At 69.2% G+C, this 84453-nt stretch carries 73 protein-coding genes, 1 tRNA gene and 2 pseudogenes; 28 read left to right on the top strand and 48 right to left on the bottom strand.

The window, feature by feature from the left end; genetic code table 11:
* Positions 1–149: pseudogene (locus tag RBS60_RS12285) on the bottom strand (ABC transporter permease); the annotation flags it as partial.
* 63 nt (positions 150–212) lie between these two features.
* Positions 213–1202: a substrate-binding domain-containing protein gene (locus tag RBS60_RS12280; RefSeq protein ID WP_307957838.1), complete on the bottom strand. Its 990-nt coding sequence runs from the start codon at positions 1200–1202 to the stop codon at positions 213–215.
* Positions 1203–1518: 316 nt separating this feature from the next.
* Here RBS60_RS12280 and RBS60_RS12275 point away from each other — a divergent pair, with 316 nt between their 5' ends.
* Complete coding sequence (locus tag RBS60_RS12275) at positions 1519–2259, top strand: GntR family transcriptional regulator (protein WP_307957837.1); 741 nt, start codon at positions 1519–1521, stop codon at positions 2257–2259.
* A 44-nt stretch (positions 2260–2303) separates the two neighbouring features.
* A complete protein-coding gene (gene iolB / locus RBS60_RS12270) occupies positions 2304–3224 on the top strand; it encodes a 5-deoxy-glucuronate isomerase (protein ID WP_307957836.1) in 921 nt (306 codons plus the stop codon).
* Between the two features lie 7 nt (positions 3225–3231).
* On the opposite strand, the gene RBS60_RS12265 is transcribed toward iolB, so the two are convergent.
* From RBS60_RS12265 to RBS60_RS12225, 9 genes are all read right to left on the bottom strand, one after another.
* On the bottom strand, positions 3232–4092 hold the full coding sequence (locus tag RBS60_RS12265; RefSeq protein ID WP_307957835.1) for a hypothetical protein: 861 nt from the start codon (positions 4090–4092) through the stop codon (positions 3232–3234).
* 226 nt (positions 4093–4318) lie between these two features.
* A complete protein-coding gene (locus tag RBS60_RS12260; RefSeq protein WP_307957834.1) occupies positions 4319–5212 on the bottom strand; it encodes a sugar phosphate isomerase/epimerase family protein in 894 nt (297 codons plus the stop codon).
* Positions 5209–6222: a Gfo/Idh/MocA family oxidoreductase gene (locus RBS60_RS12255; protein ID WP_307957833.1), complete on the bottom strand. Its 1014-nt coding sequence runs from the start codon at positions 6220–6222 to the stop codon at positions 5209–5211. The genes RBS60_RS12260 and RBS60_RS12255 overlap by 4 nt, the downstream gene beginning before the upstream one ends.
* 30 nt (positions 6223–6252) lie before the next feature.
* On the bottom strand, positions 6253–7182 hold the full coding sequence (locus RBS60_RS12250; RefSeq protein WP_307957832.1) for a sugar phosphate isomerase/epimerase: 930 nt from the start codon (positions 7180–7182) through the stop codon (positions 6253–6255).
* Between the two features lie 25 nt (positions 7183–7207).
* On the bottom strand, positions 7208–8707 hold the full coding sequence (locus RBS60_RS12245; RefSeq protein ID WP_307957831.1) for a CoA-acylating methylmalonate-semialdehyde dehydrogenase: 1500 nt from the start codon (positions 8705–8707) through the stop codon (positions 7208–7210).
* Between the two features lie 53 nt (positions 8708–8760).
* Complete coding sequence (iolD, locus tag RBS60_RS12240) at positions 8761–10698, bottom strand: 3D-(3,5/4)-trihydroxycyclohexane-1,2-dione acylhydrolase (decyclizing) (protein ID WP_307957852.1); 1938 nt, start codon at positions 10696–10698, stop codon at positions 8761–8763.
* A gap of 14 nt (positions 10699–10712) precedes the next feature.
* Positions 10713–11600 (bottom strand): deoxyribose-phosphate aldolase, encoded by an 888-nt coding sequence (locus RBS60_RS12235; RefSeq protein WP_307957851.1) that lies wholly within the window; start codon positions 11598–11600, stop codon positions 10713–10715.
* A gap of 107 nt (positions 11601–11707) precedes the next feature.
* On the bottom strand, positions 11708–12697 hold the full coding sequence (gene iolC, locus RBS60_RS12230) for a 5-dehydro-2-deoxygluconokinase (protein ID WP_307957830.1): 990 nt from the start codon (positions 12695–12697) through the stop codon (positions 11708–11710).
* Positions 12698–12816: 119 nt separating this feature from the next.
* A complete protein-coding gene (locus tag RBS60_RS12225; RefSeq protein WP_307957829.1) occupies positions 12817–13221 on the bottom strand; it encodes a tautomerase family protein in 405 nt (134 codons plus the stop codon).
* A 159-nt stretch (positions 13222–13380) separates the two neighbouring features.
* On the opposite strand from RBS60_RS12225, the gene RBS60_RS12220 reads away from it, so the two are divergent.
* Together RBS60_RS12220 and RBS60_RS12215 are read left to right on the top strand one after the other, a co-directional pair.
* Positions 13381–14685, top strand: coding sequence for an MFS transporter (locus RBS60_RS12220; RefSeq protein WP_307957828.1), 1305 nt, complete (start codon positions 13381–13383; stop codon positions 14683–14685).
* Positions 14686–14724: 39 nt separating this feature from the next.
* A complete protein-coding gene (locus tag RBS60_RS12215) occupies positions 14725–15477 on the top strand; it encodes an NAD(P)H-dependent oxidoreductase (RefSeq protein ID WP_307957827.1) in 753 nt (250 codons plus the stop codon).
* Positions 15478–16300: 823 nt separating this feature from the next.
* On the opposite strand, the gene RBS60_RS12210 is transcribed toward RBS60_RS12215, so the two are convergent.
* Positions 16301–16423 (bottom strand): hypothetical protein, encoded by a 123-nt coding sequence (locus RBS60_RS12210; protein WP_307957826.1) that lies wholly within the window; start codon positions 16421–16423, stop codon positions 16301–16303.
* A 41-nt stretch (positions 16424–16464) separates the two neighbouring features.
* A complete protein-coding gene (locus RBS60_RS12205) occupies positions 16465–16803 on the bottom strand; it encodes a hypothetical protein (protein ID WP_307957825.1) in 339 nt (112 codons plus the stop codon).
* A 128-nt stretch (positions 16804–16931) separates the two neighbouring features.
* Between RBS60_RS12205 and RBS60_RS12200 the strand changes: the two genes are divergently transcribed.
* The 3 genes from RBS60_RS12200 to RBS60_RS12190 all read left to right on the top strand — a co-directional run bounded on the left by RBS60_RS12200 (position 16932) and on the right by RBS60_RS12190 (position 19828).
* A complete protein-coding gene (locus tag RBS60_RS12200) occupies positions 16932–18437 on the top strand; it encodes a GntR family transcriptional regulator (protein WP_307957824.1) in 1506 nt (501 codons plus the stop codon).
* Positions 18421–18768 (top strand): hypothetical protein, encoded by a 348-nt coding sequence (locus RBS60_RS12195; RefSeq protein WP_307957823.1) that lies wholly within the window; start codon positions 18421–18423, stop codon positions 18766–18768. Before RBS60_RS12200 ends, RBS60_RS12195 begins: the two co-directional genes overlap by 17 nt.
* A 103-nt stretch (positions 18769–18871) precedes the next feature.
* The gene (locus RBS60_RS12190; protein WP_307957822.1) at positions 18872–19828 is read left to right on the top strand and encodes a DMT family transporter; all 957 of its coding nucleotides are present in this window, start codon (positions 18872–18874) and stop codon (positions 19826–19828) included.
* 53 nt (positions 19829–19881) lie between these two features.
* Here the strand turns inward: RBS60_RS12190 and purU (RBS60_RS12185) are convergent, their stop codons facing one another.
* From purU (RBS60_RS12185) to glyA, 6 genes are read right to left on the bottom strand one after another with little or no spacing between them, the layout of a single operon-like run.
* Positions 19882–20775 (bottom strand): formyltetrahydrofolate deformylase, encoded by an 894-nt coding sequence (gene purU, locus RBS60_RS12185; protein ID WP_307957821.1) that lies wholly within the window; start codon positions 20773–20775, stop codon positions 19882–19884.
* A 4-nt stretch (positions 20776–20779) separates the two neighbouring features.
* The gene (locus RBS60_RS12180; protein ID WP_307957820.1) at positions 20780–21499 is read right to left on the bottom strand and encodes a sarcosine oxidase subunit gamma family protein; all 720 of its coding nucleotides are present in this window, start codon (positions 21497–21499) and stop codon (positions 20780–20782) included.
* Positions 21492–24467, bottom strand: a complete 2976-nt coding sequence (locus RBS60_RS12175) for a 2Fe-2S iron-sulfur cluster-binding protein (protein WP_374049273.1) — start codon at positions 24465–24467, stop codon at positions 21492–21494. Before RBS60_RS12175 ends, RBS60_RS12180 begins: the two co-directional genes overlap by 8 nt.
* Positions 24464–24766: a sarcosine oxidase subunit delta gene (locus tag RBS60_RS12170; protein WP_374049272.1), complete on the bottom strand. Its 303-nt coding sequence runs from the start codon at positions 24764–24766 to the stop codon at positions 24464–24466. The genes RBS60_RS12175 and RBS60_RS12170 overlap by 4 nt, the downstream gene beginning before the upstream one ends.
* A gap of 37 nt (positions 24767–24803) precedes the next feature.
* On the bottom strand, positions 24804–26021 hold the full coding sequence (locus RBS60_RS12165) for a sarcosine oxidase subunit beta family protein (protein WP_307957819.1): 1218 nt from the start codon (positions 26019–26021) through the stop codon (positions 24804–24806).
* Positions 26021–27337 carry a serine hydroxymethyltransferase gene (glyA, locus tag RBS60_RS12160; protein WP_307957818.1) on the bottom strand — a complete coding sequence of 439 codons (1317 nt, stop codon included), beginning with the start codon at positions 27335–27337 and terminating at the stop codon, positions 26021–26023. The genes RBS60_RS12165 and glyA overlap by 1 nt, the downstream gene beginning before the upstream one ends.
* A 138-nt stretch (positions 27338–27475) precedes the next feature.
* On the opposite strand from glyA, the gene RBS60_RS12155 reads away from it, so the two are divergent.
* Positions 27476–28201, top strand: a complete 726-nt coding sequence (locus RBS60_RS12155) for a GntR family transcriptional regulator (RefSeq protein ID WP_307957817.1) — start codon at positions 27476–27478, stop codon at positions 28199–28201.
* Positions 28202–28734: 533 nt separating this feature from the next.
* Here the strand turns inward: RBS60_RS12155 and RBS60_RS12150 are convergent.
* The 4 genes and pseudogenes from RBS60_RS12150 to hxlB form a co-directional block, all read right to left on the bottom strand.
* Positions 28735–29190 carry a hypothetical protein gene (locus tag RBS60_RS12150; RefSeq protein ID WP_307957853.1) on the bottom strand — a complete coding sequence of 152 codons (456 nt, stop codon included), beginning with the start codon at positions 29188–29190 and terminating at the stop codon, positions 28735–28737.
* 68 nt (positions 29191–29258) lie between these two features.
* Positions 29259–29399 (bottom strand): annotated as a pseudogene (locus RBS60_RS12145) (helix-turn-helix domain-containing protein); the annotation flags it as partial.
* Between the two features lie 96 nt (positions 29400–29495).
* Positions 29496–30119 carry a 3-hexulose-6-phosphate synthase gene (gene hxlA / locus RBS60_RS12140; RefSeq protein ID WP_307957816.1) on the bottom strand — a complete coding sequence of 208 codons (624 nt, stop codon included), beginning with the start codon at positions 30117–30119 and terminating at the stop codon, positions 29496–29498.
* Between the two features lie 52 nt (positions 30120–30171).
* Positions 30172–30768 (bottom strand): 6-phospho-3-hexuloisomerase, encoded by a 597-nt coding sequence (gene hxlB / locus RBS60_RS12135; protein ID WP_374049271.1) that lies wholly within the window; start codon positions 30766–30768, stop codon positions 30172–30174.
* 135 nt (positions 30769–30903) lie between these two features.
* Between hxlB and RBS60_RS12130 the strand changes: the two genes are divergently transcribed.
* Positions 30904–32181, top strand: a complete 1278-nt coding sequence (locus tag RBS60_RS12130; RefSeq protein ID WP_307957814.1) for a LuxR C-terminal-related transcriptional regulator — start codon at positions 30904–30906, stop codon at positions 32179–32181.
* 9 nt (positions 32182–32190) lie between these two features.
* Here the strand turns inward: RBS60_RS12130 and RBS60_RS12125 are convergent, their stop codons facing one another.
* The 5 genes from RBS60_RS12125 to betA are packed head-to-tail and all read right to left on the bottom strand — an operon-like array spanning position 32191 to position 39536.
* The gene (locus RBS60_RS12125; protein ID WP_307957813.1) at positions 32191–33714 is read right to left on the bottom strand and encodes an aldehyde dehydrogenase family protein; all 1524 of its coding nucleotides are present in this window, start codon (positions 33712–33714) and stop codon (positions 32191–32193) included.
* Positions 33702–34664, bottom strand: coding sequence for an ABC transporter substrate-binding protein (locus RBS60_RS12120; RefSeq protein ID WP_307957812.1), 963 nt, complete (start codon positions 34662–34664; stop codon positions 33702–33704). Before RBS60_RS12120 ends, RBS60_RS12125 begins: the two co-directional genes overlap by 13 nt.
* Positions 34665–34678: 14 nt before the next feature.
* Positions 34679–36757 carry an ABC transporter permease subunit gene (locus tag RBS60_RS12115; RefSeq protein ID WP_307957811.1) on the bottom strand — a complete coding sequence of 693 codons (2079 nt, stop codon included), beginning with the start codon at positions 36755–36757 and terminating at the stop codon, positions 34679–34681.
* Positions 36754–37863 carry a glycine betaine/L-proline ABC transporter ATP-binding protein gene (locus RBS60_RS12110; RefSeq protein WP_307957810.1) on the bottom strand — a complete coding sequence of 370 codons (1110 nt, stop codon included), beginning with the start codon at positions 37861–37863 and terminating at the stop codon, positions 36754–36756. Before RBS60_RS12110 ends, RBS60_RS12115 begins: the two co-directional genes overlap by 4 nt.
* Positions 37860–39536, bottom strand: a complete 1677-nt coding sequence (gene betA / locus RBS60_RS12105; protein ID WP_307957809.1) for a choline dehydrogenase — start codon at positions 39534–39536, stop codon at positions 37860–37862. Before betA ends, RBS60_RS12110 begins: the two co-directional genes overlap by 4 nt.
* A gap of 382 nt (positions 39537–39918) precedes the next feature.
* On the opposite strand from betA, the gene RBS60_RS12100 reads away from it, so the two are divergent.
* The 3 genes from RBS60_RS12100 (at position 39919) to RBS60_RS12090 (ending at position 42958) form a co-directional block, all read left to right on the top strand.
* Entirely contained in the window at positions 39919–41028 is a 1110-nt protein-coding gene (locus RBS60_RS12100) for an S-(hydroxymethyl)mycothiol dehydrogenase (RefSeq protein ID WP_307957808.1), read from the top strand.
* Positions 41028–41669 carry an MBL fold metallo-hydrolase gene (locus tag RBS60_RS12095; protein ID WP_307957807.1) on the top strand — a complete coding sequence of 214 codons (642 nt, stop codon included), beginning with the start codon at positions 41028–41030 and terminating at the stop codon, positions 41667–41669. Before RBS60_RS12100 ends, RBS60_RS12095 begins: the two co-directional genes overlap by 1 nt.
* 476 nt (positions 41670–42145) lie before the next feature.
* Positions 42146–42958 carry an IclR family transcriptional regulator gene (locus tag RBS60_RS12090; RefSeq protein WP_307957806.1) on the top strand — a complete coding sequence of 271 codons (813 nt, stop codon included), beginning with the start codon at positions 42146–42148 and terminating at the stop codon, positions 42956–42958.
* Positions 42959–42995: 37 nt separating this feature from the next.
* Here RBS60_RS12090 and RBS60_RS12085 read toward each other — a convergent pair whose 3' ends face one another.
* The 4 genes from RBS60_RS12085 to RBS60_RS12070 are packed head-to-tail and all read right to left on the bottom strand — an operon-like array spanning position 42996 to position 47530.
* On the bottom strand, positions 42996–44681 hold the full coding sequence (locus tag RBS60_RS12085; RefSeq protein WP_307957805.1) for an MFS transporter: 1686 nt from the start codon (positions 44679–44681) through the stop codon (positions 42996–42998).
* Between the two features lie 12 nt (positions 44682–44693).
* Positions 44694–45044, bottom strand: coding sequence for a bifunctional 3-phenylpropionate/cinnamic acid dioxygenase ferredoxin subunit (locus tag RBS60_RS12080; RefSeq protein ID WP_307957849.1), 351 nt, complete (start codon positions 45042–45044; stop codon positions 44694–44696).
* A gap of 59 nt (positions 45045–45103) precedes the next feature.
* Entirely contained in the window at positions 45104–46273 is a 1170-nt protein-coding gene (locus RBS60_RS12075) for an aromatic ring-hydroxylating dioxygenase subunit alpha (RefSeq protein ID WP_307957804.1), read from the bottom strand.
* Between the two features lie 57 nt (positions 46274–46330).
* Positions 46331–47530, bottom strand: coding sequence for an FAD-dependent oxidoreductase (locus tag RBS60_RS12070; protein ID WP_307957803.1), 1200 nt, complete (start codon positions 47528–47530; stop codon positions 46331–46333).
* 231 nt (positions 47531–47761) lie between these two features.
* Between RBS60_RS12070 and purU (RBS60_RS12065) the strand changes: the two genes are divergently transcribed.
* Together purU (RBS60_RS12065) and RBS60_RS12060 are read left to right on the top strand one after the other, a co-directional pair.
* Positions 47762–48658 (top strand): formyltetrahydrofolate deformylase, encoded by an 897-nt coding sequence (gene purU, locus RBS60_RS12065; RefSeq protein WP_307957802.1) that lies wholly within the window; start codon positions 47762–47764, stop codon positions 48656–48658.
* A gap of 41 nt (positions 48659–48699) precedes the next feature.
* Positions 48700–51219 (top strand): FAD-dependent oxidoreductase, encoded by a 2520-nt coding sequence (locus RBS60_RS12060; RefSeq protein WP_307957801.1) that lies wholly within the window; start codon positions 48700–48702, stop codon positions 51217–51219.
* A 134-nt stretch (positions 51220–51353) separates the two neighbouring features.
* Here the strand turns inward: RBS60_RS12060 and RBS60_RS12055 are convergent, their stop codons facing one another.
* Both RBS60_RS12055 and RBS60_RS12050 read right to left on the bottom strand, forming a co-directional pair.
* On the bottom strand, positions 51354–52016 hold the full coding sequence (locus RBS60_RS12055; protein WP_307957800.1) for a GntR family transcriptional regulator: 663 nt from the start codon (positions 52014–52016) through the stop codon (positions 51354–51356).
* Between the two features lie 117 nt (positions 52017–52133).
* The gene (locus RBS60_RS12050) at positions 52134–53639 is read right to left on the bottom strand and encodes a PucR family transcriptional regulator ligand-binding domain-containing protein (protein ID WP_307957799.1); all 1506 of its coding nucleotides are present in this window, start codon (positions 53637–53639) and stop codon (positions 52134–52136) included.
* Between the two features lie 151 nt (positions 53640–53790).
* Between RBS60_RS12050 and RBS60_RS12045 the strand changes: the two genes are divergently transcribed.
* From RBS60_RS12045 to RBS60_RS12020, 6 genes are all read left to right on the top strand, one after another.
* On the top strand, positions 53791–55389 hold the full coding sequence (locus tag RBS60_RS12045) for a cytosine permease (RefSeq protein WP_307957798.1): 1599 nt from the start codon (positions 53791–53793) through the stop codon (positions 55387–55389).
* A 91-nt stretch (positions 55390–55480) separates the two neighbouring features.
* A complete protein-coding gene (locus RBS60_RS12040; protein WP_307957797.1) occupies positions 55481–56254 on the top strand; it encodes a creatininase in 774 nt (257 codons plus the stop codon).
* A 221-nt stretch (positions 56255–56475) separates the two neighbouring features.
* Positions 56476–57735, top strand: a complete 1260-nt coding sequence (locus RBS60_RS12035; protein ID WP_307957796.1) for an aminopeptidase P family protein — start codon at positions 56476–56478, stop codon at positions 57733–57735.
* A 254-nt stretch (positions 57736–57989) separates the two neighbouring features.
* Positions 57990–58775: an IclR family transcriptional regulator gene (locus tag RBS60_RS12030; protein ID WP_307957795.1), complete on the top strand. Its 786-nt coding sequence runs from the start codon at positions 57990–57992 to the stop codon at positions 58773–58775.
* Between the two features lie 128 nt (positions 58776–58903).
* On the top strand, positions 58904–60271 hold the full coding sequence (locus RBS60_RS12025; RefSeq protein ID WP_307957794.1) for an MFS transporter: 1368 nt from the start codon (positions 58904–58906) through the stop codon (positions 60269–60271).
* 118 nt (positions 60272–60389) lie between these two features.
* Positions 60390–61208 carry an IclR family transcriptional regulator gene (locus RBS60_RS12020; protein ID WP_307957793.1) on the top strand — a complete coding sequence of 273 codons (819 nt, stop codon included), beginning with the start codon at positions 60390–60392 and terminating at the stop codon, positions 61206–61208.
* A gap of 61 nt (positions 61209–61269) precedes the next feature.
* Here the strand turns inward: RBS60_RS12020 and RBS60_RS12015 are convergent, their stop codons facing one another.
* Entirely contained in the window at positions 61270–61704 is a 435-nt protein-coding gene (locus RBS60_RS12015; RefSeq protein WP_307957792.1) for a nucleoside deaminase, read from the bottom strand.
* A complete protein-coding gene (locus RBS60_RS12010) occupies positions 61701–62771 on the bottom strand; it encodes a zinc-dependent alcohol dehydrogenase family protein (RefSeq protein WP_307957791.1) in 1071 nt (356 codons plus the stop codon). The genes RBS60_RS12015 and RBS60_RS12010 overlap by 4 nt, the downstream gene beginning before the upstream one ends.
* A 78-nt stretch (positions 62772–62849) precedes the next feature.
* On the opposite strand from RBS60_RS12010, the gene RBS60_RS12005 reads away from it, so the two are divergent.
* Complete coding sequence (locus RBS60_RS12005) at positions 62850–64538, top strand: helix-turn-helix transcriptional regulator (protein ID WP_307957790.1); 1689 nt, start codon at positions 62850–62852, stop codon at positions 64536–64538.
* A 150-nt stretch (positions 64539–64688) separates the two neighbouring features.
* Positions 64689–65813 (top strand): NAD(P)/FAD-dependent oxidoreductase, encoded by a 1125-nt coding sequence (locus RBS60_RS12000; RefSeq protein ID WP_307957789.1) that lies wholly within the window; start codon positions 64689–64691, stop codon positions 65811–65813.
* A gap of 126 nt (positions 65814–65939) precedes the next feature.
* On the opposite strand, the gene sucD is transcribed toward RBS60_RS12000, so the two are convergent.
* From sucD to pcrA, 3 genes are all read right to left on the bottom strand, one after another.
* Positions 65940–66875 (bottom strand): succinate--CoA ligase subunit alpha, encoded by a 936-nt coding sequence (gene sucD / locus RBS60_RS11995; protein WP_307957788.1) that lies wholly within the window; start codon positions 66873–66875, stop codon positions 65940–65942.
* A 13-nt stretch (positions 66876–66888) separates the two neighbouring features.
* Positions 66889–68067: an ADP-forming succinate--CoA ligase subunit beta gene (sucC, locus tag RBS60_RS11990; protein WP_307957787.1), complete on the bottom strand. Its 1179-nt coding sequence runs from the start codon at positions 68065–68067 to the stop codon at positions 66889–66891.
* A 207-nt stretch (positions 68068–68274) separates the two neighbouring features.
* Complete coding sequence (pcrA, locus tag RBS60_RS11985; protein WP_374049270.1) at positions 68275–70812, bottom strand: DNA helicase PcrA; 2538 nt, start codon at positions 70810–70812, stop codon at positions 68275–68277.
* A 219-nt stretch (positions 70813–71031) separates the two neighbouring features.
* On the opposite strand from pcrA, the gene RBS60_RS11980 reads away from it, so the two are divergent.
* Positions 71032–72900 carry a DUF222 domain-containing protein gene (locus RBS60_RS11980; protein ID WP_307957785.1) on the top strand — a complete coding sequence of 623 codons (1869 nt, stop codon included), beginning with the start codon at positions 71032–71034 and terminating at the stop codon, positions 72898–72900.
* A gap of 37 nt (positions 72901–72937) precedes the next feature.
* On the opposite strand, the gene RBS60_RS11975 is transcribed toward RBS60_RS11980, so the two are convergent.
* The 4 genes from RBS60_RS11975 to RBS60_RS11960 all read right to left on the bottom strand — a co-directional run bounded on the left by RBS60_RS11975 (position 72938) and on the right by RBS60_RS11960 (position 75211).
* Positions 72938–73186 carry a hypothetical protein gene (locus RBS60_RS11975; protein WP_307957784.1) on the bottom strand — a complete coding sequence of 83 codons (249 nt, stop codon included), beginning with the start codon at positions 73184–73186 and terminating at the stop codon, positions 72938–72940.
* A gap of 69 nt (positions 73187–73255) precedes the next feature.
* Positions 73256–73765 carry a DUF892 family protein gene (locus tag RBS60_RS11970; RefSeq protein ID WP_307957783.1) on the bottom strand — a complete coding sequence of 170 codons (510 nt, stop codon included), beginning with the start codon at positions 73763–73765 and terminating at the stop codon, positions 73256–73258.
* A 236-nt stretch (positions 73766–74001) separates the two neighbouring features.
* Positions 74002–74205, bottom strand: coding sequence for a hypothetical protein (locus RBS60_RS11965; protein ID WP_307957782.1), 204 nt, complete (start codon positions 74203–74205; stop codon positions 74002–74004).
* A gap of 166 nt (positions 74206–74371) precedes the next feature.
* Positions 74372–75211, bottom strand: coding sequence for an inositol monophosphatase family protein (locus tag RBS60_RS11960; RefSeq protein ID WP_307957781.1), 840 nt, complete (start codon positions 75209–75211; stop codon positions 74372–74374).
* A 139-nt stretch (positions 75212–75350) separates the two neighbouring features.
* On the opposite strand from RBS60_RS11960, the gene RBS60_RS11955 reads away from it, so the two are divergent.
* Complete coding sequence (locus tag RBS60_RS11955; protein WP_307957780.1) at positions 75351–76004, top strand: hypothetical protein; 654 nt, start codon at positions 75351–75353, stop codon at positions 76002–76004.
* 17 nt (positions 76005–76021) lie between these two features.
* Here RBS60_RS11955 and RBS60_RS11950 read toward each other — a convergent pair whose 3' ends face one another.
* A complete protein-coding gene (locus RBS60_RS11950; RefSeq protein ID WP_307957779.1) occupies positions 76022–76915 on the bottom strand; it encodes a hypothetical protein in 894 nt (297 codons plus the stop codon).
* A gap of 142 nt (positions 76916–77057) precedes the next feature.
* Between RBS60_RS11950 and RBS60_RS11945 the strand changes: the two genes are divergently transcribed.
* Together RBS60_RS11945 and RBS60_RS11940 are read left to right on the top strand one after the other, a co-directional pair.
* Positions 77058–77131, top strand: a tRNA-Arg gene (locus RBS60_RS11945).
* Between the two features lie 13 nt (positions 77132–77144).
* Positions 77145–77585, top strand: coding sequence for a DUF6314 family protein (locus RBS60_RS11940; RefSeq protein WP_307957778.1), 441 nt, complete (start codon positions 77145–77147; stop codon positions 77583–77585).
* Positions 77586–77600: 15 nt separating this feature from the next.
* Here the strand turns inward: RBS60_RS11940 and RBS60_RS11935 are convergent, their stop codons facing one another.
* The 4 genes from RBS60_RS11935 to RBS60_RS11920 form a co-directional block, all read right to left on the bottom strand.
* A complete protein-coding gene (locus RBS60_RS11935; protein WP_307957777.1) occupies positions 77601–78767 on the bottom strand; it encodes an alkaline phosphatase family protein in 1167 nt (388 codons plus the stop codon).
* Positions 78764–80041 (bottom strand): alkaline phosphatase family protein, encoded by a 1278-nt coding sequence (locus tag RBS60_RS11930; RefSeq protein WP_307957776.1) that lies wholly within the window; start codon positions 80039–80041, stop codon positions 78764–78766. The genes RBS60_RS11935 and RBS60_RS11930 overlap by 4 nt, the downstream gene beginning before the upstream one ends.
* Positions 80042–80222: 181 nt before the next feature.
* Positions 80223–80657: an NUDIX domain-containing protein gene (locus RBS60_RS11925; RefSeq protein WP_307957775.1), complete on the bottom strand. Its 435-nt coding sequence runs from the start codon at positions 80655–80657 to the stop codon at positions 80223–80225.
* Positions 80658–80743: 86 nt separating this feature from the next.
* Complete coding sequence (locus tag RBS60_RS11920; RefSeq protein WP_307957774.1) at positions 80744–82633, bottom strand: ABC transporter ATP-binding protein; 1890 nt, start codon at positions 82631–82633, stop codon at positions 80744–80746.
* Between the two features lie 157 nt (positions 82634–82790).
* Here RBS60_RS11920 and RBS60_RS11915 point away from each other — a divergent pair, with 157 nt between their 5' ends.
* Both RBS60_RS11915 and RBS60_RS11910 read left to right on the top strand, forming a co-directional pair.
* Complete coding sequence (locus RBS60_RS11915) at positions 82791–83543, top strand: hypothetical protein (protein WP_307957773.1); 753 nt, start codon at positions 82791–82793, stop codon at positions 83541–83543.
* Entirely contained in the window at positions 83540–84277 is a 738-nt protein-coding gene (locus RBS60_RS11910; protein ID WP_307957772.1) for a hypothetical protein, read from the top strand. The genes RBS60_RS11915 and RBS60_RS11910 overlap by 4 nt, the downstream gene beginning before the upstream one ends.
* Positions 84278–84453: the final 176 nt, after the last annotated feature.

Genomic DNA, 84453 nt, shown 5'->3' with positions numbered 1-84453 from the left:
ACCGCCGCGAAGAAGATGAACAGCACGACCGCGGCCGCCAGCGCCCCGACCTCCGGACGGCCCAGGAGCTTCTGGAACGGGCCACGACGCCCGACCCGCTCGTCTTTGGCAGCCGGCGCGGGCGCCGACGGCAAGGTTGCAGTTGCCATGGAAACACTCCTTGATGGTGGGCCGCGCGGCGTTCCCGCCGCGCGGCCCGATGTCTATGCGGTTTAGCGGACGCCTTGCTTGGCGAATTTGACGACGTCGGAGGCGTTGGACTTGTCAACGATGGTCGGGCCGGTCAGCACCGGCTGCCCACCACCGATCTTGAACCCGCCGCGCTTGTTCTGCCAGAGCGCGTCCACCGACATGTAGCCCTGCAGCCACGGCTGCTGGTCCACAGTGAAGAGCACCTTGCCGTCAACGATGTCCTGGGCGAGTTCGGCGTTGAGGTCGAAGCTCGCCACCTTGGCCGAGCTGCCGGCATCAGAGACGGACTTGAGCAGGGTCAGCGTGATCGGGGCGCCGAGGCCGATGATCACGTCGGCGTCCTTCGTGGCCTGGAGCTTCGCCGTGGCCGTGGACTGGACCGAGGTCATGTCCTGGCCGTTGACGTAGAGGATCTCCGTGCCGGGGACCTTGGCCTTGACACCCGCGCACCGGGCCTCGAGCCCCACGTGGCCCTGCTGCTGGATGACGCAGACGGGGTGCTTGTAGCCGTCCGAGGCGAGCTTGGTGCCCACGGCCTCACCGGCGAGCTTCTCGTTCGAGCCGAAGTGCGTGAACGCCCCGAGCTTGGCTGAAGCGTCCTCGCCGGCGTTCAGGCTCACGACCGGGATGCCCGCGTCGGTGGCCTTCTTGACGACGTCCTTGAGCGCGTCGGGGGTTGCCATCGTGAGAGCGATGCCATCCACCTTCTGGTCGATGGCCTGCTGCACGAGCTGCGCCTGGCGGCCGGCCTCGGGGTCGTTGAGGTACTGGAGGTCGACGTTGTCCTTGGACGCCGCCTCCTCGGCACCCTTGCGCACGATGTCCCAGAACGTGTCGCCGGCGGCGGCGTGCGTGATGAGGGCAACCTTCATCCTGGGAGTCGAGACGGCCTGACCGCCGCCTGCGGCCGTATCGGTCGCCGTCTTCCCGCCCGCCGAACAGGCGGCGAGGGCGAGCATCGGCACTGCGAGCGCCACGATCGCTCCCTGGCGCCACGAAAACTTGGTCACGAGAATCTCCTTCGATCCATGGCCCCGCCGGACGAGTCCGCCTCGGTCTCGGGCCTTGGCTAGATCATGGGTGATCTGGATCACGACTGTCAATACTTTGTCTACACATAAGCACTAATTTGGTTCGCCGTCCCACGGGGCAACCTTCATTTGTCAGCATCCGCTGCATCGGGGCCACGGCGCGAAACCACTGTCATGACGCGGAATGCGGTGCTAAGATCACCTCAAGAGATTTGTCCTATCAAATAAACAAACCTCAACCGCACAGCGCGGGCCGCGAAGATGCCCCGCGCAGCGCCCAGCCCAAGGAGGGGTCATGGCCACAGCCCTCAACATCCCCATCGACCGCTCGTCACCGGTCCCCCTGTACCACCAGGTAGTGCAGGGCATCGAGGGGATGATCCGCAGCGGTGCTCTCGAGCCGGGCTCCAAGCTCGAGAACGAGATCGAGCTCGCCGCGCAGCTCAACCTTTCCCGCCCCACGATGCGCAAGGCCATGGACGAGCTCGTGCGTGCCGGGCTCCTCGTGCGCAAGCGCGGGGTCGGCACCCAGGTCGTCGCAAGCCAAGTGCGCCGGCACCTCGAGCTCTCGAGCCTCTTCGACGACCTCGCGCGCGGCGGCAAGGCACCCGCTACCCGCGTGCTCAGCTTCCGCCACGGCCCGGCAGAGCCGGAGATCGCCGAGACACTCCAGCTTCCGCCGGGCGTCGGCGTCTACCACTTCACGCGCCTCCGCTCGGTGGACGAGAAGCCACTCGCGCTCATGGAGAACTGGGTGCGGGACGACGTCGCCGAACTCACCGAGGTGGGGCTCAGGGAGCACGGCATGTACCAGATCCTGCGGGACGCTGGCGTGAACTTCCGGCTCGCCAACCAGCGGATCGGTGCGGCGGTCGCAGACGCGGACCAGGCCGAGCTGCTCGAGGTCGCTGCGGGCTCCGCGCTCGTGACCATGGAACGCACGGCCGTGGACGATACGGGCCGCAGCGTAGAAACGGGGCGGCATGCGTACCGAGCCGATTCCTACAGCTTCGAAATGACGCTCGTCCAGCGCTGAGCGCACGAGCGGACCAACAGGACCCGACAGAAGGGACACAGCACATGGCAGAGTGGGTCTACCCCCTCGGCAGCGCGTCCGACGGCGCGTGGCAGGTTTCGCTCGGCCCGACGGAAGCGGGGAACAGCAGCGCTCCCGCCGTTCCGGGCTGGGCGCACACGGGCATCAAGGTGGCCGTGCTCGCTCCCGGCGCCTCGGTCTCACTCGAGGCCGCCGGCGAGGAACGCATCGTGGTCCCTCTCGAGGGCTCCTTCGAGGTGACGGTCGACGGCGTCGCGCACCACCTGCGTGGCCGCGCCTCGGTCTTCGCGGGCCCGAGCGACGTCCTCTACACGGGGATCGGCAGGACCGCGGTGATCTCGAGCGCCGAGGGCGGCCGGGTCGCCGTCGCGCTTGCACCCGCGAAGGAGGAGTACCCCACGCGGCTCGTGCGCGCGGAGGAGACGCCCGTCGAGCTGCGCGGCGCCGGCAACTGCTCGCGCCAGGTGCACAACTTCGGTACCCCCGCCGCCCTCGAGGCGGACCGCTTCATCGTGTGCGAGGTCATCACACCCGGCGGCAACTGGTCCTCGTACCCGCCGCACAAGCACGATGAGGAGAAGGACGGCGAGACCTTCCTCGAGGAGATCTACTACTTCGAGACACGCCTCGCCCCGGACTCCCCCATCGCCGGCGGCCCCGCGGAGGCTGGCCAGGACCCCGTGGGCTACGCCCGGGTCTATGCCTCCGACGAGCGCCCCATCGACGTCAACGCCGAGGTGCGCACGGGCGACGTCGTGCTCGTCCCCTACGGCTGGCACGGCCCGGCGATGGCCGCGCCCGGCTATGACCTGTACTACCTCAACGTCATGGCAGGCCCAGGCCGCGTGCGCGAGTGGCTCATCAGCGACGATCCCCACCACGGCTGGGTCCGCTCAACGTGGGACGCCCAGCAGGTGGACCCTCGCCTGCCCTTCTCCGCCTAGGACACGCCTAAGAGGCAGAGGAACTCGCGCTCGGCGAGGCGCCCGAACCGGACTGGCCCGACGAGCTCGCGGAACCCGAGGAGCTCGGCGAGCCGGTGCTGCTCGACGAGCTGGACGTCGACGGCGAACTCGAGGTGCCGGTGGACGGGCTGGAGGTCGAGGACCCGGTGGCATTGCGGAGCACGCTGTTCACGAACCCCTCGAGCTCCGACTGGTCCTTGTCGCCCAGATTGCTCCCGCTCTTGGTGGCGACGACAAGGAGCCTGCCCTGAGCTCCAGAGACCTGCATGAGCATGTCCGAGCTGTTGTTGCCGCGGGTGCTGACGGTGCCGAAGGTCTCGGCAGCGTTTGTCTTGGCCTGGAGCTGCTTGCTCGCGACCGTGACCTTCTGCCCGAGCGCGGACACCGTGAAGTGCGAACAGGTGCCCATCTTGCCCTCGATGTCCTTGAGGATCTGCTGCGAGTCGGGGCCCTGTGAGCCGGACTGCGCTGAGACGGTCCTCGGCTGCTGGCTGTCGGAGATCGACACGGCGACCGAGCCGTTCTCGATGTTGTCCACGAGGCCGGCGGTTGCGATGGACTTGCAGTCGCTCGGATCCACCGTCGCGGTGCTGAGGAGGATCTTGCCGAGGTCCTTTCCGGCAGTCACCTGAGCCTTCGAGTAGGGCTTGAGGTCGTTGCCATCCGAATCCTTGAGCCCGGAGACGAGGTTCTGGAGCTCGGACTCGTTGTAGACCTTCGCGCTTGGGCTCGCCGAGGAGCTCGCGCTCGTTCCCGGGGAGGTCGTCCCGCCACCCATGCAGGCCGCCAGGCTCAGCGCTGACGCTCCCGCCAGCCCTAATCGGACTGCTGTGCTGATCCGGCTCATCGTCATCCTCCATCCGGCGCAGGCGCGCCACCTTGGAGGCCCGTTACCCTGAGGACGCTGTCCCCAACCCCCGCAATGGACGGTCGGCCAACCGCCGCGCCTAGAGGCGACAACGACGGTCCGTGGCGTCGCCGCGGGCCCGCGAACAACCGAGGGTCAGGTCCCGTGGGTGGAGACCCACACGACCTGACCCTCAGAACGTGACCCTCAGATGGACGTGGCGGAGCTACGCCACGGAGCCCGCCGCCGCACGGGCCTTCTCGGTCCGCTCGCGCATCTCCCGCAGCTGGTAGCGGGAGACCTCGAGGGCGTTGTCGTCCTCGGCGAAGACGCTCGAGACCATGACGGTGTCGTCGCGGTCCAGGAAGCCGATCTCGTTCAGGCCCCCGAAGAACTCGTCCCAGTTGACGTCGCCGTCGCCGATCTTGAGGTGCTGGTGGACGCGGACGTCGTTGCCGGGCGGGTTGGTGATGTACCGCAGACCGTGCGAGGCATGGTGGTTCATCGTGTCGGAGACGTGCACGACGCGGAGCCGGTCCCCCACCGCGCGCATGATCTCGAGCGGCTCGTCCTTCATGTGGAACGTGTGGGACGCAACATAGACGGATCCCACGTTCGGCGAGTTGAGTCCCCGGACCACGCGGAGCGCGGCGAGGCCTTCCTCGACGAAGTCGTCCGGGTGCGGATCGATCGCCACGTGGACGCCCTCGCGCTCGAAGACCGGCAGGAGCTCCTCCATGGACTTGTAGAAGCAGGCCTCGGACTCCTCCGGCTTCTCCGGGCGGCCGGAGAATTCGGTGTTCATCTGGGTGCAGCCCAGATCCACTGTGATCTGGATGGCCCGTTTCCAGTACCGCACAGCGGCCTCGCGCATCGCCTCGTCCGGACCGGACCAGCGCAGCACGGGCAGGACCGAGGCGACCTCAACGCCCGCATCGGCGCACGCGCTGCGGAACTGCCGCACGAGCAGGTCGTCGGCCTTGGGGTGCGTGAAGAACGGGATCATGTCCCGGTGCGGGGTCAGCTGGAGGTACTGGTACCCGAGCTCGGCAGCGAGGGCCGGGAACTCGAGCAGCGAGTGCGTCGAGTGGAAAGGCGTGGGGTCGAGGGCAACCTTCACCTGTACAGCTCCGGCTTCTCGTTGAGCGTGACGGCCACCTTCTCGCCGCTCTTCTGCGCCTCGACACCGGCCTCGCAGCACGCCGCGGTCGCATAGCCGTCCCACGCCGAGGGGCCGCCGATCTCGTCGCGGAGCGCGGCATCGACCCAGGCCTGGACCTCGACGTCGTACGCGGCGCCGAAGCGCTCGATGAAGCTCGGGGTCACGACGCCGCCCCACCGGCCGGCACGCCGCACGTACGGCCCGCCGTCGCCCCCGATGTCCACGATCCCGTCCTCGAACGCGGCCTGCGTCGCGACCTCGTAGCCGAACTGGGCGTTGACGTAGATCTCGACGTCGGCGAGGACACCGGACTCGGTCTCGATGAGCACGTGCTGCGGGTCGTGCTGGCCCGCGGGCGCCTTAGAGGTCGCCTTGCCCAAGCGCACCTGGACCGAGGTGATCTCCTCGCCCGTGAGGTAGCGGATCACGTCGAACTCGTGCACCACCGAGTCGTTGATGAGCATCTCGTTAGTGAAGCCCGGAGGGGTGTCGGGGTTGCGGTGGCGGCAGTGCAGCATGAGCAGCTCGCCGAGCTCGGCGGAGCGGATCATGCCGCCGAGAGCCGCGTAGTCGGTGTCGAAGCGACGCATGAAGCCGACCTGAATGCGCTTGCGGCCCAGCTTCTGCTCGGCCTCGACGATCTTCCAGGCAGAAGCGGCGTCCGGGGTGAGCGGCTTCTCGCACAGGATCGGGATGTCCCGCTCGAGGGCCTCGAGGAGCGCCGCCTCGTGGAGGAAGCCGGGCGTGGCGATGAGGACGGCGTCCACGTCGCCGGACTCATAGGCCTCCGCAGCCGTCGCGAACGCCTTCGCGCCCGGGATGTCCGCGATCGCCGCGTTGGCGCGGTCGAGGTCGATGTCGACGACGGCGGCCACGTCGGCCCCGTGGATGTGGGTATGCAGGCGCTGGATGTGGTCCGCGCCCATGCGGCCGGCGCCGATGACGGCGACGCGCAGGTTGTCAGCCATGATGGTGTGCCTTTCCGAGAACGTCTGGCTTCAGGAGACCCGCGTGCGGGAGCCGCACGAAAGGAGGTAGTTGCGGGTGCGCTTGGCGATCGGCATGGGCACCTCGAAAGCGACGGGGTACATGTCCTGCTCGACGATGCCGAAGATCGGCTTGTCGAGGGCCTCGACCGCCTCGATGACCTCGCGAAGGTCCGGCAGGCCGCCGGGGGGCTCGGTCATGACACCGGCCGCATTGGCCGCCGCGAACGTGAGGTTCTCGGCGCGCACGCGCTCCATGATTCCCGGGTCGACCTGCTTGAGGTGCAGGTAGCCGATGCGCTCCGGGTACTTGCGGATGAGGTCGACGCTGCTCGCGCCGCCGTACTCGGCGTGGCCCGTGTCGAGGCACAGGTTGAGGAGCTCCGGGTCGGTGTTCTTCAGGAGCGTCTCGATGTCGTCCTGGGTGAGGACGTGCGAGTCGGCGTGCGAGTGGAACTGCTGCTTGAGGCCGAACTGCTCGGCCAGGCGGCGGCCCAGCTCGTTGTGGCCATTGAACAGCGAGTCCCACTGCTCGGATGAGAGGACCTGGTTCTCGACGGCCTCACCCGTGACGTCGTCGCGCCACATCGCGGGGATGACGACGATGTGCTCGCCGCCCATCGCTGCGGTCAGCTCCGCGACCCTGCGGGCCGGCTCCCAGGCCTCTTCGAATGCTGCGTCCCCGGGCTGCCCCCCGCGGTGGAACGCCGTGAACACGGTGCCAGCCGACACCTGGAGGTCGCGGGCTTTGAGCTCGTCGGCGAGTCGGGACGGGTTGGTGGGCATGTAGCCGTAGGGGCCGAGCTCGATCCACTTGTAGCCGGACTCGGCCACCTCATCCAGGAAGCGCTCCCAGGGGGTCTGCTTCGGATCGTCGGCGAACCAGACGCCCCACGAATCCGGGGCCGTGCCGATGATGAGCTTGTTCTCGATATCGCTCATGGTGTTCCTCCGGTGGAATCGAGGCTTAGTTGGAGGGGAAGTTGTAGGAGGCGCCGGAGGCGTGGGTGGGTTCTGGCCAGCGCTGGGTGACGACCTTGGCGCGGGTGTAGAAGGCGACGCCTTCCTCGCCGTAGATGTGCTTGTCGCCGAAGAGGGAGTTCTTCCACCCGCCGAAGGAGTGGTACGCGACCGGGACGGGGATCGGGACGTTGACCCCGATCATGCCCACGTGGACCCCGCGGTGGAACTTGCGCGCGTTGGACCCGGAGGAGGTGAAGATCGCGGTGCCGTTGCCGTACGGGTTGGAGTTGACCAGCTCGATGGCCTCCTCGACCGTCTCGACGCGGACCACGGACAGGACCGGGCCGAAGATCTCCTCGGTGTACGCGCCCATGTCCGTGCCCACGTTGTCGATCACGGTCGGGCCGAACCAGTTCCCGCCCTCCTTGCCCGCCACGGTGAACTCGCGCCCGTCCACGACCAGCCGGGCCCCGGCCGCGGCGGCGTCGGTGACGATGCCGGCCATCCGGTCCCTGGACGCGGCCGTGATGACCGGGCCCATCTCCGCCCCCGGCTCGGTGCCCTCGGCGACTTTGACGGCCTCGGCCCGCTGGGCGACCTTGCCCACCAGGGCATCGGCGGCGTCCCCGACCGCCACGGCCACGGAGATCGCCATGCACCGCTCCCCCGCGGAGCCGAACGCGGCAGCGGCCAGGTGGTCCGCGGCGTTGTCCAGGTCCGCGTCCGGGAGGATGATCGCGTGGTTCTTCGCCCCGCCCAGGGCCTGGACCCGCTTCCCGTGCGCGGTGGCCGTCTCCTGGACGTACCTGGCGATCGGGGTCGACCCCACGAACGAGATGGCGTCCACGTCGGGGTGGGTCAGGAGCCCGTCCACGGTCTCCTTGCCACCGTGCAGGACCTGGAACACCCCGGCCGGCAGGCCCGCCTCGGCCCACAGCCGCGCGAGCAGCATCGAGGCCGAGGGGTCACGCTCGGAGGGCTTGAGGATGAACGCGTTGCCCGTGGCGATCGCCACCGGGGCCATCCACAGCGGCACCATCACCGGGAAGTTGAACGGCGTGATCCCGGCGACCACCCCGACCGGCTGGCGGTAGGAGAACACGTCGATCCCGGTCGAGGCCTGGTCCGAGTAGGCGCCCTTGAGCAGCTGCGGGATCCCGCACGCGAACTCCACCACCTCCAGGCCCCGGCCGATCTCGCCCTTCGCATCCGAGATCACCTTCCCGTGCTCCGCCGTCACCCGCTCGGCAAGCTCGTCGATGTGCGCGGCGACGAGCTCACGGAACCGGAACAGCACCCCGGTGCGCTTGGCCAGGGAGATGTCGTTCCACGACTCCGCGGCCTTGCGCGCCGCCGCGACGGCCGTCTCCAGGTCCGCCGCGTCCGCAAGCCGAAGCTCGCCCGTCTGCTCGCCCGTGGCCGGGTTGAACACCGGCTGCGTCCGCTCCCCGACACCGTTGGACTCCACGCCATCGAGGAAATGCGGAATGGTCTTGACACTCATGATCTAACTCCTGTGGGAATTCTTGGTGGGAAGGGTTGGGACGGCGGCGGTGCTCACCCGAGCAGGGGCCGCTGGCGGGACTTGTGGTCGGTGTAGGTGGCGAAGGCGGCCTGGGTGGACTCGAGTTCGGAGGCCCCGGAGACGGGGACGTCCCACCAGGACTCGGAGCTCGGGGCGTCGATGAGCGGATCGGACTCGATGTGGATCACGATCGGCCCGCTGCCCTCCGGGGCAGCCTTGGCCTTGCCGACGGCGGCCTCGAGGTCGGCGATCGCGTTCGGTCCCGGCTCGATCCGGTAGACCGTGACGCCGAGGCTCTCGGCATTCGTGGCGAGGTCGATCGGGAGCTTCTCGCCGTCGTCGAACGTGTGGTGCTCGGCGTCGAGCGTGCGGTACTTCGTGCCGAAGCGCTGGGATCCGAGCTGCTCGGACAGCGCGCCGATCGAGGCGTAGCCGTGGTTCTGGATGAGCACGGTGATGAGCTTGATGCCCTCCGCGACCGCCGTGACGAGCTCGGTGTGCATCATGAGGTACGAGCCGTCGCCGACCATGACGACGACGTCCCTGTTCGCCTCGCCCTTGGACGTCGCATCGACGGCCGCGCGCTTGACCCCCAGCCCGCCGGGGATCTCGTAGCCCATGCAGGAGAACGCGTACTCGACGTGGTACCCGAACGGGTCGCGGATGCGCCACATCTTGTGCAGGTCTCCGGGGAGGGAGCCTGCAGCGCAGACCACGACGTCGCGCGAGTCCATCGCGCGGTTGACCGCGCCGATGATGGCGTTCTGGGACACGAGAGGAGAGTAGTCCTGGGCGAAAGCGGCGTCGACCGTGTCGTCCCAGCGGGCCTTCTCGTCGGAGACCACACGCTCGAGGTCCGCCTCGACGCGGTAGCCGCCCAGCGCCGTCGTGAGCGCGGCCAGTGCCTTGCGCGCGTCGGCGACGATCGGCAGCGAGGTTCCGTGCTTGTAGGCGTCGATCGCGGCGACGTTGATGTTCACGAAGCTCACGCCCGGGTCCTGGAACGCCGTGCGGGAGGCCGTGGTGAAGTCCTCGTAGCGCGTGCCGATGCCGATCACGAGGTCGGCGTCGCGCACGAGCGCGTTGGCCGCCGTCGTGCCGGTCGAGCCGACCGCCCCGAGCGCCTGCGGGTGGTCCCACGCGAGGGAGCCGACGCCGGCCTGGGTCCAGCCGACCGGGATGCCGGTGGCCTCGGCGAAGGCGCGCAGCTGGTCCGTGGCGAAGGCGTAGAGCACGCCGCCGCCGGCGATGATGACCGGGCGCTTCGCGGCGCGGATGCGGCGGGCGGCCTCGGCGATGTCCTGGCCCTCGGGCTCGGGGCGGCGGATGCGCCACTCGCGCTCGGCGAGGAACTCCTCGGGGACGTCGAAGACCTCGGCCTGGACGTCCTGCGGGAGGGCGATCGTCACGGCGCCGGTCTCGGCCGGGTCCGTCAGGACGCGCAGGCCGTGCAGGAGCGCCGAGAAGAGCTGCTCCGGGCGGTTGACCCGGTCGAAGTACTTGGACAGCGGACGGAACGCGTCGTTGACCGTGATGTCGTAGCCGTGCGGGTGCTCGAGCTGCTGCAGGACCGGGTCCGCGGCGCGGGTCGCGAACGTGTCCGAGGGCAGGAGCAGCGCGGGGAGGCGGTTCGCCGTGGCGAGCGCAGCGCCGGTGAGCAGGTTGGACGAGCCGGGACCGATCGACGTCGAGATCGCGAAGGTCTGGCGGCGGCGCGTGTGCCGCGCGTACCCGACAGCCTGATGCGCCTGCGCCTGCTCGTTGCGGCCCTGGTAGTACGGCATGAGTGTGGGGTCGGCGACCTGCCACTGCTTGAGCGCCTGTCCCACCCCGGCCACGTTGCCGTGGCCGAAGATGCCGAACATGCCGGGGATGAGCCGCTCCCTGTACGATCCCCCATCGGGCCCCCCGACGGTGTCAACCGTGTACTGGCGGCCGAGGAACTCGACGAGCGCCTGGGCGACCGTCATCCTGCGGGTGGTGCTCACTTGGCAGCCTCCTTGGTGCTGTGTCCCGATGGGATCTCTTCGGTGTGCAGCAGCGAAGCCGCAGCTGCGACGGCGCCGGCAACATCGCCGTCGGCCGGGTAGAGGAGCGTGCGGCCCACGGTCAGGCCCTGCACGCCAGGCAGTGCGAGCGCCCGGCCCCACGAGGCGAAGACCTCGTCCTGGTGGCCGGTCGGGTCCCCGCCCAGGAGGACCGTCGGCATGGTCGTGGCGGCCATGACGCGTTCCATGTCCTGAACGACTGGCAGCTTCATCCACGTGTAGGCGCTCGTCGAGCCGAGGCCCGAGGCGATCCCGATGGACTTGATGACGGCCTCAGCGGAGAGGTCGTTCTTGACCTTGCCATCGACCCAGCCCGAGAGGAACGGCTCGACCATCGCGATGAGGCCGCGGGCGGCGAGCGCGTCGATGGCCTTCGCGGTGCTCTCGAGGATGGACGCGGTGGCGGGATCGCCGAGGGCGATGCGGGTGAGCATCTTGCCGCCGTCGGCCCCCAGCGCCGCGAGCGCCTCGGCCGTGTGGCCCGTGAAGCGGTCGTCGAACTCGTTGACGAACCCGGCCAGGCCGCCACGGTTCATCGAACCGAAGACGAGCTTGCCCTCGAGCGCGCCGAGAAGGAGCAGGTCGTCCATGATGTCCGGGCTCGCCAGGACCCCATCGACGGCGGGGTTCGCCAGGGCGATCTGGAGCCTGTCGAGGAGCTCGCGCCGGTCTGCCATGGCCTCGGGCCGGCCCTGGGCCGCGAGCGCGCCGCGGGCGGGGTGGTCGGCCGCGACGATGAAGTCCTGCTTGCCGAGCACGGGGCCCGGGTGGCGGCGGCGGTTCTGGGCGGCGCGCGCAACGGCGGCCGGGTCCTCGAGCCGGATCTTGGTGAGGTGCTCGTAGCGGCGAGGGTCGTCGTCGTGCGGGTTCGCGAGGACGGGCGCCCCGCCACGGACGACGCCGCTCGGAGACGCGGTCTCGGCGGCGGCGCTCACTGGGCCACCGCCTCGGGGACGAGACGGCCGCGTTCGGACAGCAGCGCGGTGACCTCTGCCGGCGTCGGCATCGCATCGGCGCACGAGAGGCGCGAGGCGACGATCGCGCCGGAGGCGTTCGCGTAGTCCAGGACTTGGGCGAGCGGCCAGCCGGCGAGGAGTCCGTGGCAGAACGCGCCGCCGAACGAGTCGCCGGCGCCGAGGCCGTTGAGGGTCTCGACCGGGACTGGGGCGGAGACGACGCGCTCGGTGCGGGTCTTGGCCATGACGCCCTCGGGGCCGAGCTTGACCACGGCGATCTCGACGCCCGCGGCCAGGAGGCGGTCGGCCTGCTCATCCGGGGTGCCGTGGCCGACGGCGACCGCGCACTCCTCCTCGTTGCCGATCGCGACCGTGACATGCGGCAGGACTCTGGCGACCTGCTCGCGGGCTGCGTCCTCGGAGTCCCAGAACATGGGCCGGTAGTCGAGGTCGAGGACCGTGAACTGGCCCTCGGCCAACTCAGCGCGGGGGCGCGCCTCATGGGCGGCGATGTGGGCCGAGCGGCTCGGCTCCTGGCACAGGCCCGTCACGGTGGACCAGAAGATCCGCGCGTCCCTGATGGCCGCGAGGTCCAGCTCCTCGGCCTTGATCTGCAGGTCCGGGGCCGTGGGGAAGCGGCCGTAGAAGTACAGCGGGAACTCGTGCGTGGCCGGGATGATGGCGCAGAAGGTCGCCGGGGTCTGGAGTCCCGCGACCGGGGCCACGAAACGGTCATCGACACCGAACTTGGCCAGCTCGCGGTGGAGGTACGTCCCGAACGGGTCGTCCCCGGTGCGGGTGATGACGGCGGTGGTGCGCCCGTGGCGGGCTGCGGCGACGGCGACGTTCGACGGCGAGCCGCCCAGGTACTTGCCGAAGCTCGTCACGTCCGCCAGGCCGACTCCGATGTCGTTGGGGTAGATGTCGACGCTGATGCGCCCCATCGTGAGAACGTCGTAGGTCACTTCGCGGTGCCTTTCGTTGTAAGCCCGGAACCCCGGGCCGGCTTCGCTGCCTGTGGCGTCGGCCACAGGTCAACTCTGCTACAGAATTAATGTCCTGTCAAAGGTTTGTATTGACAATTTCAGCCAGCAGGGACGGCCAGCTCGCCCGTCACATACTGGGCTCGCCCGAAGCCGAAGGACCAGTCCCCGGCACCGTTCTCGACGTAGCCGATGAAGACGTCCTCGCCCGGCACGCCCGCGTCGGCGAGGTTGTGCGCGACGGCCGCGAACAGGGACTCCTTGGCCTCCTGGCTGCGCCCGCCCTGGGTGAAGATCTGGATCATGACAACGCCGCCCGAGCGTTCGAATCCGAGGCCCGCATCCTGCGCGACGATCTGGCCAGGTGCATGCTCGGTGACGATGTGGAAGTAGTCGCGCTCGGGGATGCGGTACTCAGCCAGAACCGCCTCGTGGACGGCGCGGCTGATGCGCGCGAGCTGCTCGGGGGTGCGGCCGGCATTGACGTCGATGCGGATGAGAGGCATGTGCGGGGCACCTTCACTGTGGAACTTTGTGCTGACATACTCAGACTAAGCCGCATCAGCCGCTGTTGCAACACTTTGTCCTTACAAAGTTCGGTCACCTCGGTGGCGCGACCTCGCCGTGAGAGGGTGGACCAGAATCCCCCTCCCGAAAGGACACCCGTGACCCGGCGGATCAGCCGTACCGCGGCGCTGGCCCTCCTCGCCGTCGGCCTCATGTCGCTCAACTCCCGCGCGCCGATCGTCGGCCTCGGGCCGGTACTCCCGGACATCCAGCGCGACACGGGTCTCAGCGCCGCCGTCGTGGGCCTCCTCGCCGCGATCCCGGTGCTCTGCTTCGGGCTCATCACTCCAGCCGCGGCATGGCTCGTGGGCAAGATCGGCATCAATCACGCGGTCCTGTACTTCTTCGGCGGGCTTGCCCTGGGCATCGTGGTCCGCTCCTACGGGGGCGCCGCTGGGGCGCTCGTCGGGACGGTGGTCCTTGGCGTCGCCATGACCCTCGTGAATGTGGCCACGCCCCTCATCGTGGGCCGCGACTTCCCGCTCCGCGCCGCGCTCATGACCGGCGTGACCACGGCCGCCGTGAACGTCGGCACCACTCTCGCGTCGGCGCTCACTGCGCCACTGGCCGGCACGATCGGCTGGCAGGGCTCGCTCGTGTCCTGGCTCGGATTCGTGGCGATCGCCGCAGGCGTCTGGTTCTTCGTATTCCCTGCCAGCAAGGACGGGCCGCGGTGGTCCGACGCTGACTTCCCGGGGCGCGCCGCGAAGGCGGCCGCGCGGCGTCGCGCGGAGCTGCGGGCGGCGCAGGGACAGCCGGGCACCGAGACCGGGCCCCTCCCCCTCGTCCCCCGAGCCAAGATCAGCCCCGGGAATCGGCGCATGATGTGGCTGTTCACGGCGACCTTCGCGCTGCACAACGTCGGCTACTACGCCATGACCCTGTGGCTGCCCTCGTATCTCGCCCAGACGCAGGGCATGACCTTGGCCCAGGCCGGACTCGGGGCGAGCCTCCTCCAGCTGTTCGCGATCGCCGGACCCCTGCTCATCCCCGCCCTCATCCACCTCTTCGGGTGGGGCGAGAAGCAGCTCTTCGCGCTCGTCGCGGTCTGCTGGCTCGTGCTGCCGGCGGGGCTCCTGGTGGCCCCGGCCGCGTGGGTGCTGTGGGCCGTACTCGGGGGCATCGCCCAGGGCGGCACGTTCACGGTCGTGTTCACCGTGGTCATCAAGCGGGCCCGCAGCCTCGATGAGAACCGGCGCATGACGGCGCTCATCCAGTCCGTCGGGTACGCGATCGCATCCACGGGGCCGATCGTCATCGGCGGACTGCGCGAGGCCGCGGGCAACTGGCAGGCGCCGCTCGTGTTCGTGCTCGGTGCACTCGTCGTCATGGCGGTGACGGGCTTCCTGGCGATCCGGTCACGCACGACGCCGCCCCTCGCCTCCCGCTCGCAGCGCGCCTAGCATCGGGGGTGGGAAGACCCACGACGGAAGGACCCGACCATGCTGCCGGAATCAGTCCAGGCGTTCATCGACGCGGAGATCGCCGCGAATACGACCGACTTCAGCGACCTCCGCGCCGTCTACCTCAACGGGACGCTCAAGCCGAGTCCCGAGACGAGCCACACGGACGGACTCATTGCGGTGAGTCGGCACGTGCTCGAGGGCGTGGGCGCCCACGTCGACGAGATCCGCACGGTGGACCACGACATCCCGCCAGGTGTCTACCCGGACATGCGCGAGCACGGCTGGGAGACGGACGATTTCCCGGACCTTTACCACTCCCTCATTGAGCCCGCGGACATCGTGGTCCTCGCAACGCCGATCTGGCTCGGAGACCAATCCTCGGTCACGCGGAAGACGGTCGAGCGCCTCTACGGCTTCTCGGGCGAGCTCAACACTGCCGGGCAGTGGTCGTACTACGGCAAGGTGGGCGGCGTCATCGTGACCGGCAACGAGGACGGCGCGAAGCACTGCGCCGCCCAGCTGCTCTACGCGCTCTCCCATATCGGCTTCACGATCCCGCCGCAGGCGGACGCCTACTGGACCGGTGAGGCCGGACCGGGGCCGTCCTATCTCGACGACAACCGGGGCGCCCAGAACCACTGGACCACGCGGAACGCGGTGTTCGCAGCCTGGAACATGCTGCACACCGCCCGCCGCATCAAGGACGCCGGCGGAATCCCGGTGTACGGCAACGTGACGTTCAATTGGGACCTCTCCAACCCGGACCACCCGAACCCGGAGTACCGCTGAGCGGATGACGACGGGGGTTGTGGACGGTTGAATTCCGCATGATTTAGGAGTTTTCTTGGTTGGGTGCTGATGGCCCGAGACGCCCTCGACTGGGACTCGTGTGAACTTCTGCGGACTGGCGCGGACCAAAACAAGGTCCACCGCGGGGGCACTTCGATCAGAAGTCGGGTGTGATGTCGGGGCGGTCGGCCAGCATCGGAGACCATTCCAACGTGACGGTAGCCGATCGTCGAGCGGTCGCGGCTCGGGTCTCAGTTCTGGCACTCGCGTGAATCCGCTTTGGCGGCCTCGGCCGCTGCTCGCGCTCTACGAATTGCGGTCTTCCACCCCCATACATGGTGGACCGTGCCGACGTCGAAGTCCCGGTAATTGGATGAGAGTCCAGACGCCACCACAGGGCTATTGGCGACGACTTGCAGACCGGATTCGGTGAAGAGCTCGATTCGCGTCAACCCCTGTTCGGTGACCGCCACACCGTGCGCGTCCTGCCCGGTTGGCGGAACTGCCCCGAACCACGGCAATGGTCCAACGATGAGCGACGTCAGAGAGCCCGGCCCCTGGCGCTTCAGTTCAACGACTTGCAGGCATGCCCAGCCATCCGGCTCGCACGGAACCGCGACGAGATCTCCGGCTTCCAACTGCCTTGTACTTTTTGGACTGAGCGGAAAGTTGCGGCCAGCATGCCTGAAGTGTCCCGGACAAGCTGGCGAAGTCTGCCCGTAAGGCGGGGGCCAACGCGCCCTGCCGCACGTTCCACTGTCCCCTGACAGCCCCGGGCCGACCGGTAGGGGGCGGGGGCGGGAGGGCAGGAGCTTGAGTCGCCTCAGATGAGGTCGAGGACGATGATCTCGAGGTCGAGCCGGCGGATGAGCCGCTCGTGCGCGTCGGCATCGCGGGCTGTGGCGGCCGCTGTGGTCGGGACGTCGCGGCGGGGCTGTGGGTACACGGTGGTGGGGACTCCGCCGACCGGTCGGGGGATGCGCCGTTTCACCGCAGGACCGCGATCCGCAGTGTTCCATGGTCTCGGAGCGGGCCGAGGCCTTCGCGGGCCAGATCGTGCAGCATCTGGTGGTAGCTCCAGAGCGCGAGGGCTGGGAGTTGGCGGAGGTCGGCGATCGTCGCCTGGGGACGGTCCACACGGTAGAGGGCGAGGATCGCGCCGTCTTCCTGCGCGTCGTCGAGGGCCCGGTAGGGGCCGACCGGACGGTGCGCAGTGAGTGCTTGGGCGTACAGGCCCAGTCGGTCATGAGGTGTCCCGTGACCGGCGCGGCTCCACACATGGACGACATCATTGACATCCACCATGGTCCCCGCCTCCTCTGTCATCTTCTCTGGGTGGCCGGCCCGGGACCTGAGTCCCGTTCCGCTGATATCTAAACTGTAAACCTGTGAGTTCACATGTCAAGGGTTTAGAGTAGACTCAGAGGAGAACGCAGAAGAAAAGAGGAGGACTCGTGAGCAGTTGGAGGGAACAACTCGCCTTCGCCCCTCTGGAGACCGCCGAGCGCGGCGAGGAGATCGGACGCCGGATCAGGCAGGCGATCGAGCTGGGGGTCCTCGAGGACGAGACCCAGCTCCCCAGCGAGAACGACCTCGCGGCGATGATGGGCGTCTCGACGCAGACGCTGCGCTCAGCTCTGGCCGAGCTCCGCCATCTGGGACTCGTGGAAACGCGCCGAGGCCGTGGCGGTGGAAGCTTCGTCAAGGCGAACACGGGCCAGTTGGCCCGGGCGCGGAGGGAGGCGCTGGGCGCCTACTCCCTCGACGCCCTCCGCGACATCCGCGAGTACCGGGCGGTCCTGGCGGGCTCAGCCGCGGCGGCAGCGGCCGCACGGCCGCAGCAGATCTCGGTCGCGCGCCTCGCATCCCTCGGGGCCATGGTCGGGACAGCCCATGAACCCGCAGACATGGCCCGCGCGGACAGCAAGTTCCACCTTGAACTCGCGGCCGCGTCACGGTCCGTCCGGCTCACCCGGCAGGAGATGGCGCTCCAGGCCGAGGTCGGGCCCCTGATCTGGACGAGCACCGCGGGCGAAGGCCTCACGGCCGCGCGCGAGCATGCCGAGATCGTGGGGGCCATCGGCAGTGGCGATACCCTCCTCGCGCGCACCCGGGCCGAAGGGCACGTCCGCCGCGAGATGAACGCTCTGATCGACCTGCGCATGTCCATGGACACCGCACCCCATGACGCTGCTCTGCGCGGCGGCCTGGGGGAAGAAGGTGCCATCACGTCCATCGGAGCGCTCGCCGCCGAGATCGAGAAGACGGCCGTCGCGTCGATCCGCGTCGTCGAAGAGGCCGTCCACGCCGCCCTCGATGCTGCCCCGGGCGGAGGCCTGGACGAGCTGGAAGGCGTCTATCAGATCGCGCACGACACTCTGGTCGAGACGCATCCCATCCTCTACGGGACGGGATTCCTCGCGGACTCGAAGTTCTTCGGCGAGTCAGGCTTCGTGTGGGCCTATGTTCCGCCTGGCCGCAGCACCCCGCAGCGGCTCGAGATGGACCTCGAGTACTACGACTACGCCACCGCTCCCTGGTGGCCCCGGGAAGGGGCCACAGAACCGGTCCAGGCCAGCTACGCCTATGTCGACGCGAACGGCTCGAACGCGTACATCGTCACGTTCAGCAAATGCGTGATGAGGGAGGGGCGGATGATCGGGGCCGCCGTGGCCGATGTCCTGGTGAGCCAACTCCAGGCGGGATTCGCGCCGTTCCTCGAATCGCTTCCGTGGGGATCGTGCATCGTCGACCAGATGGACGTTGTCATCGCAGCCAACTCCGGCAGCCTTGTCGGCGACATCTTCTCCTCAACCGCCGAGGTGGCCCGGACCATCGCCCTCCCACCCGTCCCCTGGCGCCTCCATCTGGCGCAGGCGCCGCGGCCGACGGCCACGCCGTCCCGCAGCCCGCAAGCAATGCAGACATCTGAAGGGAGCGCCCGTGGACGTGCCGATTGAAGTCACCGGATGGGCCGGAGCGGTCGCAGTCCTGGTGGCGTACCTGTCTGTCTCTATGGGCTGGCTGCGGCCGGGCCGCCGATTCCAGACGGCGAACCTCCTGGGTTCGTGCGCCTTCATGGTCAACGGCGCCTACCACGGCGCGTGGCCCTCCGTGGTGACGAACATCGCGTGGTTCCTCATCTCGGTCATTGCCCTCCTCCGCGCCCGGCTCACCAAGACGCATCCCGAGGTCTCCGCCGTCGTCGAGACGCTCCAGACGGTGGACTTCCCCCCCGCGGTGACCGAGGACTGGGTGGGGGGCAGCGGCACCACGCGCGCCGCGGAATAGAACGCCGCGGAATAGCGCTGCGGGCAAGCAAGGGCGGTGGGCCCGCGTCGGATAGCGCGATCACGCGATGGTCCGGGAGGCACCGGGCGCGCACACTGATGGCATGAACGCTTCCGGAGATGGAGTGAGCACTGCCGGAGGCAAGAACGCCCTGACCGTTCTGGTCTTCGTCAGCGCCCTCATCGTCACGGGCGGGAATGCTGTCGCAATCCGCTACAGCAACCGCGAACTCGACCCCCTGTTCGGGGCGGCATTGCGCTTCGCGCTCGCGGCGCTCGTCTTCGGGGCGGTCATGGCGGCCCAGCGCGCGGCCTTCCCGCGCGGACGGCAGCTCCTCGGGGCCCTGCTGTACGGCGTGCTGAACTTCGGACTCGCCTACGGGTTCATCTACGAGGGACTCCGCACTGTGCACGCCGGGCTTGCCCAGATCGTGCTGGCGGCCGCTCCGCTCGCCACGATCCTCCTCGCGGCGGCCTTCAGGATCGAGGTGTTCCGCTGGAGACGTCTGGGGGGAACCCTCGTCGCCATCCTCGGCATTGCCGTCATCAGTGGGATCGGCACGAGCATGCTGTCCGCGTCGTCCCTCGTCGGCATGGCGGCGATGGTCGCCGCGGCGGTGTCCATCGCTGGCGGCGCCGTAGCCGTCAAACGGTTCCCACGGGCGCCGGCGGCCTCGCTCAACGCAATCGGCATGGCGGTGGGGGCCCTTCTGCTGGCCCTCGCCTCGGCCGCGTCGAGTGAACGGTGGGCGCTGCCCACCCAGGGCACCACGCTCGTGGCGGTGGGCTTCCTCATCGTCTCGACCGTCATCATCTTCGCGGCCTTCCTGTTCGTGCTGAGGCGATGGAGCGCCTCTGCGACGACCTACCAGTTCCTGCTCATCCCCATCCCCTCCGTCATCCTGTCCTCGCTCCTGGATGCGGAGCCGCTCACGCCGACGCTCTTCCTCGGCGGCCTGCTCGTGGTGGGAGGGGCGTACGCAGGAATGCACACGCGGAGGCCAGGACGCCGCCGCTCGGGAGCCTCCGAGGGCAGGAAACGTCTGAGGGTCACCTCCTGATGTTCAGGAGGTGACCCTCAGACGGCGGGCGGGTGGCGTCAGACGGCGGCCTGCTACCGCAGCACCACCGTGCGGTTGCCGTTGAGGATCACGCGGCCCTCGCAGTGCCAGCGAACCGCGTTGGAGAGCGCCTTTGTTTCGGCGTCGCGGCCCACCGCGACGAGGTCCTCGGGCGAGTGGGTGTGGTCCACCTCGATGACCTGCTGGGCGATGATCGGCCCCTCGTCGAGCTCGGCGTTCACGTAGTGCGCCGTGGCACCGACCGTCTTGACGCCCCGGTCCCACGCCTGGTGGTAAGGTTTGGCGCCCTTGAAGGAAGGCAGGAACGAGTGGTGGATGTTGATCACTCGTCCGGCCATCTTCGTGGCGAGCGCGTCGGAGAGGACCTGCATGTAGCGGGCCAGCACCACGAGCTCCACCGCATACGCGTCGACGAGCGAGAGCAGCTTCTCCTCGGCCTCCGGCTTGGTCTCCTTCGTCACCGGAATGTGGTGGTACGGGATGCCGTGCCACTCCACGAGGCTCCGCTGGTCCTCGTGGTTCGACACGACGGCGACGATGTCAACCGGGAGCTCGCCGATCCGCGCCCGGAAGAGCAGGTCGTTGAGGCAGTGCCCGAACTTGGAGACCATGAGCAGCACGCGGGTCTTCTCCCCCGCGGGACGCAGCTGCCACGCCATGCCGAACTTCGCTCCGACCGGGGCGAAGTCGGCGCGGAGGCGATCGATGTCGTCGTCGGCATCCGAGAGGGCCTGCGAGCCGAGCGCCGCGGCGTCGCCGGCGGGGGCCTCGAAGTGCACCCGCATGTAGAAGTGCCCCGCGCGCCGGTCCCCGAACTGCTTGATGTCCACGATGTCGCACCCGTGCTCCGCGAGGAATCCTGAGACCGCGAACACGATCCCGGGTCCCTCGGCGCAGTCGAGCGTCAGGACGTATTCAGTCGTCATGCCGTCACCGCGCGCCCGGCGCCGTCAGCTCGCGAACCGCGAATTCGCGCATCGCGTCGATGAGCCACCGGCCCACGTGGTCCGCGAAGGACGCCCGGGGCAGGATCCGGTAGGCGTCCTCCCCCGTCTTCCACACGAGCACGGGGACGTGGTCCAGAACGGTCGCGATGGCCTGGCCCACGGCGAAGTGGCGCGGGTGCAGGTCGAACGAAACGCCCTTCTCGAGCACTGCCCGGGCGCTTGGGCCGGTCAGCTCGAACGTCGTCCGGTTCGCGGAGAGGTCGACGACGGCACCCGGGGTCCGCGCGCCCACCTCGCCGAGCGCCGCGCTCAACCGTGCGGCCTCGGACGGGCCGCGGTCGGACGACGACGCGTCGGCGCCCGCAGTGCCCACGGCAAGGAACTCATCCGGCCCGATCCACAGGACCGTGAACTCGGCGCCGGACGTGGTGTTCCCATGCCCGGAGGGCAGGGACACGCCAAGCGCGGACTCGAGTGCAGCGGCACCTGCCGAGCCGGCCACGGCCCGCAGGCCGAGCTGGGGAAGGAAGGGCACCTCGCGCACCGCCACGGCACGCGCGGCGTCAGCGGCGGTGGCAGCGGTCGCGGCGGCGAAAGCGTCGGCGAGCTGCGCCGCGGGGCTGCGGCGCAGGCCGGGCGCCCCGGGGCCCGCGAGGGGGGCGTGGGTGGATGCAAGCGGTGTCACAACAGTCGTCTCAGCCATCACGGCGCTTCCCTTCAGGATCAAACAGGACGGTCTCCCCGACCGTGACGTCAACGAGCCGGTCCCCGGCCACGGCGGTGAGGACCTCGCCGATGCGGTTGCGGCCGTTCTTGATGAGGGCCAGGGCGAACGAGCGCCCCAGCGCCGCCGAGTGGTAGCTCGACGTGACGAATCCCTGCATCGGCACGGGGCCGTTGGAGGAGTCCGTGGAGACGCCCTGCTCGATGACCTGCGTGCCCTCCGGGAGGCGGAAGGACGGATCCACGGGCGTGAGCGAGATGAGGTGCTTGCGGTCGGTGCGGGCTGTGTCCTCGCGGGAGTACGAGCGCTTGCCCACGAAGTCCTTCGCCTTGGACACGATCCACTCCATGCCCGCGTCCTGCGGGGTGATGGTGCCGTCAGTGTCCTGGCCGACGATCGGGTATCCCTTCTCGGCGCGCAGCACGTGCATGGTCTCGGTGCCGTACGGGGTGATGTTGAACTCCGCTCCGGCCTCGGCGACGTCCTCCCAGACCTGCAGCCCGTACCAGGTGGCCACGTTGATCTCGTAGGCGAGCTCACCGGAGAACGAAATGCGGCACACGCGGGCCGGGATGCCGGAGGCGAGGGTCGTGTCGCGCCACGCCATGAACGGGAAGGCGTCGTTGTCCACGTCCAGCTCCGGGGCGACCTTCGAGATAACCTCGCGGGACTTCGGGCCGACCACCGCCACGGTGGTCCACTGCTCGGTGACGGAGGTGAAGTTCGCGTCGAGCTCGGGCCACTCCGTCTGGTGCCACTCCTCGAGCCAGTCGAGGACCTTCGCGGCCCCGCCGGTCGTAGTGGTCATGAAGTAGCGGTCCGCGTCCAGGCGCAGGGTCACGCCGTCGTCGAAGATCATGCCGTCCGGGCCGCACATGACGCCGTAGCGGCCCATGCCCGGGGCGAGCTTCTTGAACGCGTTCGTGTAGATGCGGTTGAGGAACTCGCCCGCGTCCGCGCCCCAGATCTCGATCTTGCCGAGGGTCGTGGCGTCCATGAAGCCCACGGACTCGCGCACGGCGGCGCACTCGCGCAGCACGGCCTCGTCCATGGTCTCCTCGCCCTGCGGGAAGTACCACGGACGCAGCCACTGGCCCACGAACTCGAACTTCGCGCCCTGGGCGACGTGCCACGGGTGGACCGAGCTGATCCGCTCTGGGTCGAACAGCTCGCCGCGCTTGCGCCCGGCCATCGCCGCGAAGGCGACCGGCGCGTAGGGTGCGCGGAACGTCGTCGTGCCGATCTCGCCGATGCCGGGGGCAGCAGACCCCTCGCCCTTCAGCGCGGCAGCGATGACGCCGATCGCGTTCACTCCGGACGTCTTGCCCTGATCGTTCGCGGTGGAAATCGAGGTGTACCGCTTGATGTGCTCGACCGAGCGCATGCCCGAGCCGGTCGCACGGAGCACGTCGTGGACCGTCTGGTCGCGCTGGAAGTCCACGAAGTGGGTGTTCCAGTCGGCGGGGCCTCCGGTCTCCCCCGGGACGAGCCAGACCTGGCGGGTCGGGGCCGAGGCGGTGGCGGGGTGTGAGGGGAGGCTTGAGGCGTGCTCGCCGGCCTCGGTCACGAAGCCCGCGTTGAACGCCGCGACGGCGCCCGCGTGGGAGCCCTCGGCGAGGGCGTCGGCGAGCTCGTAGGAGCCCCGCGCCGCACCCACGACCTGCTGGGCCTCGACGGTCGTGGCGGGCACGAACCCGGCCAGCTCCTCGTCCCAACGCAGCTTGCCCTGGCGCTGGCTGAACAGGTGCACGAGCGGGCTCCAGCCGCCCGAGACGGCCAAGAGGTCAGCCTCGAGGCGCTCGGAGGCGCCGCTCAGGTTGCCAGCCGCATCGAGTCCGCGCACGACGACGCCGCTCACCCGGCCGCTGCTGTCGCCTTCCGCTGCGCTCGCCTCGGTCGAGACGACCGCGGAGCCGGAGATGACGCGGAGACCGGCCGACTCGGCCGCGAGGGCCACGGCCGTCTTCGTAGGCCGCGCATCGACGACGGCGGCTACGGGGACGCCCGCAGCGACGAGGTCCGTCGCGGTGGCGTACGCCGAGTCATTCGTGGTGAACACGACGGCGGCGGAGCCGGGGCGAACGCCGTACCGGTTGAGGTAGGTGCGGGCCGCGGAGGCGAGCATGATGCCCGGGCGGTCGTTGTCCGCGAACACGATCGGACGCTCGTGGGCGCCGGTCGCAAGGACCACCTGTCCGGCACGGATGTGCCACAGCCGCTGGCGCGAGACGCCCTGGGCGTCCAGTTCGCGGGCCTTCGCCGTGCCGAGGTGGTCGGTCCGGGACTCGAGCGCGACGACGTAGTTCGAGTCGTAGGAGCCGAACGCGTTCGTGCGGGTCAGGACCGTGACCTCGTCCGCTGCGGCGAGCTCGGCGGCAGCCGCGGCGATCCACTCGGGTGCGGGGACGCCGTCGACCGTTTCCGACGGAGCAGAGAGCAGCGAGCCGCCCAGCTCGGGCTGGTCGTCGATGAGGATGACGCGAGCGCCGGTCCTGGCGGCCTCGCGGGCTGCGGAGAGGCCGGACGGCCCTGCGCCGATGACGAGGACGTCGGCGTGGACGTGCTTCTTGTCGTAGACGGCGGTATCGGTACGCGGATCGAGAGTGCCGAGCCCCGACAGGTACGTGGCCTCAAGCCCGTCCGTGAGCTCGACGATCGTGGCAGGGAGCATCGTCTCGTCGACGCCGCCGGCTCCCCGGTCCTTGACCGTGAGGAGGGCGTTGGGCTCCTCGACGCCTGCGGCGAGGATGCCGCGCGGGCGGCGAAGGTACATGGACGGCCCGGCCTCGGCCACGCCGTTGGCGAGGAGCGCCGAGGCGACCGTGTCGCCCGCGAGGCCTTCGTACTCGGTGCCGTCCACGGTGAAGCGCACGACGGCGTCGCGCGAGATCCGCGCGGCCGCCGCCTTCTCGGCGGGGAGGCGGAACGACTGGGTCGGGTGGCTCACTTCTGGCCTCCTGTCGGGGTTGAGGCTGGCGCTGCTGCGGGGGCTGCGCCGGTGTAGACGGACTTGAACTCGTAGGTCACGGTGTCGCGCAGGGCATTGAACCACTTGCGGCAGCCCGCGGTGTGGACCCAGCGCTCGGCGAAGGTGCCCTTGGGGTTCTCGCGGTAGAAGAGGTACCTCGACCATTCGGTGTCGGTCAGCTCGGCGGGGTTCTCGGGGTAGGCCACGTGGGCCTGGCCGCCGTAGTGGAACTCGGTCTCGTCGCGCGGGCCGCAGTTCGGGCAGGTGATGAGAAGCATGCTCTGGCTCCTTTCTGTGCTTACCTGAGCCTGCGGCTCAGTGGGCCACGGCGGCGGCGCCGTGCTCGTCGATGAGGGCGCCGGTCTCGAAGCGCTCGAGGGCGAAGGGTGCGTTGAGGGCGTGGGCCTCGTCCGTGGCGATGGTGTGCGCCATGCTCCAGCCAGCGCCCGGGGTGCCCTTGAAGCCTCCCGTGCCCCAGCCGCAGTTGACGTACATGCCCTCGACCGGGGCCTTGCCGACGATCGGGGACGCATCGAGCGTCACGTCGACGATGCCGCCCCACGTGCGCAGGAGGTGCGCCCGGGCGAAGATCGGGAAGAGCTCGACGGCGGCTGCCATCTGCTCCTCGATGACGTGGAACGCCCCGCGCTGGCCGTAGCCGTTGTAGGAGTCGATGCCCGCGCCCATGACGAGCTCGCCCTTGTGCGCCTGGGAGACGTACACGTGGACGTGGTTGGACATGACGACCGTGGGGTGCACCTTGTGATGGAGCTCGGAGACGAGCGCCTGGAGGGGGTGCGACTGGATGGGGAGGTCGAAGCCGGCGAGCTTGGCCAGCACGCTCGAGTGGCCCGCCGCGCAGAGGGCGACCTTGCCCGTGGCGATCGTGCCCCGGTTCGTCTGGACGCCGACCACACGGTTGCCGTCCTTGACGAAGCCCGTGACCTCGCAGTTCTGGATGATGTCGACGCCGAGCTCGTCCGCCTTGCGGGCGAAGGCCCACGCGACGTGGTCGTGCTTCGCGATGCCGGCGCGCGGCTGGTACGTGGCACCGAGGACCGGGTAGCGGATGTCCTCGCTGACGTTGATGATCGGGCAGAGTTCCTTGACCTGGTCGGCATCGAGCCACTCGGCATCCACGCCGTTGAGCTTGTTCGCGCCCACGCGGCGGACGGACTCGCGCACGTCCTGGAGCGTGTGCGCGAGGTTCATGACGCCGCGCTGGCTGAACAGGAAGTCGTACTCGAGCTCCTCGGGGAGCTGCTCCCAGAGCTTGAGGGAGTGCTCGTAGATCGCCGCCGATTCGTCCCACAGGTAGTTCGAGCGGATGATCGTCGTGTTGCGGGCCATGTTGCCGCCGGCGAGCCAGCCGCGCTCGAGGACCGCGATGTTGGTCATCCCGTGGTTCTTGGCGAGGTAGTACGCCGTGGCGAGACCGTGGCCGCCGCCGCCCACGATGACCGCGTCATACGAGGGCTTGGGGTCCGGGTTGTGCCAGAGGAAGTCCGGGTGTTCGGGCAGCAGATCCGCCATCACTGGGCTCCGTTCTCGTGATCGGCCCCGGCGCTGGCCGGGGTGAGGTTGGGGTAGAGGGGGTGCTTGTCGGCGAGGACGGCCACGCGCGAACGCAGCGAGGCGGCCAGCTCGTCGTCGAACTCGGGCTTGAGGGCTGCGGCGATGATGTCCGCGACCTCGGTGAACTCGGCGGCACCGAATCCGCGGGTGGCCAGGGCCGGCGTGCCGATCCGCAGGCCAGAGGAGACCATCGGCGGGCGCGGGTCGAACGGGACGGCGTTGCGGTTGACCGTGATGCCGATCCGGTGCAGGCGGTCCTCGCCCTGCTGGCCGTCGAGCTCGGAGTGGCGCAGGTCCACGAGCACCAGGTGCACATCGGTGCCGCCGTTGACGACGCCGATCCCCGCGGCCGCAAGGTCGTCCTGCAGGAGCCGCTCGGCCAGGATGCGGGCGCCCTCGAGCGTGCGCGCCTGGCGGTCCTTGAACTCCTCGGTCGCGGCGAACTTGAACGCGACGGCCTTGCCGGCGATCACGTGCTCGAGCGGGCCGCCCTGCTGGCCCGGGAACACCGCCGAGTTGATTTTCTTCGCCAGCGCGGGGTCGTTGGTGAGGATGATGCCGCCGCGCGGACCGCCGAGGGTCTTGTGCGTGGTCGTCGTGGTCACGTGGGCATGCGGGACCGGGTTGGGGTGCAGGGCCGCGGCCACGAGGCCCGCGAAGTGGCTCATGTCCACAAGCAGGTAGGCGCCGACTTTGTCGGCGATGCGGCGGAACTCCGCGAAGTCGAGCTGGCGCGAGTACGCGGACCAGCCGGCGATCATGAGCTGCGGCCGGTGCTCGTCCGCGAGCTTCTCTACCTGCGCCATGTCGATCCGGTGGTCCGTCTCAGAGACCTGGTACGGGACGACCTTGTAGAGCTTGCCGGAGAAGTTGAGCTTCATCCCGTGCGTGAGGTGCCCGCCATGTGCCAGGTCGAGGCCCATGATCGTGTCGCCGGGCTGGATGAGGGCATGCATCGCGGCGGCATTGGCCTGCGCACCCGAGTGCGGCTGGACGTTCGCGAACCCGGCGCCGAAGAGCGACTTGGCCCGGTCGATGGCCAGCTGCTCGATCACGTCGACGTGCTCGCAGCCGCCGTAGTAGCGGCGTCCAGGGTAGCCCTCGGCGTACTTGTTGGTCAGGACCGAGCCCTGCGCCTCCATGACCGCGGCCGGCGCGAAGTTCTCCGACGCGATCATCTCGAGCGTGCCCTGCTGGCGGGCGAGCTCGGCATCGATGGCGGCGGCGACCTCTGGGTCGGCGCTCGCGAGCGGGAGATCGAGAAGGTTCTCCATGGTGCCTCCTTGGGACTGGCATCCAGCGCGTTGTCTGGCTTGATATCTAACTAATCATCAACTGATATATTAGTTCTAGACCAGATACTATGGTGAGCATCACACCGCGGTCAACCCCTCCCGGAAGGAGCCCCCGGCATGACAAGCACCGCCGTAGCATCAGAGGCCCCAGCTCCCGGCGAGCCGCGCGACGCGCTGGCCGAGCCGACTGCAAACGGCGAGCAGGCGGCGTCGTCCGTCTCCCTCGCCGAGCAGGCGTACCTCACACTCCGGGACCGGCTCATCATGCTCGAGATCAAGCCCGGCGCCCCGATCAATGACACCACGCTCGCCGCAGAGCTCGGCGTAGGGCGCACCCCTGTGCGCGAGGCGCTCAAGCGGCTCGAGGTGGACCACCTCGTGGTCTCCTACCCCCGGCGCGGGACGTTCGCGACCGCTGTCGACATCACCGAGCTCGCCGACGTGTCGGAGATCCGCGAGCAGCTCGAACCGCTCGCAGCGCGCCGCGCGGCGCGGGACGCCTCCCCCGCGATGCGGGAACGGCTGCGCGAGACGGCTGACGCTATCGAGGCGCTCGCCGAGCCGATCGACCAGCGCGAGCTCATGCGATACGACATCACGGTGCACCGGCTTATCTACGCCGCGGCCGGCAACCCGCACCTCACCGACGCCCTCATCCGCTACGACAACCTCGCCACGCGCATCTGGTGCCTCGTCCTGGACAAGGTGCCCTCCGTCGCGGGGCACATCCAGGAGCATGCCGAGATGCTGCGGACCATCGCCGACGGCCGGGCCGAGGACGCGGGCCGCATGGCCCTCGAGCACGTCACGAGCTTCGAGGCGACGATCCGCAAGGCCCTCTAGGAAACGCAGAGGCGGCCACCCAGCCACCCGGCTACCCCCCACCCCGCCACCACTTCCGCCGAGATCACCCCGCCTGACCGCGAGATCACCCCATGGGAGCGCGAGATCACCCCATTGGAGCGCGAAGTCACCCCGTACGAGCGCGAAGTCACCCCCTCTGATCCCCAGATCACCCCGGGTGAGCGCGAAGTCACCCCCTCTGATCCCCAGATCACCCCGGGTGAGCGCGAAGTCACCCCCTCTGATCCCCAGATCACCCCGGGTGAGCGCGAGGTCATCCCCTGTGATGCCGAGATCACCCCACCCGATTCCGAACGAGGTTGGGGCGTTCCCTCAGGGCCGCCCACTCGCCCTGAGTGCTCAGATCACCAGGACCTCGCGCAACCCGACCCCCGCGCCTGGTGACCCGACCCCGCGCCCACAGATGAGTGATCCCGGGACGTCAGGCTTCGGCGCGCTTGGCTCCGTATCCGAGACGGGCGGACACGCGGGCAGCACTCTCGACGACGGCGACGGCCAGCTGCTTGGCGACCTCACCCTGGGCCCGCGATCCGGGGGCCGACGCCGTCACACAGCCCACCATGCGCCCTCGGTAGTCCCACACCGGGGCCGATACGCCGAACTCCTCGGGGGGTCGTTGCCCCGTCGTTGACCGCAATGCCCTCGGCCGCCACCGAGGAGAGCTCCACCGAGGCGAGCTTCGCATCGGCGGCCGAGGGGCCGCCGTCGCGCGCCCCCGGCATGACCACAGCGCCCGACGCGAGCAGCTCGCGGGCAGTCTCAGCAGGCAGCCCCGCGAGGAAGACCCGCACCGACGACGAAGCGAACTTGGTGTACCGCGTGCCGATGGACGCCGTGTGCTTGACCTGGTGGGGGCTCGGGACCTGTTCGACGACGATCGCCTCCTCCCCGTTCCAAACGGCCAGCGCGCTGGTCTCCCCTGTCTTCTCCGTGAGCTCCTCGAGATACGGCAGGGCGGCACGCCGCACGTCGAGTCAGCCAGGAGTGGGCCCGACAGGGCGAGGAGGCCGAGGCCCAGCCGGTACCGTCCGGTGGCCTCGTCACGCTGTACGTACCCCGCGTCCGCGAGGCCTGTGAGGATGCGCGAGACGGTGCTCTTGTGAAGCCCGATCTTCTGCGCAATCTCGGTGACGCCGAGCACGGGCTTCTGAATCGAGAAGGCCACGGCATCGGCCATCACGTACAACGCACGACGGACGCCCTGTCGCGGAGGGGACGCCTTCAAGCGTTCCTCTCAGCGACAGGGCGTCTTGACGCCTCCGCCCAGCCTGTCTCAGATAATGGCTGCCCTGAGCTCCCGCGCGGCTGCCGCCGGGTCAGCGGCGCCGTAGATGGAGCCACCGGCCACCGCAACGTCGGCGCCCGAGCGCTGCACGGCCGCGATCGTGGAGGCGTTGACGCCGCCGGCCACGGAGAACGGCACGCGGGCCAGTTCGCCGGCGGTCAGGAGAACGCTCAAGTCGTAGCCCGGCTTGGCCTGCTCGTCGAGGCCCGCGTGGAACTCGACGTACTTCGCGCCGAGCTGGCGCGCCTCCTGGGCCCGGGTGACCTTGTCCTGGACGCCGATGAGGTCCACGACCACGCCCTTGTTGTGGGCGCGCGCGGCCTTGACCGCACCCGCGATCGTCGAATCGTCAGCGCTGCCCAGGACGGACACCAGATCGGCGCCGGCCTTGAAGGCGAGCTCCGCCTCGAGCTCCCCCGCGTCCATCGTCTTGAGGTCGGCGAAGACCACCTTGCCGGGGTGCGCCTCCTTGATAGCGGTGACTGCCGAGAGCCCGGCGTTCTTCACGAGGGGGGTGCCGAGCTCGATGATGTCGACGTGCTCCGCGACCTGCGCGGCCAGGGTGAGGGCCTCGTCGACGGTGAGGACGTCCATGGCGACCTGAAGCTTCATAGTGTGTGTTTCCTTCTGTGGGTTGAGGTGGTGCGAGGATCGGGAGGTTGGGCTACTCGATGTTGGCGTGCCGGAGCCAGAGCTCCGCCGCCGGGGTCCCGTCTGCGTCCCAGAGGCTCTGGAACACGGCCTCGGTGGCCACGAGCAGCACCTGCTCGAACAGGCTCCCCGAGTACTGGCGCGAGGCGGTACCGCCGTGATCGGTCTTCCGCGCCGCCGGGATGATCACGACGGCGTCGGCGCGGGTCGCGAGGGGAGAGTGGCGGTCCGTCGTGTAGACGGCGATGCGCGCCCCGACGGCCGCAGCGGTGCTCGCCGCCTTGACAACGCCAGCGGTCGTGCCGGACCCGGAGGCGGCGATGAGCAGATCGCCCGGCCGGATCGCCGGCGTCGTGGTGTCCCCGGCGACGTGCACGTCGAGGCCGAGGTGCATGAGGCGCATCGCGGCCATGCGCAGGACGAGCCCCGTGCGGCCCGAGCCCGCGAGGAAGGCCCGGGGCGCCTCGCGGATCAGGCGGGACACCTCGGCCAGCTCCCCCCGGTGCAGCGCGCTCGCAGTGGCGAAGACCTCGCCGTGGATCAGTCCGAGGCTGTGATGGACGCCGTCGGCCGTGACCGGACGCGGCGTCGTCATCGTCTCCACGCTCATGGACACTCCTCTGCTGTACTAAGCGAGCCCCCGGTGGGCTCTACATCCAGCATCGGACCACCTGAACGGGTGAGCCACCGCCTGCTCGGGCGGCAATGCCTACCCATTCGGGCAGGTCATCCCTAGACTGGGCCGATGACCCCCGCCCCTGATGCGCTGTCCCTCCTCGACTCTGCCGCCGAGCTGGCGGATGCGCCGCTGCTGGCCATCGCGGAGAGGCTGCGAAAGGCCATCGCCCCGTATGTCGCGTGCTCGGCGCTCATTGTTTTCACCGAGGACTGCACAGGCCGGCCGCAGAAGAAGGCCGGAGCGGAGCACATCATCAGCCGCGTCACCCTCGACGAGCTCGACGCCGTCCGCTCGTCCCTCCCGGATCTCGCGCCGCGCTGGTCCGAGGAGGAGATCGCCGGCCGGGTGCGCCCCGTCCTGGCCGTCCGATCCTCGACGAACGCGCTCCTGGTGCTCACCGAGCCGTCCCCCGCGGGCGGGCGATCAGCAGCGGAGGCGATAGACGTCGTCGTGCGCCTGTGGCACCTCGCCGCGGTGCGCATCCGCGACAAGGTGGCGGAAGCGGCGCCGTCGTACCTGCGCGAGTCCCGCGCGGCATCCGCCGAGAGGGCGCGCCTCACGGCCGAGCTGACGGACCAGCACTCGACCACACTCGAGACGATGCTCGCCGCGCTGCGCTCGCCGCATCAGTCGGACGCAGCGGCGCGGCAGGCCGCCGCCGACCTCGCCGCGGGGGCTCTGGTCCGGCTCCGGTCGTCGGCGGACCGGACCGCGGCCCTGCTCGAGGAACCGGTCGCCAAGGCCTTCGAACGCCTCCAGAGCGATCTGCGCCCCCTCCAGCGGTTCAGCGGGATCGCGGTCCAGTTCGTCGAGCCGCCCGCCGACGGACGCGCGCTCCCGGGCGAGGTGGCCCACGCCGCCCGGGCTATCGTCCGCTCGCTGGTGCTGGCCATGGTCGAGCAGGACGATGTTCGCCGGATCCGGGTGCAGTGGGGCTGCGACGGGACTAACCTCCTCATCGACATCCGGGACGACGGCGAGGGGCGCCTCTCGCTCGGCGAGGACGGGATGCGTCGCATCGAGCAGCGCGTGCAGGCGCTCGACGGGGAGCTGCGTATCGAGGTCATGGCCAGCTGGGGAGCGGATGTGTTCGTGAGACTGCCCCTCGACGCGCCGATGCCCCCATCCCGCGAGGGCGCGGAATGGGGGCTGGGCGAACGCGAGGAGCAGGTGCTGGGGTTGCTCTCGGGCGGTCTGCGGAACCGTGCGATCGCCGCCGAGCTCAACGTCAGCGAGAACACCGTCAAGTTCCACCTGAGGAACCTCTTCAGGAAGCTCGGCGTCAGCTCGCGCGCTGAGGCGATCGCGGTTGCCGCGGAGGCCCGGTCGGGCACCCGCACCTGAGCATCGTCCTCAGGCGTGGGTGCCGCCGAACCACCCGCTCGGCGATGGGCTGACGTTCTGCCAGATGTGCTTCGCCTCGCGGTACTCGTCGAGCCCCGCGCGGCCCAGCTCACGGCCGACGCCGGACTTGCCGAAGCCGCCCCACTCGGCCTGCGGGACGTACGGGTGGTAGTCGTTTATCCACACCGTCCCGTGCCGCAGTGCTCCGGCCACGCGCTGGGCCCTCGACGCGTCCGAGGTCCAGACGGCACCAGCGAGTCCGTACTCGGTGTCGTTGGCGATCGCGATCGCCTCAGCCTCGTCCCGGAACGTCTCGACGGTGAGCACGGGCCCGAATGACTCCTCCCTGACCACGCTCATGCCCGAGCGGCAGCCGCCGAGCACGGTGGGCGGGTAGAAGTAGCCATCCGCGAGGCGTGGCTCGTCGGGGATGTAGCCCCCGCAAAGGAGCTCCGCCCCCTCGGCGATGCCGGCCTGGACGTACGTGTGGACCTTCTCTCGGTGCCCGGCCGAGATGAGCGGACCCGTCTCGGCCTCCGGGTCGAAGGGCCCGCCGAGCCGGATCCGCTGGGCCTTCGCGACCACCTCGGCGACGAAGCGCTCCGCGATCGTTGCCTCCACGACGAGCCGGGCGCCCGCCGAGCAGACCTGGCCCGAGTGCAGGAAGACTGCCGTCAGCGCATTGTCGACGGCGGCGTCCCAGTCCGCGTCCGCGAAGACGACGTTGGGGTTCTTCCCGCCGAGCTCGAAGGCTACGCGCTTGACGGTCTCGGCCGCGGCGGCCATGATCGTCTGTCCCGTGGCGAGGCTCCCCGTGAGGGAGACGAGATCGACGCGCGGGTCCGAGCTCAGCGGGCCGCCCACCACCGAGCCCCTGCCCGTCACGAGGTTGGCCACGCCCGCAGGGACGCCGGCCTCGGCGAGGGTCTCCATGAGCAGGATCGAGGTCGACGGCGTGAGCTCGCTGGGCTTGAGCACGAACGAGTTGCCGGCCACGAGCGCCGGGGCGACCTTCCAGGCGGCCTGCAGGAGCGGGTAGTTCCACGGAGCGATGAGGGCGCAGACGCCGACCGGCTCGTACACGACACGGCTGATGGCGCCAGCGCGCCCCGTGTCGACGACCCGGCCCGCGTCGAGCCCGGCGATCTTCCCGTAGTAGCGGAAGCACGCTGCGATGTCGTCCATGTCGTACTCTGCCTCGACGAGTCGCTTGCCCGTGTCGAGCGCCTCGGCGCGGGCATATGCCGCCTTGTCCCGCTCGAGCAGGTCCGCGACGCGGAGCATCACGTCGCCGCGCTCGATGTCGGTCATGCGCCGCCACGGGCCGCCGTCAAACGCGGCCCGGGCGCTGGCGATGGCCCGCTCCGAGTCGGCGGCGGTGGCCGAGACGACGACCGCCACCTCGCGCCCGTCCGCCGGGCACCGCACGGCGGCTGTGCCGCCGTCGTGCGCCTCGTGCCACGCGCCGCCGATATAGAGGCCCCTGATGGTGGTTGTCGTGGTGTCGGGGGCGAGGGTGGCTACTTGAGCCATGCGGCGGCCTTGTCGGGGTTGGCGTCGATCCACTTCTTGGCGGCGGCCTCAGGGGTCATGCCGTCGCGGGCGATGTAGCCGGCCACGGTGTTCTGGTCCTGGTTGGTCCAGCTGAACTTCTTCACGAGCTGGTAGGCGGGGCTGCCGGAGTTGGCGAACTTGGTGGAGGCGATCTTGTTCAGGTCGTACTTCGGGTAGTCGCAGGCGACCTTGGCTGCGTCGGCGTCACATCCGTCGGTGTAGGCGGGGAGGTTGACCTTCACGAGTGGGACCTCGGCCATGAACCACTGGGGGTCGTAGAAGTAGCCGATGAGCGGCGTGTGGTTCTGCTCGGCCTGGCGGAAGGCCTGGATGAGGGCGGGCTCGCTGCCGGCGTACACGACCTTGAAGTTCAGGCCGAGGTTCTTCACGAGGGCCTCGTCGTTCGTGACGAAGGAGGGGTCGCCGTCGAGGAGCTGGCCCTGCCCGCCGGACTCGGAGGTCTTGAAGAGGTCCGCGTACTTGTTCAGGTTCTTCGAGTCCGTGATGTCGGGGTACTGCTTGGCCATCCATGGCGGCACGAACCAGCCGATCACTCCGGTGTTCCCGGTGAGGCCGGCGTCCACGGCGGTCTTCTGCTGGGTGATGTACTTCTCGGTGAGGTCAGGGTGACCCCAGTTCTCGATGACGGCGTCCACCTCGCCGCTGCCGAAGCCCTGCCACGCGACCTCTTCCTTGAGGGTCTTGTAGTTGACGGTGCAGCCGAGCTTCTCCTTGGCCAGGGTTCCGACCACATAGGCGTCCGCCTCGTAGCCGACCCAGGGGTTGACGGCGAGGTTGAACGTGCCGCAGTTCGCTGCGCTCCCGGAGGCGGGGGACGCGGAGGAGATGTCCCCGCCGCACGCGGTCAGGCCGAGGACGGCGGTGAGGGCCAGGGCGCCGAGCGCCTTTGTCTTCGCTGTTCTATTCATGGGATCTTCCTTGATCAGGCGCTGCCGAAGCGGGCAGCGGCGTGCTGGGCGATGCGGTCGAGCATGATTCCGAGGGCGGTGATGGCGATGCCGGCGGCGAGGCCCTTGCCGAAGAGCTGGCCCTGCGAGAAGCCGGAGACCACGAGATATCCGAGTCCCCCGCCTCCGACGAGGCCGCCGACGACGACCATCGCGAGCACGTACAGGAGGCCCTGATTGGCGGCGAGGACGACGGCGGCGCGCGCCATGGGCAACTGGACCTTGGACACCATCTGCCACGTCGTGGTCCCCATCGATTCGGAGGCCTCGACGGCGACCGGGGAGACGCCCCGGATGCCGTCGGCAACGAGCTTGGTGGCGATCGGCACGCCGTAGGCGAGGGCGGCGGCGATCGCGGTGAACCTGGTGGGGCCGAAGAGGGCAAGCGCCGGGACGAGGTACACGAACGGCGGGATGGTCTGGAACGCGTCCAGCACCGGTCGGACGATCGAGTCGACGAGCCTGCTCCTGCCCATCAAGACTCCGACGGCCACCGCCGCGACGACAACGAGGAGGGTGGCGACGAGGGTCGTGGCGAGCGTCTTCATGCTCTCGTTCCAGAGGCCCGTGCCCAGGATCACGGCCTCGCACGCGAGCGTGACCAGAGCGGTGCGCCAGCGGCCGAGCGCGAGCGCGACGCCCAGGAGCACGAGCGCCATGACCCACCAGGGCGACTGCGCCAGGAGCGACTCGAGCGGGTTGACGAGCACGGCGGTCACAGCGTCCTTGAGCCAGCCCGTGAAGCCGGAGAGCGTCCCCACAGCCCATGCCGTGGCGGCCGAAACCGCCTTGGCGAGCGGCGTGCCGAGGTCGGGGGACGGCGGGAACTTCGCCAGCGCGAGGTAGGTGCGGGAGAGGTAGACGGCGACCGCGGTGAGCACCGCACCGATGACGACGGCGGCCCGTCGCCCCCGTGCGCCGCGCAGGCCCGCCGGGCCCGTGCCGCGCTGGACGCGGGCCTCGATCCCCGAGCGTTCGGAGGCGGCCGTCGTCGTGCGGTCCAGCATGATGGCCATGAGCACGATCGCGAGGCCCGAGACGAAGGCCGAGCCGACGTCGAGGGACTGGAGCGCCTGGAGCACAGGGCCGCCGAGGCCGGGCCCGTTGATGAGCGTGGCGATGGTCGCCATGGAGAGCGCGGCCATGGTGCACTGGTTGACGCCCACGACGATCGTGCGCCGGGCCATGGGCAGCTCCACCTTGGCCAGTGTCTGCCAGGCGGTGCCGCCCATCGAGGCCACGGCTTCGAGCGTGACGGGCGAGACGTTGCGGATGCCGTGCTCGGTGATGCGCACGAGCGGCGGGAGCGAGTAGATGACCGTCGTGACGATGGCCGCGGCCGGGCCGATGCCGAAAACGAGGGCCAGGGGCGCGAGGTACGCGAACGACGGGAGGGTCTGCATGAGGTCCAGCACCGGGGTGACCACGGCCGCGACCCTGGCGTTCCGCGCGGTAAGAATGCCCAGCGGGAGCCCCAGGAGCACGCAGACGAGGACGGCCACGAACGTCACGATGAGCGTGTCGATGCTCTGCTGCCAGTAGCCGAAGAAGCCGAACAGGAGCACGCACGCGGCGACCAGGAGCATCAGCCGCACACCGGCGAAGGTGAAGGTGAGCCAGGCGAGGAGCACGACGACGCCCAGCCAGCCGACCTCCGGAACCGGACGCCCCACCGAGGGCTGGCTGGCCAGATGCTGGAGGAACGCGACGGTCCCGTTGAGGCCATTCGTGATCGGCTGGACGACGTACTCGAAGAACGCCGAGTTCGCCCGGGCCGCGTCGAAGCCGTCCCGCAGGCCGTTGAACCAGACGTGGACGTCGGTCTTCTCGGCCCCTCCGAGTTCGAGGGTCTGCGTTCCCCTCAGGAGCGCCCACAGCACGAGCCACGCCGCGACGACGGCGGCGCCCACGAGCGAGCGCCAGTGTCGGCGGGTGAAGGCGCGCGGGCCGCCTGTCGGCGGGCGGGTCGCGGGTTCCGACGCCCGTTCCCTCGCGCCCCCGGGAGGGATCGCGGCGGTGTCCACCCGGTCGCAGTCGGTGGCCATCGTGCTCATGCCGCACCACCGTTGCCCACTGCGGGGGACGCCTCTTCGGCGACGACGACGCGGAGGATGTCCTCGTCGTCGACCACGCCGAGGAATCGCTCGCCCTCGTAGACGCGGACCGGGAGCGACGACTCCAGGACCTGGCGCGCTGCGTCGCGCACCACGCAGTCCGCGCGCATGGCCGGCCCGTCGAGGGACTCCCCCGCGCGGGGCGCCCGGACCACGTAGCGGAGCGTGAGCACGTGCGAGCGCGGGACGTCAGAGACGAAATCGCGCACATAGTCGTCGGCCGGGTTCGCCACAACCTCGGCTGGGGTGCCGATCTGGACGACCTCGCCGTCACGCATGATGAGGATGCGGTCGCCCAGCTTGAGCGCTTCCTGGAGGTCGTGGGTGATGAAGACCATCGTCTTCCCGACCTCCTCGTGAAGGCGGCACACCTCGTTCTGCATGTCCCGCCGGATAAGAGGGTCGAGCGCGGAGAAGGGCTCGTCGAACAGCAGGACCTGGGGGTCGACCGCGAGGGCCCGGGCCAGGCCGACCCGCTGCTGCATGCCGCCGGAGAGCTGGTCGGGGAACGAGTTCTCATAGCCGGACAGGCCGACGAGATCGACCATCTCCTGGGCGCGGGCGAGGCGTTTGGCCTTGCCTTCGCCCCGAACCTCGAGGCCGTAGGCGATGTTGTCGATGACCTTGCGGTGTGGGAGGAGGCCGAACTGCTGGAAGACCATGGCCATGTGGCTGCGGCGCATCTCGCGCAGCTTCGCCTTGCTCGCGCAGGTGACGTCCTCGCCGTCGATCGTGACGCGACCCGCCGTCGGCTCGATGAGCCGTGTCAGCAGGCGCACGAGCGTCGACTTGCCCGATCCAGAGAGGCCCATGACGACGAAGACCTCGCCGGGGGCGACCTCGAAGGAGACGTCCTTGACGGCCGCGAGGCACCCGGTCTTGGACTGGAGCTCCTTGCGCGTGAGGTGCTCGTCGGGCGTGCCGATGATCTTGTCCGCCTTCGCCCCGAAGATCTTCCAGAGGCCCTCGACCTTGAGGGCTGGTTCGGAAGGGCCGCTGGCGGCCGCGTGACGGGCGGTACTGGGTTCTAGGACACTGGCGCTCATGCTGCCTCCTCGGTTTGGCTCACGGCGTGTCGGTAGTAGGGTTCGGATTCGGGCGGGAGTGCCCGGCCGAGGATGAGGTCTGCGGCCTTCTCGGCGAGCATCATGACCGGTGCGAAGATGTTGCCGTTCGTCACGTAGGGCATGGCCGACGCGTCCACGACGCGCAACCCCTCCGTGCCGTGGACCTTCATGGTGAGCGGGTCGACGACGGCCATGGGGTCCGAGTCCGGGCCCATCTTCGCCGTGCAGGACGGATGGAGTGCGGTCTCCGCGTCCCGGGCGACCCAGTCGAGGATCTCCTCGTCCGTGCTGACGGCAAGCCCGGGCGAGATCTCGCCGCCGTTGAACGGCGCCATGGCCGGCTGCCGGAGGATCTCGCGGGAGACGCGGATCGCCTCGATCCACTCGCGCCGGTCCTGCTCGGTCGAGAGGTAGTTGAAGAGGATCGATGGGCGCCCCGAGGCATCGGCCGAGCGTATTCTCAGCCGCCCCCGGGCGTCGGAGTACATGGGGCCGACATGGACCTGGTAGCCGTGCTCGACGTCGGCCTTCTTGCCGTCGTACCGCACCGCCACGGGAAGGAAGTGGTACATGAGGTTCGGGTAGGCCACGTCGCTGTTCGACCGCGCGAACCCGCCTCCCTCGAAGTGGTTCGTGGCTGCGGGGCCCTTCCGGCCGAGGAGCCACTCGAGGCCGATGAAGGGCATGCGCCACAGGTCGAGGGATGGCTGTTGCGACACGGGAGCGAGGCATGCGTGCTGGATGTAGACCTCGAGGTGGTCCTGGAGGTTCTCCCCGACGCCCGGAAGCCCGACCCGGGGCGTGACACCGACGGAGCGGAGGTGCTCCGGTTCGCCGATGCCCGCGAGTTGGAGCAGCTGTGGCGTGTTGAAGGCGCCCCCGCACAGGATGACCTCGCCACCGCTCGCCGTGTGGTTCTGCCCGCCCCGGCGGTAGGTGACGCCGCTCGCGCGCGTTCCCCGGAACTCGATCCCGGTGACGAACGAGAGGGTCTGGACCGTCACGTTGGGCCGCGTGCGGGCCGGGCGGAGATAGCCGCGCGACGCCGAGTAGCGCTCGCCCTTGTGCACGTTGCGGTCGAACGGGCCGAATCCCTCCTGCCTGAAGCCGTTGACGTCGTCGGTACGCGGGTAGCCAGCCTCCACGGCCGCATCGAAGAAGGCCTGGAACAGCGGGTTCGTGGCGGGGCCGCGCTCGAGGATGAGGGGACCGTCGTGGCCTCGGTATGGATCCTCGGGAGCGGCCGCGAGGCAGTTCTCCATGCGCTTGAAGTAGGGCAGGCAGTGGGCGAAGTCCCATGACTCCATGCCGGAGTCTGCGCCCCATCGCTCGTAGTCCAGAGGGTTGCCCCGCTGGAAGATCATGCCGTTGATCGAGCTCGAGCCTCCCAGGACCTTGCCGCGCGCATGCGCCACCCGCCGACCCCGCATGAACGGCTCGGGATCAGACTCATAGCGCCAGTCATAGAGCGGGTTCCCGCTCGGGAACGTGAGTGCGGCGGGCATCTGGATGAACAGGTCCCACGGGTAGTCGCTTCGGCCGGCCTCGAGGACGAGCACCGTGCGGTCCCCTCCCGCGCTCAACCGGTCGGCCAGGACAGAGCCGGCGCTGCCGCCGCCGACGATGATGTAGTCGAAGTGCTTGGCTGTCATGAATGCGTGCTGCTCCTTAGAGAGTGAGCCTCGGACCTTCCCCCAGAGTCCGAGACACCGCGGTGAATTGCACAAGCTGCAACGTGATTCGGCATGCACAACAGTGAGTCACGTCACAGACGGCTGTCAAGCACCTTTCTGGGCGCCCGGAAGAATTTCACGAGATCGAAACGTGATGCAGGCGATGCCCATTGACCGCCCGCACTTCCACCCGTAGGCTGTGGTGATATATCAGATCTATACCAGCGCTGACCGGTCCTAGGGCCGGCCATACGACCATGTCGGGGTGCCGGCGTCTCATGCCGCGGGCCACGTGGACACGCGAGAGCGGCGCTGGTCATGATGGGCACGGCCCACGTTTGAACACCACAGGAGGACTTCCATGACCAACGCACCCCGCGGAACGAACATGCACGAGGTGAGGGCCGTCGTCGTGCGCGAGAAGAACGCGCCGGCGACCGTCGAGACGATCCTGGTCCCGGACCCCGGCCCAGGCGAGGCGCTGGTTGACGTCCTCACGTGCGGCGTCTGCCACACGGACCTGCACTACAAGCTCGGCGGGATCGGCAACGACTACCCCTACCTCCTCGGCCACGAGTCCACCGCGGTGGTCAGCTCGGTCGGCCCGGACGTGACGGACCTCAAGCCCGGAGACCGTGTGATTCTGAACTGGCGCGCGGTGTGCGGGCAATGCCGGGCCTGCGCAAAGGGCCAGCCGCAGTACTGCTTCGCCACGCACAACGCGACCCAGAAGATGACCCTCGCCGACGGCACCCCGCTGACCGCGGCGCTCGGCATCGGCTCGTTCGCCGAGAAGACCCTCGTCGCGGCCGGACAGTGCACCAAGATCGACGACGACGTTGACCCCGCCGCCGTCGGCCTGCTTGGCTGCGGGATCATGGCCGGCATCGGCGCCGCCATCAACACCGGCGAGGTCAAGCGCGGGGAGTCCGTGGCCGTGATCGGCTGCGGCGGCGTGGGCATCGCGGCGATCGCGGGCGCGAAGCTCGCGGGGGCGACGACGATCATCGCCGTGGACCTCGACCCCGCCAAGGTGGAGCTCGCCAAGAGCCTCGGCGCGACTCACGGCGTCGTCTCGCGTGAGACGGACCCTGTCGAGGCGATCCGCGACCTCACGGGCGGCTTCGGGGCGGACGTGGTGATCGACGCCGTCGGCCGCCCCGAGACGTACAAGCAGGCCTTCTACGCGCGCGACCTGGCCGGCCGTGTGGTCCTCGTGGGCGTTCCGACGCCCGAGATGACGCTCGAGCTGCCGCTCCTGGATGTGTTCGGCCGCGGCGGCTCGCTCAAGTCCTCGTGGTACGGCGACTGCCTCCCGAGCCGCGACTTCCCCATGCTCGTCGAGCAGTTCAAGCTCGGACGCCTCCCGCTGGACGCGTTCGTGACCGAGCGCATCGGCCTCGGCGACGTCGAGGCGGCCTTCGAGAAGATGCACTCTGGCACCGTCCTGCGCTCCGTGGTGGAGATCTGATGGGCGCGGAAGGCAGGACCAGGATCGAGCGCGTCGTCACGTCCGGCACGTTCTCCCTCGACGGGGGCACGTGGGACGTGGACAACAACGTCTGGATCGTGGGCGACGACGCGGAGGCGATCGTGATCGACCCCGCGCACGACGCCGGCGCTGTCGCCGACGCAGTCGGCGGCCGCACCGTGACCGCGGTGCTCCTCACCCACGGCCATGACGACCACATCCGCCACGCCCGAGAGTTCGCGGACAAGGTGGGCGCAGCGGTGCTCCTCCACCCGGCCGACCTCATGCTGTGGGATGCGGTGTATCCGGGCACCTCGCCGGACGCGGAGATCGCGGACGGGGAGGTCTTCTCGGTCGCGGGCTCGGAGCTGGTGGCCATACACACGCCGGGCCACTCCCCCGGGTCCGTGTGCTTCCGGGCCGAGAGCCTGGGGACCGTGTTCACCGGGGACACCCTGTTCCAGGGTGGTCCCGGGGCGACCGGACGGTCCTACTCGGATTTCCCCACGATCATCGAGTCCATCCGGACCCGGCTGCTCACGCTCCCCGGGGACACTGAGGTCAACACGGGCCACGGAGACTCGACGACCGTCGGCGCCGAGGCACCGCACCTGCAGGAATGGATCGCGCGCGGCCGCTGACAGGCCGAAGTCACCCCGTGTGGGCGCGAAGTCACCCCGTGTGGGCGCGAAGTCACCCCGCACGACCCTGAGGTCACCCCGTACGGACGAGACATGCGATCCAGATAGAACCTCGTGGGTGACGACGACGGCCGGTGCTTTCCCTGCGGAAGGCACCGGCCGTCGTCGTGCGTTGACACAGCAGCACGCTGTTACCTGATCTTCAAACTCCCGGAGGGGTGATCTCAAGCCCACACGGGGTGACCTCGCGTTCCCACGGGGTGACCTCGCGCCTACCGGGGGTGACCTCGCGCCTACCGGGGGTGACCTCGCGCCTGCTGGGGGTGACTTCGCGTTCCCCGGGGGTGACTTCGCGCCCGCACGGGGTGACTTGGCGTCCACCTGGGGTGACTTCGGCACGCAGCTTGCCTGGCGAGCGGGGCATCGTTCCTTCCTTGCCTCCCGAGGGTGCCGGTGTTCTCTGGCACAATCGGCCCATGAGCAAGTCATCGGATCCGGAGGATCCCGACGGGGGACGTTCAGCCAACGGTGTTCATTCGGTCGAGCGCGTTGTGCAGGCGCTCGAGGTCCTCGCAGAAGAGGGCAGCGCGGCCGTCGGCGACATGGCCGAGCGCATGGGCGTGCACAAGTCGACGGCGTCACGCATTCTCGCCGCCCTCGAGACCCACGGCTTCGTGCAGCAGAGCTCGCGGCGGGGCAGATACCAGCTCGGAGTCGGGCTGCTGCGCATCGCGAGCTCGATCCCGCGGCGCCTCAGCCTCGTCCACACCGCGCGGCCGGTCCTCGAAGACCTCGCGCAGCAGTTCGGCGAGACCGTCAATCTCGCGGTGCTCCGGTCGTCCTTCGCCGTGAACGTCGACCAGGCGATGGGCGCGGCGAACGTCGCGAGCTTCGACTGGATTGGGAACCTCACGCCTCTGCACGCGACCTCGAGCGGGAAGGTCTTCCTCGCCTACATGCCGCCAGCCCAACGGGACCAGGCGCTGCGCGAGGCGCCGCCCGAGCCGCTCACCTCGCACACGCTCACGAGGGACCGGCTCGAGGCCGAACTCCCGGAGATTGTGCGGTTGGGCTACGCCGCGACCCGCGGGGAACTCGAAGACGGCCTCAACGCAATCGCCGCGCCCGTGTTCGGCCATACCGGGGACGTGATCGGCTCGGTGAGCATCTCGGGCCCGGCGTTCCGCTTCGATCCCGAGAAGGACCCCGGGTTGATCAAGGCAATCGTCGCCGCTGGCGCGGAGATCACCGAGCTCATGGGAGGTCCGGCCGCCCAGGATCGCTCCTGAGCGGCCGGACCAAGTGGACGGACCGAGCGGCCGGGTCTCAGGCCACTGGGCGCAGCCCCGTTGCGACCGGCTGCTCACCGCAGGACCGGGCCTCGAGGGCCGTGGCCTCCAGGTCAATCCCCTCGCCCTCGGCCGCCGCGAGGGCGTACGGGTCGTCGAGCGGGAGTTGCACCGCCGCGCCGTCGTGCGCCACCGCGACAGGCACCCGGCTGAGCGGCATCTGCTCCAGATCGATCCGCGGATCCTCCTCCTGATGTTCGACGACGGCGCGCGCCTCCGCGGGCGTGTCAACGCTCGGCATCGAACCCGGCAGCGGCCGCCCCGCGGGCTCCCGCAGGAAGAAGACCGCGAGCGCACCCACGATGGACGTGCCCATGAGGTAGTACGCGGGCATCATGTCGTTGCCTGTGCCCTGGATGAGTCCGTCGACGATGACGGGCGTTGTCCCCCCGAAGATCGCCACGGAGAAGTTGTAGGCGATCCCCATGCTGAAGTACCGGCAGGAGGTCGGGAACTGGGCGGGCAGAGTGGACGCGAGAATCGGCACGTAGAACGTCACCGGGAACGCGACCAAGGCCAGGCCAGCGAGCGTCGCCGGCACCGTGCCGAGGCCCACGAGGAGGAACGCGGGGATCGCGAGGATAACCGTGCTGAGGGCGCCGATCCACAGGACGGGCCTACGGCCGATCTTGTCCGACAGCCGCCCGGCCAGGGGGATGCACAGGCTCATGACGAGCAGCACCGGGATGGTCAGGAGGGTCCCGTGGACCTCGTCGTAGCCCTTCGACTCCGTCAGGTACGTGGGCATGTAGGAGGTCAGGGCATAGCCCACGGTGTTGGCTGCGGCGACGACGACCATGGACACGAGGATCGGACGCCAGTAGGCGCGGACCACCGCGAACGGGCCCCTCCGGGCCGTAGCGTCTGCCGCGGCACGCTCGTTGACCGCACGCTCCTGCGTGTCCAGGGCGGCCTGGAAGGTGGGACTCTCCTCAATCCTGAGCCGGAAGTAGATGGCGATCGCCCCGAGCGGTCCCGCCACGAGGAAGGGGATCCGCCAGCCGAACTCTCCCATCGCCGCCTGGCCGAGCACGAGCTGGAGGACCGAGACGAGGGCCGCACCGGCGGCGAAGCCGAGGTAGGAGCCCATGTCCAGGAAGCTCGCGAAGTAGCCCCTCCTGCGGTCGGCCGCGTACTCGCTCACGAAGGTCGTGGCGCCCGCGTATTCGCCGCCGGTCGAGAACCCCTGGAGGAGCTTGACCACCACGAGGAGGACGGCAGCCCCCACGCCGATCTGGGCATACCCCGGCAGGAGGCCCAGGGCGAAGGTCGCCGCGGACATCATGATGAGCGTCGCCGCGAGGACCCTCTGCCTGCCGATCCTGTCGCCCAGCCACCCGAAGAAGACGCCGCCGAAGGGGCGCGCCACGAACGTCGCGGCGAACGTCCCGAGCAGGAAGAGGGTCTGGACCGTTTTGTCTGCCTCGGGCAGGAAGACCGGTCCCATCGTGGTGATGAGGTAGCCGAACACACCGACGTCGTACCACTCCATGGTGTTGCCCACGACGGCTCCGCCGACCGCCCGCCGCAGCATGGCGCGGTCGACGACGTTGACGTCGCCGAACCGGAGCCGGCGCTTCCGGAACGTGATCCGGCCTTGCCACGCTCCTGCCCCCGGCACATTCGTCACGGAGATGTCCTGTTCTGTCTGACTGCCTCTCATTGTCATCACTCCTCAGACGTGGCCGTCAACTGTGATCCCCGGCGGAAGGTTCGGAATCTCGTCGGACTCCTTCAGGTAGATGTCCCCATCGCGCACCTCGACCGCGTGGACGCGGACCGGCAGCTTCGCCGGCGGGGCATCCACGGTCCCCGTGCGCAGGTTGAACTTGGAGGCGTGCAGGGGGCATTCGACCTCACAGCCCTCCACGTACCCGTCGGCCAGCGATGCGTCCTGATGCGTGCAGGTGTCGTCGATCGCGAACAGTTCCCCCTCCTCCGTGTGGAAGAGGGCGATCGGGGGCCGCGTCTCCAGGCGCATCGCGTCCCCGCGGACGAGCTGGGACAGGGGGCAGATGCGCGTCATTCCATCACTCATGGCGCAACTCCTTCACTCGGTCGGTCTCGGTAGTTCTCGTGGCGGCGTCAGTTGGTCGGGATGACGTCACCGACCATGGACGCCACCCAATCGTGGAACTCGCCGATGTGGTGCTCGCTCGGGACGAGCACGCCGCCGTTGGCGTAGATGCGCGAGGCCATGCCGGGCTGGGTGCGCTCGCACGCGTCGAAGTCCTGCAGGTTCACGCGGTTGAACAGCTCCACCGAGGCGTCGAGGTCCTTGCCGCTCTCGACCACGTGGGGGAGGTAGAGCCAGTCGCACTCCACAATGGTGCGGTCCGCGGCCATGGGGAACATGCGGTGGATGATGACGTGATCCGGGACGAGGTTGATGAACACGGTCGGCTTGATGGTGATCGCGTAGTAGCGGCGGTCCTGGTCCTCGGCGACACCGGGGATCACGTCCAGGCCCTCGGAGCCGTCGATGGTGAAGCCCTTGACCTCGTCGCCGAACTCGGCGCCGTGGCCCACGAAGTACTGCGCTGCCAGGCCGTCGGCGAATTCCGGGAGCACCTCGGTCAGCTCGGGGTGGATGGTGGCGCAGTGGTAGCACTCCATGAAGTTCTCGATGATGAGCTTCCAGTTGGCCTTCACGTCATACGTGATGCGGCGGCCCAGACTCAGGTTCGCCACGTCGTAGCCGTCGATCCGGTGCACGTCGCCGAGGCGCGTCTCGATCGCGCCCATGACCTCGTCCTCGAACGAGGGAGGCTCCTCGGCCAGGCACAGCCACACGTACCCGAGGTACTCGCGGATGTGGACCTTGACCAGACCGTACTCCTGACGGTCGATGTCCGGCATCTTCGTGAGGTTCGGCGCCGCGATGAGCTTGCCGTCGAGGTCGTAGGTCCAGGCGTGGTAGGCGCACTGGAACGAGCGCTCGGCCTTGCCCGAGTCCTCCATGCAGAGCTTCACTCCGCGGTGGCGGCAGATGTTGAAGAACGCCCGGATCTCGCCCTTGCGGTTGCGGCTCACGATCACGCTCTCGCGCCCGATCTGGACCGTCTTGAACGTGCCGGGCCCTTCGAGGTCGGCCGAGCGCACCGCGCAGAACCACATCTGCTCGAAGATCCGCTCCTGCTCGGCCCGGAAGACGGCCTCGTCGACGTAAGCGGACCCGGGGAGGGTGGCGATGAGGCTCTCGGAGATCTTCACTCCGCCCTTGGGTGCCTCGATCTTCTCGGGTGCAGTCGTCATGTCTACTCCTGTGTGGGTGGTTGGTTGAATGTCGGAAAGGGTGGGGAAGTCTTGGGGCTAGCCAGCGAGCGCAGCGAGCGTCTCTGCGGCGCGGAGGTGCTGTGAGCGTTCGACGTCGCGGCGCCGTTTGGCGAAGAGCCTCGGCTGACCGCTGCTGAGGAGGCCGACGGGGGCATCCCCCCGGTAGTAGGCGGCGAGGAAGCTATGGTCCTGCGCGGTTCCGGCCTCAATCTCGATCCGGTCGGCCAACTCGGCATGTCCGCTGAACTGGATGCGGATGCCGTACTGGTCTGACCAGAAGTACGGGAGCGCCTTGGCCGGCTCAGGATCCGTGGCCCCCAGAAGGGCCCTGACTGCGCGGGCTGGCTGGGCGACGGCGGCGTTCCAGTGGCCGAGCCGATGCGGCCGGCCCAGATGGGGGTCGTGCCACGCCGCGCAGTCGCCTACGGCGACGACGCCCGGCAGGCTCGTGCGGCCGTGGTCATCGCAGACGACGCCGTCGGCCACCTGCACGCCGGAGCCCGCAAGCCAGCCCGTCGCCGCCTCCCCGCCGACGGCGACCAGCACGGCGTCGGGCTCGATCACCCGCCCGTCCGTCAGCTCGACGGCGACGAGTCGTGTGCCGTCGGTCCGGACACCCGCGATGGCCGCACCCTGGACGAGCTCGACGCCGTGCGCCGCGTGGAGGCCGGCGAGGACACCGCCCATCTGCGCACCGACGCTTCGGACCAGCGGGATGCCCGCTCCCGCGAGGATGACGACGTCCGCTCCGGCGGCTCGCGCCGTGGAAGCCACCTCCGCGCCGATGAGTCCCGCGCCGACCACGAGCAGCCGCGCGCCCGGGCGGAGCTCCTCGCGGAGCAGCCGCGCGTCGTCGAGCGTCCGCAGGGTGTGGACGTTCTCGCAGCCGGCGAACTGCGGAAGCGTGCGCGCTGTCGATCCGGTGGCGAGGACGACGCCGTCTGCCTCCAGCCGCCGTCCGCCGTCGAGGACGACGGCGCGTCCCCCGGCGTCGAGGGCAGCGGCCCGCACGCCGAGCATCCATTCGGCAGCGAGGTCCTCGCCCTCGTCCTCGAGGCGCAGTGCCTCGGCGCCGATCTTCCCGCTCAGGAAGTCCTTGCTCAGGGGCGGCCGATCGTAGGGGCGGTGGGGCTCGTCACCCACGAGAACGAGTCGGCCGTCGAATCCCTGCGCGCGGGCGGCACGGGCGGCGGCAAGCCCAGCGAGGGATGAGCCAACGATGGCCAGCGTCTTCATTGCGCTCCTGATGTGACGGCGGGTACATTCTTCGAGAATTGCGATTAGCGCAACTCATTTCGACATTCACAACAGTGACTCATCTCACAGCAGCCGTCAAGACCCTCGAAAGAACCCTTGACCGATCGTGATCCAGGCCACTACCGTCGTCATATATCAGTTGTATGCGAAAGCAATAGGATAGGACCGGCCTCCCGGAGGCCACGGATCGAAGACCCCGAAGGATCTCCCATGACAGTCATCTCGGCCTTCACGCCCCCGCACAGTGCCAAGGGTGCCAGCACGTTCAAGGGCGTCCTCACGCTCTCGTGTCCGCAGCGCAGTGGAATCGTCCACGCCGTGTCCCAGTTCCTCGTGGAGCGCGGGTTCGACATCACCGAGCACCAGCAGTTCGACGACGCGGCCGAACGCACGCTCTACCTCCGTACTGCTTTCCGTGCTGGGGAGACGATCGACGCCGGGTCGCTGGCATCCGAGTTCGCCGGCACGGCAGAGCACTTCGGGATGGACTTCACGTTCCACCCGTCCGCCCCGCCGAGGGTGCTCGTCATGGTCTCGAAGCTCGACCACTGCCTGCATGACCTCATCTACCGCTGGAAATCCGGAAACCTCGCCGCGGAGCTGGTAGCCGTCGTGTCCAACCACCCAGATCTTGGGCCCATGACGGAGGCAGCAGGCCTTCCGTTCATCCACATCCCCGTGACCTCGGCAACGAAGCCCGAGGCCGAGGCAGAGCTCCTGACCGTCATCGAGGGCTACGACGCCCACCTCGTGGTCCTCGCCCGCTACATGCAGGTCCTCTCAGACGGCCTGTGCCGGATGCTCGCGGGCCGGGCGATCAACATCCACCATTCCTTCCTTCCCGGCTTCAAGGGTGCCAAGCCGTACCACCAGGCGCACGCGCGCGGCGTCAAGCACATCGGAGCCACGGCGCACTACGTCACGGCGGACCTCGACGAGGGCCCGATCATCGAGCAGGAGGTCATCCGCGTAGACCATCGGCTGGCGCCCCAGGAACTCGCCACGGTGGGCCGCGACGCCGAGACCCTCGCCCTCTCCCGGGCGGTGCGGTGGCACGCCGAGAACCGCGTCCTGCTCAGCGGCCACCGCACTATCGTCTTCCCCTGACCCGTCACACCGACCTTCCACAACCCTCAAGGAATCCAGCCATGCCTTCACCCCGCGTTGTCATCATCGGAGCCGGAATCGTCGGGTCCAACCTCGCCGACGAGCTCACGTCGAGGGGCTGGACGGACGTCACGGTCCTCGACAAGGGACCGATTCCGCTCACCGGCGGGTCCACGTCCCACGCCCCGGGCCTCGTCTTCCAGACCAACTCGTCCAAGACCATGACGGAGTTCGCCGCCTACACTGCGGCCAAGCTCTCGACGCTTTCCCGCCCCGGCTGCAGCGCCTTCAACGCGGTCGGGGGCCTCGAGATCGCCACGAGCGAGCGCCGGCTCGCCGAGCTCAAGCGCCGCCACGGGTGGGCCACAGCGTGGGGCGTCGAGTCGCGGCTCGTCGACCCGGCAGAGGCCAAGGCCCTTCATCCGCTCATCGACGAGGACCTCGTCCTGGGTGGCCTGCACCTGCCAGGCGACGGGCTCGCTTCCGCAGTGCTCGCCGTCGAGCTCCTGCGCGAGCGCGCCCAGGAGCGCGGCGCACGGCTCGTGGGAGGGGTGCGCGTCACCGGGATCGAGCGCGCCGGCGGACGCGTTACCGGTGTGCGGACGGGCGACGACGTCATCCCCGCAGACCTCGTGGTCTCCGCCGCGGGATTCTGGGGACCGGCGCTCGGCGAGCTCATCGGCATGCGCGTGCCGCTCGTGCCGATGGCGCACCAGTACGTCAGGACCACGCCCGTCCGCGAACTCGCGGAGCTGGCCGACGGCGTCGCCCTGGGCGGCAGCCACATCATCGGCGGCGGCAACACCGCGGCCCTGCCGATCCTCCGCCATCAGGACGCCGGCCTGTACTTCCGCCAGCACGGCGAGTCCCTCGGCATCGGCTCCTACGACCACCGCCCCATCGCGGTCGGCTACGACGAGCTCCCCGCGGTCGAGGGGAAGGACATGGACGAGCACTCGATGCCCTCGCGCCTGGACTTCACGCCCGAAGACTTCGAGCAGGCCTTCAAGGCCACCAAGCAGCTCCTTCCGGCCCTCGAGGACGCCGCGATCGCGGACGCGTTCAACGGGATCTTCTCGTTCACCCCGGACGGCGGCTCGCTCGTGGGCGAGTCCCCCGAGGTGCGCGGCTTCTTCATCGCCGAGGCCGTGTGGGTAACCCACTCAGCCGGGGTCGCGAAGGCGGTCGCGGAGCTCCTCGTCGACGGCCAGTCCGCCACCGACCTGCATGAGCTCGACGTGGCGCGGTTCGAAGAGATCCAGATGCAGGACGAGTACGTCCTGGAGACCTCGAAGCAGAGCTTCGTCGAGGTCTACGACATCAAGCACCCGCTCGAGCCGCGCCAGTCTCCCCGGGGCCTGCGGGTCTCGCCGTTCCATGCCCGCCAGCGGGAGCTCGGCGGCTACTTCCTCGAGGCCGCAGGTTGGGAGCGCCCGCAGTGGTACGAGGCCAACCGCGGCCTGCTGGACACCCTCCCGTCCGACTGGCAGCCGCCGGCCCGGGACGACTGGTCCGCCCAGTTCGACTCCCCGATCGCGGCGGCCGAGGCCCACGCGACCCGGACCAACGTGGCGATGTACGACATGACCGCGCTCAAGCGGCTCGAGGTCTTCGGCCCCGGAGCCCTCGGGCTCCTGCAGCGGCTCACAACCGGACAGATCGACAAGAGCGTCGGGTCGGTCACCTACACGCTCATGCTCACCGAGGCCGGAGGCATCCGCAGCGACCTCACCGTGGCCCGCATCTCCGAGGACCTCTTCCAGGTGGGCGCGAACGGCGGCCAGGACCTCGACTACCTCACGCGTGAGGCAGCCGGGCAGACGGCCGCGAATCCGCAGGAGTGGGTCCAGGTCCGCGACACCACCGGCGGAACATGCTGCCTCGGGGTATGGGGGCCCCGGGCCCGCGACCTCGTCCAGCCGCTCGCCGCAGCCGACCTCTCCAACGGCGGCCTCAAGTACTTCAGGGCCGTCTCGACGACGATCGCGGGCATTCCCGTCCGCGTCATGCGCCTCTCGTACGTCGGCGAGCTCGGCTGGGAGATCTACACCTCCGCCGAGTACGGGCAGCGGCTGTGGGATGCGCTGTGGTCCGCAGGATCGACGTTCGGCCTCATCGCCGCAGGCCGGAGCGCCTTCAACAGCCTCCGCCTCGAGAAGGGCTACCGCTCGTGGGGAACGGACATGACCACCGAGCACACCCCAGCCGAGGCAGGCCTCGACTTCGCCGTCCGCCCGGCCAAAGGCGACTTCGCGGGCAGGCCTGCCCTCGAGGCCACGGCTGGCACGACGCCGCGCCGCCGCCTTCGCTGCCTCACCGTGGACGACGGCGCCTCGATGGTCCTGGGCAAGGAGCCCGTCTACCTCGACGGCACCGCCGCGGGCTACGTGACGAGCGCAGCCTTCGGCCACAGCGTCGGCAAGCCGGTCGCGTACGCGTGGCTCCCGGGCCACGTCGAGGCCGGCGACACGGTCGAGATCGAGTACTTCGGCACTCGCATCGCCGCAACCGTCCAGACCGAGCCGCTCATCGACCCCGAGATGGCCAAGATCCGCGCCTGAGGCACCTCACCGCGCGAGGCGGCCCCCGACTCACCGGCACCATCCCGGTGAGTCGGGGCCCGCCGTCGTCCGCCTGCGTCAGGGTCCCAGGACGTCAGGCCGGTCCCGATCAGCGGATCAGCGGGATCAGCCGCTCAGCGGATCAGCGCGTTCCGGACGAGGTCCTCGAAGTGCGTCACATGCTGCTCCGCAAGGGCGGCCGCCCGATCGGGATCGCCGTCCATGATCGCCGTCAGGAGGTCCGTGTGCTCGTGGACATTGGCCGTGATCGGAGCCAGCCCCGCCAGCACGAAGTTCCACATGCGCTGCGACAGGTTGAAGTACTGCAGGAGGGTCGCCTCGACGTACGTGTTGCGCATGATCGTGTAGACCGTGCGGTGGATGCGCTCGTCGACGTCCATGGCGTCCAGGTTGGAGGTGGCGCCGTCCCGGGCGAGATCGTCCAGGCACGCACGCAGGAGCACCCGGTCCTCATCGGTGACCTGCTCGGCAGCCCGCCTGGCGGCGAAGGCCTCGAGCACACGGCGGGCGTCGGAGATCGCGCGAAGATCCTTGATGTTGACGTCGGAGACGATCGTCCCGCGTCTCGGGTAGACGGTGAGCATGCGGTCCGATTCGAGCCGCTTGACGGCCTCACGCATCGGGGTCCGGCCCACGCCGAGCTCCCTCATGAGCTCTTCCTCATCGAGAGCCGATCCCGGGCGCAGTCGCATGTCGATGATGCGCTCACGCAGCTCGAGGTACGCGTGCTCCGCGAGCGTGCGGCCCGCCGCATTGGCAGTTCTTCCGCCCGACATGAAGCCTCCGTCCGGTCCAGCCACCCGGAGTGGCTCCCATAGATATATCAGACGTGTGCCTCCCGCGCCACGTACCAGGACGCCCGGGAACGCGGGCCGCCGTCGCGGACGGTGGCCTCACGGACGGAGATCCTCCCGCAGTTGTGCGTTGCCGCGCACGAGCTTGGCCGCAAAGGCCAGACCCCCGAGTTTGCCCCGTCCGCGCGGATCGCCGCCGATCGCGCCGAAGATGCGGCGCAGCCGCTTGTGCAGCGACTGCCGTTCGAGGAAGAGGATCTCGGCAGACTCGGTCGCATTGCAGCCGGACGCGATCCACACATCGAGGGTGCGGACCAGTTCGCCGCCGTTGCGCTGGTCAAGCCGGATGAGTTCACCGAGCGCCTCCTCCACGATGGCGTCCACGACGCCGCGTGGGAGCGAACGCTCGGCCGTGCGCTCGACGAGGAAGTCAGAGGCGTCATGGATCGCGTCCGTCCATTTAGACGAGCGGCCCAGCCGCCACGTCACCCGCGCCTCCGCGAGCGAGAAGGCCGCCTGGCGGATGGTTGCCGCCGTCGGCCCGAGGGCACCCGTGAGTCCAGCGCGGGACACAGCCTGCCTCAGCTCCCCCAGGAGGAGCTCGCGCTCCGCATGATGGCTGGGTGCGGGGAGCGGGATGAGCATGTCCACCCACGCACCGTCCACGATCAGCCGAGCCGAAGGCAGGGCCTGACGGGCACGCTGCTCGATGTCCGCCGATCCCTCGGCGGGCCGCCGCACCACGGCCATGACGACAGGCTGCTCGGGCCCGATCCCTGCCGCCTGGCACAGCTCGACGAGGCGGTCGCCTCCCCCACCGGCTCCGATAAGCCTCAACAGCTCGTCTTCGGCGAGCCGCGCCAGGCTCGGCCGGTGCTGCTGGGCGAGGGCAAGCGCCACGATGCTCCGCACCCGGGCGATCACCGTCTCGAGCAGCTCGACGTCCGCTGCCGGGCCGCCGATGAGTTCAAGGCGGGCGACGCCGATCCCTCCTACCGCGAGTTCGGTCTCCGGGCCGTGGGCACCCTCCATCGGCTCGGGACCGGCGACGGCGAGCAGCGAGCCCCGCGTGTCAACCACGCGGACGAACACCCCGAGGGTCTCGGCGATGAGCGCGACGAGCGGGCTGAGCTGGGCGCCAGAGCTCGCAATCCGCTCGGTGAGGTCCTGCGACAGCCGGTCGGCAATCTGAAGCGCATTCACCTGGCCCGAGACGATCCGCCGGTTCACGGCCTCGGCGACCTCGACGAACGGCACCACCTGGCGCAGCTCGACGAGGGGGAGCCCCGCCTCGTCGGCGGCGGCAACCAGCTCGGCGGGCAGATGGCGCCCGGTGCCGGCGGTCTCGACGGCAAGCGCGGCGACCCGCCGGGACGCGAGGCTCCACACATATTCCACCTGTGCTGCGGGCTTGAGCGCGAGCAGCGCCGCGCCTCCGGTGAGCAGCAGCTCCCCGCCGGAGAGCAGCGGAGCGATCTCGAGCACCTCGCTCGAATGGACCCATCGGACACGTGCCCGGCCAACGGCGGACGCTCCGCCGACCACGACGGGCGCACCCAAGGAGAGCACACCGCCAGCAAGGATTTCGCTCAGGGGAAGAGACATTGGCAACCGCACCTCATAGGAGACAGATAGTCGCCCGATGACTCATGGGTAGGCGACAGAAAGAGTCTATGAGGTGACTCACCCCACACCTACGCTTGAAACCAAGCCGGCTCGCTCCCCCCAGCGGTCCCCTTCAAGAAAGCAGTCTCACATGAGCCTTCGTACTCAGAGCAAGACTGAGAACGCCACGCACGTCGTCGAAGACGTCCTGCAGCCCGTTCCAGAGTCAGCTCGCACCACCAAGGTTTCCGGGCAGTTCTGGATCTGGGCTGGGGCCAATGTTGCCCCCATCAACTGGATCCTCGGCGCCTTGGGCATCAACATGGGCCTCGGGCTCGCTGACACCATGACGGTCCTCGTCGTCGGCAACCTCATCGGCATGGTCGGCTTCGGCTTCTTCGTCCTCCTCGGGCAGAAGACCGGCGCAACCGGCATGCTCCTCGCCCGCGGCGCGTTCGGCCGCCGCGGCGCTTATCTCCCCGCGGCCATCCAGGCGCTCGTGGCGGTCGGCTGGTCCGCCGTGAACACATGGGTCATCCTGGATCTGGTCATGGCACTCTTCGGCATGATCGGCTGGGTCGATCCGACCCAGCAGAACCTCGCCTGGAAGATCGTCATCGCTGCGATCATCATGGGGGTGCAGGTCGCGATCTGCTACCGCGGCTATGGAGCGATCGCCAAGTTCGAGCGCATCACCATGCCGCCCACCCTTCTCGTCCTCGTGGGCATGTCCATCATCGCCTGGACCCAGCTCCCCATCGACTGGAACTACCAGGGTGCTGCTGGCGCCATTCTCGAAGGCCCTGAGCGCATCGCCGCGATGTCCGGGATCATGACCGCCATCGGCATCGGCTGGGGCATCGGCTGGTTCACCTACGCCCCCGACTACTCCCGCTTTGTCTCCCAGAGCATCCCGAAGAGGAAGCTGTACTTCACCTCGGTCCTGGGCCAGTTCCTTCCCGTCGTGTGGCTCGGTCTCCTGGGCGCGAGCCTCGCAACGATGAACGGCACGGCGGATCCCGGCGAGCTGATCGTCAAGAGCTTCGGCGTCATGGCCATCCCGGTGATCCTGCTCGTGATCCACGGCCCGATCGCCACCAACATCATCAACCTGTACACGTTCGGCGTTGCCGCTCAGGCCCTCGACATCCGGATCGGCCGCAAGGCGCTCTCGATCCTCGTCGGCTGCCTCTCGATGGTGGCGGTCATCTTCTTCCTCTTCGCCGAGGACTTCGCGACGCTCCTTGACAACTGGCTCGGCGCAATCGTCGCCTGGGTCGCGACGTGGGGCGGCATCATGGTGGTCCACTACTTCGTCTTCGAGCGCAAGCACAAGAACTTCGGCTACCTGTTCCTCAGCCCGAAGGACACTCACCTCAAGGCCGTCAACCCTGCAGCACTCATCTCGTTCATCGTCGGCCTGTTCATGACCTGGGTGTTCATGTACGGATCGGACCCGGTCCTCCAGGGCCCGATGGCCACCGCGATGGGCGGCGTCGACCTCTCCTGGCTCGCCGGAACCCTGACCTCGGGCATCCTGTACTTCGCCATCGGCTATCCCCGGTTCAAGAACCGCATCCACCACGGCATCCCCCTGGGGATCAGGGCGGACGTGAGCGACGAGCACTTCCTCGACACGCACGGCGATGCGACCCAGCACCGCCCGGACGCGGAACGGGTCCCCGCACCGGCAGCTGAAGCCGCGGGCGACGCCGAGACCCCGGAGCGGAACCCAGCTCCAGCCGTCTGACCTGCCACGAACACACGCTGAGGGCCGGCCCACCCTTTGGGCCGGCCCTCTGCGTTCTGACCCCTGTGTTCCGACACCTAGGAGAATCCCCATGTCTGTCTTCATGGAAGAGATCGACGCCTTCACCTACCGCGAGGCCGTCGCCGGCGGGGCCCCGATCATCATCCCCGTCGGCTCGGTAGAGCAGCACGGCCCGCACCTCCCGCTCAACACGGACGTCCTGCTCTCGAAGGCGATGAGCGAGCAGCTCGCACGCTCGCTCAACGGACTCGTCGCGGCCCCGATCGTCTACGGGTACAAGTCGCAGCAGCGCTCGGGCGGCGGCAATCACCTCGGCGGCACCACGAGCCTGGACGCGACGACGCTCATCGCGATCGCCCGCACGCTCGTCCTCGAGTTCGCGCGCCACGGGGCCAGCCGGATCATCTTCCTCAACGGCCACTACGAGAACTACCAGTTCCTCTACGAGGGCGCCGAGCAGGCCACGAGTGAGCTCGCCGCGCGGGGCCAGGACGTCTCGGCCGTCCTCGTCTCCTACTGGGACTTCGTGGGCCAGGAGACCATCGACGAGATCTACCGGGGCGCCTTCCCCGGCTGGGACGTCGAGCACGGCGGAGTGCTCGAGACCTCGCTCATGCTCCACCTGCACCCCGAGCTCGTGCGCCTCGACAAGGTCATGGACCTCCCGCCGGCGCTGCTGCCGCGCTACGACGTGCTGCCCGTGCGTCCCGAACTGACACCGGCCTCGGGCTGCCTCTCATCGGCGGCGGCGGCCTCGGAAGCGGCGGGAGAGCTGCTCCTCGAACGCACCTCGAAGGCCCTCGCCGACGAGATCGGTGCGGAGATCCGCGCACCCCGAAACTGAGTAGTTGCAACGAATGCAACGCAGTTGGGCAATCGCTTGACAGTGATTCCATTCACAGATAGTTTGATGCAACAAGGTTGCGTTTATCGCAACCAAGATTTCACCGGTCACAGCCTGACAGCGCAGTCCGCGGACAGCCCCACACAGCAGTCCGCGCAGAGCAGCACGGACCAGGCCCAGGACACCAACCCACGCAGAACCCCCAGACAAGGAGTCCCACCATGTCCGTCGACCTGAACCCCACGTCCGTTACCGACGTCGCCGAGCTCGAGCGCCTCAAGGTGCTCCACAACGGCAGCAAGGGCCAGCTCACGTTCTCCGATGCGGAGTTTGAGCGTCGCCTCTCCGGCCTCCGCCAGATCATGGCCGCCAAGGGCCTGGACGCGGTCATCCTGACCTCCTACCACGGCATCAAGTACTACTCGGACTTCCTCTACACGACGTTCGGCCGCAACTACGCCCTGGTCGTCACCGCCGACGACTCGGTCACCATCACCGCGAACATCGACGCCGGCATGCCGTGGCGCACCTCGTACGGCGAGAACATCGTCTACACCGACTGGCGCCGCGACAACTTCTTCTTCGGCCTGCAGGAGGCCCTGCGCCAGCGCGGCGTCAAGGCCACCCGCCTCGGCGTCGAGGACGACGCCCTCCCGACCCTGGTCCGCGAGAAGATCGCCGCCGCCTTCCCGGGCGCCGAGCTCCTCGACGTCTCCCAGGACGCCATGCGCCAGCGCATGTTCAAGTCGGCCGAAGAGATCGAGGTCATCAAGCACGGCGCCCGCATCGGCGACCTCGGCGGCGAGGCCATCCGCAATGCGATCCGCGAGGGCATCACCGAGTACGAGGTCGCCCTCATCGGCACCGAGGCCATGGTCCACGAGATCGCCAAGACCTTCCCGCACCGCGAAGTCCGCGACACCTGGGTCTGGTTCCAGTCCGGCATCAACACGGACGGCGCCCACAACTGGGCCACGACCCGCAAGCTGGAGAAGGGCGACATCCTCTCCCTGAACTGCTTCCCGATGACCTCCGGCTACTACACGGCCCTCGAGCGCACCCTCTTCCTCGGCCAGCCGGACGAGGAGAGCCTGCGCCTGTGGAACATCAACGTCGAGGTGCACCGCCGCGGCCTCGAGCTCATCAAGCCGGGCGCGGTCTGCAAGGACATCGCCGCGGAGCTCAACGAGATCTACATCGGCTACGGCCTCCTGGCCAACCGCACGTTCGGCTACGGCCACTCGTTCGGCGTCCTCTCCCACTACTACGGCCGCGAGGCGGGCCTTGAGCTCCGCGAGGACATCGACACGGTGCTCGAGCCGGGCATGGTCGTCTCGATGGAGCCGATGATCACGGTCGCGGACGGCCTCCCGGGCGCCGGTGGCTACCGCGAGCACGACATCCTCGTGATCGGCGAGGACTCGGTCGAGAACATCACCAAGTTCGGGTTCGGCCCGGAGCACAACATCGTCGAGGCCTGATCCCGGCGTCCAGACCCCGGGACCGCGCCGTCACGCGGACGGCCCCGGAAGCGCGCACGCGGATGGACTGCAGACCCTGACTGCGAGCGCAAGCACGGCGGCGGCGCCCCCCCCCCCCCCCGGGGGGGGCGCCCCCGCGGGCGGCCCCCCCCCAGCCCCGCCCGGCCCGCGCCCCCCCGCCGGCGCCCCCCCCCGCCCACGCGGGGGGCGGCGCCGCCGTCGTCTGCCCCCAGACCACGGAAAGGAACGCGACGATGCCCGAGGACCTTCGCGGCGCATCCCCGATCTCGAATGCGATCGCGGTGCTGCGCTGCTTCAGCGTCGATGAGCCGATGCTGGGCGTCACGGAGGTCGCGGCCCGCGTGGGCCTGCACAAGAGTTCCGTCTCGCGGATCCTTGCAACGCTCGAGGCCGAGGACGTGGTCGAACGGGACCCGATGACGCGCCGGTACCGGCTCGGGCTCGGGGTCATCGGCATCGCAGGGCCGCTTCTGGCCGACCTCGAGGAGCGGCGCGTCGCGCGGCCCGTCCTGCGCGACCTCGCCGAGCGGACCGGGGAGACAAGCGCGCTGCTGCTGTGGAACGGCCACCATGCGGTGTCCGTGGAGCAGGTGCCGAGTCCCCATCTGGTCAAGCACACCACCTCCCTCGGCACCCGCTACCGGACGGCGCTCTCGGCCTCCGTCCAGGTCTTCCTCGCAACGCTGCCGGCCGCCCATCGGAAGACCCTGCTGACGGGCGGCACGATCGCGTACACCCAGACGGACGACGCCGGCCTGGCCGCCTTCGCGGACCGCCTCGCCGAGGCGACCGCGAGGGGCTATGCCGTCAACTACGGGGAGACCTCGATCGAGGAGGTCGGCGTCTCCTCGCCCGTCTTCGACCACCGCGGCGACGTGACCGCCGCAGTCCTCGTCTCGGCCCCGCGGTTCCGCGTGTCCCCTGAGCAACTCGCTGCCCTCGGCGAGGCCTGCGCCGATTCGGCTGCCGACATCACGCGCAGGCTCGGCGGTGCCCCCGCACAGCGCGTGGCAGGCTGAGCAGGGGCTCAGGGACGATCTGGAAGGGCAACTCCCGGGTAGCCCTTGTTCGTGACGCGAACCACACGTATTCTGGTGCAACCGAGTTGCACTAATTGCAACCCTTGAGTTCAGGTGGTTTCTATCCCATGAGCACCGAGCACCTCCCCCAGCTGGCCACAGGAGAGGGCGTCGACGGCGACGCCTCCCTGAGCGGTCACCCCCGTCCCAACGATGGCCAGGGCATCGGCAAGCAGGCACGCCGCCGGGTCATCTGGGGCAGCTTCATCGGCAACTTCGTCGAGTGGTTCGACTACGCGGTGTATGGCTATCTCGCCTCGACCATCGCGACGGCCTTCTTCCCCGAGTCGGACCATCAGACGGCGCTCCTGGCCACGTTTGCCGTGTTCGCGATCTCATTCTTCGTCCGCCCGCTGGGCGGCTTCGTGTGGGGCCACATCGGTGACCGGCTCGGCCGCCGCACGGCCCTCTCCCTCTCCATCCTCATCATGAGCGGCGCGACGTTCTGCATCGCGCTCATCCCGTCCTACAGCCTCATCGGCATGGGCGCCCCGATCATTCTGCTCGTGATCCGCGTGATCCAGGGCTTCTCCGCCGCCGGCGAGTACGCGGGCGCCTCGGCGTTCCTGGTCGAGTATGCCCCGGCGAACCGCCGCGGCCTCTACGCGGCCGTCGTCCCGGCGTCGACGGCCGCCGGACTCCTCCTCGGCTCGCTCCTGGCCGCTGTCCTCTCCCTCACCCTCAGCGCGGACCAGATGGCCGCGTGGGGCTGGCGCCTGCCGTTCCTCCTCGCGGCCCCCATGGGCCTCATCGGCCGGTACATCCGCACCAAGCTCGAGGACACGCCCGTCTTCCGTGAGCTCGCGAAGGAGGACGAGGTGATCCACGCCCCCGTCAAGGACATGTTCGCCCACCACTGGCGCTCGCTCGTGCTCGCCGTCGGCGCTGTGCTCCTGAACGCGGTGGGCTTCTACGTGATCCTCTCCTACATGCCCACGTACCTCTCGACCGAGCTCGGTTTCGGCGAGACCGAGTCCTTCTTCGCCACGACGGTGGCACTCCTGACGTACATCGGGTTCATCTTCCTGACGGGCCTCGCCTCGGACCGGTACGGACGCAAGGCCGTGCTGCTCACCGCGTCCGTGCTGTTCATCGTGCTCACCGTCCCGGCCTTCGCGCTGCTGAACACGGGCAACTTCGCCGTGATCCTGCTCGTCGAGATCGGGCTGGGCGCGATGCTCACGCTCAATGACGGCACCCTGCCGAGCTTCCTTGCGGAACTCTTCCCGACCCGCATCCGCTACTCGGGCTTCGCGGTGAGCTTCAACCTCGCCAACGCGGTGTTCGGCGGGACAGCGCCGTTCATGGCCACCCTCCTCATCGGGCTCCTGCACACGAACCTCGCCCCCGCTTGGTACCTCGTGGCGGCCGCGGCCATCTCCCTCGTCGCGGTGTTGTGCGCCAAGGAGACCTCGCGCAGGCCACTCACGCACTGACCGCTGCACCGCGTGGCGCGCACGGTGGCGCCGCATCCCTGCTGCCACTGTCAGCGGGGATGCGGCGCCGCCGTCGACCGCCGCACCCCACACCGTCGCACCGCCTAAGGTGAGATCCATGACTGAGAACGACCCGGCCCCGCGCGTAGCCACCGGCGACGCCGAGGCGCGCGGCACCTCCCCCATCTCGAATGCGATCGCGGTGCTGCGCTGCTTCAGCGTCGACGAGCCGCTCCTCGGTGTCACGGAGATCGCGGCCCGCGTGGGCCTGCACAAGAGCTCGGCGTCCCGCATCCTCTCGACCCTCGAGTCGGAGGACCTCGTCGAGCGGGACACCACGTCGCGCCGGTACCGGCTCGGCCTCGGGATCATCGGCGTCGCGGGCCCGCTCCTGGCCGATCTGGACGTGCGGCGGGCGGCCTACCCCGTGCTGCGGGACCTCACCGAGACGACCGGGGAGACGAGCGCACTCCTGCTGTGGAACGGACAGGAGGCCGTCTCGGTCGAGCAGGTCCCGAGCAGGCATCAGGTCAAGCACACCACGACGCTCGGCACCCGCTACGCGACCGCGCTCTCCGCCTCGGTCCAGGTCTTCCTCGCGGCGCTGCCGCCCGAACGGGTCCACGCGCTCCTCACGGGCGGCATCGTCGCCTATCGGGACGCGGACGACGCCGGCCTGGCCGCCTTTGCGGACCGGCTCGCCGACGCGACGGCGCGAGGCTATGCCGTCAACTACGGCGAGACATCGATCGAGGAGGTCGGAGTCTCCTCCCCCGTGCACGACCACCGTGGCGAAGTGGTCGCCGCCGTGCTCGTGTCCGCGCCGCGGTTCCGGGTCTCGCCCGAGCAGCTCGCAGCGCTCGGGGAAGCGTGCGCGCGGGCGGCGGCCGATATCACGCGACGCCTCGGCGGGAACCCCGCGAAGGGCGCTTCCTGACCTCCCCACAATGCGGAGTCACCTCCCCACGATGCGGAGTCACCTCCCTGCAACCCGAGGGTCACTCTCCGATGTCCTCCGCCCACAGCGCAGGCCGTTCACGCTGGAAGTCGCGCATCATCTCGACGCAACGCTGATCGTCGAGAACCTCGACCTCCACGCCCCGCGAGCGCAACAGCTCGATCTCGCCGGGAAACGTGCGGGCCTCCCCCACCACAACGCGCGGAATCTTGAACTGGATGATCGTTCCCGAGCACATCGCGCACGGGGCGAGCGTCGTGTAGAGGACCGTGTCACGGTACGTGCGTTGACGCCCCGCCGCGCGGAGCGCGGCCATCTCCCCGTGGGCGATCGGATCCCCGCTCTGGACGCGCTCATTGTGCCCCACGGCGATCACCTCGCCTCCGCGCAGGATCGCTGCGCCGATCGGGATGCCGCCCTCCGCTAGACCATCTCGGGCTGCCGCGAGCGCCGCCTCGAACCCGGCGTCACTCATCGCGCTGCCGCAGCGGGGACGAGCATGACCTTGGTCGCGCGGCGCTCGTCCATGGCCTTGTAGGCTTCGGCCGCATCCTCGAGCGGCATGACCGAGTCGAAGACGAGCCCGGGATTGATGGCGCCCGAGAGGACATCGGCAAGCAGCTCGGGAAGGTAGTGGCGCGTCGAGGCCGCGCCACCGCCCACGGAGATGTTCTTCGAGAACAGGGTTCCGATCGGAAGGTCGGAACCTCCCGCGGGCACCCCGACGAATCCGAGGCTTCCGCCGGGCCGCGTGCAGCGCAGCGCCTGATCCATCGACTCGTGGGTCCCGACGCATTCGAGGACCGAATCGGCGAGGACACCACCGAGCAGCCCGCGGACCGTCTCGGCGGCCTCCTTGCCGCGCACCGCGACAACGTCCGTCGCCCCGAACTGCCGTGCGATCGCGGCCCGGTCCTCGTGCCGGGACATCGCGATGATCCGCTCGGCCCCCAGACGCTTCGCCGCGAGGACCCCGCAGAGGCCCACGGCGCCGTCGCCCACCACTACGACGCTCCGGCCCGGACCCACGCCCGCGGCGAGCGCCGCGTGATGGCCCGTGCCCATAACGTCGGAGAGGGTCAGGAGGCTCTTCGTGAGGGCCTCGTCAGGCTCGGTGACTCCGGGGACCGGCACGAGCGTGCCGTTGGCCATGGGGACCCGCACGCGCTCGCTCTGGCCGCCGTCGACCGGGAGTCCATGCTCGTCGGTCGCGCCCCAGGCCGCACGGTGCTCGCAGGCGACCTGCACCCCGTTGCGGCACGGCGGGCACTCCCCGCACGAGATGGCCCACGGCGCCACGACGAAGTCCCCGACCTTGACCACCGTGACGTCCGCGCCCACTGCCTCGACGACGCCCACGAACTCGTGTCCGATCGGCTTGGCCTCGGTGATCTCCCGGACGCCCCGGTAGGGCCAGAGGTCAGACCCGCACACACACGCGGCAGTCACGCGCACCACGGCGTCTCCGGGAAGCAGCACGTCGGGGTCGGGGCGGTCCTCGACGCGGATATCACGGGTTCCGTAGATCATGGTGGCGCGCATGGATGCTCCTCGTCAGGGGAAGGGCGGTTCGGGGGCCCGATGGTTCAGAACAAACCTACTCTGGTCTATCCTCGAAGCGTGGCGGTCCCCCGCTCCGCAGCCCGACTCCCCCATCCCGCGCCGCCCCTTGACGAAGGGCGCCGGCTCTACGAGTCGGGCTCCTGGACAAGCGCACTCGAGGCCTTCGAGCGCGCAGACTCTTCCGCGCCGCTGCCCGGCCGGGACCTCATGCTCACGGCTTTCAGCGCGTACCTGCTCGGCCGCGAGGAGCGCAGCATCGACCTCCTCGGACGCGCCTTCCGGGAGTTCCTGGACGCGCACGACGGCGCCGCTGCCGCCCGCGCCGCCTTCTGGCTCTCCTTCGCGCACGACACGCGCGGTGACCTCGCCCGGGCCGAGGCCTGGGGCCTGCGCCTCGCGGGGATCGTCGACGAGCACGGACTGAGCGCGGAGCGCGCCCTGCTCCTGTCCGGTCTCGGCCACCGCTCCCTCGCCTCTCCCGACCCGGCCGAGACACGCCGCGCCCTCGGGCTCTCCCGGGAGGCCACCGCGATCGCGCGCCGCGTGCGGGACACCGACGCCGAAGTCTTCTCGCGGCTCGGCGCCGGCTGGGCGCTCCTTCGGCTCGGCAGCACCTCGGAAGGGCTCGCCGAGCTCGACGAGGCGATGGCCACCGTGACATCCGGCGAGGTGCAGACGCCCATCGTGAACGGTGTCGCGTACTGCTCGGTGATCTCGGCGTCCCTGCTAGCGGACGACGTCGCCCGCGCCCGGGACTGGACGTCCGCCGCCACCGACTGGTGCGAGCGCCACCAGGATCTCGTGCCGTTCCGCGGCCAGTGCCTCGTGCACCGCTCGGTGGTCAAGATGCTCGACGGCGACTGGCAGGGCGCGCTCGAGGAGGCCATCAGTGCGTCTCAGCGGGTCCGCCCCGCGGATGCCGGTCTGGCCAGCTACCAGCTGGGCGAGCTCCACCGGCTTTCCGGGCGCTTCACTGAGGCCGAGGGCGCCTACCGTCTTGCCAACGCTGCCGGACGCCGCCCCGAGCCGGGCCTCATGCTGCTGCGCCTCGCGGAGGGGCGCACGGACGCGGCGGCTGTCTCGGCCCGGCGGCTCTATTCCGAGCTCACCCGGCGCGCCGAGCGCGAGGAGTTCCTGCCGGCCTACGTCGAAGTCATGGCCGCCGCGGGCGCCTCCGAGGCCGCGCATGCGGGCGCCGCGGAGCTGGCCGAGCTCGCAGACCAGGCCCGGCAGAGCGGGGCCGCTCTCTCCGGCATGCCGCGGGCTCGCGCGCTCACCGCCGAGGGCACGGCCTGCTGCGCGGCGGGCGAGGCGGCGGTCGCGGTGAGGAGCCTCCGCGACGCGTCGCTCGCGTGGCACGACCTCGGCATGCCGTATCTCGAGGCGCGCGCCCGGGCGACGCTCGGCCGCTGCTACGCGGCGCTCGGGGACGACGAGGCCGCCGCCCTCGAGGTCGAGGCGGCCCGGGCCACCTTCGCGCGGCTCGGTGCCGCGCCGGACCTCGAGGCCCTGCCGAAGGGCACAGCGCGAGCGGAGCACGCGACGTCGTCCGCGACTCCGCTCACCGAGCGGGAAGTGGAGGTCGTGCGCCTCGTGACCGCGGGCCTCACGAACCGGGCCATCGCGAAGGAGCTCGTCCTGAGCGAGAAGACCGTGGCGCGGCATCTGGCGAACATCTACGCGAAGCTCGGCATCGCCTCCCGCGCGGCAGCCACCGCCTACGCCTACGACCACGGCCTCGTCTGACCCTTCCCCGCCTCGGAGTCGCCTCCGTCCCCACCTCGGGTGCCGACCTTCCGCCGCCCGGGAACCTGCACAGAACTGCCCACTCCGCGAGGGCCCTAATGGGCAATCCACCCGAAGCGCCGGCTCCCACCCCCGCCGTACCGTCGAGGCATGACCAACACCCAGCCCCAGACACCCATCCCACTCCAGGACGACGGCGGCCAGCGGCGCATCGAGACGATCATCGTCGGCGGCGGCCAGGCCGGACTGGCGACGGCGCATTCGCTCGCCGAGACCGGCCGCGAGTTCCTCGTCATCGAGGCGTCCGAGCGGATCGGCGAGCAGTGGCGCGAACGTTACGACTCGCTGCGCCTCTTCACCCCGGCACTCGCCAACGGACTCCCTGGCGCCCCGTTCCCGGGACCCCGTTTCGCGTTCCCGACTGCCCGGGAGCTCGGCGACTTCCTCGAGTCTTACGCCGCGCCCATCGCTGACCGGATCCGCACCGGCGTCCGCGTCATCTCCGTGAGTCCGCTGGGCAGCGGCGGATTCCACGTCGCTACAGACGCCGGCGACTACACCGCCGAGAACGTCGTCATCGCTATCGGTTCCGACTCGACGCCCAAGGTCCCGGACGTCGCATCGCAGCTCGACCCGGGCATCCGCCAGATCCACTCGACCAAGTACCGGAATCCGGGTCAGCTCCTACCGGGACCGGTGCTGGTGGTCGGAGCCGGCACCTCGGGCGCAGATCTTGCGCTGGAGTCTGTACAGTCCGGCCACGAGACCTGGCTGTCCGGCCGGCATCCGGGTGAGATCCCCTTCAACGAACGCGTCCGTGGCCCCCTCTTCGCGTTCGTCGCGCGGTATGTCCTGACACTCAAGAACCCGATCGGGCGCATGGCCCGCCCGAAGATACGTGCCGGCAGCGCGCCCCTTGTGCGCACGAAGCGCACCGACCTCGACGCGGCAGGGGTACGGCGCACTCAGGCCCGGACCGTCGGAGCCGTCGACGGCAGGCCGCAGCTCGACGACGGCACAATCCTCGACGTCGCCAACGTCCTGTGGTGCACGGGGTACCGGGGCGACTACTCGTTCGTGCCCGCGGCCACGATCGGCCCGGACGGCTTCCCCGCCGAGACGGACGGCGCGGCCGACGGCGTTCCGGGTCTGTTCTTCGTGGGCCTCGTGTTCCAGCGGACGTTCAGCTCGCACCTCGTGGGTGGAGTGGGCCGGGACGCGAAGCTCGTCGCGGACATGATCGCCGCCCGCTCGCGTCTGGGGGTCACCACCTGACGGTCACGTCCTGAGGGTGTTCTCGGCCCGAGCACACGACGACGGCGGCCAGCCGCCATCCGTGGGGAAGGTGACCGACCGCCGTCGTGGGTCAGTGGTCTCGCCTGAGCGAAACCGCCGGGTGGATCAGAGGTTCGAATCCGGGGTGTGCACGGGGTAGACCGAGCGGAGGAGGTGGGCGGTCTCGGACGGCGTCTTGCCGACCTTGACACCTGCGGCCTCGAGGGCCTCCTTCTTCGCCTGGGCGGTGCCGGAGGAGCCGGAGACGATGGCGCCAGCGTGGCCCATGGTCTTGCCCTCCGGGGCGGTGAAGCCCGCCACGTAGCCGACAACCGGCTTGGTGACGTTGTTCTTGATGAACTCGGCCGCGCGCTCCTCGGCGTCGCCGCCGATCTCGCCGATCATGACGATCGCCTTCGTGTCCGGGTCCGCCTCGAACGCCGCGAGCGCATCGATGTGCGTGGTGCCGATGACCGGGTCTCCGCCGATGCCGATGGCGGTGGAGAAGCCGAGGTCACGGAGCTCGTACATCATCTGGTAGGTCAGGGTGCCCGACTTGGACACGAGGCCGACGCCGCCCTTGCCGGTGATGTTCGCCGGAGTGATGCCCACGAGGGCCTCGCCCGGGGTGATGATGCCGGGGCAGTTCGGGCCGATGATGCGCGTGGTCTGGTTGCCGTCGGCGTCCTTGGTCGCCTGGGCGAGAGCCCAGAACTCGGCCGAGTCCTGAACCGGGACACCCTCGGTGATGACCACGACGAGGCCGATCTCGGCCTCGATGGCCTCGACCACGGCGTCCTTCGTGAAGGCCGGCGGGACGAACACGATCGAGGTGTCGGCGCCGGTCTCGGCCATGGCCTCCTTGACGGAGCCGAACACGGGCAGCTCGAGCGTGTTGCCGTGCTGGTCCTGGTGGCTCACCGTGGTGCCGGCCTTGCGCGCGTTGACGCCACCGACGATGTTGGTGCCGGCCGCGAGCATGCGGGCGGTGTGCTTGGAGCCCTCACCGCCGGTGATGCCCTGGACGATGACCTTGTTGTCCTTGTTGAGGAAGATCGACATTTTCTCTCGTCCCTTACTTCCCGCTGCTTGCGGAGTTCGCGAGCTCGGCGGCCTTGTCGGCGCCCTGGTCCATGTTCTCGGCGAGGGTCACCAGCGGGTGGTTGGCCTCGTGCAGGATGCGGCGACCCTCGTCGACGTTGTTGCCGTCGAGACGCACGATGAGGGGCTTGTCAGCCGCGTCGCCGAGCTTGTGCAGGGCGCCGACGATGCCGTTGGCGACCGCGTCGCACGCGGTGATGCCGCCGAAGACGTTCACGAACACGCTCTTGACCTGCTCGTCGCCGAGGATGATCGAGAGGCCGTTCGCCATGACCTCGGCCGAGGCGCCGCCGCCGATGTCCAGGAAGTTGGCTGGCTTGACGTTGCCGTGCTTCTCGCCCGCGTAGGCCACGACGTCGAGCGTGGACATCACGAGTCCGGCGCCGTTGCCGATGATGCCGACCTCGCCGTCGAGCTTGACGTAGTTCAGGTCCAGCGCCTTGGCCTTGGCCTCGAGCGGGTCCTCGGAATCCTTGTCCGCGAGCTCCTCGTGCTCCGCGTGGCGGAAGCCGGCGTTCTCGTCGAGGGAGACCTTGCCGTCGAGGGCGATGATGTCCCCGGCACCGGTGCGCACGAGCGGGTTGACCTCGACGAGCGTGGCGTCCTCGCCCTTGAAGACGTCCCACAGCTTGACGATGACGGCCGCGACCTTCTCGCGCAGCTCGGGGGCGAAGCCCGCCGTCTCGACGATCTCAGCGGCCTTGGCCGCGTCGATGCCCACGGCCGGGTCGACGGCGACCTTGGCGAGCGCGTCCGGGCGCTCGACGGCCAGCTGCTCGATCTCCATGCCGCCCTCAACCGAGCACATGGCCAGGTAGTTGCGGTTGGCGCGGTCCAGCAGGACCGAGAAGTAGAACTCCTCGGCAATGTCCGCACCGGCGGCGATCATGACCTTCTTGACGGTGTGGCCCTTGATGTCCATGCCGAGGATGTCGCTCGCGTACTGGAAGGCCTCGTCTGCGGTCTTCGCGACCTTGACGCCGCCAGCCTTACCGCGGCCTCCGACCTTCACCTGAGCCTTGACGACGGTGACCCCGCCGATCTTCTCGGCCGCAGCCTTGGCTTCCTCGGGGGTGTGCGCAACGATGCCGGCAAGCACGGGAACACCGTGCGCCTCAAACAGATCGCGCGCCTGATATTCAAACAGGTCCACGGTTCAGGTCCTCTACGTCGAAGTAGTTCTGACTCGGAGCACGCACGAGTGTGCCGCGGGGAGCTCCCCTCGGCGGGCCTGATGCTCCAAGGGAACTCTAATCCCTCGGCGCGTCCCGAGGCGCGCCGAGGCCCCTTTCGTGACAAACGGCACAGCTCTACAACATGTAGAATTCGGCGCACGACGGCGCACGGCCGGGTCGCGAGTTCAGCTGACCTTGGTGAGCGGGGCGTACCGCAGGAGGAGCCGCTTCTCACCGATGTCGAAGCTCACCTTTGCAACCGTCTTGTCCCCGGCGCCCTCGACCCCGATCACGGTCCCGTTGCCGAACGCCGTGTGGTTGACCTTGTCCCCCACCACCACGGAGATGACCTCCTTCTGCGGCTGCACGCGGCCCTTCTTCTCGGCCGCGGAGGGGGCGGAGGACGCGGGAGAGATCGAGGAGAAGCTCGTGTTCCGGCTCGTCCCAGCCCCCCACGAGGATCCTCCGTACCGCGACCCGGCGCGGTCGTAGCGGCTGTTTGTGCCGTCTCCGGCAGTCCCGACGGCGGGTGGCCGCTTGGTACCCTCGCGTTTCCAGTCGATGAGCTCGGCCGGGACCTCGCCGATGAACTGGCTGGCGGGGTAGTACTCGCTCTGCCCCCAGAGGCTGCGCACTTCGGAGCGGGTGAGGTAGAGGCGCTTGCGGGCCCGCGTGAGCCCGACGTAGGCGAGCCGCCGCTCTTCCGCGAGTTCCTCCGGGTCCGTCGCCGACCGCCGGTGCGGGAACACGCCGTGCTCCATGCCGGTGAGGAACACGACGGGAAACTCGAGGCCCTTGGCGGTGTGCAACGTCATGAGCGTCACGACGCCCTGCTGCTTCGCCTCCGCAACGGCCGCGTCCACCTCTGCCTGAGACGCACCCTCAGGTGCGTCCGGAATCTGGTCCGCGTCCGCGACCAGTGAGACCTGCTCCAGGAACGCCTGGAGGGTCCCCTCGGGATTCTCCCTCTCGTATTCGCGCACGACGGCGACCAGCTCGGCCAGGTTTTCGACGCGCGACTCGTCCTGGGGGTCAGTAGAGCTCCTCAGGCCCGCGAGGTACCCGGTCTGTTCGAGTACTGCCTCGAGAGATTCGGCGGCGCCCGAGCCCTCGGCCACCCCAGCGAGGTCGTCGAGCAGCTTGACGAAGCCCTTGACGGAGTTGAGTGAGCGCGTGGCAATGCCGGGAGCCTCGTCGGCGCGGCGCATGGCGGCCATGAACGAGGTCCTGTCCCGCTCGGCCAGGGCCGCAATCGTGCCCTCGGCCCGCTCGCCGATTCCACGCTTGGGCTCGTTGAGGACGCGGCGGAGATTGACGTCGTCGTCCGGATTCACGAGAACCCTGAGATACGCGAGGGCGTCCTTGATCTCCTTGCGTTCGTAGAAGCGCGTCCCACCAACCACCTTGTACGGCAGACCCACGCGCATGAGGATCTCCTCGAGGCTGCGGGACTGGGCGTTGGTGCGGTAGAAGACCGCGACGTCGCCCGGGCGGAACTCCCCCGAGTCCGTCAGGCGGTCGATCTCGCCCGCAATGAATCGGGCTTCCTCGTGCTCGTTCTCGGCCGCGTAGCCGATGATTTTCTCGCCGTCGCCCTCCGCAGTCCAGAGGCGCTTCTCGGGCCGGTTCGGGTTGCGTGAGATGACGGCGTTGGCGGCGGAAAGGATCGTCTGGGTAGAGCGGTAGTTCTGCTCAAGCTTGATGGTCCGCGCGTTGGGGTAGTCCTTCTCGAACTCCACGATGTTACGGATGTCCGCGCCGCGGAACGCGTAGATCGACTGGTCCGAGTCGCCGACAACCGTCAGCTCCGACGATTCAGGGCCCTCTCCGACAATCTCGCGGACCAGTGAGTACTGCGCGTGGTTCGTATCCTGGTACTCGTCCACGAGCACGTGCCGGAAGCGGCGGCGGTATGTCTCGGCGAGTGCAGGAAAGGCCCGGAACATGTACACGGTCTCGGCGATGAGATCGTCGAAGTCCATGGCGTTCGCCTGGCGCAGTCGCTGCGTGTAGCCCTTGTAGACCTCGGATACACCGGCCTCGAATGGATCCTTCAGGTTCGCGCGCGCAGCGAAGTCGTCGGCGTCGATGAGCTCGTTCTTGAGCGAGGAGATCTTGTGCTGGACGGCCTTGGGTGGCACTTTCTTCGGGTCCAGTTCGAGGCCCTTGTGGACGAGCGTGATGAGGCGCAGCGAGTCCGCTGAGTCATAGATCGAGAAGTTCGAGTTCAGCCCAACGGAGGAGGCCTCGCGGCGCAGGATCCGCACGCACGAAGAGTGGAAGGTCGAGATCCACATGCGCTTGGCGCGCTCCCCGACGAGAGCCTCGATTCGCTCGCGCATCTCGGCCGCGGCTTTGTTCGTGAACGTGATCGCGAGGATTTCGCCGTGGTGGGCACGGTGGGTTGCGATGAGGTAGGCGATGCGGTGCGAGAGAACCCGCGTCTTGCCGGAGCCGGCTCCCGCCACGATGAGCAAGGGAGCGCCCCCGTGGGTCACCGCTTCGAGCTGCTCCGGGTTGAGGCCCTCGAGGAGGTGCGCAGCCTGGGCCTCGGCCTCGCGCCGCGCATCGTCGGCTGGATCCGATCCAGGGAGCCAACTCGCGGGAAGGTCTTCCGGGGCGTACTCCTCCTCGGGCGGGGGTGGAAGCTCGTCACGATCCGGTTCCTCCGCCCCGCCGGGCAGGCCGGACTTGGGCAGGTGGGCGTAGGGATCGAAAAGCATATCCATGATCCTTTCATTTTAGGCCGGGCCGCCAGCACTCTGCCGACGCACCCATCGCGCGCACTGGGCCGTGCGCTGTCCGACTCGGGACCTTCCATCACCCGCGACCATGAACTAGGATGGGAACACTAGTTCGAACAATTTGCATCTTGTTCGAACGAAAATATTCGAGTCTCGGTTCTCGACTTCGTGCCGGACACTGTCTTGGGGGTGGATCTCGTGGAAGCACCATCGCAGCCGTCCGATGCCCTCTCCTCCGCGCTCGACCCGTCCATCGCCGACCTGAACATCTTCGCGCCACGGTCCGGCGGCGCGCTCAGAGGAAGGCTCTGGGCCAAGGAACCATCGCTCCTATCGCTCGAGGAGGCCGCAGCGCTCGTTGCAGAGGCGCCACGCGTGATCGCCTGGGTCTCGGCGATCCAGGCGGGTGCCATCGAGCGGGTGCGCGAGGGGATCGCAGAGGCGCCCTTGGATTCCCGGGACGGGCAGCCTGAGCGCCTCTCCGGAGAGGTGGCCCATGCTCTCGCGGTAACCGAGATCGCCACTCTTCAGGAAACCTCCGAAGCCACGGCCGCGCGCCTCATGAATCTGGCACACGAACTCAGCACCACCCACGTTGCGGTGATGGAAGCCATCGAGTCCGGTGACATCACAGAAGCGCATGCGCGTGCCATCGTCGATCAGGCGGCCTCGCTTCCGGAGGAGGTCAGGGAGGCGTACGGCATCGCCGTGCTCAAGGCATGCCGAACCCGCACGGGACGCCTCCGGACGCCGGCAGAGTTCCGGCGGGCCGCCCGGGACCTCCGCGAGAAGATGCACCCAGAGTCGATCCAGACCCGCCGCAGAGCTGCGGCGCAGGAACGCGGGGTGTGGCAACGTCCCGAGGAAGACGGAATGGTCACGCTGACCGCACTCATGCCTGCCGAGACCGGGATGGCCCTGTACCGTCGCGTCGATTCGCTCGCCCGTGCCCAACACCGCACACCCGATGAGCACCGCACCCTGTCTCAGCTGCGGGCCGATGCCCTGACGCACCTCGGCCTCAACGGGGTGCTCCAGGCACCCGACGCCACTGCAGCGGGGTCGCGCACTCAGGAGGACCCGCGCGCGGCGGCTCACCCCCGCATGGATACAGGCCTCGAGGAGCCGACCCATGCGGACGTCATCGTCGCGCAGGGCGCCATCGCCGCGTCCGCCGGCGGTGACGACATCGTCGGCGGCACGGCCGACGTCTCGACTGCTTCGCACGCTGGGGACATAGCCCAGATGGGGAATTTCGCCGTTCCGGAGGAATTCGCTGGCTCCCTGAAGGCGGAGATCGTTGTGCACTTGCCCGCGGCGGTGCTCCTCGGGTCCGCCACCGGCAACGGCTATCTCGACGGCTATGGAATCATCGACGCGGACACGGCCCGCCAACTCGCGGCCGCCGCGCCGAATTGGCATCGGCTGTACACGGACACCGACGGGACGCCGCTTCGACTCGGCCGGACGGCGTACAGGCCTCCGGAAGCCATGCGCCGGTTCCTGCGCTACCGCGACGGCACCTGCGCATTCCCAGGCTGCAACCAGCCCGCCGAATCCTCGGAGCTGGACCACACTCACGAGTGGCAGGACGGAGGGGGAACCGACGCCGACAACCTGGCTCACCTGTGCCGAAAGCACCACGCCCTCAAGTCGCTCGCCCTGGTCCAGGCACGCCAGACAGCAGCAGCCAGAGCCCCCGAAGGCCAGTACGCCGAGCCGACGGGAACGGTCGTCTGGACAACCATGCTCTCCTACGCCCAGACCACCACCCCGTCGGATCGCGACAGGCTCCTTGGCTACATCGACGACTCTCCACCGCGCGCGCAATACCCGTCGGCGGGATCCTCATCCTTCACGTCTGCCGAACCTGAAGCACCGGGTGCGCAGCGCGCCACTGATCTGGAGCGCGAAACACCGTCGACGGCGCTCCGTGGCCTCGTCGATCTTGGGCAGGACCCGCGGGACGATCTCGGGCAGGACCCGCGGGACGATCTCGGGCAGGACGCTCGGGCCCATCTTGGGCAGGACCCGCGGGCCGAGCCAGGACCGCCGCCGCCGTTCTGAGGGTAGTCACGGCACGTTGACTGTGGTCACGGCACGCTTAGTCGGCGGATTCGGCCCTACGGACGCCGTAGTGGTGGCCTTCGCTGTCCGTCTCGATGTCGATTCCGGCGAGCTCGTGCTCCTCCTTGACATCCTCGGGGTTGTGACCGTGCCGTTCGGGCTCTTGGGCGGTCCGGTGGTCGGCCGGGCCGTACAGCCCGCGCAGGCGGCCCATGGTCCGCATGAACGATTCCGACTTCGTCTCATGCCGGCCCGGCTCGTGCTGATCCTGCTCGTGATGGCTCATCATGCACCTACCTTCGTACTGGGTTCGGCCTTCTCACCACGGTCTAGCGCTTCTCACTGGGGTCTGGTCTCACTGAGGTCTGGCTTCGACCGTCTCAGCGCTCGCGAAGACCTCACGCATGAGCTCCAGAATCCGGTTGCGTGAGGCAAGCTGCTCCACGAGGCACTTCTCGAGCTGTTCGGCGAGGTGCACGCTGATCCACTCGCGTGCGTAGACAGTGAGCGGCTCATACATCGCGATGGCCTCATAGAGGACCTCGAGGGCCAGCGGTAGGACGGCGAGGTCCTTGATGCCGTCGGCGGTCTTGCGGAGCACGGCGTGCGCCTCCCTGTCGAGCCCCTCCGCAGTGTGCCCCGGCGGGACGCCCACGTTGCGCTTGAGCTCGGCGAAGCAGTCCTCGAGGACTGCTGCATGCAGGCGCGCCTCCTCGCTGAGGTCGAGCATGAGCGCGCTCACCTCACGCCGCTGAGACTCCTGTTCAAGGGTCCCCAGTGTCACAATCGCGCGGCGGCTCGTCCCGCGGGCAATTCCGAGGCGGTACACGAACAGTTCATGCGCCTCGGAGAAGTACTCGAACATGGCAGAACCTCCCTACCGGCGGGCCAGCGGCGGCCGCGAGGTCTGGCGGATCCTCCGAAGACGTCCGCCCCCAGTCCTGACTACATTTTCCCGCCGCGAGGACATTGGGGCAATGAACGGCCTCGTCGCGGGCGCGTTTGCTCGGGAGTCGGAGGCCGCGGCCGTCGGCAATCCGGGGTTACGGCCGTCGGGAGTCCAGACCGTCGGGGATCCCGGCCGTCGCCCGGGTGGTCGCTTTAGTCCTCGACGCTGCGGCGCTGCTCCGCGACGTCCACGGGGTCGGCCTCGATGAGGACCTCCTCCTCGTCGATCAGCCCGTTCTCCTCATCCCACGCCGTTTCGTCGGGCGTCACCTCATCGGGCTCCACGGAGTAGTCGAGCGCGGGGTCCTCCTCCTCGGCGCGAACGTGGGCTGGATCCTGACCGTCGATGCTGGCCATCGTTCCCCTCCTTGGCGGTGCTCCTGCAGGGCTCCTCCAGCACAGCACCGCGCCCCCGGAAGGTCAAGGCGCGGTTGTCCCGCCAGCCGGTTGGCCGCTGGCCCTCCGTCCCGCGCGCGTCCGCCCGTCCGGTTGGCTTCTGGCCGGACGGGCAGGCGTGAAGACGTCAGACGAGCCGCGCAGAGGCGAGGGCGTCGACGATCTCGCCGACCGCCGTCGTGCCTCCTGCTGCGAACCAGGTGAGGCCGTTGACCTCGACGGTGGCGGTGGTTCCGCCGGCCGCGGTGACGATCGCCTTGCCGGGGAGCCAGTCCCACTGAGGGCACGAGTGCTGGAACCATGCGCCGATCTCGCCCTCGGCCACGCGGGCGAGATCGCACGAGCCTGAGCCGAGGATACGGATCGACGCGGCCTGGACAGCAGCCGCATGCCACGGCATCGCCGAGTACGGCTGTTCCAGCCAACGCGGCTGGATGGACGTCGCGGTGCCGAGCATGCCGAGAGGCGCGTCGGCTGGGCCTTCGAGCGGGCTGCCATTGAGCATCGAAGGGGTCCCCGGGCCGCCGAGCCAGAGCTTGTCCTCCTGCGGCTGGTAGATCGCGCCGAGGAGCGACTCGGGATCGGCGTCCGAGCTGGCGGCTGGGCCGCGCAGCGCGAGGGCCGAGCACCAGTAGGTCGAACCAGCGAAGAAGTTGTACGTGCCGTCCACGGGATCGATGACCCAGGTCCTGCCCGACGCGGATGGCACGTCGGTGCCCTCCTCGCCGAACACTCCGTCATCGGGCCTACAGCGGCTCAGCTGGGCGAGGACGTAGGCCTCGGCGGCCTTGTCCGCGGCGGTCACAATGTCGGAGACGGACGTCTTGCGCTCGGCGTCGAGCCCCTCGCTGCGCATGGCCAGCGCGAGGTTCCCGGCCGCGCGCACGAGCGCCGCAGCCAGATCGGCGTCAGAGAGTGCGGGGTCGAGGTCGGGAAGGGCGCGGAGGGAATTACTGGTCTCAGCCACGCGTCCAGCCTACCCGCGGGACGAGGGCACCACCGAGGGCACCACCGAGGGCACCAGTGAGGGCACCACCGAGGTCGCCACTGAGGAGGCCATCAAGGAGGAACACGGAGACCAATACGTGAGGACGGATAATGGGGGCATGTCGAAGACCCCCGCCCAGCGGGCGCGCAAGCATGGCGACCGCGCGGCTGTTGCGCCCACCACCCGCTCCGGCCAGCCCGTCAACCCGACGAACCCGACAACAACCCGTAGCCCCGAACGTGCTCAGGGTAACGCGCGGCTCATCATCATCGCCGGGCTCGGGGCGAGCCTCTTCATGTTCTGGTACTACCACCTGCTCACGCTCCAGCAGATGACCCAGCTCTCGGGCGGTCTCCCCATGCCGGACTCGCTCATCGGCGGATTCTCGCCCGACTACGCGCACCAGCTGCAGACCGCCCTCGACGACGCCGCGCGCGGGCAGCTCAGCTACGTCCACAAGACAGCCGGGACCATCTTCCCGCTCCTTGCGGGCTTCACGTTCCTGCTCGTCTTCGGAACCTGGCTCAAGTCCAAGGCCCTCCGCTGGGGTGCGTTCGCGCTCGTCGCCGTGTTCACCGTCGTACGCCTGTGGGGCAACGTCGCCGTCGACTCCGCCGTGTCCCCCGGGGCCGACGCCGGCTCGGCGGTGCTCGCCTCGGCCCTCGTCGTGGCTGGGTGGGTGCTCCTGTTCCTCATCCTGGTCGGGGCGGGGGCCGCCGCGCTCCTCGCCCGTCGGGAGCGCACGACGCCGGTACCCGCCTCCGCGGACTGACGCGCCTTCCGCTGGGGTCAGCGGCCCGCGCGGCGCAGAGCCCTTGCCTGCCGTGCGGGGACGCCAAGCCTGTAGGCGATGACGGCGCCCGCCACGGCGATGCCTGCGGTGATCGGATAGCCCATGAACCGCTCGAGCGTTCCGGGCTCGGGCACGTGAAGGGCCACCGCGCCGCCGATCACCGTGGCGGCGAATGCCGAGGCCCCGCACAGCAGCACGGGCCATGCGGCAGCCGTACGCCTGATCCACAGGACGCCGAGGACCACGAGCGCAAGCGAGCCCCCGAGGAAGTACGCCCCCGCCCCCGCGAGGTGCACGGCTTCCTGGGAGTCCTGCGGAACAAACCCCACCACGGCCACGCCTACCCCTGCCACGCCGAGCAGGATCCGGACGGCGAGGGTCGCTGCGCGGGGCACGACGATGGCTCGATGCCTGGAAACGGGCCCGCCCCCGGGAGCCACCCCGAGCGCCACCGCCGCCCGCGCGCGGAAGCCGGGCAGCGCCGTCGTGCGTCGCGTGCCGGCCCGTGCGAGAGCCTCGGAAAGCCTCGCCTCCGCGCGGACTGCGGGCCCGTACGCCGCGACGCGCAGCACCGCCGAGGTGATGAGCAGTGCTGCGATCACCATTCCGACCCCTTGGAGCACGAACGAGACATTCATGAGTGTGTGCAGTGGCGAGCAGACCTCACGGGTCCCATGCAGTCCACAGTGCATCTGGCCCAGGTCGCTGATGAGGTTCAAGCGGCGGGTGTACGGCGCGGGACCACGCCAGGCCGCGATCACGGCGGCCTCGGCGACGAAGAACTGGACCACGCTCACGGCCGACCATGCCCCGAGGTAGTGCCGGATGCGGTCGGTCATGACAGGGCCCGCAGCGTTCTCGGTGCGCTCGGCGTCGTCGGGGTGTGCCACCCGCCCAGCCTAGCTACCCAGCCGTCCCACCCAGCCGAGCCGCGCACCGACGCGCGCGGGCGCGTTGTTCCAGGTGGCCCAGACGTGTCAGGAGACACCGCGCCACCCGGTATGCTTGATGCCGTGCCCGGCCACCGGGCCGGCCCCCGTAGCTCAGTAGGATAGAGCGGCCCTCTCCTAAAGGGCAGGTCATCGGTTCGATTCCGGTCGGGGGCACTTGTCGTATTCCGTGCCTGATCTGCGCGCGTACCTCGCTGGCTCCTGGACCGTCGAGCGGGTCATGCTGGACCGCGCCACAGGCACGCGCGGCAGCTTCAGCGGCACCGTCACCTTCTCGCCTCTCCCGGACCCCGCGCACGACGGCGCCCTCCTCCAGCGCGAGGACGGCACCGTGCGCTGGGGCTCGCACGAGGGCCACGCCGAGCGCGAATACGTGTGGCGGCCCGCCGCCTCGCCGGGCGCCATGGACGTGCACTTCCCCGACGGCCGCCCCTTCCACACCGTCGACCTGACCGGCGCAGCCGCGGACGGCGCCCACTGGTGCTCGCCGGACGACTACCGCGTCCACTACGACGCCGTCGGACCCAACGAGCTGCACTACACGTGGGACGTGAAGGGCCCGGCGAAGGACCTGCTCCTCGCGAGCGTCCTGCGCCGGGCCCAGCCCTGACCCCACGACCCGGGGTCAGACGCCCTTGTTGTACACATCCAGCCCGAACCGGTTGAGCCCCGGAGCGCCCGCGTAGCCGAGGAACGGCAGGCCGTAGAGGTCCTCGATGCTGGCGAGCAGGCTGTAGTGGTTGTACGAGGTCGTGGACCACGTGCCGCCCGCGGTGAAAGGGGAGAGCACAAGCGCGCCGACGCGGCCGCCGCCCATTCCCGTGATGCCGGGCAGCGGGGCGTTCGGTCCCGGCCCTTCACCGCAGCACGCGCTAGCGTCCTGCTGGGGACCGTCCGACTCGTCGAACGTGATGACGAGGACGCCGTCCTGCTTGAATGCTGGCGAGCCCGTGATCACTGGGACCCACTGCTTGAGCCACGCATCCGCGGACACGAGGCCACCTGGCTCGCCGTCGACGCAGGGGGAGTCGTGGCCGTCGTGGCACAGGTTCGGCGTGATGAACGAGACCGTGGGGGTGGTCGACGGAGAGGAGACGTCGCCGCTCAGTGCGGACAGGTCGACGTCGTTCGCGGCGCAGTCCGGAGAGCCCGTGATCCCCGCGAAGTACACGAAGGGATTGTGTCGAGCGGCGTACTGGTCGCCCACGCGGGCCCTCTGGGTGTCATCGACGGCCCCGAGCTGCGGATGGCGGCAGGGCGTGCCCATGTCCTCCATGTAGCCCTTCCACGTCTTCCCGGCCTGGGTGAGCTGGCCCGCCAGGGTCGGCACGCCGGAGGGGTACACGCAGCCGCTGCCCACGGCCTGCCCCTGCGCGGCCGTTCCTGTCTGGATGAACGGGCTGTAGGTCTGGCAGTCGGCCTGGGTCTGGCCGTTCGGCCCCTGGCCCGAGACCTCGGCGATGTAGTTGTCAAGGGAGTTGTGCCCGATCCCGTAGTAGGTGTTGAGCAGCACACCCTGGCCGCGCAGCGTCTGCGAGAGGTACGGCGCCTTCGACGCCGGGCCCCACGTCTCGTCGTAGCCCTTGTTCTCGAGGTTGATGACGAAGACGTGTGCACTGGGCGGGAGGTAGCGCGGGTTCGCGTCGTCCGCGGCAGCGGGCTGGCCCGCCCCGCCGCGCACGAGTGCGACTGCGGCGAGCGCAAGCACAGCGAGGGCAGCGAGGACGACGGCGAGTCGCCGGCGTCGTGCGGCAGAGGCAAGTACGCCCGTGGCAAGTCGAGAGCGGGTCATGCGAGCTTCCATCCTTCCGCGATGGCGCGGGCCTTGAGGGGGTGCCACTCGTCTTCTGGGTCGCCGCCGGGCAGCGGCGTGCACGGTGTGCCGGCCACGAACGGCGGAACGAGGTAGGTGGGCGCGCTGAGGTTCGGAGCGCTCCGCAAGTCGAGGACCTCGGCGATGTTCGCGGCGTTGGCGTCGCGCGGGGTGAGTGCCGGGAGATTCCAGCGCCACTCGATGGCCTTGAGCACGGACGTGTGGTCGTAGGTTCCGGAGGCGATTGCCCCACGGCGCGCATAGGGGGAGACCGCGAGCGCCGGGACGCGGAAGCCGCGCAGGGCCGTCGTCGGGCTCACGTCGGGGGCTGTGGTCGGCGCGACGTGGTCGTAGAAGCCTCCCCACTCGTCGAAGTTCACGACGAGAAGGGTGCGGGACCACTGCGGCGACTTCGTGACCGCACTGTAGACCTCGTTGAGGAACAGCTCGCCCGATCGGACGTCGGCGTGCGGATGGTCGTCGCCGGACGTGCCGGTGCCCTCCTCCAGGAAGCGCGGGTCCACAAAGCTCACGGCGGGGAGGGTCCCGGCCGCGCAGTCGCTCAGGAATGTCGCGTACGGAGCCGAGATGGGGAGGTATTTGGTGCCCCACAGAGCGAGGAACGGGACGTCGGAGTAGTAGTACTTCCCGCTGACCCCCGCCTTGGCGAGGCTGTCCCAGATGGTCGGCATGGTTGCGTTGACGCTTGAGTTGTGGATCCGGTCCGTCTGCGCGGCGTGCTGGTAGAAGCGATTCGGGTAGGTCTCCGCCATGACGGCCGCGTAGTAGTTGTCGCACACCGTCCAGCCCGGCGCGGCCTGCGCCCAGAACGCGAGGTCGGCCGACGTGTAGTAGCCGACGGCGAAGTCGTCGTTGTCTCCGGAGCGGAGCCAGCCGTCGCACTTGCCGTTGTTGAACTGGATGCGTCCACCCTCGTACGAGTGGTCGGGGTCGGGATGGCTGCAGCCCTGGTAGTCGGTGAGGTGGTGCGTCCCGTGGGGGACCCCGTATCGGTCGATATAGCTCAGACCGGCTTGCTTCCCGTTGGCGCCTGGCAGCCAGCCGAGGAAGTGGTCAAAGGAACGGTTCTCCATCATCACCACGATGATGTGGTCGATTCCCGAGGCTTCGGGGCTGGGCAAGGCCGCTTGGGCGACGCTGCGGACGGGCGACGGCGCGGCGCCGGGAAGGGCTGCCGCGCCGACTGCCGCGAGGGAGGCGGCTGAGAGGAAACTGCGGCGGGAGAAGGTCACGGTCAACCAAGCTACCCGCGAGTAGGGAGGACTATGGCCAGTTCCCTCGAGTGTTCAACCCAAGTTCACCGACTTCCCACGCGGCTCCCAGCTGCGAGGCCCGAGCTGAATGTTCCCCGAGCACTCCCAACGACCCGGGGTCACCTCCCCCGGATGCGGGTCACCTCCCAACAACGCGGGGTCACTCGTGTCGTCGCGCAGAGCTCGTTGGCTGCCGAGTGAGCTCGGGGAGAACGTGGTCCGTGAGGAGCGGCGCGAGGTCGGCATCGGGTTCCGCCGACGGGTCGATCCAGCGCAGTTCAGCGATCTCGGCCGCCGGACGGACTTCGCGCGGATCATATTCTCCGGGGGCAAGGAACACTGTGCCCTCGATCTCGGTGCCGGCCTCGTTCGCGGCCTTGGCAATCCAGACGCCAAACGGCACAAGGTCCTCGGCCGCAATCGCGATCCCGACCTCTTCGGACAACTCCCGGCTCGCGGCCTCGGCCGCGGACTCGCCAGGCTCAGGCTTGCCACCCGGGTGCATGAATCGGTCAGTCCCGCGCTTCCGGACGGTCAGGAGGCGCCCGTCAGGTGCGTAGACGCATACGGCAGAAACGATGATCCGGTCAGGCACAGTCCGAGACTATCCGCTGACCCCGCATCGCAGGGACGTGACTCCGCACAGCAGAGACCTAACCCCGCGCCGGGGGCAGACGGCCTCTACTGGGCGTAGTCGTCGGCAGTGGCGGAGGCCTCCGAGAACTGGGTCAGGTACAGCTCCGCATAGCGGCCGTCAGCGGCGAGGAGCTCAGTATGGGTGCCGCGCTCCACGATCTGGCCGCCCTCGACCACGAGGATCTGATCGGCCGCGCGGATCGTTGACAGGCGGTGTGCGATCACGACAGCCGTGCGCCCCTCGAGTGCCTCGCTCAGGGCGGCCTGGACGGCTGCCTCGTTCGTCGAGTCCAGTGCGGCCGTGGCCTCGTCGAGGATGACCACGTGGGGCGCGGCGAGCAGGAGCCGCGCAATGGTCAGGCGCTGCCGCTCGCCGCCCGAGAGCCGGTATCCGCGCTCCCCCACCACGGTGTCCAGCCCATCGGGCAGCGAGCCCACCATGTCCTCGAGCCGGGCACGCTGCAGCGCGTCCCACAGAGCCTCGTCGGAGGCCTCGGGCCGGGCGAGGCGCAGGTTCGCGGCGATGGTCTCGTGGAAGAGGTGGCCGTCCTGGGTCACCATCCCCACAGTCCCGCGCATCGAGGCGAACGTCGTGTCCCGAACGTCGGTGCCACCGATCCGCACGGCGCCGGAGTCGACGTCGTACAGACGCGAGAGCAGCTGGGCGATGGTCGACTTGCCCGCACCGGAGGACCCGACGAGCGCCACGGTCTGACCCGGCTCGACGCGGAACGAGACGCCATGCAGCACCTCCTCCCCGCCGCGCGTGTCGAGCACCGCGACCTCCTCGAGGGACGCGAGCGAGACCTTGTCCGCACTCGGGTAGGCGAAGCGAACGTCGTCGAACTCAACCGAGACGGGCCCGCTGGCAAGCGGCCGCGCTTCGTCCTTCTCGCGGATGATCGGAACGAGGTCGAGCACCTCGAAGACGCGCTCGAAGCTGACCAGCGCGCTCATGATCTCGACGCGGGCATTGGAGAGGTTGGTGATCGGCGCGTAGAGACGGGTCAGGAGCAGGGCGAGCACGACGACGTCGCCCGCCGCAAGGTGCCCGTCGATCGCGAGCCAGCCACCGACCCCGTAGACGAGCGCGAGCGCAAGAGCCGAGACGAGCGTGAGGGCCGTGATGAACGTGAACGAGAGCATCGAGGAGCGGATTCCGATGTCCCGCACCCGGCGGGCGCGGAGCGCGAACTCGCGCGACTCCTCCTCGGGCCGGCCGAAGAGCTTGATGAGCGTTGCACCGGGCGCCGAGAAGCGCTCCGTCATCTGGGTGCTCATCGCCGAGTTGTGCGCGGCGGCCTCGCGGCGCAGGTTCGCGACGCGCGAGCCGATCCGGCGCGCGGGGATGAGGAACACCGGCAGGAGGACGAGCGCGAGGACGGTCACGAGCCACGACTTCTGGGCCATGACCGCGACCGTCAGCACGAGGGCGACGGCGTTGCTCACCACTCCGGAGAGCGTGCCGGCAAACGCGGCCTGTGCGCCGATCACGTCGTTGTTGAGGCGGCTCACGAGTGCGCCGGTGCGGGTACGGGTGAAGAACGCGATCGGCATCGTCTGCACGTGGTCGAACACCGCGCGCCGCAGGTCGAGGATGACGTCCTCGCCGATCGTCGAGGAGAGCCACCGCGTGAGCATTCCGAAGCCCGCGTCAGCGACTGCGACGATCGCGATCAGCACGGCGAGCCACAGAACGGTCGACACCGCGCCCTTGGCCACGATCGCGTCCACGACCTGGCCGGCGAGGACGGGTGTGGCAACGGCGAGGACGGCCGCGACGATCGAGGCCGCCACGAAGGCGATCAGCCGGGTGCGGTGGGGCTTGGCGAAGGTGAGGACGCGCCGGATCGTCGCACGGCTGAACGGGTTCCTTCCGTCCGTGGTGCGCGAGATCTGATGCAGCGAGCTCCACGCCGCAGTCTGCATGCTCATGAATTCTCCTGAAACGTGAAAGGCCCGCCGACTCGCGATTGGGGGGTGCGCGAGCCGGCGGGCTTCATCCAGCATAGGGCAGCAACGTGACAACGTAAAATCAGGAAGGAACGCAGGACTGAAGTATCTTGTGGAATGCAGATGCAAGGGGGGGTCCATGCCGGTTTCGGCACTCGTGTTCCGTGATTGGCTGCAGGAACTGGCGCCCGGGAGGTCCGCGGCAGACGTCTGCAGGCAATCCGGAGTCAAGCGCAGCACGCTCGCGCAGCAGATGGTCCGAGGCAAGGTCACCGAGACCACGGTCGTGGCCATAGCGCGCGCCTACGGCGAGAACCCGGTCCTCGGATTGGCCCATTTCACTCCGTACACCGACCTCGCGCGCGGCACGGCGGCGCCGACCGACGGGGAGCTCCTGAGTCAGGTCGCGACGCCGCGCCTCCTCGAGGAACTCCTCGTGCGCGGCGGCGGGAGCCCCGTGCTGCCTCTTGTTCCTTCGGCGGCGCCGGTGACCCACGCCGGACTCGAGTGCACGACCTGCGAGGCGGACGTCCGGCACTGGGTCGACGCGATCGACGACGGCGACCTCCGCCAGCGTGTGAGCGAGGCCGCCGGAATCGCGCCCCAGAACCTCTCAGCACAGCTGCGGGCCAATCGGCTCAGCCCCGAGCTTGCCGTCAGCACCGCGCGCGAGGCGGGGGTCGGCCTGTGCAACGGGCTCGTCGTGACGGGACTCGTCACCGCCACGGAGGCAGGGTGGCCGCACGCTTCGTGCGAGCTGGCAGTCAAGCGGCTGCCCACGGCCGAGCTCGCCTTCATGGCGTCGGAACGGCTCGGCGAACTCGGCAGGGGCCTGCGCCGTCAGACCATCGATGAGCGTGCGGCGCTGCGCGTCTGGGAGCATCTGGGGTGACCGGTCTCGCCTGGATCACTTTCGGGCTCGCACTTGCGCTCGCCGTGGTCCGCATCCCTGCCGCGCTGCGTCGTGAGAACCGGCTCATGCTCTGGCTCTTCGCGCTCGTCGCCATGGCGGTCCTGTTGAGCATCGAAGGTCCGTACCTCGCCATAGATGCGGCTCTGGGCGGTATCAATCTCGCCAACCTCATCCTGCGGTTCCTGCTGTACGGGATCTGCCTCCTCATGGCCGTGAGGATCTCGCGTGCCTTCAACGCCCTGGGCGCCCAGCGCATCCTGCTCGGCCCGTGGGGCCTGGCAGCCCTCGCGGCAGCCGGAGTCGGCACGGTCGTGTCCTTCCTGCTTCTGGGACGCCTTCCGTCGACAGTAGGGCTCGCCGCTGGCGACAACCGCGAGTGGTTCGACCTCTACGCTGGCCTTGGCCGCATCTATCCGTCCTTCACGGGCCTCGTCCTCGTGCCGAGCCTTGTGCGGCACGCACGGAGTTCCGGACGTGCCGTGCTGCGCTGCTCCGCGGGGCTCCTCGCGGCTGGATACCTCCTGCTCGCGTCCACCAACACGTTCGTACTCATGCCCGCCTCGTGGGTTGCCGTCATGCAGACGATGAACTACTCCGCCGTCCTGCTCCTCCTCGCGGGCCTCGCAATTATCTGGATCGCGGGCGTCGCGGCACGACGGCGTACCCTGGCAAAGGGCCTTCCACGTAATAAGTCCACTGAGGTGAAGAACTGAGTTCACATTTTCATTAGTTCATGCCACAATCATGAATGTGTGAACACATCCTGTCTGGGGGACAGGGGTCGTTCTTCATTGGGGGGATGAGTGGCGGGGGGGGGGGGGCGCCCCCCCCCCCCCCCAGCACACCCCCCACCCCCCCCCCGGCCCCCCCCCCCCCCCCCCCCCCCGCC

Origin of the sequence: Sinomonas sp. ASV486, assembly GCF_030908215.1 — a bacterium.
GTDB classification, from domain to species: Bacteria; Actinomycetota; Actinomycetes; order Actinomycetales; family Micrococcaceae; genus Sinomonas; species Sinomonas puerhi.
This window is presented reverse-complemented; position numbering and strand designations above follow the sequence as displayed.

Excerpts from the sequence above, each read along its gene's own strand:
- RBS60_RS12010 (WP_307957791.1), bottom strand. The coding sequence starts at position 62,771 with ATGCGCGCCACCATGATCTACGGAACCCGTGATATCCGCGTCGAGGAC.
- RBS60_RS12110 (WP_307957810.1), bottom strand. The coding sequence starts at position 37,863 with ATGAGCGCCAGTGTCCTAGAACCCAGTACCGCCCGTCACGCGGCCGCC.
- RBS60_RS12020 (WP_307957793.1), top strand. The coding sequence starts at position 60,390 with ATGACTGAGAACGACCCGGCCCCGCGCGTAGCCACCGGCGACGCCGAG.
- RBS60_RS12080 (WP_307957849.1), bottom strand. The coding sequence starts at position 45,044 with ATGACGCGCATCTGCCCCCTGTCCCAGCTCGTCCGCGGGGACGCGATG.
- betA (WP_307957809.1), bottom strand. The coding sequence starts at position 39,536 with ATGACAGCCAAGCACTTCGACTACATCATCGTCGGCGGCGGCAGCGCC.
- RBS60_RS12075 (WP_307957804.1), bottom strand. The coding sequence starts at position 46,273 with ATGACGACTGCACCCGAGAAGATCGAGGCACCCAAGGGCGGAGTGAAG.
- RBS60_RS12225 (WP_307957829.1), bottom strand. The coding sequence starts at position 13,221 with ATGCCTCTCATCCGCATCGACGTCAATGCCGGCCGCACCCCCGAGCAG.
- purU (WP_307957802.1), top strand. The coding sequence starts at position 47,762 with ATGACAGTCATCTCGGCCTTCACGCCCCCGCACAGTGCCAAGGGTGCC.
- sucD (WP_307957788.1), bottom strand. The coding sequence starts at position 66,875 with ATGTCGATCTTCCTCAACAAGGACAACAAGGTCATCGTCCAGGGCATC.
- RBS60_RS12125 (WP_307957813.1), bottom strand. The coding sequence starts at position 33,714 with ATGGCTCAAGTAGCCACCCTCGCCCCCGACACCACGACAACCACCATC.
- RBS60_RS12055 (WP_307957800.1), bottom strand. The coding sequence starts at position 52,016 with ATGTCGGGCGGAAGAACTGCCAATGCGGCGGGCCGCACGCTCGCGGAG.
- RBS60_RS12130 (WP_307957814.1), top strand. The coding sequence starts at position 30,904 with ATGACCCCCGCCCCTGATGCGCTGTCCCTCCTCGACTCTGCCGCCGAG.
- RBS60_RS11955 (WP_307957780.1), top strand. The coding sequence starts at position 75,351 with ATGTCGAAGACCCCCGCCCAGCGGGCGCGCAAGCATGGCGACCGCGCG.
- RBS60_RS12000 (WP_307957789.1), top strand. The coding sequence starts at position 64,689 with ATGACCAACACCCAGCCCCAGACACCCATCCCACTCCAGGACGACGGC.
- iolB (WP_307957836.1), top strand. The coding sequence starts at position 2,304 with ATGGCAGAGTGGGTCTACCCCCTCGGCAGCGCGTCCGACGGCGCGTGG.
- RBS60_RS12170 (WP_374049272.1), bottom strand. The coding sequence starts at position 24,766 with ATGCTTCTCATCACCTGCCCGAACTGCGGCCCGCGCGACGAGACCGAG.
- RBS60_RS12250 (WP_307957832.1), bottom strand. The coding sequence starts at position 7,182 with ATGAGCGATATCGAGAACAAGCTCATCATCGGCACGGCCCCGGATTCG.
- hxlB (WP_374049271.1), bottom strand. The coding sequence starts at position 30,768 with ATGAGCGTGGAGACGATGACGACGCCGCGTCCGGTCACGGCCGACGGC.
- RBS60_RS12180 (WP_307957820.1), bottom strand. The coding sequence starts at position 21,499 with ATGGCTGAGACGACTGTTGTGACACCGCTTGCATCCACCCACGCCCCC.
- RBS60_RS11965 (WP_307957782.1), bottom strand. The coding sequence starts at position 74,205 with ATGGCCAGCATCGACGGTCAGGATCCAGCCCACGTTCGCGCCGAGGAG.
- RBS60_RS12215 (WP_307957827.1), top strand. The coding sequence starts at position 14,725 with ATGCTGCCGGAATCAGTCCAGGCGTTCATCGACGCGGAGATCGCCGCG.
- RBS60_RS11975 (WP_307957784.1), bottom strand. The coding sequence starts at position 73,186 with ATGAGCCATCACGAGCAGGATCAGCACGAGCCGGGCCGGCATGAGACG.
- RBS60_RS12095 (WP_307957807.1), top strand. The coding sequence starts at position 41,028 with ATGGGCGCGGAAGGCAGGACCAGGATCGAGCGCGTCGTCACGTCCGGC.
- hxlA (WP_307957816.1), bottom strand. The coding sequence starts at position 30,119 with ATGAAGCTTCAGGTCGCCATGGACGTCCTCACCGTCGACGAGGCCCTC.
- RBS60_RS12205 (WP_307957825.1), bottom strand. The coding sequence starts at position 16,803 with ATGACAGAGGAGGCGGGGACCATGGTGGATGTCAATGATGTCGTCCAT.
- RBS60_RS12070 (WP_307957803.1), bottom strand. The coding sequence starts at position 47,530 with ATGAAGACGCTGGCCATCGTTGGCTCATCCCTCGCTGGGCTTGCCGCC.
- RBS60_RS12245 (WP_307957831.1), bottom strand. The coding sequence starts at position 8,707 with ATGAGTGTCAAGACCATTCCGCATTTCCTCGATGGCGTGGAGTCCAAC.
- RBS60_RS12040 (WP_307957797.1), top strand. The coding sequence starts at position 55,481 with ATGTCTGTCTTCATGGAAGAGATCGACGCCTTCACCTACCGCGAGGCC.
- pcrA (WP_374049270.1), bottom strand. The coding sequence starts at position 70,812 with ATGCTTTTCGATCCCTACGCCCACCTGCCCAAGTCCGGCCTGCCCGGC.
- glyA (WP_307957818.1), bottom strand. The coding sequence starts at position 27,337 with ATGGAGAACCTTCTCGATCTCCCGCTCGCGAGCGCCGACCCAGAGGTC.
- RBS60_RS12015 (WP_307957792.1), bottom strand. The coding sequence starts at position 61,704 with ATGAGTGACGCCGGGTTCGAGGCGGCGCTCGCGGCAGCCCGAGATGGT.
- RBS60_RS12275 (WP_307957837.1), top strand. The coding sequence starts at position 1,519 with ATGGCCACAGCCCTCAACATCCCCATCGACCGCTCGTCACCGGTCCCC.
- RBS60_RS12100 (WP_307957808.1), top strand. The coding sequence starts at position 39,919 with ATGACCAACGCACCCCGCGGAACGAACATGCACGAGGTGAGGGCCGTC.
- RBS60_RS11915 (WP_307957773.1), top strand. The coding sequence starts at position 82,791 with ATGCCGGTTTCGGCACTCGTGTTCCGTGATTGGCTGCAGGAACTGGCG.
- RBS60_RS12255 (WP_307957833.1), bottom strand. The coding sequence starts at position 6,222 with ATGGCTGACAACCTGCGCGTCGCCGTCATCGGCGCCGGCCGCATGGGC.
- RBS60_RS11920 (WP_307957774.1), bottom strand. The coding sequence starts at position 82,633 with ATGAGCATGCAGACTGCGGCGTGGAGCTCGCTGCATCAGATCTCGCGC.
- RBS60_RS11935 (WP_307957777.1), bottom strand. The coding sequence starts at position 78,767 with ATGACCCGCTCTCGACTTGCCACGGGCGTACTTGCCTCTGCCGCACGA.
- RBS60_RS12085 (WP_307957805.1), bottom strand. The coding sequence starts at position 44,681 with ATGAGAGGCAGTCAGACAGAACAGGACATCTCCGTGACGAATGTGCCG.
- RBS60_RS12060 (WP_307957801.1), top strand. The coding sequence starts at position 48,700 with ATGCCTTCACCCCGCGTTGTCATCATCGGAGCCGGAATCGTCGGGTCC.
- RBS60_RS12050 (WP_307957799.1), bottom strand. The coding sequence starts at position 53,639 with ATGTCTCTTCCCCTGAGCGAAATCCTTGCTGGCGGTGTGCTCTCCTTG.
- RBS60_RS12035 (WP_307957796.1), top strand. The coding sequence starts at position 56,476 with ATGTCCGTCGACCTGAACCCCACGTCCGTTACCGACGTCGCCGAGCTC.
- purU (WP_307957821.1), bottom strand. The coding sequence starts at position 20,775 with ATGACGACTGAATACGTCCTGACGCTCGACTGCGCCGAGGGACCCGGG.
- RBS60_RS12120 (WP_307957812.1), bottom strand. The coding sequence starts at position 34,664 with ATGAATAGAACAGCGAAGACAAAGGCGCTCGGCGCCCTGGCCCTCACC.
- RBS60_RS12115 (WP_307957811.1), bottom strand. The coding sequence starts at position 36,757 with ATGAGCACGATGGCCACCGACTGCGACCGGGTGGACACCGCCGCGATC.
- RBS60_RS12090 (WP_307957806.1), top strand. The coding sequence starts at position 42,146 with ATGAGCAAGTCATCGGATCCGGAGGATCCCGACGGGGGACGTTCAGCC.
- iolD (WP_307957852.1), bottom strand. The coding sequence starts at position 10,698 with ATGACGGTCGCCCAGGCGCTCGTCGAGTTCCTCGGCCGCCAGTACACG.
- RBS60_RS11970 (WP_307957783.1), bottom strand. The coding sequence starts at position 73,765 with ATGTTCGAGTACTTCTCCGAGGCGCATGAACTGTTCGTGTACCGCCTC.
- RBS60_RS12025 (WP_307957794.1), top strand. The coding sequence starts at position 58,904 with ATGAGCACCGAGCACCTCCCCCAGCTGGCCACAGGAGAGGGCGTCGAC.
- RBS60_RS12190 (WP_307957822.1), top strand. The coding sequence starts at position 18,872 with ATGAACGCTTCCGGAGATGGAGTGAGCACTGCCGGAGGCAAGAACGCC.
- RBS60_RS12165 (WP_307957819.1), bottom strand. The coding sequence starts at position 26,021 with ATGGCGGATCTGCTGCCCGAACACCCGGACTTCCTCTGGCACAACCCG.
- RBS60_RS12155 (WP_307957817.1), top strand. The coding sequence starts at position 27,476 with ATGACAAGCACCGCCGTAGCATCAGAGGCCCCAGCTCCCGGCGAGCCG.
- RBS60_RS12030 (WP_307957795.1), top strand. The coding sequence starts at position 57,990 with ATGCCCGAGGACCTTCGCGGCGCATCCCCGATCTCGAATGCGATCGCG.
- RBS60_RS12265 (WP_307957835.1), bottom strand. The coding sequence starts at position 4,092 with ATGAGCCGGATCAGCACAGCAGTCCGATTAGGGCTGGCGGGAGCGTCA.
- RBS60_RS12045 (WP_307957798.1), top strand. The coding sequence starts at position 53,791 with ATGAGCCTTCGTACTCAGAGCAAGACTGAGAACGCCACGCACGTCGTC.